Raw genomic sequence first — 115,343 nt, forward strand, 5'->3', positions numbered from 1 at the left:
GGCGTCGACGATATCGATCATGACGTGTTCGACCGGTACAAGCAGGCCATCGGCGCGACGGATATCCCCGACGAGCGGGTGCTGCGCAGTCGCGGGTTTCTCGCGGACGGGCATCTGACGAACGCCGGCGTGCTCCTGTTCTCGCAGTATCCGGCCGCGTTCCTGCCGTCGGCGCGCGTGCGCGTCGTCAAGGTCGACGGGACCGAACTGCATACCGGCCGCAGTCTGAACATCGTCAAGGACGTGGAGTTCGACGGTCCGCTGCCCGAGGTCGTGGAGCGGGCCAGCCAGCTGGTCGGCTCGTTGCTGCGCGAGTTCCAGGTGCTCGGCGATGACGGCCGGTTCCGCACGGTGCCGGAGTATCCGCGGTTCGCGTGGTTCGAGGGTTTGGTGAACGCGGTCGCGCACCGTGACTATTCGATCCGCGGCGAGCATACGCGCGTCATGATCTATGACGACCGTCTGGAGATCACCAGTCCGGGAGCGTTGCCGAACCGGGTGACGGTGGAGAACATGCGCACCACCCGGTACGCGCGCAACCCGAAGATCTGCCATGTGCTCACCGCGTTCGAACTGGTGCGCGAGCTCAACGAGGGCGTGCACCGCATGTACGAGGAAATGGCCGAGCTCGGCCTGCCTGACCCCGAGTACAGCGAACCCAACAACTTCATGGTCAAACTCGTCCTGCGCAACAACATCCGGCAACGCGTGCCCTACCTCAACGAACAAAACGACACGGCCCCGTCCATCGTCAACCAGACCGAAGTGCCCGCCACCGGACTGACCGACATCGAACGCGAAGCCTTGGCCATCGTCGCGGTCGAGGGGAAAGTGACCACCAAACGCTTGGCCGAAAAGATCGGTGTAAATCCGCGTACGGCGGCAAGGACATTGAAACAGCTCGCCCAGCAGGGATTGTTGCACTGGCACGGGTCCGGGCTACGTGATCCCAAACAGTACTACAGTCGAGACTGACATACTCCGACATACTCCGACATACTCCGACATACTCCGACATGTATATGTCGGAGTATGTCGGAGTACATGTCAGAGTACTGCGGAGTAAATTCGGAGTCTGCATAGATAGCAGTACTCGTACGCCGATTTCAATTCGAGAGGCAACCGCTGGATAAAAGAGCGAGCCGTCGGCATATCGGGGATATGCCGACGGTCTGATGGATTAACTTGCGTTGGCGCGGGGTCGGGGACGACCGCTTGCGTTGGAGCGGAACGTGACGGTTGGTGCCGGGTCGGGACGCGGGGTTGCGTTCGCGCTTGCATATGATCCCGTGCCTGCCGTCAGAGGCTGCCGTCCCGGTTGGGTAGGCGATCTGTTTGCTGGCCGGGAACGTTCCACGAGGGCGCCGGCTGCGGCGTGGGAGGCTGATACTGCGGCTGCTGTGACTGCGTCGGTGCCGTCGCCTGTTGCTGCGTGGACTGCTGTTGTGCGGACTGCCGTTCGCGTTCCTCTTGCTCGCGTTGTTCCCGCTGCCGTTCCTCTTCCGCAGCTTTCGTCTGCTGCACGTCGACCGTCGCGGCGAGGTCGGCGATCTGGCGTGCGGCTGCGATGGCATCGGCCAGGTTTTCCTCGGTGATGGTCTTGTCGCGCCATGTGTCGGCAAGCCGGTCGAGTCGTGCATGTTCGTCGGATTCCGGTGCTGCGCGCAGCTTGTCGGCTCGGCCGATCGCTTCGCCGAGGGTCTTGGACGTCTGACTGGTCGTGTCGTCTAGCGCTGTAGCGTATGAGGTTTCCAGTTGTTTGGTGAATGCTTCCATGCGTTCGATGTCCTGATCGTCCATAGCCTGTTCGAGCTGGCTGGGGTTGATCTGATCGGCGATGGGACTGCGCTTGACGCGTTCGAGCAGCGCCTTCGCGATCGTCATTGCATCCTGCAGGCGTTCCGCTTGTTTGCGATCCTCTTCCGCCTGCACTGGCTGTTGAATGGTCGGCTCGGCATGATTCGTCGCGGTGATGACGCGAACGCCCGCGATTACGCCGCCGACCAGTAGCAGGACGGCCAATCCTGCTACCGCCGGTTTGACGGCGTTTTCCGGGAATCGTGACATGAATCGACCGCCGTCGGCATCGGCATGACCGTCATCGTCTTCGTCATTGTTGCGGTCGTTGCGTTCGGTCGGTCCGAGGTTCAGAGGCATGGCATCGTCTGCATTATGGGTGATGTTGGCCGTGGAGCCTTCGCATCGTCGCGGCGGAGCATCCATGCCGAGGATTTGGGTCTCGCCCGGCTCGTCGTCGGCGATGGCGGGGAGGCTGGACGGGCCGAGGTTGAACGGTTCACCGGTCATGATCTTGTTCCTTTCCGTGACGCGTGGCCGGTTACAGGGCGTCGGTGCCGGGAACGTAGGCGCGTTCCCTGTCGTGGCTGATGATCTTGCTGACCTTGTAGCCGTCGCGGTCGAAGTCCGCGTAGTAGACCTCCCAGATCACGCCGGACTCGGTCTCAACCACGCATGCGGCCGCGTCGTCGTTGATGGCGACCTTCACGTAGCCGTTGCCAAGCGAGCCGGCGTCATCGTGGCGTATGCGTTCGACCGGTATCTGCAGGCCTTCCGCATCCTCGGTGAATAGGTTGCTCAGGTTCCGGTCGCGGTCGTCCCGGTCGGAAACGTACGCCTGTACGGCGAGCGGCGCCATCAGCACGCACGCTTCGTCCGTACGATAGACGTCGATCCTCCGCCCGTTGACCGTCGTATCCGATTTCGGTTCGACCGTCCGGTTTTGATCGTTGCGCACGACGATCGGGACGCCCGTATGCCGTACGGGCATGAACGTGCGCAGGCATGCCGCGCCGAGCAGGATAATGGGAATGAGCGCGACCGTGACAATGATGATCAGATTGCGTTTGGGGTCTCGATTGTTCATGGATGCTCCTTTGCGTGATGTGGTTCGGTCAGTGGATGAAGTCGATGTTCGCCCGGTTGTCCGCAAGCTGCTGCGCGGTGAGCGTGCGCAGGGTGACGCGGGCTGCTGCGGCGCCGCTTTCGGAGATGATGATGTCGCCGTCTTCGTTGACTTCCTCGACGATGGCGACGTGCCCGTAGTAATCGTCCGCGCCGAGTGTGTCAGCTTGGAAGACCATGACGTCTCCGGGGCGGGGAGCCTTGTCGATCGGATAGCCGAATCGTTCGGCACTGGCGCGCCACATGCGCCCGTCGCCCATCCACGGGTCGACGGGCGTGCCGATCTGCTCGCGTCGGGACGCGGCCCACCATGTGCACTGCCAGCGCTCGTACGAGGTGATTTCGGGCAGGTCCATCGCGTCCACGTTCACGACCGTATCGTTGCCGTTCATGACCAATGGCGGTTCCAGCGAGCCGATCACGCTGCCGGTGACGAAACAGTCGCCGCCGGTGCAGCCCTGTTGCGTGGCGTTGAAGCCGGGCAGCCATGACAGGAGCGCCATGAGCGTCGCGAGCACCATGATCGCGGCCGTCGCCAATAGGAACACCGGCATGCCGACTGTGCCCGTCACGGCTGAAACGACGGATGCCATGATTCTGCGCGAGCCTTCGACGGCCGCCCGCATGAGGTTGGACAAGCCGTCCGCCGCCTTCGCCACCCCCTTGGCGGTATTTCTGGTGCCACGCGTCGCGGAGCCCGTGGAGCCGGGCGTGAATCTGGACAATGGCGACGCGAAACGTATGCCTCCGGCCGTTCCGTTCGCCGTGTTCCCTGCACGGCGTATCCCGCCTGTTCCGGATTGCGCGAGCCGGCGTGCGACGCCGCGGGTGCTGCCGTCCGACTTGCTCAACGTGGCAACGGGATTCGGAGCCGTGCCGGATGACGACGTGACGGGCGTATGACGAGCTGGACCGTTCACGGTCTGTCCGCCGTTTGCCGGTTCCGCGAAGACGTCCACGGTCGGCTTGGCATCGGCGATATCGTCCAATGGTTCCTCCACGGTCATCGGCCGCCGGTTGCGTCGCCCGCCGCGCCTGCCGGTGTTTGGCACCAGTTGGCCGGCGGAACGCAGCCCTTGCCCGACGTCAAGGATCGCGTCAGCCGGGTCGATACCGTTTTCCTCATGTTCGTCCGTTGTCCCCGTCGCGGTTTGCATGGTGCTGCGGCCGAGCGCGGCGGCGTCGCCGGCGAACCTGACCGTGGTCGAGCGCAGTCGGCCCGTCAGTCCTTCGCCTTCGCGGATACGGCCGGTGTATGAGGTGAGCTTGTCGGCGGTGCCGGTCCGCCGTGGATCCATGAGCTCGACCATCAGGTCTCCCCGAATTTCGTGGTGAATAGCCGGTAGAGCGTGGAATCGGTCGGGATGCGCCCGTCGAACGGGATGAACGCCTCGCCGGCCTTGAGCAGGCCCTCGCCGGGACGCGCACCGCCCAACCGTTCCTTCAGTTCGGGAGACAAGTGCCACATGTCGGCCAGTCGCGCCGCGTCGGTGGGCGTCTGGTTCATGAGCAGCAGGAACGCGGAGTTGGCAAGCATGAACCGCGCCTCCTTGCTGGCGAGCAGTTCCTCGATGTTCTGCGTGATGCCGGTCATGCCGAGCCCCCATTTGCGGGCGCGTTTGAACATGTCCAGGAACTGTTCGGACGCGTACCTGTTGGAGAACATGCGGTGAAACTCGTCCACGTAGATCCAGGTGCGCCGGTTCGTCTTCCGGTTGCGGGCGACCCGGTTCCACAGATGGTCGAGCACGACCATCATCCCGAACGTCTTCAATTCGCCCTCCAGCGCGGCCACGTCGAACACGGTGAACCGGTTGGACATGTCCACGGTGGTCTGCCCGGCGAAACCCGACAGACTGCCGAGCGTATACGATTCGAGGCTCAACGCCAGCCCCCGCGCCTCCGGCTCGTTGCTGGCGGCGAGCCGGGCGTGCAGATCGGCCAGCGTGGGCTGCGGCAGGGCGGGATTGTTGCGGTATTCGCGGTACAGTCCCAGCGTGCACCGGTCCACGATGGAGCGTTCCGCGGCGTCCAAGCCGTCGGAGCCGCCGATGAGCGCGCCGATCATGGAGATGACCGCGTTCGCCTTCGTGCGGATCGGGTCACCGTCCAGCGTGGCGTCGAGCGTGATGTCCATCGGGTTGATGCGATCGGCTGAACCGGCGCTGACGATCACCCTCGCGCCGTGCAGCGCGTCGCACAGGGGCGCGTATTCGTGTTCGGGGTCGACGATAATCAGATCGTCGTCGGGGCAGGATAGGAACAAGGCGGTCATTTCGGCCTTCGCGGCCTGCGATTTGCCGCTTCCGGTGGTGCCGAGCATGAACCCATTCGCGTTGATCGTGGTGCGGGTGCGGTCGACCATGAGCGCATTGCCGCTGCGCGCGTTGACCCCGTAGAACACGCCGTGCTCGTCCATGATCTCCTGATTCGTGAACGGCATCATGATCGCGGCGCCGCTCGTGGTCAGCGTGCGTCGCATCGGCAGCGGGTTCACGCCCAACGGCAGGCTTGCGTTCAACCCGTCGAGCTGCATGCAGGCGAGGGTTTCGGCCGTGCAGGAGAGCTTGCGGCAGGCGGCGAGCACGTCCTTGACCTGCTGGTCGAGCAGCGGGCGTGTGGGGGCCGTGACCGTGACCGTCGCCAGCGCCTCCACGAGCCGTTCGTTCGACCGGCGCATCTCGTCGCGAAGATTATGCGCCTCCTCCAATGAGTCGCGCAGGTCGGCGGGCAGTTCGTCGGCGGGAATGTGCCGGCGCATGTTCCTGCGACGCTCCTCCAGGCGTTGCATGTCCATTTCGGCGATCTTGCGGTCCACCAGTTCCGCGCCGACGCTGCGATCGTACGGCGCAAGATGAATCGACACCGTGCCCTCGGTCTTCAAACCGGTCAATTCGGCGATCAGCCGGTCGGACATGATCGGCGGAAAGTCGCGTATCCACAACGTCGAACGCAGCGTATCGCCCGCGGCGTTCGACAGTCGCAATACGCGCGCGTCCGTCGCGTCCACGCACCACGGTGCGACGAAGTCCTTCGACGTGGCGCGGCCGGATTCGACCAGCTTGTCGTCGTAGCGGAACGGTTCGCCCGGACGCAGCAGCAGGGCCAGCAGGCGCAGTCGTTCGCCTCGGTTGAGCGGCGTGATCTTGCAGCCGTCCAACGTGGAAAGCTGGCTTTCGGACGTTTTGACAAGCCGGTTCAGCGTGGCCTGCGCGCGTTCCGGGTCCTCTTCCGTGATCGTGATCGTCAGGTATTTGTCGGTGACCGCGTTGCGGGAGCGTTCGCCGAGCTTGGCGAGCATGATCCGGTTCGATTCCGCGCGCAGCGCATCGAACTGGCCACCGTCCAACCGCATGCCGACCATCGACATCACGTCATGGGCGTCGAGCGTGCGCGTCACGCAGGTGACCTGCAGCCGGGTGGAGCCGTCGAACGTGTTCAGGAACTCCGCCCACGCGTTGATGAGCTGCGCCTGCCGTTCGCGCGTGGCCGTCTCATAGTTGATGTCGGACATGCGCACGGTCACGCTCCACCGGTTGTCGCCCAGATACGCGATCCCGTTGGAGAGCATCGCCTCGTAGCCGATCAGCTCCTTCGCCGTGCGATACCCTCGCTCCCGCCGCCGGCGCATCCTGCGCCCTTGCCTGCCTGCCGGTTTGCGTCGTGCCATGATCATCCGTCCTTCCGTTCGCTGATGGCCTTCCTGCCCCGTTTCCGTTCTCGTCGACGAGACCGGGCGGGCCCGTCGATGAAATACCGTTGCTGCCCGAACCGGCATGCGATCACGTATCCGAACCAGACCTCCGGTTTCAGCCCCTTCGGCCGCAGCCAGCCCCATGCGGCCAACGGCAGGTTCACGAGGAACACCACGTACTGGCCGACGTCGGGGAGCCCGAACAGGCGCCAGAACACGAGCCACACGACCGCCGACAGGCAGCCCATCATCGCGGCCGCGGCGAGCTGCCGCCAGCTCATGCCCCACATGACCCGCGCCTCGGTGGCCGTGATCTCCTTGTAGATCCTGATCTCCAACGCCATCGCCGCCGCCTTCCCTGATCTCGCGTCTATTCGCCGAACACGGCCTTGGCGGTGGCCGAGGACACCATGACCAGACAGCCGAGCATGATCGCCCCCAACAGCAGCGTGCCGAAGTTCGCGATGATGTACTGCCACAGGTCGCCGCCGTCCACATACCCGTCGAGCCGCAGCGCCTCGCCGACGAACGTGCGGTACAGGATCACGCCGACCGTCAGGGTGATCGCCTGGAACGAGACCTGTCCGTAGCGTTTCAGATAGCCGACGCCCATCATGCGCGTATGCTCCGAGGCCATGAACACGATCGGCAGCGACGCGAAACAGGTCAGCATGTAGATCTGCATGAACCGCATGTACACGACCGCCAGCAGCACCACGCCGGCGATCTGCGAGACGATGAACGGGATCAATACCAACACCATGAGCCCGCTCTGACCGATCAGACCCGCATCCTCGATCGCGGATCGCATCTGATCGCCCAACAGTTGCGTCTCGCTGCCCGGCGCGGCCGCGAGCACGCCCGACGCGGCGGACACGATCTGCGAGACGACCGCGTCGATGCCCTGCAGGATCAGCGCCGCATTGGACGCAAACAGGAGCACGAGCGCGCATTTGAGCAGCACGCCGCCGATGATCTTCACGCCCAGTTCGCGGTCGCCGTCCGCGCGGGTCGACGCGCGGGCCAGTTCCAGCGTGAACACGATGCTGGCGATGGTGGCGGACACCGGTTTGACCGCGCTCGTATGCACCGATCCCGCCATGTTGTACAGGCCCGCGTTGAACTCGGCCGGCCCCAATGCGAGCCGGTCGAGTATGCTGCCGTCGATGCCGCCGCCGATCGCGTTGAGCATGTTCACGCACGGTTCCACCAAGTCCGCCATGACCGGTTCACCTTCTTCGTTTGACTGTCCGATACGAATCGAACGCCCGCTTGCCGACGGGCGTTCAGAAGCTGAGGTTGGCGAACAGTGCGGCTGCGGCGATGATGACCGCGCCTCCGACCAGCTGCCATATGCCGGATTGGGTTTGCGGGCCGGAATGGTCCTTCAACCCTCCGGCCAGGGTGATCGCACCCCATACGCTCCAGATGCCGCCGCCCAGCAGCGCGGCCTTCTGCAGCAGTTCGAGAATCGTGGTGATCGTGTCCATGACGGCTCCTTTGCGGTGATGGGACTCAACGGTGAGTGGACGGCCGCCCGGTGTTGTCGAAAGCCGGACGGCCTTGGCGATGGGATGCCGCCGGTCTGACGGTCGGCGGCATCCCCGTAGGAACCGTTGCGGCCATGCGAATAATGCGCGGCCGCAACGGAAGTCAGAAGTCGGAAACCGGGTTCCGGCGATGCGAGTGGGCGATGCGGAGCATGGCGAAACCGGTCAGCAGGACGAGCATGCCGATCGCGATGATGCCGGTCAGATCGACGCCGGTGTGTGGCAGCATGCGTTTCATGTAGGCGCTCCAGTCATCCGGTTCGCTCGTGATCGGCGTGTCCGTGCACACCGTGCCGGGTTCGACCGGCTGCGCGGGCTTGTCGTCGAACGGGTCGTCGTCCTTCGGCACGCATTCGATGACCGGCGCGGCCTGTACGGTCGCGCGATCGGTGTGCAGGTCGGTGACGCCGGTCAACGTGCCGGTCACGTCCACGGATTCGCCCGGCTGCAATACGAGCGCCGCCCAACCATCCGGGTATCTCAGATCGGTGACCGTGCCGTCGCCGGCGATCGTTTCGTCGGACAGTTCAAGACCGGTCAGGGGCACGTCGCCGGTGTTCGTGATGCGGAACACGATCGTCGTGCCGTCTCCCGTGATCTCCAACGCGTCCTTCGTGTCGTCGCGGTCGCCCTCCTCCAATCCGGATGCCTCGTCGAACTTCTCCACGCCCACGGACGGGGAGCGTTCGGGCGTGCGCGTGGTCACCGTGTTCGACGGGCGTTCCACGCCGTTCAGCGTCTCCGTGAACGTGTTGGAGAACTCACCGGCCTTCACCCGCCGGAACTGCACGTACGCGCGCCATGCCTGCGCATGCGCGCCGTCGGCCGACACCAAGTCGAGATAGCGCTGCGTGGCCGCGACCGTGAACGTGCCGTCGCGCATGTCCAACGAGAACAGGTCGCCGCCGAATCGCGCGGAGTCGAAGCCGCTGCCCGCGATGCGCGAGCCCTTCGCCGCGATCACACTGCCGGCCGCGTCATGCAGGTCCTCGGCCGCGTACACAGCCCACTGGCCGGCGTATTCGTCGCCCGACTCGTCGTAATCGTCGTCGATGTGCCACTGCGTCACCTGCGGGTAGGCGCGGTTCGCGGGCAGCAGGGAGGAGTCCAACCGGTAGAGGAACAGCTGGTCCTTGTAGATGCTCATGCCGTCCGCGCTGTCCGCGCCGACGTCGACCGTCACGTCCTTGAACGGGTCGAGCCGAGCGAGCACGTTCGTGACCGTGTTCGACACCGCGCGGCGCTTGTTCGTGACCTGCACGGCCGTGTTCTCGACCGAACCGCCGTCCGCCGCCGCGATGACCGTCATCGGCAGCACCAGCTGGTACGTCTTGCCGAGCAGCGACTGGTCGATGCCCGCGTCACGTTCCGCGGACAGTTCACGCCGCGCGTATTCCGTCAGATCGGCGGGCTGCGGGTCGCCCGGCAGCACCGTCCCGTCGGCAAGCGTGGTGTCCACGGTCTTGAAGAACGCGTAGACGACGCCATCGGCGACCTGCACGTTCACCCGGTCGGTCACGTCCGCGCCCTGCTCGTCAAGCACGTGGATGCCGGCCTCGTCCACGTCCAGCACGGTTTCGTCGTAGTCGTCGATCACGCCCAGCCGGCGCACCGGATACGCCGGGTCGGCCAAACCTGCCGCGTCGATCGTGATCCGGTAGTACAGGCGGTCGCCGACCAGTACGGTCTTGCCGTCGATGTCCACCGACGCGTCCGCCTGCGTGTCCTGCTTGACCGGCTGCGGGTCGACCGGCCGGTTCGTAACCTCGTTCGACTCCAATCCGGAATTGTTCAACGTGATCCAGCCGCGGTTCGCGATCACCGTGTCCGTGGCCGCATCCTCGGACACGGTCGCGTCGAACTCCAGCCGATACCAGTGGGCCCTGTACGGTTCCCAATGCTCGTCCAGCCAGTCGCGCCGGAACGAGACCGACAGTTTGTGCCCGGCGTCGTCCCACTCCACGTCGTACGCTTCGGCCGGCACCGTCACACCATCACGCGCATCGATGACCGTCAGACTCTCCTTGACCGGCGTCGTGCGCACGTCGTACTCGTCCACGAACTCCAGCGTGTGCAACGTGTAGTCGGATGCGGCCCCCACCTGCAATTCCAGCTCATAGGTGACCGTCTGGCCGGGCAGTACGCTGCGGCCGTCGATGCTCGACCCGTCGCCGCCTTCCGTTTCGCTCGCGGTCACGTCCTTGTCGAACTCCGGGCGCACGATGCACAGGCGAGGCTCGTTCGTCTCCCAATACTCGTGATCGGCCCAGAACACGCCGCCGCGGTTGACCAGCTCGTGTTTGCCGTCGCTGCACGTATTGTCGAGCGACCCGCTGCGCGTGCGCATCGCATCGATGTCCCGCTGCAGATCCTCGCGCACGTCGAACCTCACGTCGAACGGCACCAGCATCGAGAACTGCAACGACTTGCGACGTTCCCTCAGGTCCAGCGACGCCAGATACTCGGCCGTCGCCTTCGCCGTGACCGTCATGCCTTCCGAGACGATGTCGAAACGGTCGGTCACGTCCTCGCCGGTCACGTTGATGCCGTCCAGCGAGGGAGCGTCGTATTCGTCCATTTCGGCCACGTACACGCGCACCTCGGACACGTCCCGCACGTCGAGATACCGGTCCACCAGCGTCCAATCGTCCACCAGCTCCAACCGGGTGGGCTCATCCCACCACGGCACCGTGAAATTCACCGCCGCCGCGACCACGTCGCCGTCAAGGAACGACATGCCGTCCGCGCCGACGTGATTATCCCTCTCGGGATCGGAAACCATCCGCCAGACGCCGTCGTCGTCCATGCGCACCCACGCCTTGTTCGGCAGATACCAGCCCAGCGACGCCGTATCCGCCGTATTGCCACGCCCGCCGACTACGCCGCCGCTCCCGGTGCCGGCTGCGCCGTCCGGCGACCCCAACGCCAGCATCGGCGACACCAGCAGGCACACCGCCGCGGCGATGGCCGCCGCGATACTGCATTTCCTTCCCAACACGCCCATAACGAAACACTCCCTTTCACGAGGAGCCAGACCCCGGCCGACGGCCGCCGCCGCGAGGAAAAGGGAGAGAGAAACCCGCGACGGCGAACGACGAACCGCAAAGCCCGTGCGGATCATTTGACCGGAGCCCACCATTGGCGCCCCACCGCACGCCAGACAGTATCCGTTCCCATGCTCGCCGCCCGTGGTCCCGAACGGATATTGGAGTGCCGTATGCCTTGAGAAAAACACGAAAGCCCCCGTCGCACGATTCCGTGGGGTTGCGCAACGGGGGCGGACGTAGAGCGTTTATTTGAGCAGGCGTCCCTTGCGATGAGTCATGATGGCGATGATCGCGCCGCCGGCGGCGAGCAGGCCGCCGATGACGAGGAACAGGACGATGCCGCCGCTGCCGGTCAGTGGCAGGTTCGTGATCGTGGTGACGTTGCGCACGAACAGCAGGCCGTTCTTCTCGATCTGCACGAGCGAATCGGCCAGTGAGGGCACGCGCTCGAACACGACCAGCGCCGTTTTGCCGGGATCTGCGGTGATCGTGACCTTGAACCGCACGTCGAGGTCACGGTAGCCGTCCGGCACTCCGGTTTCGCGCACCCAGTACGTGCCGGCGGCCAGACCGTCGAACCTCACGAGGCCGTTGCGGTCGGACGTGGCGGTCACGTCCTCGTCGGGACGGTCGGCGCGACGGTATTTGGCGTCGTCCGCGAACGTGTCCGCCGTATAGAGCGTGAACGTCGCGCCGGCAAGCGGCGTCTTGCCATCCTCGCCGATCTTGCCGAACTGGAAGCCGTGCGTGTACACGGTGGTGTCCGGAGGCGTGAGCTCGCCGGTCTGATTGGTTTTCGGATCGTTCGAGTACGTGAGCGCGACCGTGTTCGTGTTGCCGTCGCCGTCGATCGTCGCATGCTCGGTGAGCGTGGCCGAATAGTCGACGCGCAGCAAACCGCCCGCCATGCCGTCACGGCCATTCGCGTAAACCCATGCACTCAGATCGAGATCGATCGTGGTTGCCGTGCCGCCGTCGGACTCACTTGCCTGCAACGTGTAATCGTCACCGTCGAGTGGACGCCATGCCTGTCCGTCCTCGCTGGCCGTGACGGACAGATCATCGTTGAACCGCTGGCCTTTCGACAGGACGTCCGCCAGGCGGAACACGTACGGGTTGGCCGCATCATTCGCGTATTTCGCGGTATCGGGGATGAGGGTTTCAATACGATAGTCCACGATGTCGCCCACATTGCGGTCGTCCGTCAGCGTCGCATCATCGCCGTCGATGATGCTCTTGCCGATCGTGACGCGCTGGTTCTTGATCTCGGCCGTGCCGTCGGCGTTGCCGATCGGTGGTTTCGCGGCGGTGATCGCCGTACCGACCAGTATCGGCGCCGAACGCGTGGTACCGGTCAACGCCGTGTTCGTATCCTCCAATAGGTACAGGCCGGGCTGCAATCCGGCGAACACGACCGAGGAAATCGTGCCGTCGTCGGCCGGCGTCGTCGTGCCGGACATGACCGGCGCATCCGTGACGGAAACGGTGGCCGCCATGCGATCGGCGAACAGCCGCCAAACCGGGGAATCCTTCACATCGCCCTGCCGTGCCAGCCACACGATCGGATCCTCGCCACCGGAACCCGTGTCCGCCGCCCCGTCGTCGCCCCGTGTAGTCTCGCCAACCGTTCCGCCGTCGACAGCGCCCGCATCGGCCGGGTACTCGCTGTCGCCGACCTTCGGCAGCGAGGCGATCACATCGCCGCGCACCGCGTCCTCGGTGCGCACGGTCACCGCGGAACCCTGGACCGTGAACCCGGCGAGCTTGACCACCTTGAAGTCCGCGCCATTCAACGACGAACCCGGACCGGCATTCAGCGTGATCGAATCACCCAATACGGGCGTCGTCTCACCGGCCTCATCGGCATGAGCGATGCCGCCGGCCGACACTGTGGCCAGCAACAGCACGGCCGTCATCGTCGCGCGCAGCAGCCGGCCGATCCTGTGGAAAGAGAACATGATCGAAGTCCTTCACTATCCGCATCCCCTGAACCAAGGCACGAACCGCGCCGACGGGGAAGAGAAAGGAAGAGAACCCGACGGCGCGGCCATACCATGAGAGGGAAGGTGCGGAACGTTTACCCGAACCACCCTTGGCCCGACCGCACGCCCCTCATCCTGCCGCCGCCCGCCACGGCATCGTGGTCCCACGCTGATAATCGTCACCGTCCGACGCCGTCTATCGGCCGGTAGTTTCGTAGCATTTCTTTATGTTTGTATTTCTTTGTTTATAGTTGCATCGCTCCCATGTTGAAATCCACTCAGTCGGATATGATGAGATTTACCAATACCCACCCGAGGCTGCGGATCGCCGCTCTGACATGTGGTGGGTCTTTTTGTCTGCGGTATCGGAAGGGAGTGTGGCGATGGCGTCTATTACCGTGCATCCGGCCACGCTCCGGTGGGCCGTTAGGCAGAGTGGTGCTGATCCCGCGGCTGTGGCGCATAAGGATGGTCTGGCTGAGTTTCCGCAGTGGTTGAACGAGACGGGTCCGTTGAGCCTGTCTTTTACCAAGTTGTCCGCGATCGGTTCCGCGTTGCAGGTGCCGTTCGGCGCGCTGGTACGTTCCGTGGTTCCCGAGTCCCATGAGGATGAGTTGATCCGGTATCGCACGATCGACAATCGCGGGGTCGAAGCGAGCCGGAATCTTCAGGATACGATCGCGGTCATGCGCAACCGTCAGGATTGGGCGCGTGATGAGATGATCGCGCAGGGTTTCGGGGAGAATCTGCTGGTCGGCAGTGTGCCGTCCCATGTGACCGCGGGTGAACTTGCCGCGCATATTCGCGAGGGATTGTCCTTGGACGTTGGCTGGTGCCGGCATAAGAGCAGTGCCGATCGGTTCCGTTTCCTGCGTGGCAAGGCTTCCGACGCGGGTCTGATGGTGATGGTCGACTCCCGGGTGGGAACGTCCAGTGCGCGCCGTTTGAATGTGCGCGAGTTTCGTGCGTTCGTGCTGTTGGATGACGTGGCGCCTCTGATTTTCGTCAATCGCAATGATTCCTATGCGGCGATGCTGTTCTCTCTCCTGCATGAGATCGGTCACGTGCTGCTCGGTTCCAATGAGGTGTACAACGACTCCTCCGTGGATGGCGGCAATGGTGTCGAACGCAAGATCAACCAGGCCGTCGTTCTGACGGTCGTGGATGACGAGCAGGAATTCCGCGCGTATTGGAAGAAGATGGTTGCGGATTGTGCTCGTGTGCAGGACATTGCGGATGGTTGCGCGAAAAGGTATGGTCTGAGCGCTTTGGCATTGACGATTCATGCCCATAAGCTTGGCTTGGCCAGTGACGAGGACGTGCGTCTGGTCCGCGCCCTGAGCGAACGGCGTGTGACGGATACGGAGGCCGCCGGTTCCGGAGGCAATCAGAACCTGACGAACGCTTCCCATCTGGACACGAGGTTCGTGCGCATGATCCGGGACGGTGTCGACCGGGGAAGCCTGCCCTATTCCGATGGCCTGTCCCTGCTGGGCGTCAGGTCCATGCACGCCTATGATGGCCTGCTCAAGGCGAAAGGCTTGGATCAGTGAGCGATCTGTTTTTGCTGGACTCGAACATTTTCATCGAGTCCTACCGTACCCATCACCCGTTCGCTTACAAGGAGTTTCATCCATTCTGGCGGTGGCTGGAACGTATGGCGCACAACGGCAAGATACAGCTGCTTGACACCGTGTTCAAGGAGATCACCCAGAAGGACAGCGACGGCAACCGTGACGAGCTGGCCGAATGGGCGTTCAACCTGTTCTCAGACAAACAGCTTTCGCATAAGACCGATGAAATCGGTGTGGCCTATGCGCAGGTTCAGGATTACCTGGCCACCTGCGGACTCTACCGGCCAGCCTCGTACCGTCAATGGGAGCCGGAAACCAAAGCCGACCCGTGGCTGATCGCCGCTGCAATGGTCGAGGACGCGATCGTCGTCACCAACGAGCAGGCCGTGCATCCCATGCCCAGCAGCCCGTTGAGAAAAGAACCCAAGATTCCCGACGTGGCCGACGCGATGGGCGTGCGCACCATGAACCTACACGAGTTCTACGACGCCAGCGGAGAACTCGTTTCATCGCCATACCCCATCCAGCCAACACTCTGATCCTGCATCGGCCATGAAGACATCGCGATGCAGTGCGGTGCCGGATACCTTCCGTCGTGTGATTGCGCATCCGGCACCTTAGATCACTCGTGCCGGTCGAGGTATTCGGCGAGGGCTTGGGCGACGAGGTCCTGCATGCGGATGCCCTTGATGCCGGCGGCCGCTTTGATGCGGTTGCGCAGCGAGGTGCGGATCTTGATGCTGGTGACCATGTAGGGGTCGTTGGCCGGTTCCTCGCGGTAGATATCGTCGACCGACGTGATCTCGCGTTCGGCGGGCAGATAGCTCAGGTTCCCTTTCATCGTCCGACCGCCCGTCTCAGCTCGTGCAGGACGAGACCGTATTCCCAGAGTTTGGCTGGGCGGTGGCCGAAGCTGGTCTTGATCTCCTGCCGTTTGGGCACGATCGTGTCGAATCGTGGCGTGTCCTGTGTTTCGAGCGCGTGCATGGCCTGCCGGAACGCGACCGTATTCGTTTCGACCCTGTTGAGCAGTACGGCGGCGGGCGTGCGTCCGGCCGCGTTGACGGTCGCCCATGCCTGCTGCAGGTCGACGGGCGATTCGGTGGTGGGCACGATCACGAAGTCGGCCATGTCGAGCGCGGTTTTGAGGCCCGCGTGCGTGGGCGGCGCGTCGATGACGAGCCATTCCCCCGGCGTGGCGCGGATTGCGGCGAGTTCGTCAACGGAAGCGGCCCGCACGTTGAACGGCAGCGTTTCGTTGCTGAGGTTGGCGATTCTGTCCCACAGGGTCGCGGAGTACTGCGGGTCGGCGTCCAAGAGCGTGACATGCTGCCCGTCGCGGACGAGCGCGTGGCATAGGTATTGCGCGATGGTGGTCTTGCCGACCCCGCCTTTGGCGTTGGCGATGGCGATTCTCATGGTGGTCTCCCTTTGTGTATGTTTTTGTGTTTTTCTTTGTTTCTTTATTTCTTTGCGGATGTGTCCGATAGTGCATGATCGTCGGGCGTATCCGGGGGATCGCGTTCGCCGGGTTCGAGCCGGGTGAGCCTGCGTGGTCGGCCGAGTGGTTCGCCGTTGCCGGTTTTGCGGGCGCGCTCGTTGCGTCGCCGGTTGCGGACGATGCTGTGGATTTCGGGGTGGGCGTCGAGCCAGTCGAGTAGCAGCCGGTACGGTTTGGCGATGTCCGTGGCCTTGCGTTCGGGTAGAACGTCGTGGACGATGACGACGCGCATCGCGTACTGTCGTTCCTTGTAGGTCATGCCGCCGAGGATGCCGTGCGTGACCGGGCGCAGCAGGCTGCGGGCCAGGCACGGCATGAGCATCGGGCATTGCGCGCACAGGCGTTTGGCTGCGCCGCGCAGCATCTGGTCGGGGCGCGAGTCGCCGGCGGCGTCGAGTTCCATCCAGATCATGTCGTACAAGTCGAGCTGCGCCTGTGCGCACAGGCCGCCGGGCGGCAGCATCGACGTGTGTATCCACTCGTCGCCGCCCGGATCGCGTGCCGGTCTGCCGTCCGGCTTGCCAGTGGGACGGAACCCATCCATCATGCACTCCGTTCCATGCTTGGCATCCTGTCGAACGAGGCCGGCTGCTCTTCCTTCCGCCGCAGGTGTTCCTTCCAGCGTTTCGTCTGCTCGTTGGCTTCGATTCGCGCCCGCTTGACGGCTTCCGTGGTGCGCGCGTTGCCGTGCAGCGCCAGGTTGCGTTCGTCGTACGCGCATACCGGGCATTTGTCCCGGCGGATGGAGCCGTTGAGGTGGTTCTGCGCGAATGCGATGCGGCTGTTCGATCTGCCGTGCTGGAACGACGAGTAGCCGAACACCGGGCACTGTGTGACGGTTTCGCATGAGACCAGCACCGCCGCATGCGGGTCTTTCTCTTCCTCGTCTTTCGCGGACATGATCCCTGATTTGACGTGTTTGGCTCTGAGTCGTCGCTGCTCGATCTCGCCGCGCCGTTCCTGCCATAGGCGTTCCCAGCGTCGGGCGAACTCGGACATGCTCAGCATTTTCGGACGCCAGAACGGATTCTTGGCGGCCCACAGCACCAGCTCCAGAATCTCCATCTGGCTGTGTTCCGCGAGCAGTCCCGCTGCGGCGCGCTGGTCGCGCGCCCGTGGCGGTTTGGCCGTCACCTGTTCGCCGGCAAGCAGTTCGGCGAATCGTTTCAGCAGCGCGTCGCAATCGGACGCGGAGACGTTGTCCCCGACGACTGCGTCGTCCGACCGACGGTTTTCGCCGGTAAAGCCGAAACCTTGGTTCGGTTCGACGTCGAGGTCCGGCGCGTTGGACGATTGGCTGATGGTGGGCGGGTTGTTCTCGGCTGAGTCTCCCCGTGGGGAGATGTCCCCTTTAGGGGACAGAGGGGTAATAGGTTCATGGGATGGTTTGGGTGACTGCACGGTCACCGGGCTGGTGACTCGTAGTGCGTCGGGCGTCCTGCTGCCGTCCGGTGCTTTTCCTGCACCCGGTGACTGTGATGCACCGGGTGTCTCGCATGCGCCGGCGTCGGTATCCTGTGTGGTGTCGTCCGTTTCCTCCGCTTGGTTCTCGTCCTTGCGTGGCGTGCGCGGCTTGCGGTCCGTCGGCGCGGGCAGCGTCTCGTCGCGGTCCATGCAGATCTCCCATACGGTCGGTCGCTTGTACTCGGGCAGGTACTGGATCACTTCAGTGGCTTCCGACTTGCGGATGAAGCCGTTCTCCTCCAGCCAGCGCAGCTTGCGCTGCACCGACCGTTCGCACATGCACGAGTTCCTGGCCATCTTCTTGATGCCGGGGAAGGAGTTGCGCCCGTGCTCGTCGGCGTTGTCGGCAAGGTTGATGAGCACGAGCTGGGCGTACGGGTCCTCGATCAGCCGCTTGAGCGTGAACACGCGGCTCAATGCCTGGATGCTCATCGGCGTCCACCTCCCGCCGGATGCGCGGCCACGGCACGCCGCAACCGGTCAGCGTGGCTGACCGATTCGTCGAGATACGGTGAAACCGTGATATAAGGCTTTCTCTCAAAACCTTGGTTTTCCGGGCTTCCGCACACGATGACGGTCACACGTGCGGGTATACAATCCTGCTTGTAAGACATAAGAATCCAATCTCTGTCTGCACCGCGAAAGCCGAACCTTTCTCTTACAAATGCTGGCTTTCGCGATTCTTGTGATTGGAATCCGGGAAACGGTTTTGACCGGCCGCCTCCACGGATCCCGAACGGACCTGGCCCTCTCCCGCAAGGAGAGGGCTTCTTCTATGTGAAGGCGACCACCTCCTTCGCCATCGAAGGAACAGGATCGTCGGACAGGCCGAGCAGCCAGTCGCTGGAAACGCGGAAATGCGACGCGATGCGCCGAATGTCGGGCAACGTCCAGTTGATGTCGCCGTTGAGCTTGCCCGTCACCGACGACTTCGACAGCCGCATGATACGAGCCAGCGCCGCGTAGCTCACATAATTCGGCTCGCCCATCAGCATGCGCACGCGGCGCGTGGTCACGCCGTCACGACGCAACTCGCGTTCGCTCGCCGCACCCTGCCCGTCCGGTACGCTTATGCCACGGTTCGAGGCGGGAACCAGCAGAAAACGGGTATCATGGGATTGAGGAACGACACCACGCCCGAACAGGACGCGCGAGGCATCGGCGAGGCCGTCAACGGCAAACACCGGCGGCAACGCGCACGCGGCGGAGGCACTGGTCCGAGACATGGAAACACGCTTTCCATGACCGGGAGCCGTTCAAATTTAATCCGTGAAGCGGGTCGGGGCAGTACGTTTAATCCCCGAAAAACCCACGACTTAAAAGGACGCTGCTCTAACCGTTGAGCTAGAGGGGCAACTCATCCAAAATACACACTTTTTGGTCAGAATGCCAAATCGAACGGCAGAAAAAATGCAACATTCGGTAACAAATAGGAGAAATGTGCTTCATATCGCATATTGCTTTTAGCGATAAATGCCCAAAAGGGACTAGGCTTATGACCCATGAGTGAACTAAACAACTGGAGCAATCCACTGCGCGATTCGCGCGATTTGCGATTGCCTCGCATCGCCGGCCCCTGCAGCCTGGTGATCTTCGGCGTCACCGGCGATTTGGCGCAGAAAAAGCTGCTGCCAGCCGTCTATGATCTCGCCAACCGCGGTTTGCTGCCGCCAAGCTTCGGTCTGACCGGCTTCGCCCGCCGCGATTGGACGCAGGAGCACTTCATTGAATTCGTGAAAACCGCTGTTCAGGCCCGCTGCCGTACGCCGTTCAAGGAATCGACATGGAAGAACCTGGCCGCCGGCATCCGCTTCGTACGTGGCACGTTCGACGACCCGGAAGCGTTCGAGCGCCTGAGCGCCACCGTGCAGGAACTGGACCGCGACCGCGGCACGCGCGGCAATCACGCGTTCTACATGTCCGTGCCGCCGCGTGCGTTCCCGATCGTGGCCAAGCAACTGGCCGCATCCGGCCTGTCCCGTTCGAGCGAAGGCGCATGGCGTCGCGTGATCATCGAGAAGCCGTTCGGCCACGATTTGGCCAGCGCCAAGGAGCTCGACCGCGTGGTGTCCGAAGTGTTCGACCCGAGCTCGGTGTTCCGCATCGACCATTACCTCGGTAAGGAAACCGTGCAGAACATCATGGCTCTGCGCTTCGCCAACGCCATGTATGAGCCCATCTGGAACGCCAACTATGTGGACCACGTGCAGATCACGATGGCCGAAGATATCGGCATCGGCGGCCGCGCCGGCTACTACGACGGCATCGGCGCCGCACGCGATGTGATCCAGAACCACCTGCTGCAGCTCATGGCCCTGACCGCCATGGAGGAGCCGGTGAGCTTCACCGCCAAAGATCTGACCGCGGAGAAAACCAAGGTGCTTTCCGCCGTGCGTCTGCCGAAGGATCTGGGATTGCACACCGCTCGCGGCCAGTATGCCAAGGGTTGGCAAGGTTCACATGAAGTGGTCGGCTACTTGGAGGAGAAGGGCATCGACCCGACTTCCACCACCGAAACCTACGCCGCAATCGAACTTGATATCGATACCCGCCGTTGGGCCGGCGTGCCGTTCTATCTGCGCACCGGCAAGCGTTTGGGCAAGCGCGTGACCGAGATTGCCGTGGTGTTCAAGCGTGCGCCGCACCTGCCGTTCGAGCAGACCGCCGTACGCGAGCTTGGCAAGAACGCCATCGTGATTCGCGTGCAACCGGACGAGGGCGTGACCATGCGCTTCGGCGCCAAGGTGCCAGGCGGCACCACGATGGAGGTCCGCGACGTGAACATGGACTTCAGCTATGGCCGCTCCTTCACCGAGAATTCGCCGGAAGCCTACGAACGTCTGATTCTGGACGTGCTGCTGGGCGACCCGCCGCTGTTCCCGACCACCGAAGAGGTGAACCTCAGCTGGGAAATCCTCGATCCGATTGAAGAATTCTGGTCCACGCTCGGCCAGCCGCAGCCTTACCGTGCGGGTACGTGGGGTCCGGCCGAAGCCGATGAGATGTTGGCGCGCGAAGGCCGCCACTGGAGGATGCCATGATCATCGATCTGCCGAATACGCGTACGCGCGAAATCGCCCATAAAATCGAGCAGCTGCACGAGGAGCGTGGCGAATCCGCTACCGGCCGCGTGCTGACCTTGCTGATTTCCGCGGATGACAGCGAACTTGAGCATGCACTGGAAGTCGCCAATGCAGCCAGCCGTGAGCATCCGTGCCGCGTGATCGCCATCGTACCGGACACGCATTATGAAGCCGATGCTGCCGATACTGCTGACGCTGGCGCGAAGGCCATGGAAAAGACCGACAATCCCGCCATTGATCTGACCGACGGTCCTGCCGAATCCAACCTCAATGCTCAGGTTCGTTTCGGCGCCGATGCCGGCGCTGGCGAAATCATCATTCTGCGTCCACGCGGCGGTCTGATCAACCACCCGGATACCTTGGTGATTCCGCTGCTGGTGCCGGACGTGCCGGTGGTGGCATGGTGGCCGACGAACCCACCGTCGAATCCTTCCAAGGATCTGATGGGCGCAATGGCCCGCAGCCGCATCACCGATGCATTGCGCTCCAACAATCCTGAAGCCACAATCGAACGACTGCGCCGCAACTGGACGCCGGAAGACATCGACCTGTCATGGACTCGCCTGACCGTATGGCGCGCCATGCTGGCCTCCATGCTTGACCAGCCGCCGCATCTGCCCATCACCGCAGTGAAAGTGACCGGCCCGCAGGAGTTCCTGCCAATGGACCTGCTGTGCGCATGGCTGCGCCTGAAGCTTGGCGTGAATGTGGACGTGGAGTATGTAAACGATGCCGAGGCCGTGACCGGCGTGTACCTGACGCGCGCAGATGGCGTGGTGTCGTTGGAGCGCCCGCATGAGGATCAGGCGCTGATTTCCATGCCTGGCCAGACTCCGCAGGCCATTTCCGTGCCGGTGCGCACCATCGAGGACTGCCTGACCGAAGAGTTGCGCCGCATCGACCCGGATGAGGTGTACGCCGAAGTCATCAACCAAGGCTGGGACCTGATCCGTCACTGAGACGCATTCGATGTGCCGCACTATTGGTCAATTTCCTTTTTTATGACGAGTAGTGCGGCACATTGCAATCCACAACCACAACGCCATAGATCAAGAATGGCTTGTTTTCAACGATTTGCTAGATATAGCAGGCCGCACAACAGCGCAAAATCGGCATTATCAGCGATTTATGTAAACACATCTTCGCCAATAATGGATTCTGTTACCGTTGTGCGCAGAACTCCCTCGCTGGCATCAGCAATCATATGAAATCAGCACAACAGAACAGGATATTGTTATGGCAAACCGCACACTGATTGTGTATCCCAATAAAAACCTGATGCTTGAGGCAGGCGCGCAGCGACTGGTGCTGGCATTATCGGATGCGCTGAGCGAACGCCTGCCCGATGGCAGCCGCCGCTCGCGCGTGGATGTGGCACTGTCCGGCGGCTCGGCAGCACAGCCACTGGGTCTCGTGCTATCCAATCCGCTGGCTGATTCCATCGATTGGGCTCGCGTGCACTTCTGGTTCAGCGATGAGCGATTCGTGCCGGCGTACGATACCGATCGCAACGCACTGGAAGCTCGTCGACTGCTGCTAGACCAGCTTGTTGCCGAAGGCAAACTGCCGGAAACAAACATTCATGAGATGCCTGCGGATGAACGCTCTGCAGACGAGATTGCCACTGTTATGGCCAATGCGGATAGCAGCGATGCCGACGTTCGCGAAGCGGCAAACACCGATAATGCGACGCTGCTGGATGCCGCCGCGCGTACCTATGCGGATGAGTTGGTGGAACAGATGGGACCCGATCCGGTGTTTGACCTGATGATTCTGGGCATGGGTCCGGATGGCCATTACGCGTCACTGTTCCCCGCCTCTTCCGGTCACCATGAGGTGAATGTCACCGACCGGCTGACCGTGGGCGTAAGCCACTCCCCCAAGATGCCGCCGCTGCGCATTTCGTTGACCGCACCGCTCATCGCCCGTTCGCGCCGCACCTGGTTCTTCGCGGCCGGTGCCGGCAAGGCCGACTCGCTGGCGCACGTGTTCGCAGCACACGCCGATGGCACTGGATTGACCGGCGACCCGGAATACCCGTCCTCTTACGCCGGCGGCACCGAGGAATTCACCTGGTTCACCACCGAGGAGACCGTAGTCAAGCTGTAACGGCTCACAGCGAGTACTGGGATAGATAGATCCTTCATCTGTTTCGGCTTGCGTATCAATCGATCGATACGCAAGCCGAGACGATACGCGCCCCACAAGCTGAGGCTCAGCCGCAGCTACTGCTTACTGCGCCTCAGTTTGTGGAGGTTCTGACTTGGCATGAACGATATTGTCACGCAGCTGTTTGGCTTCTTGCCCAACATGCTGAGCACCTGAAGTGATTGCTTTGCCAGCCTTACTGCCCAAATCGACCGCATTAGCACCAATGCGTTTCGCGTTCATCGACACAGTGCCGGCACCATCAGCAATAAACTTGCCTGCGGCCTCACGCCAGCGTGGGGCCATCTCAATGCTCACCTGGTCCGCCTCAATACCAATGGCCAGAGCAAATTACGCTAATTGAGCGTTCACGGCATCGAGATGATTCAACGAACTATCCACGGCAAATGGATGCAACAGCTTTTGCTTGCGCATGCGTTCCGCTGATTCGGCAATGCTGCTGTTGAGTTGAATCAGTTTGCTTTCGATATCATGTAATCGGCGCCGGCGAGCCACCTGCAATCCTTGCCGATGTTGTTCCACCGTGTCCGGCTGCTCCATCAGCACACGATCCAGTTCCAGCACCGATACCTGTGAAGCCATACTGCTTGACCAACTTGGCGGTTTCCTCGGTCATCTTGACCCATCGGCATCGTTCGCCATTGCTTCGCCAAGGGACTGTACGTAGTGCCCGCAATTCGTCCGTATGTACGCGCAAAGAACCACCCCTGCGCGTACAGACGATCGTTTTGGGCACAAAAAACGTCCGTATGTACGCGCAGGCATGTGCAACTGCGCGTACATACGGACGATTCGGGGCTATCGCCAAGCCCGAGCCGGTGGAACAGTCCAGTGGACTGTTCCATAGCCTGAAAATCAGCTCTGCTGCTCTTCAGGCTGACCCGGCTCGCCTTCGGCCCCTACAATTACGGACTCGCTCTACGAGCGAGACTCAGCATTGGCTCGGCGGCATAGCCGCCTCGCTCCGAAGAAGGCCGGAGAGCCCACCGGGCTCTCCTAAGCCTGAGATTGAGGAGCTTTACTCCTCAATCTCAGGCTTGCCTTCTTCGGCCCACAACGTGTGGAACACACCCGGCTTGTCTACGCGGCCGTAGGTGTGAGCACCGAAGAGGTCGCGCTGGGACTGGGTCAGGGCGGTGGGCAGGCGCTTGGAGCGCAGGCCGTCGTAGTAGGCCAGAGAGCTGGAGAACACCGGAGTCGGGATGCCCGCCTCAACAGCGCGAACGATCACGCGACGCCATGCATCCTGGGATTCGCCGATGATCTTCTCGAAGTATGGGTCGAACAGCAGGGATGCCGGCGGGTTGTCGCCCTTGAAGGCCTCGGTGATGCGATCAAGCAGGAACTGGGCGCGAATAATGCAGCCACCGCGCCAAATACGGGCCACCTCGGACAGGTTGATGTCCCAGCCGTATTCCTTGGCACCATCCTGAATCTCGTTCAGGCCCTGAGCGTAAGCCACCACCTTGGAGGCGAACAGCGCCTTGCGCACATCCTCAACGAATGCCGCACGATCCTCACCAGCCAGGTCGATGGTCTTGTTCGGGCCAGCCAGGCCTTCCTGCTGAGCGGCCTCACGCAGCTCACCGTGGGAAGACAGAGCACGAGCGAACACAGCTTCACCGATAGAGGCCACCGGGGAGCCGAACTCCAGACCGGTCTGCACGGTCCACGTACCAGTGCCCTTCATGCCAGCGTGATCAACCACCACGTCCACGAACGGCTTGCCGGTCTCGGCATCCTTGTGATGCAGAATCTCGGCGGTGATCTCAATCAGGTAGGAGTCAAGGTCGCCCTTGTTCCACTCCTCGAACACGTCACCGATCTCCTCGGCATCCATGCCCAGACCGCGGCGCAGAATGTCGTAGGCCTCGCCAATCACCTGCATATCGGCGTACTCGATGCCATTGTGCACCATCTTGACGAAGTGGCCGGCACCATCGGTACCGATGTGGGTCACGCACGGCTCACCGTTCACCTTGGCGGCGATGGATTCCAGAATCGGGCCAAGCGTCTTCCAGGATTCCGCAGTGCCACCAGGCATCAGAGACGGGCCATTCAGCGCGCCTTCCTCGCCACCGGACACGCCGCAACCCACGAAGTGGAAGCCCTTGGCGCGCACTTCCTTCTCACGCTTGATGGTGTCCTTGAAGAAGGAGTTGCCGCCGTCCACGATGATGTCGCCCGGCTCGAACACCTCTTCAAGCTGCTCAATCACGGCGTCGGTCGGAGCACCGGCCTTCACCATGATGATGGCGGTGCGCGGACGCTTCAGGGAAGCCGCGAACTCTTCCAACGTCTTGGCCGGCACGAAGTTGCCTTCGGTACCATGCTCGTTCATCAGCTTTTCGGTACGGGAGTAGTGACGGTTGAACAGTGCCACCGTGTTGCCATGGTGCGCCAGATTGCGCGCCAGATTGGAACCCATTGCGGCCAGTCCAATAACACCGATATTTGCTGTAGCTTCGGCCATCTGCCTTGCCTTTCCTTGCAATATTCAGGAACGATTCTTCCGGAATCCAAGTCTATCCTTGATACCGCCAAGCACGCACGGCTCGTCTTACGCTCATCGCGTATCAGCCTACATACGGCCGGCTTTGGTGGGATCAATGCTCATGGTCTGGAAACGCGCGGCCATGTAGTCATTGCCATAGTGCTCACCGAACCAAAGCGCAGCAGGTGAGGTCTGCGGCTGACCAGCGAGCCTGCCATACCAGCAATCCAGCGCCATCAACGTGAACACAATGTCAATCACCATCAGCACAGCGCATACTGCGGTGAGCGAATACCGCACTTTCCAAGGAATACGATTGATCAGCGCCAGCATGCGCGGCAACAGCCAGCGCATCCAAACCAAACCAATCAGACCCCAGAAGAACATGTACTTGCCAGAGGTGCGGCCATCGATGGAGAGCCACTGACCGGTGTAATCCCAAGCGGTGATGCCGAACGCCACCTCCATGAACCAGCTGGTCACGTATTCGAACGTGCCGCCGATCACCGCCGAAGCGCAGAAAATCAGCCCCGCGTTCGCCTTCCATAGGCGATTCAGGAACACGGTGACCAGTACGGCACCGCAACCATAGATTGGCGAGAACGGTCCCCAGAGCAGTCCCGCACGATCCTGCAACTCGCCATGGTACAGCGCAAGATGGTAGATGGTTTCGACGATGAGGCCGCCGATGGAGGCGATGGTGAACAGCCAGAAAATATTGAAGAAGTCCAGTGCGATGTAGCCTTTGCCGCTTTGATCGCGGCCCAGCATGCCGGCAGCCACCGCAGCATCGTATTCATCGCGGTCATCCATACGCTTCAGCGCGCGCTGCAGTCGACGTTCTTCTCGCAGAGACGGGTCGGCGGTCACCGAAATCACCACGAGGATGATCATCTGTATGGCCGGCAGCATCAGATTCCAACCCAAGCCCTGCAAAGCCAGCGAAAGCATGCCTTCCGCCAAGGTGAGCGGCATCAGTACGTATGCCCAGCGCGCTGCATAGCGGCGACGATTGCGCAGCAGCAAGATACCAAAAACAATCAGGCATGCTGCATTGACGATTAGCACCACCGCATGCAATGCCGAAAGAATGAACGTGAGGCTCATGGCATCCACGTGCACGTGGCCCGTCAGGATTTCGCGCACGCTGTAGATGGTGGCGAACACCGTAAACGGCAGCGCGGCAAGTCCGTCGAGCAGAATGAGCACGCCGTAGACTCGGGCCAGGATTGGTAGCCGTTTGGCATCAAGACCCATGCCGGCACCGTCCAGTTCGGTAGCGACCAAGTTCGCTTCGATGGCGGACTCCTCAGCCGCAGTGTCGGATTCCTTCAGTGATTCTTGTGCATGCGCCATACAGCCACGCTATCAGCAACCTTGCGACACGCCGTGTGACTGTGCACGTTTCCAGTTATTGCAACAGGTGGCACATACTGCAATGCCAAAGAACTTGCAAAACTCACCAGCAGGCGTATATTTACTGACTGGAAACGTGCACAGTGCTGTTTCAGGTTTGGTCAGCGCAAGACAATGCCGACCAAGAAGTCGCAAACCTGCAACGCCACCACGCACACCGACACAACGATGTTCACTGTTCAACATCAACGAGGAGACACCATGGCATTACTGCCGAATCCGATTGTGCTGCAGCGCGCCGATCCATACGTGCTACGCACCGACGATGGTTACCTGTTCACCGGTTCCTACCCGGTGTACGACCGCATCACCCTGCGTCGCTCCAAGACCCTCTCCGGCTTGCAGCAGGCCGAGGAGCACACCATCTGGCACAAGCATGAAAGCGGCACTGGCGAGATGAGCGAGCTCATCTGGGCCCCGGAAATCCACCGTGTGAACGGCCAGTGGGTCATCTACTTCGCCGCCGCGCACACCACCGCAATCGACCCGGCGGCCGACACCTTCCAGCACCGCGTATTCTGCCTGACCTGCGACGACGCCGATCCAATCACCGGCGAATGGGTCGAGCGCGGCCAGGTCGACACCGGCATGGACACCTTCGCGCTGGACGCCACCAGCTTCATGCACACCGACGGCCACCAGTACCTAATCTGGGCGCAGCAGGACCTCAACATCGAGGGCCACTCCAACCTGTACATCGCCTGCATGGAAAACCCGTGGACGCTCGCCACCAAGCCGGTGATGCTCAGCAAGCCGGAACTCGACTGGGAGAAGATTCGCTTCATTGTCGAAGAAGGCCCGGCAGTGCTGAAACACGGCGACAAGATCTTCGTGACCTTCTCCGCCTCCGGCACCGGCCCCGAATACGCGATGGGCATGCTCACCGCCAATGCCGACGCCGACCTGCTCGATCCGGCCAACTGGACCAAGTCCAGCGAACCGGTGTTCACCTCCGACGAGACCGTGCGTCAGTTCGGCCCCGGCCACAACTCCTTCACCACCACCGAAGACGGCCAGGATGTACTCATCTACCACTGCCGCAATTACGTGGAAATCCTGGGCGACCCGCTGTTCGACCCGAACCGCCATGCTCGCATGGGCCTGATCACCTGGAGAGAAGACGGTACTCCGGACTTCGGCACCCCGCAGATGGACACCCGCTGGACTCCGGCAACCACCGATGTGCTGCCGGCAGACGGCCACCTCGACGTTGACGAAACGCTGTAACCAGCTGTAACCAATCACCAACCACCACAATCGTAATTACCCAAGCAATCCAAGAAACGGACCAATCATCATGGCACAGGAACAATCAACCTCCCTGCTGAGCTCACTGAAGCGCGGCATTTTCTGGAACTTCGGCGGACTGTACTTCTTCTACTTCGCCGTCTGGCAGCTCATCTTCACCTTCCTGCCGTACTGGCTCAAGGGTGACGCCGGCATGGACACCACCGCCTCCGGCCTGGTGTTCTCCATCATGTCGTTCGGTGCACTGATTCTGCAGCCGATCTTCGGACCGATCCAGGATCGCCTCGGCCTGAAGAAGGGCCTGTTCATCTTCGTGGTCTGCTGCATCCTCTTCCTCGGCCCGCTGTTCCAGTGGGTGTTCTTGCCGATCATCGGCGCCAACCAGATTGTGGGCGCCATCGTGATGGGCGCTTACCTGAGCCTGTGCCTGAACGGCGGCGTGGGCGTGATCGAGGCCTACAACGAGCGTTCCTCTCGCGCCTACCACTTCGAGTACGGCCATGCACGTCTGTTCGGCTCCCTGGCCGGCGCCACCGCTTCCTTCGTGGGCGGCATCATGTGGGCCAAGAACACCGGCTCCATCTTCTGGGCCATGACCTTCTGCGCAGCCGTGCTGCTCGTGCTGATCTCCATCGTCAAGCTGCCTGAGGATCACATGGCCGGCGCCGTCAAGGCCGAAGAGGGCGAAGAGGCAGACAACGAGCCGATCTCCCGCGAAGAGTGGATCTCCATCTTCAAGAACCGTAGCTTCTGGGGCTTCTGCCTGCTGATCATCGGCTCCGCCACCATGTACGACGTGTTCGATCAGCAGTTCCCGAACTACTTCGCCTCCTTCTTCTCCGATGCCACCGCCGGCGCCACCTTCTTCAGCCGCGTGGTCTCCGTCCAGATCTTGCTTGAGGCCATCTGCATGCTGTTCATGCCGGCTCTGATCAACAAGATCGGCGCCAAGACCGGCCTGCTGATCTACGGCGGCATCCTGTTCGTGCGCGTGCTCGGCTGCGCCTTCATCAACACCATTCCGATGCTGGTGTTCTGGCGTCTGCTCGCCGCTCTGGAAATGCCGTTCATGCTGGTCTCCGTGATGAAGTACATCACCCGCGTGTTCGATAAGCGCCTGTCCGCCACGGTTTACATGTACGGCTTCGGCACCGCCAAGCAGATCGGTCTGACCATCTTCTCGCTGGTGATGGGCAACATGTACACCCAGCTCGGCTTCCACCACGCCTACCTGCTGCTCGCAGTGCTCATCGCCGTGTTCGTAATCGGCGGCTCGCTGCTCATGCGCAACGACAGCAAGCAGGTCGAGGCCTGATAATCCAGACCAGCACTATCATGCTGTGACTATAGACTCGTACTATCAGTAGTCACAGCACATGTAACGGCCGCATTGCCCTACGTGGGCGTGCGGCCGTTTGCATATGAAAGGTTTCGAGTGAACCAGCACAAAGCGACTATCCATGATGTTGCACGCATTGCCGGCGTTTCCCGCGCCACCGTGTCCCGCTATCTCAACGGTCGCAAATGGGTGAGCCAGGAAGCTGCGGCCAACATCAAAACCGCCATCGAGCAAACCGGCTATGTGGCCAACAGCCATGCGCGCGCATTGGTCACCGGCCGCGCCGGATCCGTGGCGTTTCTGCTGGGAGAACCGCAAAAGCTCCTATTCGAGGATCCGAACTTCGCCGCACTCTTGAGAGCCGTTGCCGACGAACTCGGCAAAAAAGGCGTCTCATTCATTCTGATGACTACTGATAATCAGGATGAAGCCCGGCGCAATCTCGCCTACCTGCAGGCCGGCCACGTCGATGGAGTCATCCAAGTGGCCTGGCACAAGGATTCCAGCGAAATGCTGAACGGCTTGGTTGAGGCCGGCATTCCCACCGTCATCGCCGAGCAGCCATCCGATGAAACCTTGCCTGTGGGCTATGTGCACGTTGAGGATTATGGCGGCGCGCGCAAAGCCTGCGAATATCTGCACGAACGCGGCGCCAAGCATATCGCGATGATCGCCGGCCCTGCAGGCCCGAGCGGCACCCGCGATCGTGTGCACGGCTTCCTTGATACCATCGCCACGTTCACCGATGACTCCGGCAACGCGGATGCCCGCATTGTGCACGGCGACTACTCGGTCGACAGCGGCGAAACCGCTATGAATCAGCTGCTTGACTCCGATCCTGCCATCGATGGCGTGTTCGTTTCCTCCGATGCCATGGCCGTTGGCGCCATCAAAGCATTGCGCGCACGCGGGCTCACAGTACCTGATGATGTGCAGATCATCGGTTTCGATGATTCCTCGGCGGCCACGCTCGCCGACCCCGCGCTGACCACCATTCGCCAGCCGTTCGCCGCCATCGGCAAGCATCTGGTCGATCTGCTGATGCGTCTAATCAACGGCGAGCAGCCGGTCGGCGTCACGCTGCCGACCGAACTGGTGGTGCGCAACAGCACGCACTGAACACTCCCCACCGCTTTCAGGAAACATCCAAAAACCTTCCAGAAACTATTGCCGGAACTAGCGGATTCCCTTACCGGTCACCTAAGCCAGCCTTAGGCCTTTCGCTGTGTACTTGAATCATCACAGACAAACAACGTTCGGCTCGCACCCCACCGCAAGCGCGGGGTCCAGCCGAACGGTCTCGCGAAAGGAACCATAATGACCAGCACATCTTCGTTCGGCAAGCGGCGGACGACCACCACGGACGGCAGCACCAAGGCGCGACACTTCGCCCATATGCCGTTCGGCAAGGCAGCCGCCACCGCAGCAGCCATCTCCCTGGTCACCGGATTCGGGTACGGCATGGCAGGCGCGGCCATCGCCGGCAATCTCGGCTGGGGCAACAACGCAAGTTCCAGCAGCGCCACACTGCAAGGCCAGCCCGGCGCCGGCGCGAACACCATGAGCTATGACTACACCGGCACATATTCCGGCGCGCTCACCGCGGACGGCAAAACAGTCAACTCCGATGGCGAAACCACCGAAGCCACCAATTCCGATCAGAATGCCGCATTGGCGCAAAACGGCGGCACGCTGACGCTCACCAACGCCACGTTGAACAAGTCCGGCGACTCGGACAACGCCGATAACAACAACTTCTACGGCACCAACTCCGTGTCGCTGACCGTGGGCGAAGATTCGAAGACCATCATCTCCAACTCCTCGATCAACGCCTCCAGCTCCGGCTCGAACGGCATTTTCGCCACCGACTCCGGTACCGTGCTGGCCAACGACGTGACCATCAACACCACATCCGATAACTCCCGCGGACTTGATGCCACGTACAGCGGCACGATTCTGGCGAGCGCCATCACCGCCACCACCAAGGGCGACCACAGCGCCACCATTGCCACCGATCGCGGCGGCGGCTCGATTTCCGCCACCGATTCCAAACTCAGCACGGCCGGCTCCGGCTCACCGCTGCTGTACTCCACTGGCAATGTGCAGGTGTCGGGCGTGACCGGCACATCCACCGGCTCGCAAATCGCCGGCATGGAAGGCCTGAACACGATTCTTATCAAGGATTCCACGCTGACCAGTACGGCGACCGGCAAAACCGCAAGTGACCCTGTGGCTAACGGCGTGATTATCTATCAGTCCACTTCGGGCGACGCCGAATCCACCACTGGCGAGCATGCCACCTTCCAGGCCGCGGATTCCACGTTGAAGTCGTCCATCGAATCCGGTTCGATGTTCTACTTCACCAACACCACGGCGGATGTGGTGCTCTCCAACACCACGCTGGATTTCGATTCCTCCAAGGCGGCGCTCATCACCGCAGCCGGCAACGACTCCAATAATTGGGGCTCGGCAGGCTCGAATGGCGCAACCGTGGTGTTCACCGGACGCAACCAAACCTTGAACGGCACGGTTGCCGCCGACACCATCTCCTCGGTGACGTTGAATCTGCTGGACGGTTCAACATGGACCGGCAAGGCAAACATCACCAAGAATGCGAGCGCCACCGACAGCACCACCACCGACGCGCCGATTACGGTGAACGTAGACGGCACGTCAACCTGGGTGGTGACCGATGACACCACGGTGTCCGCGCTCAACGTTGCCAGCGGCGGATCGGTGGTTGATTCGGACGGCAATACGGTGACCATTGTGGCCGGTGGCAACACCGTGGTGAAGGGCACCGGCTCGGTGACCGTAACCGTTACCGGCGACTACAGCACTTCCTTGCCGGACTCCGCCACCAGCGATGACACGAAACTCAGCACCGATCTGATCGACCGGTCCGATTTCGACAGCGAATTCGGCACCTCCACCAGTTGGAGCATGTAATCGCGCTGCTTCATCTGCCCCACTCTCTCTAATCCCTGATATCTGAACTTTTTTCGCGGCACCAGCAGCCGCACATACTTGGAAAGGATCCATCATGACCAGCACCAATAACACTCCGAGCACCCCGTTCACCCCAACCGCCACCAACACTCAGCCGACGCAGCCCATTGCGGCCGAAAAGCCTGCCGCCACTGAGCCGATGGCAAACACCACCGCATACACCAATGCCACAGACGTCAATGTCACAGACGCGCAGCGCACCACGGTCTTCCAGCAGACGCCTCAGCAAACGCCGCAGATTCCGCAGCAGCCCCGAATGAGCGCCCCGCAGCAGAATCGTTTCGCTGCCGCCGCAGCAGTCAATCACGATTCTCCAGTCAAAGCCATCACCGGCAAGGCTGTGGCGATCATCGTTGGCATCAGCTTGGGCTGCGGCATCCTCGGCGGCCTCGGCGGCGGATTGGCCTACGGCGCGATTTCCCACAGTGGCTCCAGGACCGTCTCCAGCCAGCAGATGCAGATGCCAGGCGGCGGTTCCAGCTCCCAGCAGGGCGGTCAGTCGCAGGGACAGGGCGGTATGCCGGGAGGCATGCCCGGCCAGTCCAATGGCGAGTCGGGCTCCAGTGACGGCCAGTCGCAAGGCGGCACCAGCGATGGCAGCAGCTCCGGCTCCGATTCGTCCAGCTCCTCCGGCTCCACCGGCTCATCCTCCAGCCAGCAAAGCGGCAACAGCACCGATTCCAGCACTGGCACCATCGAAAGCTGACACATTCACCACCCCACCAAGTATTTAGACACAATGCCCAGCGGCGCACGGTTAACCCGCGCGATTTCGCTGGGCATTGCCGTATTTTCAGCAACATCTGGCCACTCTGTACAAGACCCGACTGCACCTCGCCTAAAATCTCCCGGCACAGTATTACGCTACACAATGCGTAGCGCTACGCATAACGTATCGCTACGGAACACGTAGCGCATGCATAAGCCCGGTCAAACACCGAGCATCACGCACCGCACAGTACTCAACAACAGCTCCGGGGGTAGTCAGTGGGCAACATTCTCAAGGTTCTCAAGCGCGACTTCATGCGCCTGTTCCGAGTGCCAGCCGCATGGGTCATCCTGTTCGGCATGGTATTCATCCCGCCGCTGTACTCCTGGTACAACATCATCGGCTTCTGGAACCCGTACGGCAACACCAAAGGCATCACCGTGGCTGTGGCCAACAACGATGCCGGCACCGACAATGCCCTGATCGGCAAGCAGAACCTCGGCGGCCAGATCGTGGACCAGATGAAGAACAACGACCAGCTCGGTTGGACGTTCGTCTCCGAAGCCGAGGCCATGGATATGGTGCAGTCCGGCAAAGCCTATGCCGCCATCGTGATCCCGAAGGACTTCTCCGACTCGTTGGCCGGCGTGGTGACCGGCGGCGAATCCAAGCCCACGTTGGAGTATTACGTCAACGAGAAGGCCAGCGCCATCGCCCCCAAGGTCACCGATGTGGGCGCTTCCACGGTGGATCGCACGGTGAACTCCACGTTCGTCTCGACCGTATCCAAAGTGCTGACCGAAACCATCAACAAAGTCGGCGACAAAGCCCTCGCCACCGGCGACAAAACCAAAACCCAAACCGTCAAGTCGTTGAACGAGGCCTCCAGCGACGTGCAGCGCACTCGCAACACCATCGCCAAACTGCAATCCAAGCTGGACGACGCGCCCAACAAAACGCGCACCGCACGGCAGGCGCTGGAGGATGCGCGCAAGCTCGGCATCGATGCCGCCGAAGGACTGGCCGGCACCTCGAAGCTCATCGGCACCACGCAGACCAGCGTGAACAGCTTCGTCACTTCCACATCCGGCGCACTCGACCAGGGTTCCAGCCTCCTGAGCCAAGCCGTTTCGCAAGCCAACCAGAACGTCGGCACCGTAACCGGCGCCATCAATTCCGCAAACCAGCAGGTGGGCGGCATGCTCAACACCGCCGAAGACATCAATCAGGCGAACGCGGATATTCTGGCCACGCTTAAAGCACTGCCGGGCGCCAATCTGGAACCGTTGAAGTCGGCCATCAATCAGCTGGAAAGCCGCAACAACCAGCTGAGCAATACGCTCGGCAACCTCACCGACCTCAATACCACGATTGGCAACGCATCCAAAGATACGGCCGGACTGGCGAATAATCTCAACACCGCCACGCAAACCACGCTGCAAGCCACCAACGACGCTCGCAGCACACTGGTATCCGGTTCGCTGCCGCAGCTCAACAATGGCCTCAACACCATCAGCACCACGACCACAACGCTGTCCAGCGACATCACCTCACAGGATTCGCTGATCAGCCAGTCCAAGGATGCACTCGACCAGTTGGACAAGGCCGCGGCCTCCACGAAAACCGCGCTCACCGACACGGATAAGGCGCTGGCCACCGTGCAAGACAAGCTCAGCACGCTTGCCACCGACATCAAAGCGATGAGCATCTCCACCTCGCTTGGCTCGCTCATCGACAGCGATGGCTCACTCGACGCCAGCAAAATCGCCGACTTCATGATGTCCCCCACCGTGATCAGCGAGAACACCATCTACCCGGTGTCGTCCTATGGTTCCGGCATGGCGCCGCTGTTCACTACATTGGCGCTGTGGGTGGGTGCGTTTGTGCTCGTGGTGATTCCGAAGCTGGAAACCGACAATGAAGGCATTGAGGATCTCACCCCCACGCAAGGCTATCTGGGCCGGTTCCTCCTGCTCGCCACGCTGGCTTCTGCGCAAGGTCTGGTGACGGGCATCGGCGATCTGGTGCTCGGCATGCAATGCGCCAGCATTCCTGTGTTCCTGCTCACCTGCTGGATCACCTCGCTGGTGTACATGTCGTTCATCTTCGCGCTATCCACCACGTTCATGCATGTGGGCAAGGGCGTGTGCGTGGCCTTGGTGATTCTGCAGGTGCCGGGTGCGTCCGGCCTCTACCCGATTGAGATGATGCCGAAGTTCTTCCGCGTTATCTATCCGATGCTGCCGTTCACCTACTCGATTGATGCGATGCGCGAAACCATCGGCGGCTTCTACGATGGCCACTGGTTCGGCTACATCGGCAAGCTGCTGATCTTCGCGGTACTCGCGTTCCTGCTTGGTCTGGTGGCCCGCCCGAAGCTCGCCAATCTGAACCGTTTGTTCGCCCGCGAAATCGAGGAGAGCGATATGATCCTCGGCGAGCCGGTGCATATCGAAGCCAGCGAATACAAGGTCACGCAGGCGATTGCCGCGCTGGCCAACCGCAGTGAATACAAGCATGCGATCGAACGCCGCGCCGCCAAGTTCACCCAGCAGTATCCCAAGCTGCTGTTCGGCGCATTGATCGCCGGATTCGTGGTGCCGGCCATCCTCATCATCGTGTTCTCTCTGACCACCAGCGAGAAGATTGTAGTGATGGCCACCTGGCTGGCTTGGGTGCTGATCATCATCGGCTTCCTGATGGTGGTGGAATACATGCGCGATTCCATTCGCCGCCAAACCGAGCTCGGCAATCTCTCCGACGAATCAATTCGTTCGATGCTCTACGGCCGTCATGCCGAATCCTCCACCGGCAGTAACGACGCTCCCACTACCCGGCTGCCCGCCCTGGCAAGCATGAGTGCCGGTAAGGGCCTGGCAAGTAAAAGCCTGGCCGACCTAGCCCATATCGCGAACCTCAACGGCCAGAACAAGGAAGGCAAGCACGCACGATGAGCAAGATCTGGAACCTGTTTATTGGCGACATCAAGCGCCTGACCAGCAATGTGGTCTCCATCATTATCGTGATTGGCTTGGTGATGATTCCCGGCCTATTCACTTGGTTCAACGTGGCCGCCTGCTGGGATCCGTTCTCGAATATGTCGAACCTGAAGTTCGCCGTGGCGAATGTGGACGAAGGCTACCGCTCCGATCTGATTCCGGTCAAAGTGACCGTGGGCGATCAGGTGGTGAACGCTTTGCGCGCCAACAGCCAGCTCGACTGGACGATCACCTCCAAGGATGATGCCATCGATGGCGCGAAATCCGGCAAATACTATGCGGCCATTGTGATTCCGAAGTCCTTCAGCAAAGACATGATGACCTTCTTCTCCGACGATGTGCAGCATGCCAAGCTGACCTACTACCGCAATGAGAAGAAGAACGCGCTGGCACCGAACCTGCTCAACGAGGGCACCGATGAGGTGGCCGCGGAGATCAACACCACGTTCGCCAAAACAATCACATCCGCAGGCTTGGAAATCGCCTCCTCGCTGTCCGATCAGCTGTCCAAGCCGGAAGCCAAGCAGCAACTGACCGCGTTCAATGCGAACGTGGCTGATTTCGCCACACAGCTCAACAGCACCGCGGATATGCTCGGCACCTACAGTGCGCTCACCGATTCGGCGCAAACCCTGTTGGACACCTCGAATGGTCTGATCAAGCAGGCTTCCGGTTCCGCGGCGACCGCCAGCAAGAACCTCAAAACCGCCAAGAAAGGTGTAACCGAGGTTGCCGGTGCGCTGAACACCACCACCGATGCGATGAGCAAGGCGCTGGATGCGAGCGCCACGAGTTTCGGTGCGGTGTCCGACTCCATCGACAGCCTCTATAAGGACGCCGACAGCGGTGCGAGCACGGTGGCCAAGGAGCTGGACGCTCAGGCTTCCGCAGTCGCCGATCAGATTACCCAGTACACGTCGATTCGCAATACGCTGGCTGGCATTCTGGGCAATAATGCGTCTGTGGTCAAGGCTTTGGATCGTTCAATCGCTCGCCAAACCAAGCTGAAGGATGCGTTGAACGCTGCTGCTGCAGACGTGCGCAAGAACAACACGGATGTGCAGAATAATCATCAGCAGGTCAAGGATCTGGCCAATCAGGCGAAGAGCAGCATCGCCGGAATCAAATCGGACTTTGCCACGAATGTGAAACCGCAGATTGCAGCGCTGGCTTCCTCGGCTTCCGACGCATCCAGCATTCTTGAGTCCGGCGCCGCACAGTTGAAGACCACGCTGGGCGATGTCAAGGACACCTCCGGCGACGCCAAGGAGATGCTCGCCGACGCGCGTGGCACTTTGGATAAGGTTGCTTCCAAGCTCCGTAAGGCCGGCAAGGAGCTCAGTTCGTTCAATGGCAAGCTGGCCGACGCGTTGAACAGTGGCGATATGAGCATGGTCAAGGAAGTGTTGGGCAACGATCCCGAAGCGTTGGCCAGCACGTTGGCCGCGCCGGTTCAGCTCAAGCGCAAGGCCGTGTTCCCGGTGGAGAACTTTGGCTCATCGATGGCCCCGTTCTATACGCTGATTCCGTTGTGGGTGGGCGCACTGCTCATGGTGGTCACGTTGAAGACCACGGTGTCGCGCAAGATTCGGCGCGAACTTGGCGATCCGCGCCCGCATCAACTGTTCATTGGCCATTACGGCGTCTTCGCACTGATTGCCCTGATGCAGTCCACGGTGTCGCTGGCTGGCGACCTGCTGTTCCTGCATGTGCAGGCCGTGCACCCGCTGTTGTTCATGCTGTCCGGCTGGCTGGGTTCGCTGGTGTTCTCGTTCTTCACCTACACGATGGTGGTGAGCTTCGGCAATGTGGGTAAGGCCATTGGCGTGCTCATGCTGATTGTGCAGATCTCCGGCGCAAACGCCGCCTACCCGGTGCAGATCCTGCCGGACTTCATCTCCAAGGTGAGCCCGTTCCTGCCACTCACCCATGTGGTTACGATGATGCGCGCCGCCATCGCCGGCATCTACGACTTGGACTACTGGAAGTCCGCGGGATTACTGCTCTTGTTCGTGCCGCCGCTGCTGCTGCTCGGTTTGCTGCTGCGCAAGCCTCTGGTTCGTTTCAACCAGTGGTATGTGGCCAAGGTGGAAAGCACCAAGGTATTGAGCTGATGTCTGTCTTAGGGAAAGAAGCAATCATGGAAAGCGTTTCCGGCACCGCCACGTTGGCTCAGCCGGCAGCCGCACCCGCCGCACCGGTTACACAGGTGACGCTGCCCCGAGCTGAGCGCCGACGCGAGGCCACCGACCGCAAGCTCATGCATGCCACATTGCAAATCGCGGTGGAGCGCGGTATCAGCGGCGTGACCATTGAAGAAGTGGCGCGACGTTCCGGCGTCGCCAAAACCACCATTTACCGCCGCTACCATAACTCCAATGAACTGTTGCGAGGCATCAGCGCCATGTATTTGGTCAACGCGGACGATGAGCTTTCGCCGACGTTGAGCCCAACGCGCGAGCATTTCGCTCTTATGCTGGGCAAGCTGGTGGATTGGGTGCGCGCGAATAATATCGACGTACGCAGCGTGGGCATTGTGCTGTCCAGCGAAGCTGAATTCTTCCACCATATCGTCGATCAGGTGGTAACTCCGTGGCTCGGCAAGCTCAGAAACTTCTTGAATTTAGGGGCGGCGCAGGGAGTGTTCCGCACCGGACTCGATGAGCGGTTGTTGCTTTCCACGATTATCGGTTCGCTGGTGGCCTATGAAGCCATCGACCAGCGTCCTGCCGACAGCGATATCGCCGCATGGCCGCAGCGCATGACCGATCTGCTCTGGCCTGCGCTGCTGGCTTAGACCGGTCAGCGGGACAATCAATCAGCTTTATCGAGGTTATGCCTCGCTGAGAGCTCCGTAATGCGGTGTTTTTATGGTTGCCTCGAGGCTTTACCCCACTCAGACGAGTCAGTGAGGCAAATCTGCGAGTCAGCCAAGGTTCTATCTCACTGAGAGCCACTCAGTGAGGCGAAACCGCATATCAACCGAGGGAACGCCCCGCTGGGAGCCAATCAGTGGAGCATTATTATGGGTTATTCGACGATTCGCCCCGCTACTCCTGGATGGAGGCTTCCTGACGGGCGATGTCCAACGCCTTGTTGAACGCGTCCGAAGTCCAGCTGGCGCCGGCCACCTTGTCGACCTTCAGCCCCTTCAGCGGCTTGCCGTCTACAACGCCATTGATGGCTTTGGCGAAAGCATCCTGATGGTTCTTGGAGATGGTGGTGAACGGGTGGCCTACGATCTCCACGTTTTCGACGTTGCCATCCTTGATGGTCAGATGTACGTCGATGGAATCCTCGCCCACCGGGCCGTATTGGCCGTTGATGGAGTAGTCGCCATCCTTGTAGTTGCCCGTATCCTTCTTATCGGATGTGGTGCTGGAGGACTTATCCTGCGAGGAATCCGACGAGCTGGAATCGGAGGAATCGGAGCCGTTTGACTGCGACTGCTCCTCCTGGGACTTTTCGGTCTCACCTGAATTGCCGGCATAGGAATCATCCATAGGCGTGGCCTTGGATTCGCCACAGCCAGCCAGCAAGGCACCGGCCACGATCAGGCCGGCGGCCGCCAATGTGGCGGACTTCTTCAACGTGTTAGTCATTGCCATCTCCATCGTGATGCATCAGCGTGCTGCGCTCTTTCTTCTAGTGTGGTTTCCTGAATTTCTCTCACTGACCTCCGGTCAGTGAGAGAAATTCAGGAAACCACACGACGCGCTATTCCTCTCCACCTGTTTTGGCGGCCTTGGTGGGGTCGGCGAAGCCGATGGCGGTCTCGCCGGTCTGGGCGCCCTCCACCTTAGCGCCAGTGGAGGCCGGTTTGCCACCGGCGGCTTCATAGGCTTCGCGGGCCTTCTCGTCATTCCACTTCTCACCAACAAGCACACCGTGGTTGAGCATGATCTCACGTTCGGCGCAGCTGGCCACCAGCGCATCATGGGTGACCACAATAATCGTGGTGCCCTGCTCGTGCAGCTGGCGGAACAGGTCGAGCACGATCTTCTCGTTCTTCTCGTCGAGGTTACCGGTGGGCTCATCGGCCAGAATCAGCTTCGGCTCGTTGATCAACGCGCGAGCCACGCACACGCGCTGCTGTTCGCCGCCGGAAAGCTGGCCGGGCAGGTGGTGGGCGCGGTCCTTCAGGCCCACCTTTTCCAAGGCTTCCAATGCCTGCTTCTCATCGACCACCGAATGGTAGTACTGTGCCACCATCACGTTTTCCACAGCGGTCAGGTGCGGCACCAGATAGAACTTCTGGAACACCAGGCCGATGAGGTTCTTGCGCACATCCGCCAGCTGGCCGGCGTTCAGATCTTCCAGCTTGCGGCCTTCGAGCTTCACCGAGCCTTTGGATGGCGTATCCATGCAGCCGATCATGTTCATCAGCGTGGTTTTGCCGGAACCGGACGAGCCCACGATGGCCAGCCATTCGCCTTGCGGCACGGTGAGGCTCAAGTCATCCACGGCATGCAGGTCGCCGTAGATCTTCGAGATATGGTCGAGTTCAAGCAGCATATCCATGATGTTTCTCCTGTGATCCAAAGACGATGATTATTCTTCGCGCAGCACGACGGCCGGGTCGATGCGGGTGGCGCGATGGACGGGTGGAATGGAGGCGATGACGGCAACCAGTGCGGCGAGAATCACTGAGCCGGCAGCCAACCACCAGTTGAAGCTGATGGAGCGGCTGAACACGGCCACGCACAGCCATTGCGCAAGGCCATAGCCGATCGCCGTACCCAAGAGACCACCGATGAAGCCATACATGGCCGATTCCACATAGAATTCGATGCCGATGGCCGCGGAGCTTGCACCCAATGCCTTGCGCAGGCCGATTTCGTTGCGACGCTGGGACACGATCGAGCTGATCGTCGTGCCCACGCCCACGAGGGTGAGCACCAGCACCACGAGCGAGACAATCCAGAACAGGGTTTGCAGCATCGTGATGATGCGCGTATCGGATGAGGTGATCTTAGTGACCGGCTGTGCCTTGACATGCATCGAAGTCATGCTGTTGATGCTTTTGACCAAGGCGTTCAGGTCTTCGGTGCCGGCCGAGTATTCGATAACGTCCACGCCGCGCGTGGTGCCGGTGAGCTTGGCGACATCATCATTGGCGGCGTAGATGATGGAGTCTTCGCTGCCGCCGGTATCGACGATGCCGGAGACGCGGAATTCGGTGCCGGAGGTGTCCATGATGTCGCTGGAGACGCGGCCATCTTGGGTTTGCTGGCCGGAGGTTTCTCCAGTGGTGGAGGAGTTCGCAGATTGCTGCGAACCGGTGTTGTTGGCGTCCGTGTTCGCAGAGGGAGCCGAGGTGGATGTGTTGTCGGAAGCTCGGTAGCCGATGGTGATGCGGCCGCCGACTTCGAGACCCATCGCATCGGCCACATCGCGTCCGATCATCACTTTGCCGGCGGACGGCCACTTGCCATCCACTACCCAGTGATGATTGAGATTCCTAACTTCCGCAGTGTCGATGCCGGCCATTACATATGGCGCCGCGTTCACGCGCACGTTCTCATATCGATACGTGGCGTGCTTTTCGGAACCTTTGGCAGCCACCATTTCCGTGGTGTGCTGAACCATCGCTGAATCGATGCCAACTTTGCCGTCCGCACCGGATTCGGTAGGCGTCACGATGAGATTCGCGCCATACGCGCGCATTTCCTCGTTCATCTGCTGCGGCACGGCAATGCAGATCATAGCAAGGCAGAACAGCGTGGCGGCACCCACCAAAGAGGCAACTACAGCCATTACCGCACGCGAACGACGGCGGAACACCGCGCTGAACAACATTCTGAAGAACATACCGGTATTCGTCATCGGCACTCTCCTTTTTGTAGTTCTTTTCTCCCCCAGTCAGCTTCGCTGACAGCCCCCTCGTCAGAGGGGGACAAGATACGAACATCAGCGGCCATGGAGCACCTCCGCAGGCTTCAGGCTCAAAATCGAGCGAATCGACGAAGCGGAAGCCAGCAGCACGGTCACTGCAAGCAGCACGAATACGAGCACGAACACCATTGGTCGCATCGTGATGCCCGAGCCGAACACCACATGGCCTATCAGCTGTGCCACACCCGAGCCAAGTCCGGCACCGACTACAGCGCCCAGCAGCGAAATCGCCGCAGTCTCAGCCATCATCAGACGCGATACCGCGCCATCCGTGGCACCAATAGCCTTGAGCAACGCCAGTTCAGCGGATCGTTCGCCGATTGATGCGACCATCAGATTGGCCACAGCCACGGCCGCTGCAATCAGACTCAGCACAGTCATCAGAATCATCACTGCCTGCGTCTTTTGCAGCACATTGCCTTGCAGAGCCGCCACCTGACGCACCTGCTTAGCCACAGCGCCCGGAATCACCTCTTCAATCTGGTAGGCAATCGAGCTGGGATAGGCGGTGCAGTACCAGGTTTCCCATTCGTCCTGGCTCAGCGCGGCCGGATTCTTGGCGGCCTTGCGAGCCAGGTCGTTTTCCGGGGTAGTGAGCGCCTTGACTTCGATTTTGTTCACCGAATCGGGCAGATTCACGAGCGACTGCAGCTGATCTGAGGAGACATACATCGTACTGTTATCGTCATCGCCGGAATCGTAGACGCCGACGATCTTGAAGTCGATGGACTTATCCCCGCGCATCAGCGACACCGTACCACCGACCTGCACGGCGGCCTCATCTTCGTGGGTTTTGCCGGCATCCACACCGAGCGACTTGGCGAGGTCCTTGCCGATTACGGCTTCTTTGGTGCCGTCTTTCGGCCAGCGGCCTTGTAGCGACCACCATGAGCGCATGCCTTCCACGCCCACCACGGTGGTCTCGCCGGAAGGCAGCTTCAGCTTCTTGTTGAACCATGTGCCCACCACCGGAACGTTCTTCTGCGTGGGATAGTCAGCGAGGCTGACCGACCAACCGTTGCCTTCGGTCACCGGCTTGGTGTTGATGGCGGTGACGTGCTGGTTCAACTCAGGCGCGAAGTTCGTGATGTTGAACGCCCAGAAAATCGTCTTGATTTTGGCGGCGTCCGATTCCTTCAAGAAGGAGGTCGGGTCGCTGGCCGAGGCGGAACCGCCGGAAGTGCCAGCATCGCCGCCTTCGGTGTTGTACAGGTCGGACACCACGGCATCGGATTTCGGCTGCACGGTGATATTCGAACCGTAGGTGGACAGTTCGGCGTTGAGCTTATCGCCCACGTCGAATACGACGCCCAGCATCGAGACACTGACCGTGGCGGACAGGCACACGGTGAGTGCAATCAGCAGACGCCTACGCAGCTGGCGTGTGAACGACCGCGCGATCATTCGCAGAAAGAACATGATTCTTGCCTCCTGCCTTGATCACTGGAAGTGGACGCTCAGGGCATCCAGATCCGTGGTTTGGATAGTGATTTTGCCGTTGCCGGTCTTGTATGGGAATGGAATCGGGTTGCATCCGCCCTTGAAGCCGATGGTCGCCAGGTTGATGGCCACCTCGCACTTCTTGCAGATGATCTTGCCGTTCTTCTCGTAGTAGCCGGCGTCACCGCAGTTCTCGCAGGCGTCAAGGCCAATGCCGTATGCGCCGCCGTTTTTGCGGATGATGATGAAGCGCATCACAGTGCCGTCTTTGGCCTTATATTCGAAGCGATGCAGGTGGCCGTCCTCCACTTGGGTGAACGGGATTGTGGCCACGCCGTCCTTCAGCGAGTAAGGCTCCGGCGGCGAGAGCGTAATGGTCTGGTGAGTGGCGGCCACGCCCACAGTCAGCGTTGCGGTAACGCCGATGGCGGCGATGAGACTCCAGACAGCGGCTGCGATGGCGTGGCGGCGGAATGCCTTGTGACGACGCAATGTGGCCTCGTTCGCACCGGGCACATCGTGGGTCTTCATACGCAAGCCTGCCACCACGGAAGCCACGGCGGGAATCAGGAACACCAGTGCCTGAGCCATGATCATTGAAGAATTCTGATTGATGGACCAGGCGAGCGCCACGAACATCGTATGGTTCATCGGGAAGCCGCGCGCCTGCAAGATCTGCGCGAGGCCGGTGAAGTGTTGAATCAGCAGAATGGCCATCATGGCTACGACGGCCACCGTGAAGGATGCGCGTACCGCACTGTTGCGCATCGTGCGGAAGATTGCGGCCACGATAATCGACATGGCCACGCCGAGCAGGAAGCCGAGCGCACGCAGCAGCATGGCCGACGTGAACGCGGTCTCACCGGGCTCGACCCAGATGGTGAGCTGCAGAATCACGTCCGGCAGCGCATAAAACACCGTGAGCGCAATCTGCACGGCGGCCACAGCGTTGGCGATATGCATCCAGAGCTGATGCTTGGCCCAATTATGGGTGATGAGATGCGCGCACAGTACTACGGCAAGAGCGAGCACGTCGACGATAACGGCAACGATCAGCACTGGATAGTTGATGAAGGTGCGCTGGTTGATGACTGCGGTGGCTCTGAGGGCTGCGAATACGATAGCGGCGACGATGCCGATGCCAAGTCCCCACAGTCGCCAATAGGCGCTCAGCGGCTTATCACGGCCTTCACCCACCGTAAGCATTACGCTCAGGCACATGACCAGCAACGCTGGGGCCAGCGTCCCCGGCATTACCGCAACGAATTGTTCCAGCATTCGCGCCCTTTCTTAGAACATGGCTTTATCGACCGAGAGCCCCTCGTGAGGAGCTATTCATTATGCCTTTTATCCGCCAAAAGCCCCCTCTGATGAGGGGGCCTCGTAGCGTATGCAAAATCTCCAGCAATTAAGGACGGCCTCCGGCCGGCTCAATGCTGCTCACGGCGCTGTCGCACCGTGAGTGAACGCTACAAACAGTCCACTGGACTGTTTGCTTAACGCGTTCACCATTGACGCGGGGTGTAATCCCAGTTGTCGAAGGTGACTTCGATCGGCTCGGTCCAGAAGTGGCCCTTCACACCGGTCTCAGGATCGACGTGGAGCATCCAGCCCTTGGCGGCCGGGGACTCGATGGAGAGCTTGAGCTGGTAGGTGCCAGCCTTGTCGAGCTTCACGTTAGCGCCGTAGTGCGGGCCATCGGAAGCGTTCATCTGCATGAACGTACCGGAGGTGGCGGTGCCGCCCTCGACTTCCTTACCGGTGGACTTGTCGATGATGGTGTAGTTCACGGTGAGGTCCGGGATGAAATCGCCCTTGCCGTAGCCGAGCTCGGTGCCCTTCTGGTTGGCGTGAATGTCAGCCTCGAGGTGGAAGGAAGCGTCAGCAGCCTTCAGACCCATGGAAGCCGGCTCCATATCGATCGGCTGGAAGTAGACGGCACCCACGGTCAGCGGACCAGCATCCTGATCCTGCTCTTCAGCAGTGCCGGACGGGCCAACCGGAACCTCTTCGAAGCCGGCGCCGGAATCAGAGGAGGAGTCCGACTTGGAGGAGTCAGCGGACTGGGAGGAGGAGTCGGACTTGGTGTCAGACGCGGAGTTGGTGGAACCGCAGGCGGCCATAGACACAGTCATCGTGCCGGCGAGCAGCAGGCCGAGCAGAGCGGCCAGTTTCTTGTTCTTCATCATTTCTCTATTCCTTTTCTCTGGTGAATGGTGATTCACGTGTGATTATTGAGTTATTGATTTGCGCGGTTCGGATTGGAATCAGATCCAAGGCCGTGCCGCAAGTCTGTTTGGTTATTGGCGACTGTCGCTTACGCTTACTTCGCAGCCGAGGCTTTGAGCTTGCGCTGTTTGATGAAGCCGACCACGAACAGTGCAATCACTGCGATGGCGGCAATCACCTGAGCCACAATGCATTCGACGTACGGGTAGAAGCCGAGCCAATCATTGGTGGGCACGCCCTGCAGATAGTTGGCAGGCAGCGCGTCGCCTTCGATCAGTGCGTGCACACCGCCGCCGGCGAAGACAACCACAAGCACCGACATCAGAATCGACGTGACCAGGAAGAACGGGCCAATTGGGATCTTGACAGATGTGAAGCGGATGATCAGGAAGATGATCACCAGCACCACGGCCGCGGCAATACCACCAATCCACATACCCTGGGAATCCTGGCTCATCGAGTAGATGGACTGGTAGAAGATCACGGTTTCAGCACCCTCACGGAACACGGCAAGGAAGCTCAGCATGGCAAGCGACACAATCGTGCCGAACGCCACCTTCTCACCGGCTTCGACCTGCGAGGAGACGGACTTGACGGCCGCCTCGGTCTTGTTCTTGATGTAGCGGTTCCATGCTTCCACTGAAGACTTGTTGAGCATCCAGTTGCTGGTCCACAGCAGCATGCCCATGGCGATGAGCGCGCAGATACCTTCCATGATTTCCTGCTGCGGGCCGGAGCCGCCAAACAGCAAGGTGAAGATCACGGCGATGATGCCCGAACCGGCGAGACCGGCGAGCACGCCCACGTAAATCCACTTGGTGAAGCGCTTGTTGCCGGACTTGACGAGGTAGGCCACCACAGCAGCCACCACGAGCAGGGCTTCGAGGCCTTCACGAATCAGGATCAGGAATGCCTGACCGACCGCGCTGGTGATGAATTTGGTGAAGCCGCCTTCCTTATCGGCCGCGCCACCGTCGAGGATGCCGGCATCCTCGACCAGCATGGCCTTCAGGTCGTCGATCAGCTTCTTCGTGTCTTTCAGCGATGCGCCGGTGTTCATGGCCTTGCGGCACATCTTGAACTGGTATTCCACCTGCGAGACGCGGTCGCCGCTGATGGCGTTCATCACGTTCTTCTCGAAGCCGAGCTTCTCGTAGTACTGGTAGTAAGCGTTGTTGACCAGTGTGGCACCCTTGGCGCCATCACCAGCCGCATAAGCCTTGTAGGCGTTGTCGAGAATCGGGGTCATCTCGTTGGCCACGTCGGTCCAAGAACGGTTGCCCTTGCCCGGGTTCTTCTTCTTTTTGGCGTCAAGCTCCTTGCGCTCCTTGGCCAGTTGCTTCTGCAGGGCTTCGGCGTAGGCCTTCGGCTTGGCGAGTGACGTGTTGGCGTCGAGCTGCTGGGCCGTGGCGTCAAGGTCAGCGGTCAGCGCGTCGATCTGCTGGGAGAGCTGATCATCATTGCCGGCCGTGTACGAAAGATTCTGGATGCTCTGGAACGCCTGCTGCTGGGCGAGCTGCTTATCCGCGCCGATGGTGTCGTGCACCACGGCGGTGAAGTTCGAAGCCACGTAAATCTGGTTGTAGGCAGACATGAACGCGGATGTGGAACCGGCGGTGTTGCCGTCCTTATAGGTTTTCTGGCCTTCTTTGAGCTGCTTGTCCATCGCCTTGGACACATCAGCCCAAGTGGCGTAATCCACGCTGCTGGATGAGCTGGAGGAGATGCTGCTGTCGGCGAATGCCTGCGGTACAGCGACCGCGGCAGGCGCCACGGTGGCAATCACCAAGGCGAACAGGAAAGCGAGTGCAGCCAGAACGCGCAGCTCAATCACACTGTGATGTTCAGTGGATTGCGCAGCAGATTGCATGCGGGCGCGACGAACCATGCCAAATTCCTCTCTCCGAGCACGGTTTAAGAACCAAAACCAGCTTCACAAAATACAGAAAAAAATTCTTGAATAACAGTCTTGATTTTTTTGAGCGAGCGAGGTATTGGGGGCCGTTTTAGGCGCAATAATTGACGCCAATTGTCTCACCATGTGGTCTTTGAGCGCTCAGCGCTACTCTGCTTCCCGCATTGCGGACATTACCGTCGTGCAATGCTGCAGAACGGAAGTGCCGCAAACAACGGCAGCGTGAAGTACACCGGAATCGGATACCAGAACAGCGCTTCGGGCGAAGCATAGAGCGACAGTACCGTGAACGCCAACAGACCATAGACGGCGAGCGCCTGCGTCGGCGTGAATCCGGCGGTCAGCCGCCCAGCGCTACTGTACCGCCCGCCATCATGACTGTCTCCGACTACGTCTGCTGGCAACGCATCACCCTTATCCGCGCCTCGCGCACGTTGCTTCCGCCGAATAGCCTGCATCATCAGTACGATACCCAGCGCAAGCGGAATCCACGTCACGTACAAGGCCATTGCCGTCAGCGGATTGTTGGCGCGCACCCATCGGCGGATGGATTGCAGCGCATCATGCTGCCACTGCGGCTTGTGCGATGTTCCCATCAGCGCAGCCAAGTCATGTTTGATTGCGCGCAGTCGTTGTGCGGCACTCGCATCCGGCGGCAAATACGATGCCCACTGTTGCAGATATCCGGGCGTGAACAGATAGTCGGAATCAGTTGGGTAAGCAAAGTTCCTGAGCGGATCCCACCAGCCGCGCATCACACCGACATATGCCGTTACATATTCGCCCGGATTGGCGGCACCGAGCTGCACCCACACAGTCAGCGCCGCGATTTTTTGGGAGCTAGTCGGCGCTGGATGACCCGGCTCCGGCTTGGTATACAGCGTTTGGAATGTTTCGTTCGTGCGGTTGGGGTTGATGTTGGCCGCCGCCTTGTCCAAATCCATGATTGCGTTCAGCTGGTTGCGCTGAGCTGAACTGATGGCCGATGGATTATCGTGCGCGACTTGAGCAACTGGCTGAGTAATCAGTCCCCAAACTTCGCGCCCCGGCGAAGGGTTGGCATGCGTTGCCGCGGCTGCGATGGGCGACCAGGCACCCTGGGCGAGCAGCAGGGCGGCGGCAAGGCATGCGAGCGCACGGAATCGATGGGTCGAATACCATGCGGCACTCCCCTGATTACCCTGCGTGTTCCGTTTGCGCCCAGTGCACACGGCAATCATGCCGACGCCAGCGCACAGCACAATCAGCAAGGCGGTTCGTTTGGATGCGATGGAGGCGAACATCAGCGCGGTAACGATGACGGCGACCGGCAGCCTGCGCAGTACTGCGCCTTTTGTTCGGCAGATTTCCGCGAATATCACGGCAAACGGCAGGAAGAACACGGTGTGCAGCGAATCCTTCCCCATGGTGGCGATGGAACCGACTACCACGTAGCTGGTTGCAAGGTAAAGGAGGCTAAGCATGAGCAACCATCGAGGAGCGCCCACTTTGCGGATGTAACACAGCATGAATGCGCTGCCGGCGGCGAGCGCGGCGACTTGAGCTGCCGTGTACATGGATTGACCGGCGAGTGGAGTACCGAACAGTGTGCGGCCGGCGTCCCAGAAGAGTTTGAACATCAGCGTATCGAAGAGCGGATGCTGCGTGTAGTAGTGATGCAGGCCCGAGGCTTGGAGGTATTGCGCGAGCGTATCGTCGCGCATGGCCCCCGGCCACGTGAGAATCAGCCATGGCAGCCAGGCGAGCGCAATCAGAATGAAGTACGGCGCGAATCGAGCATGAAGCGCGGTTGTGAGACAGGAAGGGGTACGGGCGGTCAACCACTGGCGCAGCCTCACGAGTTCGAATCTCGTATCCTCCGCCAGCAATGTCATGCCCCGACCGTGAACATACGCATCACTTTGCATGTCTCCTAACATGATTGTCTAGCCTAGGTTGACCGCACACGAATACAGTGTTACTTATCAAGAATTCATACGTCGGTCTGAATTTGTTTACAGACGCGACACGCCGAATATGCATTTTCTCACAAGCTATGGTAGGTTATTCGAGTTGCCTACGGAGCTTGCTTCTAGCAAACATCGCAGTGCATGGAGGATTCGCCTAGTGGTCTATGGCGCACGCTTGGAAAGCGTGTTGGTGTAACAGCCTCACGAGTTCGAATCTCGTATCCTCCGCCAGAAGGTCCCGAAAACCGTTACGAGAGAACGGTTTTCGGGCTTTTTCGTTTTGTCGGCAAAATGCCGACAAAACCGCCGACGGAATCGCGCGGCATCATCTCCGGATAATCCCAAAAACCCGTTCGCAGGAACGAACGAATCGGCCCTACCTTGAAACCAATGGGAACGACGACAGGACGTCGCTTCCGCAGACAATCGTTTCAGGGGAATGGGCATGGGATACCAAGAGGACTACGAGATGGCCATCAAGACCATGATGAGCGAGGACCCCGCCATCGTGCTCGGCTCGCCGCACGGCGAGGTGCATGTACAGCAGCTGCGCGGCAAAGACGTGTACGTGTGCAACTGGAAACAAGTGAGCGGTGGGAAGATGCGCAGGTGCCGCGTCTACGCGCACACCAAGCGCGACGCGCTGCGCCGCAAGGTGGAACGCATACGGGAAATCGCCATCGAAGAGCACAACCCGGAACCGCAGCCGCAGACCGAGAAAACACGGACGCGAGGCACGAAGGGAACGCGCAGCAACCCGACCGTGTCGATGTTTCTGGAGACATGGCTCAAGGGCGACAAGAACGCCGGCGGCGACTCGAAGCGCAAGTACCGCAACAACATCGAGGCGCACGTGCTCCCGATAATCGGAAACCGCTTCGTCAAGCGACTCACATCGGGCGACATCGACAGCATGAAGAAGCGCTGGGACAAGGACGGCTTGGGGCACTCGGCCCAGTGGCATACGTGGACGACGCTGAACACGATGCTGAACTACGCCGTGCGCAAGAACATCATCGTGCGCAACCCGATGCTCGGCTGCGACGAGAAACCCAGGAAGGCCAATCCGACGGCGGCGCGCGACAATCTCTCCATCGACAAGCGCACCGACATCATGTGGGGTGTGCTGTCGTGGCTCGCGAACCCTGATTGCCCGATGCACCGGCATTGGCCGTTGATACAGCTGATGCTGCTTGGTCTGCGTCGCTCCGAACTGCTGGGGCTGCCGTGTGATGTCATCGACGGGAAGAACGGCGTCCCCCAGTTCGTCATCCGCCAGCAGCTCAAGCAGAGGGAAGGCGGCGGCTGGTACGTCTGCAATCATCTGAAGTCGCACCACGAGGAACGCCGCTTCCAGATGCACTACCCGTACGACGCCGCCGTGCAGGAGGCCATACGGCAGCGCAACGAAATCACGGAACGACTGCGCGAACAGGGCAGGGATGACGTCTACATCGACATCATGGACGAGAACAGCAAGGAGACCATCGGCCAGTGCCGCCTGCTGTTCGTCCGCGAGGACGGCACCAACTACACCTACAACAACTATTACCAGATTTGGCACGACGTGCTGCTGGCGTTCTACCGGCGCGGCGGCGGTCATCCGTCCGACAAGCTGACCCGGGATGAATACTGGCGGCCGCATGCGAACCGGCACATCACGGCGTCGCTGCTGCTGCGGCTGGGCGTTCCCATCGAGGTGACGCAGACCATCATCGGGCACATGAGCCCGGAAATGACCGCGCACTACCAGCACGTGTACGCGGCCAGCAAGGAGAACGCCACGAGCGGTCTTGGTGATTTCGTGTACGAGCAGATGAAGGCGCACACTCTGCGCAAGGACCTCGTCGTCCCCGGAAGGTCGCGTCAACGTTCCGCAACGCAGTCACGTCCTGCTTCCGCGAACGCGCCGACCGCTCCGACGGGTCTCAGCGCCGTGTCTTCCTCAGTGGATGCGGTTTCGTAAGGTCGATGCCGGCCGATGCGTAGACGGAGATGATTTGCGCTTCGTTGAGCTCGCTCATACGGTGATGCACCAGTATGCACCGGCTGGGATTGACGCAGAACTCGGCCTCTTCGGGTCCGAGGATGTGGATTATCGCGGGGTCTTTGGCGCTTGACATGACCGCTCCTTTTTTCGGGATGATGTTGTCAGGGACATATCGTCGAAAAAAAGAAAAAGCCGCTCGCGCTTTTGCCTCGCCGCCGCGCTTCATTACTGCCGCATCGCCTGCCGGCATTTCGGCGGGGTCGTTCTCCCGTTCCAGCGGCTCTAAGCGCATGCGGCGACCAAGAGCTGGCCCCTTATATCTCAGACCACGCAGGCTCTCCAATGGAATGGCCATGCCCCGACGCCGGATGTGCGAACCGCATTCTTGCCGTCTTTGTTGTCTTTCCGATGACGGTATGCGTGATTTGCTCACCGATACCGTCATGGCGAAAATCCCGTTCCACCGACGTTATCGGCGTCAGACGTTTCCCGACATCATCCGGCACGGCATCTGATACGCATCCTGCGATATTGACTGGCAAGCCGTCATACATCGCGTCTGACGGCCTCGTACCACTCTCTGTACCAATGGGAAGGACATCAAAATGACCAGCACTTTGCGAGCGACCAAGGGCGACCGAAGGGTACTGGAAGCGTTGCTAAGGTTCCGTTGCCTCAGCATTCTGAGCGCCGTACGGTTCTCCGGACTGGCATTGTCCAGCCGCTACCGAGTCAGCCGCCGTCTTCACTCCTATGCGGAACGCGGTTATGTGCGCGTCGTCACCGGCCCAAGCGCCCATGTGGTATTCACGCCGACGCCCAAACTTATTCCGTTGCTGGAATTGGAAACACCGCCGCTGAGAGCCGCAGACGTTTCGGCACACACACTGGCCGTATCGAGCATTGCATCGCAGCTGGCGCACGGCGACAACGTGCTGCACTTGCCAAGCAATGAATGGGAGAACATTCGCGTACAGCTGGAGGATTATGAAGCGGGTCTGGTTTGCGAAGCAGACCTTCGCATGGCCGAAAGCCGACTACGACAGTCCGGCAAACGCGACCATGCCGTGGCACAGATGATGCACCTCGTGGACACGCAACGCGATGATGTTGCGTACCGCGCTTGGGCCGGGGGAAATCCCTACCAACTATGGCCGTGGATTGTCATGGCACACGGCGAAGCATGGAACACGCGCGAGCAACGCATCGTCAGTGACATATACGCCGAATCGGATAGTACCGTCATTGCGCTGACCGACCACAGACCCGACTTGGTTCTCGCCAGACCGTTTCACCAATCCATAGCCATTGAAGTTGAGCTGACACGTAAGCCAGCGCGCGATTACATTGCCACGATGGCCGGATACACCACTCGTCAAAGCCGCGACGCCTACTCACAAGTCGTCTGGATTGCGACCAGCGAAACGACCGCGCATGCGATTCGTCGCGGCATCGCGGCGACTGGCACCGAACAACTTGCGCGCGTCGTGATGGCTGATTCCAACGGTGGTCCTCTATGGGGCGGCGTCGATTTGACGACCAGAGCATGACGAATGCGCAAGCACGTGCCAATGGATAGATAGCATCTCCCATCACTTCGCACATGCCGTAATGACAGCCACCAGACTAAGCGGCTCTCTATATTCCCTTAAAACCAGACGCCGGCCGTCACCATGACAGTGACCGCCGGCGCAAGAGCAACTACACGGGCTTCCCCTCCCGTGGGACGTACGAAACATGGAGGTGTTTCATGTCCGCAACAGCAATATCTACTACGCAACAGTTGACGCTCATCAAGAACGAGCGTCAGCTCGAACGCGCACATCGTAATAGTGTTCTGCAAAAGCGAATCCATGATGGTGAGCTGGAGCTGTCCCGCTGGCAGCTGCTGGCGGCGAGGAACACTGACCATCGACTGCGCATCGTCGCGTCGGCCGGAGCAGGTAAGACAAGGACGCTCGCCAACGCAATCGCGGCCGCTGCCACACTTCACGACGCGAAACATATCGCCGTTATCACGTTTACTCGCAAGGCGACGCGCGTCATCGATGGCGCGCTCACACGCAATGGCGTGTACGGCACCAGCGTGAGCACACTCGATTCACTGGCCCTGCAAATACTGGAGGCGGCCGGCATACATGTCACCGCCATCACCGACGATGCTAAGAAAAAGATGCTCGCCGACATCCGAAAAACCTGTATGAAAAAGCAGCCGCATGAACGCATCACGCTGAAACGGCTGATGCATGACACGACGTATTACGCCATGCATCCGGACGAACAGCCTGAATCCGAATGCCTCAAAGCCATCCTGGAGGAATACGCTGAGCGATGCAAGAACAACTACAGTGTCGAATGGCCGACCATCGAGCAACTTGCCGCGCAACACTACCCGCAGTCGGGTTTTCGGTTTGAAATCCTTGGCGTGGATGAGGCACAGGACCTTAATCCCGCGCAAATAAAGTTGGTGGAGAGCATCACCGCCACGACGATGCAGACCATCGTCGCCGGCGATTGGCGGCAGGGCATCATGTCTTTCCAAGGCGCGGCACCTGACTGGTTCCGAGATGGTACCCATTTCGACCAGACATTGGAGCTTCCTATAAATCATCGATGCGCACCGGAAATAGTCAATGCAGCGAACCACATATTTGGAGACAGCATCAAAGCTTCCGAAAATGCCACGACGGGCATGGTACCGCAGTTGATACGAGCCAACAATGAGCAGGATGAAGCCGAAAAAATCGCAGAGCTCGTTGAAGATGTGCTGTCCGATGGCCACACTGCGGCAAGTAACATTCGTTTCTTGGCGTGGCGTCGCAGTCAGTTCCGCGAACTAAAACGAACGCTTGCAGAACGCAACATGCCAATCAACGAAGATGCCTTCCGCACTATCCATTCATACAAGGGCGACGAAGCGAACATCATCATATTGGTGGGTGTGAGCCGTGCTGTCTGGGGCGACCGCAACGACGAATCAGACATGCTGCTGTACGTAGGAATGACGAGGGCGAGACTGGGGCTCATCATCTCCTACCCTGACCAGACACATCTTCCCGGAAACCGCACTTCCGCCGTATGCGGGCCATATCCCACACTGGAAGAATGCGGTTTACAGGACTCCCCTGATTCGCAGACGATTCTCGACAAGCTCCACCGCGACATCAGCAGCCGTCACTTACTGGAAGATGTCATCGAGGACAACAGAACCGCGCAAAACATCACCATCCAGAAAAAACAACAGAGCCGCGTCGTCGCAAGCTACCAACGACTGGGAAACGCAAAGGCGGCGGCGAAACTAACCGACTGCGCAGAAAAGTTGACATTCGAGAGCATGACCGACGGCAATGTTCGACGCAGCCTGCTGGCGCACGCATGGTTCTGCAACCAAAAGACATGCAACATCTGCATGGGGCGCAGGGCTGTCCGCAATCAGCTGCACGTTGGGGCGGCACTCGATTGTCTTTTTAACCCCAAATGCTACCGGGATTTACTGCCCGATGAACTGTATGAACAGATTACAGCGATGCGGTTTGCGACTCCTGCATTCTTCACAGGAACCATGCCAAACTTTGATGACCTCGCGCTTGGCATCCGTGTACTCAATTTCGCCGTTCGTAACCTCACTCACACAGACATCAATCACAGCATGAGCGAACGCGAGAGAGTATTCACCCAAGGCATCGTCGGCACCACGCGCAGCGACGAAGCCACCAATCGGTACATCAACGCAGGACTGCACGAACTGGAACACCAACTACAACAGCACGAACCCCTGCACGACTTGGCCAACATGCAACTGAGTGAACTTCGTCAGAAGATAAACAAGATTCGGACGGACGGTGAATGGCATGTACACGCTCATATGATTTTCGCAACATTGGAAGCCTATTACCATGACCAACTCCGTAAGGACGACATCAAGAATGGACACGACTACAAAGGTGACATCGTAGAGGCCAATCACTTATACAAAGACCACCTGTGGTGGAAGTTGGAATGGACCAACGCCGTCCAGAAAGCCGTAAACTCCATCATCAGGCAGGATGGGGCAAAAGGGATAACACACGATGATTTTCAGACAGCCCGATGGCAACAGTTTATGAGCATGAGCCGCACTGACGTGGAACAAGTTATCGAGCAAGCTCAAGCTCAAGTCAAACAATGCGAGTCTGGTACTGTCGCCTACGATAAGGCGTTGCAAAACGAAAAGAAAGCATGGTCCAACGGCGCAGTAATCGACATCGAATCCATCAGTGTCAAAGGACACGCCATGACGTCAAAACAAAAAGCACAGCTCACAAAAAAACCTGCACTGTTGAAATCCGCCATCCAAGAAACATGCAAATATGCTTTCAAGCCCGACGAACTTTTTGCGAAGACCAGCAAAGAAGAACTCGACCAAATCATCCCGCAGATAGACGCCACGTCAGGCGCACGTCTCATCTCCCGCACCGGCATCATCGCTCAAGTGCTTCAAGATACTAATGAGCAGCAGCTCTGCGACCGTTACCTGCAACGCACAAGAACCGGCAACGCAAACTGGACATTGGAGCAATCCATCACATTCAACTGGATAACGGATTTGCGCCAATATGTCCAATACGAAGCTGTTGATGCGGATGACGACGAAGCTGATTTTCTGTCATAGTCTCAACTGGCGCGTAGTGGCGGGGCCGACGAACTAATTGTTCGTCGGCCCCGCCACTACGCGCCAGTTGTTTCTATATAACAATCAATACAGTTGTTGCCAGCTGTTTGGCTTGTATGAACGAGAAGAAGCATCAGGGCGCTATCCGCATCAGCGGACCTTACGCTCTCTGCTCGCTCTCGTTCTATTCCTCCTCGAAGCCGGAGTTGTCGAGTTTAAGGTTTTTGGCGTTGCCGTCGATGATGCGAATGACGTTCTCATCGAAGCCGTTGGCGTCATCGGCATGAATCTCCAAACTGATGGAGATGTTCGCACCGGCAAACCTGAGCTGGTCAAGAATGCCCTCGTTGATACGCGCAAGGTCACGGTTAAGCGAATCCGGGTCGAGCTTGGCGGTGCCGTAGTAACGCTTCTTGGGTACCGCAACTTGTTCCGGTTCGCGAACCGGTACGCTCTCACCGCTCGGAGCCGATGTCACGTTTGGCGGTGCGGCATGCTTTGGCCTGTGCACATCCGGCTGTTGCGCATGGGCGATGTTCTGCGCCACGAACTCGCCGGTATGCGCTTCAAGCTGCGACTGTTTACTAGCCGCATCCTCAGCACGGCATGCTTCAAGGTCGGCCATTGCCGTATCCCAGTCCACGATGAGTGTCGAGTCGGTGACCTGCACCACGGTTTGCGCAGTATCGGTGACGCCGGGGATGATGAGGTTCTGGAAGTGCCCGGACTCGTATTGCCCAGATGCGACAGCGAACCGGTCATCGGCCGTCAACACGGCACCGGCGGCCCCTGTAATGGCATTGTCGAACACTTCACGGTCGGCGAGACGCGGCATGTACGGAAACCGTGTGATGCACTCCCACACGGTCTTTGCCGGCAGCACACCATCCACGAACGCAGACTGAAGATACTGGTGGACGTCGTAGCCGAGCGAACCGGGAGCGTACTGGTCGCTGAGCGCATCCTCGCTTTGCAGACGACTTCCCGTGCGCTCGGCCATGGAATCGCCACCGCTGTCAGAGATGCGCATATCGGCCAATCGGTATGCGCTCTTGGGGTCAAGCTGTTCGGGGTACACGCACCAGCAGTACGCGCTGCGGATGCGTTCCTCCACCGTCTTGTTGAAACCGGCCATGGCGTTCTTGGCCTGTTCGACCTGCTGCCGGGTGAGGTTGAGCTGCACTTCGTTGTCGGCGACGCGCTTCCAGCCGAGGTAGGAGCGGGCCGCGTCCTCAGCGAAGCCGAGCAGGTTGCGGTCAGCAGCGAGGAAGACGAGCATGTTGCGGTTGGCGCGCTGAGCTGAGCCGCGATGTTCTATCGCGCCGCGAATCCACTGCTTGGCTTCGGATGATTCGCTTTCCCCCTTGGCTACGGTCCAGCGCGGGTGCATGATGACGAGCGTGACCTGGTCACTGTCGGGGATGCCATCGGTGCCGTCAGGAGCGACGCATACGCGCCGGAACTTGCCACGCTTGCCTGCCGAGCCTTCCGGTTGGAGCCGTGCCGTGATTTCGTTGTACACACTTTCCGGGTCCTCGCGCAGGCGGTCGGCGTAGTCGCGAGCGGTCTTGGTGATGGACGGCTGGAGGCTGTACCGGTATGTGGAGCCTTCGGCGAAGAAGTACGTGGAGTGCTGTTCCAACTGGCTGGCTGCCGTGCCGAAGTTGCCGGACACGTCGCCGGGCATGGCGGTGCCCAACCAGACGCTTTGCACGCCTATACCTCGGTTGGGCAGGCCGGCGCGCGGTGCGGAACCCATGAACACGGCTCTGGCGATGCGCTGGGTCAACACGCGCTGGCCGAGCGCCGGACGGTCATTGTCGATTTGCGCGGCAGTGGACTGCGGTCCTGACACATCGGTGTCGATGATGGCCTTCCACGAGTCGGGCAGGTATTGGGCGAGATTCGAGTAGACGGTCTCGGAATCCAGCGGCACGTTACCGGGCAGAATCAGCGGGTTCGTGTCATTTCCCGCCCAAAGTTCGTGGATGATAGACGACACCAAGGTCAGCACGCCGCGCGTACGCTGGAAGTTCTCCAGACTCGACCAGTCCTCGTAGAGCCGGTCCAGCAGTTCGGGATGCAGGGGGTACGACGCGCGGATACGCTTGTCGTAGTCAGTACTGGTCACTTCGGTCGGATACGACTTCGCATCGGCCCGGTACATGTCCACGAACCGTTTGGCCGTAAGCGCGATTTGGGCCTGCGCTTCCGCGTCAGGTTCCTCGAACAGACGCTTGCGCACGATTTCGAACGACTCGTCACGAGTGGACGGACGCCATTGGTCGGCTTGGCGGCGCACCACCATTTGCAGGCGGCGCAATGCCGCCTGACCGTTTTCACCGCCGACTTCCAAGTTGCTGGCCTTGCCGCCATCCTCGGATGCGGGGATGGAGACCACGAGCATGCAGTGCGGCACCGCCGACGCCGTTTCGGTCAGTGTCTGGGCGAACGTGAACTGGTCCTCGAACGTGCCAGCCGGTAGGTCGTCGCGGCCGACGAGCTGACGCGCGTATGCTACCCACTCGTCGATGAGGATGAGGCACGGGCTGTACCGGCGCAACAACTGGTCAAGGGAATCCGCCGGCGGTTTGCCGGCCCGGTCGTTCTCGGCGACCATGGCGTATCCTTCGGCACCGCCAAGTTGCCATGCGAGCTCTCCCCAGATGGTATGCACCTGCGTACCGTCCGGTTTGACGCTCGGTTTGGCGACGTTGAGCTGGTTGCCCACGATGGCCGCGCGATGTACCAGACCGGGAGCCCATGCAGGGACGCCGAGTCCCGCCACGAGGTTCTGCACGTCCGAGGACAGTTCGACCACCGATTTCTCACCGAAAAGATGGTACAAAGCGAGCAACGAGTGGGTCTTGCCGCCGCCGAAATTGGTTTGCAGGTTCACCACGGGCGAGCCGCTGTTATCCCCCACCAGCCTGCGGATGGCGCGCGTGAGCAGGTCACGCAAGCCTTCGGTCAAGTAGGTGCGGTTGTAGAACTCGACCGGGTCGCCATACGCATTACCTGGCACGCACGCGCTCTTGGAGACCGCCACATCGTAGAGATTCGCGGCGAACTCCGATGCCGTGAACCTGCCGCTGGCCACGTCCTCATGTGGTTTGATGACCTCACGCCACGGCTTCATGCCCTGCGTGGCGTCCACGGAGAGAATCTTGCGCTGGCTGGCCTTGCGCGTGTGGTCCTCGTACACGGTGCGCTGCAACGTGTCGCGCAGCTTGCGCACGTCGGCGGCGGAATCCGGCGCGTTGACCGCATTGAGCAGCAGCTCGATGGTGCTCAGGGCACGAATGGTCTCATCGGACGTGAACGGCTGGCTGTGCGCCCACTGATTGCGTGTCTCGCGCAGCTCGGACGCATACGACTGCTGGGCTCGCGACAGGATGCTGTTGAACTCGCGCCCGTATTCGGTGATGGCGCGCAGCTGCACCTGTACGTCGTTCTTATTCAGCGTGCGCAGCGGCGTGCCGTATTTCTGCTGGTCAGCACGCGCCCACGCATCGGTCCAATCCGGCGTGTGGAACACACCGTCCATCACTTCATCGACCGGGTCCACCAGTCCTTCGGAAAGGAAGTCGAACGCCTTGCCCACGCGGTCCCTGTTATTCATCGCCATGATGGAACTCCTTTATCCCGAATCCGACTACTCCACATCCAGTTCGCCTTGTACGGCGGGCCGGACGACGTTCTCCGTCGATGCCTTGACCGATAGGTCGTCCCACATGGACACGAGGTTGTTAAAACGAATGGCTCCCTCGGTGTCCTTGCGTTTCTCCGCCTCGTGGTACATGCGGAAGCCCAATGCACGAATGTCATCCAACGGCAATAGTTCGCCAGCCTCGGCCATGACCGGGGCGACCTTGTCCACGCCCTTGGCGTCGAGGATGCCGGCCATGCGAATGCATGCCTCCCACAGGCTCACATGGTCGTCTTGCAACGGGCGCCAGTGCTCGTCTGCCATTTCGGCGGGAGTCAACAGTCTCGATTTACCGCCAGCAGCCTCGAACATGCCACCGCGTACCAACGCGTCAGGGGACGTACCGCAGGAACGGGCCAACTGGTCCGCCATGCCTGTATTCTCCTGCGCCCAGCCATAGGACTGGTACCATTTCACGGCGAAACGGGTATCGGGGTCGTAATCGGAATCAGCGTCGCCCATCACCTCATCGACTGTGCGATTGATGATTTCCAACGCCTTCTGCACCGGCATGTCGGAACCATCAGCCTCACGAATGCGGGAGTACCGCGAATACACGCTGATACCCGGGCCAATGGCCGCCTGGCTCAAATCCACCGGGTCGATGCCCGAAGCCATCAGCGTGCGCAGCTCTTCGGTCAGCTCCGAACGCAGCACACTGTTGAAGATGCGCATCGTCACCGATGGCGCATCCACCGGACGCGGACGACAAGCAAGGACGATTGAGGAGGCGAGGGCATTAGAACCATTCTGCCTCGTGCGTCCCGGCCGCTCGCTCCTCACAGGCCATGTTGCGGTGATTTCCCAGCCCGCCTTGATGAGGCCATCGAGCAGCGCATACCAGCCGGTCGAAGTGCCGTTCTTCTCATTCTGTTGTTTGTAAGCGTAGTATACAGTCATCGGCACATCGGTATTCGCAGTCTCTCGGATGTGTGCGAACACGTGGTTGAAACCGTTCACGAAGAACTCGGCCGCACCCTCCTTGCCGCCGTGGCGATATGGATTGGCGACTAATTCCTGCACCTTCGGAGTCAACAGGGTGCGCACCGTGGACGGCAGTATGCCTTTAAGCATACGGCGTAGCCACACGTAGAAGTAGTCAGACAAATCCGAGTAGCCGATATTGTCATAGTATGGCGGGTCAGTAGATACCACAACATTCGTGTAATCACGTGTGGCCGCATCCGCTTGATGTGCCTCACTTTGCGGCTTAGCTGGAACATTCTGAATAGCCTCGGCTACCCAGTTCACCTGGCTGAGATAATTACCAGTTGATGACGAAAAAGGATTAGCCTCGGCAAAATCCCATGACATGCCAAGAACTTGAAGAGAAAAAACGTTTCGTAATCCCTCTCGATTGATGTTCCATCCGCAAAGCGACGAACTGTAATCAGTTAAACGGCTAACAGAAAGCGCTAAATAAACGCTAATAGATTCAGCGTATGCCAGTGCCCCACAGCCTCCTAAATCTAGCGGCTTCCCCTGCGGCAAACCACTAGCTAATGCATCACGAAAAACTTGATTGGAAACATCAGTTATAGTGTTCGCCAATGCCAACAGAGCTGTTAGTTGACGATTCGTAAATAGTTCATCCCACTCATCAACGCCATATGCTTGCACTCGTAAGTTCATAGCATTTTCAGCAAGATGTACGTATATGCCGTCATCAGGCTTATTAACATTTGCTATGCTTTCCTGTTTCCGGTCAGCAGATAAATATAAACGTCCTTTAGCGCTTTCTGCTATGACAGCAATAAGCGATTCTTTTAGTCGCCCGCAACGACTTTCTTTTCGAATATATTCTAAATCAATAGGTGTGCCATCAATAATGGAAATGGCGCCTTTGCGACTATAGGTGCCTTCCTCGTCGCCTTTGGGCCCGTCGGCGTTATGCTGGACCTCATACCGAATCGCACCATCTTCGACGATGGGCTTTATCCATGCTTCGTGGCCCTTTTTCTTGCTGAGCCACCATGAGCGCACAAGCGGTACCTGCACCGGGTTGGCCGGGTTCGGGTTCGTAACGGTCCGTGCCCATATCCATGCGATGACAGTGTGCTCATCCCCATGTTCGTCCTTGACTTTGGGGTAGAGATGGCCGACTTTCGCGAATGCCTTGTCTCGCAGCATCTGCCCGTAGTAGCGGATGTCGTCGGCCATACCTTCGGCGCGGTTTACCGAGGAAATCTTGCTGTCTGGGTTGACGGACGGCTGCCCGCAGAACCGTGCTGGGAAATCGATGAGCGCCTTGTTGAGGATTACCGGCAGGGGGTTAAGGTCGGACGCATGTGATTCCACGCCCAGACGTTGCGCTTCGAGCGGTATCGAGCCGCCGCCCGCGAACGGGTCCAAAATCGCAAGCCCCCCCCGCAAGATTCCGTGATGAGACGATTAGCCTCACGGTAGAGGTCAGCATCGCCGATGTTCTCCCACCGGGCAAGGCGTTCCATCAGACGGTGAAGACGGCCACGTTCCGTATCTTGCGCTTCCCGAGTGGGGAACTTGTCGGGATGGGCGGAGGGGTCGTCCACCAGCTGGGCGAACAGTATCGAACGAGTCGTGGCCAATGGGCGACGAGCCCAGTACAGGTGGAGCGTGGACGGGAGGCCATGACGGAGGGACTTCTCTCGGGCGGATTCCTCGTTGATTTTCTTCAGCGGGATGCCGGTCTCGATGAGTTTCTTCTTGCGGGGTGCGTCCGTCATGGCTGTTGGTGTCCTTTGTGCGTTTACCTATTGTCTACGATTATCCACCAACAGAGGCACTTCGCCTAAAAACGACTCACGTATGGCGCATAGCCTCGCCTCCAGTAGTCGTCCAGTTTCTCGTTGAACGAGCGCGTGGAATCGGCGAGGCTGATGTGGTCGAAGGCGTGCGCGACGTACCTGATAGCGTCATGCTCCGGGCCGGTCGGACTAACGCGAACGAGCGCGAGCCTGTGACGGTCTCCCTGAGATTGGGCGAAGGCGACCTCGTTCGCCGTGACGGTGAACGTGTCCGCTTCCGGCAAGTCGATGCGTCCCTTAACTTCGATGAAGTGCGCGTAGCCTTGGGCATCAGCGGATTTGATGTCGTAGCCCTTGTTGTTGTGCGGCATCTCCGTAGGAGTATGGCCGAGCTGACGTTCCATGCGCATGGTCAAGGCGACTGCCCGACGGTCCACTTCCTCGGTGCTCTTGGCGAACGGTTTGGACTCCATCTCGCTGACTGCCGAACCAGTGGCGATAAGCCGTTCCGGCACGACAAGCGCCATGCCACGGATGACAGCAGGCTTGGCACGTAGCCGCACTTCTTCCGTAAGTTCCCGTTCACGCTGGACAAGTCGGTCTTCCATCTCCTTGGCGCGTTTCCGGGCCAAACCAGTTGTCATGCGCTTGCTGTGTTTGCCGTGCCGCTCGTCTTCAGAGAGTTTGTTGTATTCGCCGTACCAATATTCGATTTCCGCGTTCAGACGGCTCCTGACCTGGGCGAGCACGTGCTCGTTCTCTGCCGTCTTACGCGCTTGCAGCTCGGCGAGACGAGGCTTGGTGCCTTGCTCGTAGACGAAGCGGCGCATCTCATCCGCATGGTCGCCACGCAACCATGCCGCGTCAAGCAGTTCCATCACAGCCTTCTGTTCGCTGTCGTTGGGACTCTCGTAGTCCAAATACGGTGGAGCCGGCGAGAATACAGGCTGGTCGTGCTCACCGAGTTGAAGGTAGTCGAAGTGCCGGGAAACTGGCTCGCCCTTCGCGTCGGTGATGGTCTGTTCGGCGGCCACCATCAAGGTTGGTTCGTCCGGCTGAGTGTCGGTGCGGTCCACGAATACCGTGCCGTGGTCAAGTGCCTCGCCGTACCGGTCGATGATGAGCTCGGTGACTGCGTCCAGCAATGGAGTACCTGGAGCAATGAGCAACGCATCGGGCGTGCCGTTGCCGATATGCGTGCGGCTGGGCTCGAACGTGATGCGTTCATAGGCATCGGACACCGTGCGATGCCGGTCGCGTCGTTCGGCGCACTTGCGTATGGCGGCCGGCACGTGGGTCAGTTCCCACCGACTCGCCTCGCGCTGCCGTGCGGTGCCACCGAGCCGTTGGAAGGCCGGCAGGAAGAATGCGGAGATGTAACCCGGCTGGAGTTTGCGCTCACGGGTCTGCTCCATAAGTTTGCGGACTTCCTGTACGTCGAGGCTCGGGTACATCTCCGGGTGCGCGGACCGTTCGCTGATGAGCTCATCCAAACCCTGTTGCACGCTGCTGTCGATGACCTGGTCGAGCTTGGCCTGCACCGCGGGGTCGTCGCCGTACCGGATGGCCCGAATCATCAGCTCTTTCAGTGGTTCGCCGTCGAACGCCTTGCCGTCGCCCAGCACGTTGAACAAGCGGCCACTGTAGGCTTTGCCCATCGTCTCGATTTTGCCCAGCAGCTTGCCGTACACCTCGCCCTCGCGAGTGTTCTTCGCCACAAGGTTCCACAGGAAGCAGGTGCGCTTCTGGCCGATGCGATGGATACGCCCGAAGCGTTGTTCGATGCGGTTTGGATTCCATGGCAGGTCATAGTTGACCATCAAATCGGCACGCTGGAGGTTCAGGCCTTCACCGGCGGCGTCGGTGGCCACGAGGATGCGTACATCGGGGTTGTTGATGAAACGTTCCTGCACGGCTTTGCGTTCGTCGCGGTTCATGCCGCCGTGAATCACCGTCACGGATTCCGGCTTCCCAAGCAGTGTGGCGATGCGGCGTTCCAGATAGGTCAACGTGTCACGATGCTCGGTGAACACAATCATCTTGTGAGGCAGTTCGGCAGTGCCCACGTCCAGCACGTGCTGTTGGAGGATGTCGCTCAGCTGCGACCATTTCGCATCCACGCCGGATGCGCGCACCGTCTTCGCTTTGTTCACGAGCCCATCGAGCACGCTGATTTCGGCGGCGAGCTCTTCCTTGGTACGGGCGGCGGTCGCGGAATCGACTACCTGGTCCAGCTCCAGTTCAAGCTGCTGCTGACCGGCTTCGTCCGCTTCATCCCACATGTCGTCATAAACGTCCATGTCGGTCGGCTCATTTGACGCCGGTTCAAACATGTCTGCAATGGATTCCGGATTTTCCTCGATGCGGCGCAACAGCTCCGAAAGCCGGTCGCGACGGCGCATCAGCGACTGAAGAATCGCCTCCGGGCTGGACGCCAGACGACGCTGCAAAATGGTCAGAGCGAAGCCGATGCTGTTGGCACGCCTGCCATCCGCTTGCAATAACTTGGCCGCGGCATTCATCCCGGAACGTACGTAGTTCGTCACGCCCCGGTATAGGCCCGCTTCGCCCTCCGACATCTCATAGGCTACCGTTTCCGCATGCCGTTCGGGGAACAACGGCTTGCCATCAAACGTCAAAAGGTCTTCCTTGACCATGCGTCGCATAAGTCCCTTGGTATCGGTCTTGCGATGCTTGGCCGGTTTGTAGCGGCCGGCGAACCGGTCGCGGTCCAGCAAGGACATGAACAACTGGAAATCTTGCTCTTTGCCGGAATGCGGCGTCGCCGTCATCAACAGCAAGTTCTCGGCCGTCTCGGCCAGCGTCTCGCCCAGCCGGAAGCGGCTGGTGCGGTCCACTTCACCGAACTGATTCTTGAAATGCGCGCTCATGCGATGCGCCTCATCCACGATGGCAACGTCCCAACGCACCTCGCCAATCATGGCGGTCAGCTCGTCGTTGCGGGCCACTTGGTCCATGCGAATGATGAGCCTGTCATGGTCGCGGAACGGATTGCCTGATGGCGACGCGAACCGCATACCCGGCTCGAATACCTCGAAGTCGAGCGAGAACTTCTGCCCGAGCTCGTCACGCCACTGTTCGGCCAAGCCTCCCGGACAGACGATGGCCACGCGTTCAGCCGCCGAACGCAGCAACATCTCCTTTATATACAGGCCGGCCATGATGGTCTTGCCGGCACCTGGGTCGTCCGCGAGCAGGAAGCGCAACGGCACCTTCGGCAGCATGTCTTCGTAGACCGCGCGAATCTGGTGCGGCAACGGGTCAATGTCCGACGAGTACACCGCCGCCATCGGGTCGTACAACGCCGCGTATTTGATGCGTAGCGCTTCCGCCGCCAGACGGAACTCGTCCGGGTCGGCATCGAACTTGGGGCCACCGCTCTCCGGGCGGACGATGCGCAGCCGGCCGACGGCATCCGCATCGATGATTTCACGGCCGGTGCCGCCATCGGCCGTCGTATAGAACAGGTCGATGGCGGCGCCCATCGGCATGGCCGCGACCACCGTCACCGATTGTCCCGGAATGACGCCGGCGATGGCAATGCCGGGCTTGATGTCCTCAAGCGTCAACGTCGCGCCCATGCTTCCGCTCCCTTCGCCGTTCTGCCGGATACCTTAACGGTACCCGGCAGGACGGATGGGATTGGAAAGTTCCATGAGCGCTACGCCGCTTTGCGCCATGCGCTCGGCAGCTGATAGCCTGCTTCAGTGCGGGAGTCCAGCAACGTTCCGAGCAGCGCGGCTTCCTGCGCCGTGAACTTTTGCTTCGTCTTTGGATTGCGGCACTGCTCCAGCGTGTACTCCGTTCCTCGGTATGCCAGATAGCGCACGTTGCCCGGGTTGTAGTACACGTTGGTGAGATACCTGCGGAGCAGGGACGGGGACCGTCCTTTCAGGTATCGCGTGTCGACGATTCGAGCGTCCTCGAAGTAGCAGTAATCAATCGCGCTGAAGCCGAACAGCCAGTAATGCTCACGCCCCTTTCCGTCGGGCAGGTACTCGGTGGTTTCCTCTGGAGTGAAGCCGAGCTTGAGACGGCCTTCCACATACCAGCGAAGCCGGTCGTGCCATTGGTCTATCTCGCAATCCATGAGGAGCCTGAAGCGGCTCCTCAGTTGCAGGTGCAGCTTGCTGTCGGTGATGAGGTACCTGGCCGACCTCCTCGAAGCGGTCGTGTTCAGCCGGCCCAGAGCGCATGCGGCCATCCGGATTCCATCCACATCCACCGTACCGGCGGCGAACTCCTCCATCACCTTATCGAAGCTGGCGTCATCCGCATGCGCCAGTTCCGGAGCGACGAGCGAAAGAATCTGGAGGACCGCCTCCTCTTGGTCGGACTGGTCCTTCATGCCCCGGTTCTGGAAGAAGTCCTTGAGCTCTTCCACGAGCATTTCGAATGGCAGGCCGGAGCAGCCCATCGTCTTGGAGACCGTTGCGATGCGCTGGCTGCGCACATGCCTGACCAGCCATTCGCAGTCGTTCACGTTCCTCATCAGGTAGTCCGGCTTCCTGAACTCGGCTGCTGCGTATGCGTCGAACAAGGTATCGACGGACACCCTCGGTTCGTCGAGCAGAACGTTGCATCCCTGCGGTACCTCCGCAACATGGCGCAGCTCAGGTCCCTGCGCGATTCGCAGCAGGGCCTTGCGTCCCTTCTCGGTCTGCGGCTGGATGCGTCCGCCGACGAGCTTCCATCCGCGCGAATCCGCGAGCATGTTGAACGCGAGCAGCGTGGCCAAGCTTGTGAACGTCACGTGCGAGTACCTGCACTTCGGGTCGCTGCACGGCATGTACAGATTTCGGTCGGTTTGGGAGATGTGCGCCTTGACTGTCTTCTTTGCGGTCATGGATTTTTTCTTTCGTTGTCATCTGGTTTTTACGTTGAGCAGCGGCACATTCGTTGTGCACCAACTGCTCGATGACTTCGAGAATAAGGCATAGAAAAACCTGCGTCAAATCCATTACGCCTTAAGTTCAGAATACAACACTTTAACAAGTTGGTCAAGTTATGGCGTGTCGCAATGTTTGGCACGATACCTGACTACATCATCTCTTTCAAAAATGCTCACTGCAAGCATCGCACCAAACATCCGCCTTGCTTTTCAATCTTCAAAATCAGAGTCCAACACTCCCTCCGACATCCCGAGATGCCCTATACTGGATGCAAAGCCGAGGCGGAACGTGCCGACATGTGTGCCGACACGAGATTCGAGAGAAAGGAACGCTGGAATTTCAACGGTTTTCGGGGTTTTGAATCAATCTCGTATCCTCCGCCATCGCCGGAACCCTTGATTCCCAACGGATTCCGGCTTTTTTCATAGCCTTTTCACAGGTGCCGGTGTCGTCATAGGGTGCTCGTTCTGGGAGCGCCGTAGTCCGTCACCATGTCATACTCCCTCTGCACGGCTCACTCACCAAGCCGGTCATCCCCTTGCTGGGTTATTCCGCAGGGGCACCGCAGCGCCCCAAGACCCTCAACCGCAAACGACAATCAAACCGGGCGCATCTCCCGAAGAACCTACGGAGCAATCACAAATAGCCTCACCGCAGGAAACCACTCTGAATTGTCGATTTTTGGTGAATTGTCCACAGCCTGAACGCCTCGGGACAGCCATAACGGCACAGTTATCCACAGGAATGCGACACATCGTCGCATTCGATTGACGGAAAAGCGGTTTCCCGTAGCCGATTACCTCCCTGCCAAGCAGGGCCCCTCTACATCCGTACATCCATCCGTGACAGGCTGGAGTCCGCAGGCCAATGCTCAACCCCAACGCCGACGACCACATTCAACCACTTGCAACCGGCGTCCAGCAGTTGCTCGCCGTCAACCGGAATACATCGAGCCCCACCTCTCGCACGACCTTGGGATTTTATGATTATGTGCGATTCTTTACTGTTCTCTGACTCCCTTCCAGAGTAATGCAGAGGGTGCCTCGGCATGAACCGAAGCACCCTTGAATACCAGGAGCCTTCCCCGATAGCGCGAGTCCACTCCCCTCGGCACAATGCCGCGCCGCACCATCCGAACAGCCTATCGATTGCGCACCATCGCGCGCTGCCGCACAGTGCCGTTTCCTGACACGTCACTTCATAGCAGCGGCGAAACAACGCCGGACGGCTCCCTCACCACATCGGCAAGCCCCACGGTGTGGGCATCCTCACAAATCAGCGCATCGGCCGAGGCGATCGCCCGGATGATGTCGCGGCATTTGCATTCGCCGTCCGCGTCCAGATGGCGAGCCAGGCAACCGGCACCGGCCACCGGCAATTCGAGCACGCACGAGGCCTCACGAATCAAACGGGAAACCACCGCGCCGGTGGATCGCTCGTCATAGATGCCATCCGCCTCGCCCATGCCGTAGAGGCACAGCCGGTCGTCGTCAAAGAAGCGCTCCTCGAATTCGTCAAGACCCACGGCATTGGCGATGGGACCCACGAACATCGACTCGCCCCACTCATTGATGCGGAAGGAATCGGCCAGGTACTGCGCGATCGGCGCCGCTTCAAGACCCACCGGCAACGAGACCAGGAATACGCCCGCCCGCCCGCACAGCGACTCCAGCACTCGCTCGAGATCATGCTTGACGGTGCAGCTCAGGCAACACTCCTCAAGCCCGAATGAGTCGGACTCGCCGAACGCCACCCCGCTCGCCTGCGGACGCACGATGTTGCGGATGATGTCGAGCCCCGACTCCACGGCACCATTCGGACGCACGTCATAGGAAATCGAACACACAGACGGGCATGAGTCGACAAGCGTGAACGCCACCGAGTCGATGCTGAGCCGATCGGCGCCAGTAAGCAGCACCACGGGAGTGCTCCCCTCCGCGTTTCCCTGTGATTGCAATGCCGGATGAATCATGACAGCCTTTCTAATTTGATAATGATTATCATTATGATATAGTCGCAGGCATGTCCAAAACATGTCAAATTCTGGGAACGCGCGCCGGGGTCGGCAACAGCGTCTCCCACTCGCACAGGAAAACACGCCGAATGTTCGCCCCGAACCTGCAATCCAAGCGGTATTGGGTGCCGTCCCTGCAGCGCCACGCCACCCTTACCGTGAGCGCCCGGGGCATAAAGACCATCGACCGCATCGGCATCGAGGCGGCCCTCGCGCGCATTCAGCGCAATCAGGAACTCAACTGACGCGCGCAAGACGCAATCCGCAATCCATACCCTGACACCCGATAGAAAGCACCAATCATGGCAAGCAAATCCGCCGCAGTACGTCCGGTCATCACTTTGCGATCCGCCGCAGGCACCGGCTTCACCTACACCACCACCAAGAATCGTCGCAACACACCGGATCGCCTCGAACTCATCAAGTTCGACCCGGTGGTCCGCAAACGGGTGCCGTTCCGGGAAACCCGCTGAGAAGGAGCCAGACATGGCCAAAACCAGTAAGATCAACCGGCAATTGCAGCGCGAACGCATGGTCGCCAAATACGCTGAACGCCGCGCCGAGTACAAGCGCGACAGCGTCAACCCGCATCTGAGTGCCGAAGAACGCGCCGAGGCGATGCGCAAACTGCAGGCACTCCCCCGCGACGCCAGTCCCACCCGCCTGCGCAACCGCGATTCCATCGGCGGCCGCCCGCGTGCCTACAACCGCAAGTTTGGACTCTCGCGCATCAACCTGCGCGAGAAGGCGCACAAGGGCGAGCTGCCCGGCGTGGTGAAGTCCAGCTGGTGATTTCACCGGCGCGGCCGCAATCCAATAACCATCAATCACAACCAAAGGTCCATAACCATGCAAGAAGGCATCCACCCCGAATACGGCCCCGTGGTCTTCTATGACCGCTCCGCCGACAAGTACTTCCTGACCAAATCCACACTGGTTTTCAAGGCCAACAATCTGCCGACCATCGACTGGGAGGACGGCAACATCTACCCGCTCGTCAACGTGGAGGTGTCCAGTTACAGCCACCCGTTCTATACCGGCAAGAACGTGGTGCTCGACACCGCCGGCCAGGTGCAGAAGTTCAACGCCCGATACGGCAGGAAGTAGTCCGAACCCACCCCATCCGCAACAAGAAAGGAACGGACATGAAAGTCAAAGCATCAGTCCGCTCACTGGCTCGCAAAGACGGTTCCTATGTTGTCCGTCGGCGCGGCCACCTGTACGTGATCAACAAGAAGAATCCCCACTGGAAGGCAAGGCAAGGCTGATGGCACTGCCCAAATACAAGACGTCCCGAGCCAACACGCATTCTCGCCGAGCCAATTGGAAGGCCAAAGTACCCCAGTTGGCCACGGTCAGAACACCCGAAGGCGAAGCGGTTCAGGTTCCGCAGAATCTGGCCGCCGCCGTACGAAAGGGGTATATGAAACCATAACCACCATCGATGGATTCCACATCCACCAAGTCTCGCAACAACATGACAGCGGCGGTTCCGCCCCGAATAGTCACGGCACGTGTTCTTCTCCTATTTCCTCCACATGCCGCCGTTCACGGGCGCGAACCGCCGCTACCATATCGACCGACCATCCGCATATATCCACACGTATTTTCGAGAGAAAAACATTAGGTAGAAAGTCAGAGCATGACTGATCCAAATACCAGCCAGCCCTCAACCAATCGCTCCAAGAACCATCAGACCGACAGCCCGATTGGCGGCAGTGCATCCGATAGCACCGCGCGCAGCAGCAATGCATCCGCTGTCGCAACCACCGTCTCCAAACGCAACACCATCATCGGCATTGTCGTCGCTTTCGTTATCGGCGCCGTACTAGGCGTCTTGATTCTCGGCGCATTCACCTTCCTCAAGCCAAACGGCTCGACTTCATCAACCGTAGGCAACACCGCGAGCCCAGCCGCAGACGCCACCAATGACTCCTGCGACACCACCTTCACCGTGGTCGCCTCAGTCAACCAATGGGGATCCTTGGCCCAACAGCTCGGCGGCTCCTGCGCCACAGTGACTTCGCTCATCAACTCGACCTCCGCCGACCCACACGATTACGAGGCCACCGCATCCGACCTAGCCAAACTCGCCAAGGCGGACATCGTGGTGCTCAACGGCGCAGGCTATGACGGCTGGGCTGAGAAAGCACAGCTTGATACCAAGCGTCAAGCCGTTGTGAACGTAGGCGATCTCATGGGCATCACCGCCACCGAGGAGCACGAGCATGACCACGACCACGCCGACGGCGAGGAAGGACATCATCATCACCACGGTTCCACGAACCCGCACCTGTGGTTCAGCCCCGAAGCCGTGCTGAAAACCGCCGAGGCCATCAACGCCGCCTATACGGACAAAGCCGGCGCGAGTTCCGCCACCGCCGCCACCGCTCAGCGTCACTTCAACGAGTGGAATGGCGAGTACGCCGACTTCGTGACCCTAGTGAACAAGGCCCGCTCCACCGACGTGCAGCGCCGCTATGTGGCCACCGAATCCATCATCAGCTATCTGCTGGAATACATCGGTGCAATCGACAAGACTCCCGCAACTTACACGAACGCGATGAACAGCGAAGCCGAGCCCTCCGCGGCGGACCTCAAGAACGCCCTGAACATCGTCTCCGGCAATGACGTGGACCTGCTCGTCGTCAATCCGCAGGAAATGAACGGCTTCGCCAAGAAACTCAACGAGGCCGCGCAATCCAGCAACAAGACGATCATCTCCGTAACCGAACAGCTGCCGGAGAACCAGAAGACGCTGCTTGGCTGGCTCACGCTGATCGCCAACCAGGCTCTGGCCACCGACACCACCAACGGTTACTTCCTGACCCAGGACGTCAAGGACCGCAGCCTGTCCGACTACGAGGGCGAGTGGCAATCCGTCTACCCGCTGCTCCAGGACGGCACACTCGACAAGGCGATGGAAGCCAAGGCCAAGAAGGGCGACATGACCGCAGCCGAATACACGAAGTACTACGACGTCGGCTATAAGACCGATGTGGAGAGGATCGCCATCAAGGGCGATCAGATGAGCTTCACCCGAGGCGGCAAGACGGCCACCGCCACCTATGAGTACAGCGGCCTCAAAATCCTCGACTACGCCAAGGGCAATCGCGGCGTGCGCTATCTGTTCACCGCCACCGGCGACGCGCCCGAAGGTGCACCGAAGATCGTGCAGTTCTCGGATCACGGCATCGCGCCAACCAAGGCCGCGCACTTCCACATCTTCATGGGCAATGATTCCCAAGAAGAGACCTTGAAGGAAATGGACAACTGGCCCACGTATTACCCGGCGTCCATGAGCAAGGAGGAAGTAGCCACCGAGATGCTGGCTCACTGATTCCTTCCCTGACCCGCGATGCCGCCTTCTGCCCCGGCAGATACCGGTATCGCACCATGCAATACGGGGATACTTGCGTATGCGCAGATATCCCCGTTGCCATATTCATCCCGCCTCCAGCATTTGACCCTCAAAGTACATGCTCGCACGAAGTACCAGATTGGATTGGCTACAAGGTATTGGACGGTTTTGTGAGGGACCAGGCAACGAAGGAGTTGATGGTCATGGCTGATCCGAGGCATCCGCGCAGGTTCACGGAGGAGTTCAAGAGACAGATAGTGCAGTTGTGCGAGAACGGCAAACCTCCTGTGAAGATCGAGCGCGAGTACGACATCTACCATTCCACCCTGCACCGGTGGGTGCAGGGCATCCGCAACAGCGGCTCCACGAAAGCCGCCGACAACCGGACCCCGGAGCAGAACGAGCCGGTCGAATTGCGCAAACGCAACCGGCAGCTGGAGATGGAGGCGGATGTTTCAGAACAAGAGGCGAGACGTACGGGGCCAGGAAGATCAGGGCCTCGCTGCGCCGCGAGGGCATCGTCATGTCGCGCCGCCGCATCAACCGGTACGTGTGGTGGTACAACCACCAACGGCTCCACTCGACCTTCGATTACATGAGTCCCGTGGAGTTCATACAACAAGGAAACACCCTCTAGAAACAGTCCAACACACTGTCGCCAATCCAACCGACGTGATCGTGCGCCGCGAGAACCTGGACCGCTACGATGACCGACTCATCGTGGCCACGAACCTAATCGAGGCACAGTCGCAAATCTCCAAGTTCGCGAAACGATATCTGCCCGACCGGTTCATGCTGGAAGGCGACCAGACCGTCAGCCCACGTGACATCATCATCCGCGAACTGGTCTCGAACCTGATGATCCACCGCGAGTTCGTCGGCCCTTACCCGGCCAAGTTCCTCATCCTGAACGACGGCATCCATACGGAGAACGCGTCCAAGGCCATCTTCCAAGGGCAGCTCGCCATCACGAGCTTCAAACCGGTATCCAAGAATCCGTTCATCGCGAAGTTCTTCCGCAACATCGGCCTTGCCGACGAGCTCGGCAGCGGCATGCGTAACCTGTACAAGTACTCGAAGCCCTACTCCGGCAAGGACCCTGTGCTCGACGACGGAGACGTGTTCGAGGCATTCGTCCCCGTACGCTGGGTGGAAGGCACCACCGCCGAAGACGGTTTACCTGCTCACGATGAAGCCGAATATGGCCCGGCTGGGACTGTACATGACCCCCATGAGCAGGAAAAGATCCAAATGAAACTGTAAATGAAACTGTAACCAGAGAGCAACGTCTTCTGGAGCTACTGCGCAACAATCCATCGACCACATATCGACAGGCGGCTAACGCACTAAGCGTGTCGTACACCACCGTGTGGAGGACTCTCCGCGCAATGCAAGAGGCCGGTTTCATCGAACGCACTGGTTCGGACAGACGCGGCACATGGCGCATTCTCACTCCACATCAGACATCCCACGAATGACGTGAAACCGCGTGCATATACACAACGGCCCAAATATGTACACGATCGTGCACATTCACTGTTTTTGCAGTGGCGTGGCATGACACATATTTCGAAATGACCGAATTCCCACGATTTTCGTGCCACGCGAATGTATGAAGTCCGAAAATGCGTTGGCGTGGCACAATTGAATACCACGCCAGTGCGAATCAGACAATTTTGCGTTCGTGTGCACACATACAACACATCGATCGCAGATCAGTTCAGGGCAATGCGTCGATATGACCCTGCAGGTGCTCGATGAACCGTATGGCCGCCAGTGGGAGCCTGTCGCGATCGGCGTATGCGATCGCGATGGTGCGTTCCACGGGCGGGTCAGTGGGACGTAAGGCGAGCTTGTAGTTGGTGCTGGTACGGTGGAGGATGAGTTCGGCGAGGATGCTGAAACCCAATCCAGCCTCGACCATGGTCATAATCGAATAGTCGTCGTGGATGCGCAACCGCACGTTCGGTTTAAGCCCAATCGACGTGAATGCTTCCAACGGCTCGGAGTAGTGGCCTTCCTCCAGCAAGATCATGGGTTCCTTGGCGAGCGCAGCCAATGGCACCCGATCGAGTGCGGCGAGTGGGTGGTCTTGTGGCAGGACGGCAAGCATGGCACCCCGTTTGATAGTGATGGTCTGTACGTCGCGCGCGGCGGCGGGGTTGATGAATCCGAAGTCGATGGTGCCGTTGTGGATCCATTCCTGGATGGTGGTGTAGTCACCTTGATGCAGGACGAACCGCACGTTCGGGTGGCGTTGCTGGAATCCACTGATGAGTCCGGGCAGCCAGTGGGCGGAGATGCTGGCGATAGTACCCATGCGTATCACGCCGGTATCGAGACCGAGGATCTCGTCGGTCCGTTCGCGGATACGCAGACCGTCCTCCACATAGCGCTCGATGAGTGGATAGAGCTGTCGTCCCTCCTCGGTGAGCGTGCATCCGCCTCGCTGCCGGTTGAGCAGAGTGATGTCGAGTTCCTTCTCCAGCGAGGCGATCATCTGGCTGACGGCCGACTGGCTGCATCGCAGTTCGTCGGCGGCCGCGGAGAAGCTGCCGTATTCTACGATGTGCCGCAGGGCGAGATACCGGTTGTCCATGATTGCCCATCATAGACAATGCATAAGCATTGCTTATGCATTCATTAGCGGATTTGATTGTACTTATCGTATGCGCCCGTCATACGATGGCCGCCATCGGCCGCGCAATCACGCGAACCGAATCGATTCCACGGAAGGGGAATGAATCATGACTATGCGGCAGTATGTGGTGGACGCGTTCACGGACAAGGTATTCAAGGGCAATCCGGCGGCGGTGTGTCTGCCGGAATCGTGGCCTTCGGACGAGCTGATGGCGGACATCGCGATGGAGAACCGGTTCTCCGAGACCGCGTTCGTCGTGCGTGAGCCAGCGGGATGGCATCTGAGATGGTTCACGCCGGGCGGCGAAATCGACCTGTGCGGGCACGCGACGCTCGCCTCCGCGTATGTGGTGCTGCGGTTTGTGGAGCCGAATGCCGATGTGGTGTGGTTCCGTACGATGAGTGGCATACTGACCGTGACCCGCGAGCGCGGCGGAAGCAGCACCGATTGCGGCGCCGACGTGTTCACAATGGACTTCCCGGCCTTTGATCTGAAGTCCACACCGGTTACCGATGCGATGGAACAGGCCCTGGGCGCGCGTCCCATCGAGGCGTGGCTCGGCCGCGACCTACTGTGCGTGATGCCCGACGAGCGCGCAGTGCGCGGGCTCAATCCCAATCAGGAACTGGTCAAGAACCTGCCCGGCCTGCTCACCAACGTCACAGCGGCAGGAGACGCAGGCTCGAGCTTCGACTGCGTATCCCGCTCGTTCGCGCCGAAGCTCAACGTCCCCGAGGACCCGGTCTGCGGCTCCGGCCACTGCCATATCCTGCCGTACTGGAGCAGGCACCTCGGTAAAGACGCGCTCATCGCATATCAGGCCTCGGCGCGCGGCGGCATCATCCATGCCAAGGTCAAGGACGGTCGCGTCAGTCTCGGAGGCAGCGCAGCGCTGTTCTCCATCGGCACCATCCTGCCCGATTGATGGCGGCAACAGCTCAAAAGCCGTATTCGCATGACGCTCGCAACCAATTTCATCAACGCGCGAAGCTCCAAAGAGCCCAAAAGCTCCGGCCTCAAGCGGCAACACAAGAGTGATTTGCGTAATACGCGATTGCGTGTATTGTTGTGCAAGTTGCCCGACGAACTGTAAGTCGCCAGCGCATCACCGCCCCGATAGCTCAGTGGTAGAGCACTTCCTTGGTAAGGAAGAGGTCGTGAGTCCAATTCTCACTCGGGGCTCTCTCTATTCTTTCACTTCATACCGCGCCTGCCAACAGCCTTAACCGCAGTAATACTGGCCAGCGCCACCACAAACAGCACCGTCAACACCGGAATCAGCGCCGCATATCGATGCGCTTGATCGGGCGCATGCGTCACCACGAACGACGCCAGCTGATTGCCGGACAATCCCGCAAACGCCCATGCGCTCAGCGTCAAACCATGCGTAGTGGACACGGTTTTGGTACCGAAATGCTGGTCCAACAGCACCGGCAGCGTAGAGAAGCCACCACCATAGCCGGCATTAACCAGGAACAGCATGGCGAGCACAGCCCACAACAGCGCGTTATCGATGCTGCCCGTCACCATCTGCAGCGCACATACTGCAATCGACATCACAAAGATCACCTGATACACGCTTTCACGGCGTTTCAAGTGGTCAGACAATGCGGAGAATCCCACACGACCGGCCGTATTGAACACGGAATCCACCGCAAGCACCAAACCGATGATGCCAGCAATTGCAGCAGCAAAATCGGAAGCATCCAAAGCAGCATACCGCGGCAAAGCCTGCAGCACATCGTGAAGAATGTCCTTCTCCTGACTGATCAATGCCAAACCGCAGGTGATATTGATATAGAACGCCATCCAAATACCCCAGAACACCGGCTTCTTCAGAATCGACAAACGGCTGACATGCGAAGCAACCGGATCGTAGGACCAACCAGCCGGGCGCTGAATCAGCAGAAATCCGATGACCATCATCACCGCATACACCGCGGCGAGCACATAAAACATGCCGACGAGCCCCACGACACCAATCAGCCATTCCATCGCCGGGCTCGCCAGCGCCTTGGACAAGCCGAATCCAGCGACGGCAACGCCTGTGGCCAGTCCTTTATTATCCGTGAACCAGAGCATCAGATTCTTGACCGGCGTCAGATACCCCACGCCAAGGCCCACACCCATAATCGCGCCATAGCAGATGAACACACCCGGCAGGAATCCCAAGGCAATGCTCACACCAGTGCCCGCAAAACCGACCACGAAGCAGATCATCGAGACCAACGCGGATTTCTTAATATCCTTCTCCACCATCGGTCCGGCGAACGCCGCGGACATGCCCAGGAAGAAAATCGCAAGCGAGAAACCCCATTCCACCGAGGAAGCGCTGACGTGCAGCTGATCGGCGATGAGCTGCTTGAACACACTCCAGCAGTAGACGGTGCCAATCGGGATATGTATCAACAGTGCGGGAATGATTGCGCTGGTCCAGCGGTTTCCGGAAGACTGCTTGACGGTGGCCATGCAGGTGAATCCTTTCGACTCTCGTACGTTTCTCATCAGTCGTACGGAATCAGCGACCCCTGCAACACAAACACCACATAATGAATGTGCGTTTCTCCGGCGTCGTTGATTCCGTCGACGCCGACAAACAGCACTGTACCACCACTTCACCGGCAGCACGCACACGTCACTAAAGAACACGGCATGATATTGTTCACATTCGGATGCCGAGAAGATCGCTGACACAGAAAGAAAGCCCCGAATATCATGACCTCACACCTTGCCGAAGCAGGACGCACGCTGGTTCCTCGCAAAGATGATCGCTATGGCCTGCTTTCCCCCGCACTGGTCATTCTCACGTTCGTCGCTGGGCTGGTGGATGCTTTAAGCTACTTGGCGCTCGGCCATGTGTTTGTGGCCAATGTGACCGGCAACATCGTCTTTCTGGGTTTTGCGTTCGCCCATGCGCAGGGCTTCGTCTGGTGGACTTCGGCGCTTACGCTGGCCACGTTCATGATCGGAGCGTTCATCGGCGGGCGCATTATTCATTACTGCGGCGCTAATCGCGCGCGCCATCTGCTGGTGTCCACGTCAATTCAGCTGGCTTTTGTGGCGGCTGCGCTCATCGGCATCTACCTGCTCAATCAGTTCGCGCCTGAGCCCTCGATGGGTGGCACTGATGCTTCAGCCATCGCCCGCGCCGCGCAGCCTAGTCTGAACTTCCCCACTGCCCGGCATATTGATCTGCATATTATTCTGCTGATTGTGCTGCTCGCCCCAGCTATGGGTATCCAGAATTCCACTGCGCGCAAGCTTTCGGTGCCGGATCTGCCCACGACTGTGCTCACGATGACGCTGACTGGGATTATCGCTGACACTTCGGCGCATGGTCATGAGCAGTCAAAACTTGGTCGGCGAGCCATTGTGATGTTGGCGTTGGCCCTCGGCGCCTTGACTGGAGCGACGTTGCAGACGCGCGGGCATGAGGATGTGATTCTGATGGTGATGATTGCTTGCCTCGTCGCCGTCATCGCCATGATGCTGCCCTATATCCATTCCGATGCCCGCTGGATCACGGACAGCAAATAATTACCGCATAACCCTCACCAAACGTACGCCGAGTACCCTTTTGGCGTACGTGCACTGCGGGTTTTTAGCACTCAATGCCGTATTCGGCGTACATGTAGGCGTCGTACTGGCGCTCGCCGCCATAGTAGGCGTCGTCATGATGCGATTCCTGATGGTTGTTGCTCGACTGCATAATCATTCCTTTTCCTAACTTCATCGGTATTACGATCAGATATAGCGGAGGCGCGTTACCGAACTATGCGCGTCCAGCAAATCGCAGGTGAACTCATGGAGAATTTCGCAATCTTCCATCCAGCACCGGTTCCGAAGCGAAGGAGACCAGTCATGCGTATTATCGAGCAGTTCTGTCAAGGTAAACGGCTTGATCAGTCGCTCAACGAGGATGGTCTCATTGTTACGGACGGATTCGCTGCGGTAGTGGATGGTGTGACCAGCAAAAGCATTCGGCACCTCTGGCACCCCAGTAGCGGAGTGGCTGCCAAGAATCATGTCCTCGAGACCATCGCCGGATTGTCCGTAACCTCCACGATGCGCGAAGTGCAGCAGGCAATCGACGCACAGTTTCAACAGGCCTATCGCGAGTGCGGCTCTTACGACATCCTTGTTCACGAACCCATCGAACGACTGCAAGCCAATGCCGTGATCTATAGTGTGCATCGGCGCGAGATATGGTTATTCGGCGACTGCCAAGTCATGGTCAATGGTCAACAGACCCCTACAGTCAAGCGAGTAGACGAACTCTTGGGAGAACTGCGCGCATTCACTACGCTTGCTTTACGTAGGCAGCAATCCTCTGCCAACTCCACTGAGTCCAGCTCCGCAACGGACAGCACCGACCCTGCCCGCGACATGATTCTGCCATTTCTGCGCCTGCAATCCCAGTTCGCCAACGCGCGCGGCCCTTATGGATACTTCGTATTCGATGGGTTCACGGACCTGACATATCCGATTCGCACAGTGACTGTGAGCTCTGGCGATGAAGTGGTGCTCGCCTCGGATGGCTACCCGGTGCTGCAGCCTACGCTTACTGCGAGTGGACGCGAATTACAGCGGCTCAAGCGCGAGGATCCGGAACTCATCAGCGAGTATCGGTCCACAAAGGGTTTTGTTGAAGGTTACGATTCGTTCGACGACCGTACCTATGTGCGATTCATCGCCTAAGTTCGCTCACCTCAAGAATTTGGACACTCATACAAAAACTCGCGTCAAATGTACACTGAGGATGGCTCAGTGTACGTTTGACGCGAGTTTTTCATTCCCCATCTCACTAAACGTACGCTGAGTGATGCTCAGCGTACGTTTAGTGAGATGGGTTGGATTGAGATGGATTGCGAATCAGCTCAGAGAAGCGACTACATCTCCTCGCGATTGCGACGGTAGGCGATGGCTGCACCGGCACCCGCTAGGAGCAAGCCAGCCAGAGCGACCGCGGCGACGGCGGAGCCTGTGCTGGAGATCACTCCACCCTGTGCCGTGGAACCACGCTTGACCAGTCCGGCGATGGCCTTCTCCAAAGCCTCGCGGGCTTCGTCAACCTGAGCCTGCGTGGCCTTGCTGTTGTCGGAAACCTCGCGGGCCTTCTTCAACGCAGCACGCAACGCGTTGGCGGAATCATCGGTGTAGACAGCCAGATCGATGGCGAGCGCCTTGTTGATAACCGCATTCAGCGCGGACTTATCGACCACGCCCGGCTTCGGATCCGGAGTGGATGCGGGCTTCAGACCGGTGATGGCTTCCTGCAGTGCAGTCAGCGCGTTGTTCACTTCCGTCTGCGTGGCCTTGTCATTGTCGAGCACCTGCTTGGCAGTCTTCAGTGCGTCGGCGAAGACATCCCACGAGTCAGCCGTGTAATCAGCCTTCTCAAGCTTGTCTGCCTTGCTTACTGCGGACTGCAGGTCGGTCCTGTCTACCACGACCGGGCCAGGGCCAGGATTGTTGCCGTTCTGCTGAAGACCGGCGATGGCGGATTCGAGGTTCGTCAGCGCCAGAGCCACGTCGTAAGCGGTAGCCTTATCGTTATCCGCCACAGTCTGCGCAGCCTTGCGAGCCTTGACCAGCGCCTCCCAGCTTTCAGCCGTGTAGTCGGCCTCCTTGAGACCGTTGGCCTTGGCAATGGCGTCGTTGAGGTCGGTCTTGTCGGGAGCGACGGCCTCTTCCTCGACTTCACGGTCCGTGGTGAGACGAAGCTCGGAAGCGGATGCGTACTTGTTGGTCTCTCCCGCAGAAGATCCGGTGGAAGTGAGCGCAGTCAGACGTACGCTAACCACGTTATCGACAGCATCGAAGCTGGCCTTCTGCCAAGTGGTATCGGTGGAGAATGTGCCCTCGTGAACGATCTCGTTAGCGGCGGAGTCGTCCAGCGCGAGCGTTTGGGTGGCACCATCGGCAGTGGTCAGCGTGATCTTGTAATCCTTGATCTTGCCGTTGACGCTGGCACCGCCCGGTCGAGGCAGGTATCGCAGACCGTTGATGGTAGTTGGCTGGGCAAGGTTGAACTGGTACCAAGCCGTGCCGTCGGCAATGGCATTGGCGCTCCAGCTGGTATGCCAGTAGGTACTGTCCGAACCATCCTGGGCGAAGTCCTTTGGACCTTCGTAGTTGCCGTAGTTGGACTGTTCGCTACCAGCCCTCACGGTGTAGCCACCCAGCTCGTCGGAGCCGTCAGCTGCCACATCGTACTTGTCGCTGCTCTCGTTGCCGGGAGCGGTCTTCATATACTCGTCGAGAGCCTCGAGAATGTCGTATGCCTTGGTGTAATCCTCAGCAGTTGCGCCATTCTTGTCGATGAGCACTTGGACCTTGACCAAGGTGTCCTGATAGGTCTGCCATGCGGCATCAGAGAGTTCGGCATGCTTGGAATCGTACTTGCCGCTGATTTCCTTGAGCTTATCCTGCGCCTCGGCCTTGGTGCGAGCCTCAGAGTCGACGCGCTCGATCTTCAGGTTGTCGAGCACGAAGTCCTTGTATCCGCCGAAGTCCTGTGCGTTGCCGGTGGAACCCTGCAGATCAGGTGCGGTTGCGGTCGAGTAGATACCGAACCAGGAATCGCCGTTGACGCCACCGGTCAGCTCGAACTCGGCCTTGCCGGTCTTGCCCAGAGCCTTCTTCAGGTTGGTCAGCTTCACGCTGCCGGCAGAGTACTCACCCTGGCCCACAGCGATGGCGTAGATGTCGTCGGAGCCGGATTGATAATCGAAGCTCACCTTGTACTTGGCGCCCGCCTCGAACTTCACGTTCTGCGGGATCGTCTGGTAGACCAGCGTGCCCTTCTGGGTCAGGCCGTTGACCTTCACCGACCAAGTGCCATCGAGCACATCGTCCATCTTCTTGACATCCCACCCGGCCTGCGTGAATGGAGCATGCAGCTCGGAGAGGTGGATGCGGTTGTCCTCAACGCCTTCGGAGCCGGAGACCACGAACGGCCAGATGCCCTGGGCGTTGTTTTCGAATCCGTTGGTGAGCTGCTTGAGTTCGCCGTTCTCATCGAGGGTGATGCCGGAGTACTGGTTCTCCACGATGCGCACATCGTCGAAGTAGGTGTGTGCTCCGTCAGTGCTCTTGTGAGACAGGGTTACCGTGGCATCGCCGTTCTCGGGCGCGGTGAAGAACACGTACATGTTCTGGAAGTAGCTGGAGCCATTTTCCGTATTGCTGTTCGTGTTGTGACCGTATGCCTTGATGTAGTTCTTGGCGATGGACTTGCCGGTGGAGTTGGTGGCCAGCACCTTGCCGCCGCTGGTCACGGTGACGGATGCGTCACCGGTACTGCGGTTGTCAACGCCGACGTACAGTGCGTACTTCTGGCCGGCCTTGAGGTCGGTCAGGCGCTGGGAGACGTCAACCTTGCCGGTGAGGCGCAGCATGGCGTTGTTCTCGCCTTCGACTTCAGCCTTGCCGGAGCCGCTGACAGTCCAGTTGTCGGTGAGGGTGTTGGAGCCGCCGTTGAAGCCAGCATCCACAACGTGCATGCCTTCGCTCCAGTTGACCTGAATCTGCTTGGCCTCGCCCTTGTACACCACGTACGGGGTTTCGGCGTCGGCAGTGAGCGTCACCTTACCGCCGGAGACGGCCACGGTCTGCTCGTTGGTCTTGCCCTGATCGGTGAGCTGGTACACCTTTACGCTGGAGAGGTTCTTCCAGCTATCCGGCAAAGTCCAAGTGGTGGTGCCACCCTTGGTGTTCCAGTGGTAGAGCTTTTGCTCGGAATCCTTGACCAGCTTGCCGGTGGAGGAATCCCACATCCACGGCAGCAGGTAGGACTCGTCGCCGGTGGAAGTGCCGTCACCTGCGGAGACAGCGCCGGAAGCAACCGTCACGCCGTTGAAGGTGATGGTGCGCTGGCGGTAGGCTGCGCTGGAGGTGTCGTTGGAGCCACGGGAGATCACTACAACGTTGCCGTTGGAATCCTTCAGGGTGATCTGCTCGTTGCCGTTGTTCGTGTTCGGATCAACCACAGCGTTGTCGTTGCCATTGTCGGCGGTCAGCAGCGGGTTGTTGACCCAGCGGGCCACCTTGAAGTGCTGGATGAACTTGGTGGACACATCATGGGTGTACAGGTTCTTGATGTAGGCGGCATAGTCGTTTCGGCCCTGCCAGCCTTCGAAGTCCTTCATGTTGTAGCCGCCGAGCAGCGGGGCGTTGGCAGCGCCGCCGTAGGACGGGTAGTCGCCAACCCAGCTGTCCTTCTGATGGTTGCGCAGGAAGCGCATCACTGCGGAGTTCTCGCCCTTGGAGGCATAGCCGCCGTAGGTCAGATCAGCCGCCCAGTGCTGGAAGGTGGAGTCGTACTCGTTGCCGGATCCCCATTCGGTGGTCATGCGCCAACCGTTGTCGTTGATCATCTTGCTCATCTTGCGGGTTTCCCAGGAATCTTCCGAGCTGGAAGAAGTCAGATTGCCCCACACGTCGAGGTAGATGAAGTCCATGTTGTCGCCGACTTCCTTGCTGAGGTCAGCGAAACGGCTTACGCGGGAACCGGATGCCAGATCGTAGATGCCGTCGATGCCGACACCCTGATCGAGCCAGTTCCAGCCGTAGCTCAAATCACCCGTAGGGTTGTCTTTGCTGATGTTCGTGCGGCGAACCATGTCCTCACTGAAGGCCTTGGCTTCCGGATACATTTCGGAGGCGTTGACGTGCACACCGAAGCGGGCACCGTACTCGGCACCTTCTTCCATCAGGGTGTTCATGTCATCGGCACCGCCGAGGCGCTGGCCGATGTCGCCGTAATCCGGATGGCCGGAGTCGTGGCCTTCGTTGCCGTAGCCCTTGAGCAGCACGGACTGGCCAAGGCCGTCGGTGTTCAAGGCCACCTTCTTGACGTTGTCAAGCGTGGTGAGGAACGGGTTCTGTGCCTGAGAACCGAAGTTCATGGCGATACGCCATGCCACCAGTTCGGGCACTTCCTCGGACTTGTACGGATTGTTCATGATGTCGCGGTAGGCAATCGCGCCATCCTGCCAGTTGACGGCACCGTCTTCGTTCTCGTCGCCGGCGATGGCCACGGCCATCTGCGGCAATGCGGTTTCGGCCACGGTGTACTTGTTGCCCTTGGAATCGGTGACCGTACGGTGGTAGTACCACGGCGCGCTGGCCAAGCCAAGGGAAGTGGCATCGCCAGTCTGCTGGGTGGTGGCGTAGACGCGTGTATTCTGGCTGCCGCCGCGCACCGGAGCTGCCACATAGGTGCCGTCATGCTCGGAGTTGCTCCACAGGCCAGCGCTCAGGCCAGCTCCGGAGATGAAGCCATACGTGTAGTCGCTATCGGTGACGTTAGTATCTTCGGTTACTGCGAAGTTGGTATCACCGGGCTTCTGCGTGTTGGACGACATACGTGCACCAGTGAACTGGGCACCTTCCTGGCTAGAGCGCACGGAAACGAGGCTCTGGTTCGGGAAGGACAGCGTCTGGATGGCGTTCTTCTCCACACCGTTGCCCTCAGGAATGCCGTCGGACAGGTTGTTCTTGATCTTGGTGACGTTGAGGTGCAGCTGGTTAGCCTTGACCGTGATCTGGACGGTAATTACCGCGTCGATCTTCTTGGCCTCGTCCTTGACCTTCAGCGTGTAGGTGGCTTCAGTGTCGGAGACCTTCTTGAAGGTCACGTCATCGTCGGTCAGTTCGATGTTGGTGCCGTTGATTTCAACAGTGCGCACATCCTTGGTCTGGCCATACATCACCTTGCCGTTGGTCAGCGTGTACTGAAGCACGGAGGGGAAGCTCTTCTTGATCTGCACTTCCATCTTCTTGGTCTTCAGCGTTTCGGAGGCGACTGGAACGGTCTTGTTAAGGGTGATCGGATCAATGGCGAGGTCGGCATCGTCCACGGTCACCTGCTGGGAGACGTCCTCATAGCCGTCCTTGGCAATCGACAACGTGTATTCGCCGGCTTCGATATCGGCGAAGGAGAAGGTGCCGTCGGCGGCCGTCTTGGCCTTGGCCTTGCCCAGACGAACGGCAGCGCCTTCGATGGCGGCGCCTTCAGCATCGACGACCTTGCCGGAAACCGCGTGCTTGGCGACTTCGGTAACCTCGGGGAAGTCCTTGATGTAGACGTCGGTGACCTGGCTCAACGACTTCCAGGAGCCGGCCTTGATGGCGAGCTTGTTGGAGAGGTTCGTCATGGCGGAGTAGTCGACGTCGAATGCCTTCTGGCCGTCCACGGTCAGTGTGGCGACCTTGGCGTCGGTCCAGGAGACTTGAATATCGTGCTCGTCGTTGGCGCTCGGAGCAGCAATGCGAGAACCGTCGAACCAACCGCCGTTGCCGCCGCCGGTGTAGGTCTGCCAGAACCAGCCTTGCGCATCGTAGCCGATGAACAGGCCGCTGCCCGGGTCGTTGTAGCCCAGGTAGAAGCCGAAGCGGTTGGCGGAGCCCTCCTGCGGAGACTTGATGGTGGCATGGAAGGAGCCGGCCTTGGAGAAGTCGTAATCCGTGCCCCATACGGCTACTGCCGGCCAGTCATTGCTGGAGCTGGGGTCAGCAGCCGCATTGCCGTGAGCGGCGGTGGACTTGAAGTGCAGCCAACCGTCTGCCATCTCCAGGATCTCGCCACCCTTGGCGATGTTGGAATCAATGGTCCAGCCTTCCACCGCATCGGCTTGCGCGGAAGGGGCCTCAGTTGCAGCTGCATCATCGGATGTGTCGTTGATCTGCTGAATCTGACTTGCCAGTGTCTGCAAGTCGGATTCGGTAAGGGGATACGCGAACGCAGTTCCCCCTCCGCCTCCCATGCAGGTAAGCGCCAGCGCCGTTGCCAGCGCAGCAGAGAGCGTCTTCTTCTTATTCATTAACTATATTTTCATTAATCTCTTCATTGAGTTGAAACAAATGCTGTCTTCCTTGAAATATCAGCATTTGTAATTATGTAAAGAGACATTACAAGAAGCTCTTCTTATGCGCAATCTCAGGCAATGCCAAGAATCGCCGTGCATTTGACATCGAATTACACTGTGAACGAAATCACAATACCGAACGAATACCTACGTTGTTAGCCTTCACATTGACGACGGCATCATCCGCGACACGCGCATCACAAATAACTACGTAGAAAAAATGAGAGCGGCTGCGGCGCCCCTCCTCAAGCATCTTCCGCAAGCCTCCTCCGCAAGCAATAGAAAAGCCGCCTTGCGAGAATGCGCAAGGCGGCTTAATCGTCAGCTGCAAGAAGCAGCCGGCCCCTACTTCTTGGAAGCGTTCACAGCATCCACGGCCTTCTGCAAGGATGCGGTGTGGGCCTTGTACCAGTCGGCCTGCTCGTTGAGCTTGCTGGTGGCGGACTTGAAGCCGTCGGTGTCATCGGCCACGCAGCCTTCGTACACCGGCAGTTCCACGCTCAGTTCCTTGTTCAGCGCGTCCAGCGTGGAGGCGTCCTTGACATCCTTCTTGGTGAGGGCTGCAGCTTCGGAGGCATCGCCGTTGACCAGGTTGTTGTAGTCGTTGGTGGCGTTGCGCACGTCTTCGGAAGCGGCTGCGCACGCGGCGACCGCGTTGTTGTACTGGGCATCGGAGTAGGCACGGAAGCCAAACACGCCAGCAACAACGATAATGGCCACGACCACCACGGCGATGATGGCGACGGCCACCTTGGACATGTGCTTCTTCTGAGCACCATCATTGGTGGTGTTGGTGGTGTTTGCTGGTGCAGTCTGCTGCTCAGCGGACATACTTCGATCTCCTTTGTTCTCAGATCTTTTCCGGATGTTCATCCGGATCTCTCCGTTCGAGGAACGTACTGCGGGGTTCCCCGGAAAACAAAAAACCCTCGCATTCCGCGAGGGTCATTGGCTGGGATGCCTGGACTCGAACCAAGAATGGCTGAACCAGAATCAGCTGTGTTGCCAATTACACCACATCCCAATTTGGCTTGGCGTAACAACTCCGAAGAGTTGTTCGTCGTACCCCCAACCGGATTTGAACCGGTGTTGGCGCCGTGAGAGGGCGTAGTCCTAGACCGCTAGACGATGGGGGCATATTCAGTTTTTCAACCGGCTGCGAGGCGAACCGCGCAACGAGTGATAAATATACGCAACTATTCACCCTTACGCAACTTACGGCGTGTCGCCCGTAATTTCAACGTTTTACTCACTACACAATCGCATTGCGCACATCCACCACCGAGCCGACCGAACCGAATCGTCAACCAACGAATCCGGACTCCGTAAGGTAAGCCCCGGAGCAAGAGCCATAAGGGTCACTGCTCGGCAACAGCACTGCGGCAAAACCCTTTGATTTCAAAGGCTCATCTACTCTACTGATGAATTATCATAAATCCTACTGATGAATTTGCATACACTCTACTGATGAATTATCATAAATCCTACTGATGAATTTGCATACACTCTACTGATGAATCATCCGATACCGTATTGATGAGAGCGCAAAAGAGGCAACATGATTCCAAGAACTATTGCACAAGAGCTTGCTCCTATGCTGTCATGGTTCCCAGTTGTTTCCGTGACAGGTCCGCGACAAAGCGGCAAGTCCACGCTTATCAAAAATGCGCTTCCGGATTACGAATATGTCAATCTTGAAGATGAGACCACACGACTTAGCGCCATCGACGACCCGGTAGGATTCATCCATTCACATGGCAACAAGCTCATCATCGATGAGGCGCAATACGCCCCTAGCCTGTTCTCGCAAATACAAGTTGTGGCTGATGAGCGTAAATCTATGGGCCAATATGTGTTGTCCGGTTCGCAGAACTTTCTGATGGAGAAGCGAATTGGTCAATCATTAGCGGGCCGAGTCGGCATGCTCCAACTGCTGCCTCTCTCTTATGAGGAAGCACTGGAATCAGAACATAATCTGACCGTGGACGAGTTCATGTTCCGCGGCGGATACCCGCACCTGTACGACGTGCCAACACCAACAGATGTCTACTTCCGGAGCTATACGGCCACTTATATAAGCCGTGACGTGGCGGAATACCTCGATGTCCGCAATCTCACCGACTTCAATACCTTCCTGCGGCTCTGCGCGGAGAACGCCGGCAGCTTGCTCAACCTCACCGCTTTGGCAAAAGACGCGAACATATCCTTCAACACCGCCAAGGAATGGCTGTCAATTCTGGAGGCGAGTTTCATCGTATTCAGACTGGCCCCCTACTCCACAAACACCCGCAAACGACTCATCAAGACACCCAAGCTCTATTTCTACGACAACGGTTTGCTCAACTATCTTTTGGGTATCCATTCGCCGCAGGAGCTTGCTGATGACCCCAAACGTGGTGACGTGTTCGAGAATCTCATTATTTCGGAAACGGTGAAACGCTACCGCAATCGCAATAAAGACTGCGAACTCTGCTTCTATCGCGATTCGAACCAGCGAGAAATCGACTTGGTGGACGCTACGCAGCGCCGCAATCCCACTCTGTTGGAAATCAAATCGGGTATGACAGCACGACCTGACTTTTTCAAGCGTCTCGCCACAGTCGGGGAAGATCTCGGAGTGCCCGTTGATCGCAGAGCGGTTATCTATCGAGGCACCGAGAGCTTCACCAGCAAGAATGGCAGATTCATTACCGCCAACGATTATCTTTGCACTGCTCAAGCATGAACAATCAGGCTGGCTCCGAGCGAAAAGCCACCCGCCGTGATGACGTCCCTAATTTTGCAGAACAGCCTCACTGCACGATGGCATTGCGCACATCTACCACCGAGCCGACTGAGCCGAAACGCTGGCCGGATTTATCCGTCCACTGCGGCACTTCGCCGGTTACCGTAACGGTCACCATGTAGTCGCCTTCCGGTAGCTCGGGAGAGACGTATCGATAGCTTTCGTCGGGAGACTTGGCGTAGAAGCTGACGAAAATATCCTCTACCGCAGTAGACCCATCAGCCCGCCGAATACCAATGCGCGCATAGGAGCCCCATGGGTCAGCCCGGCCAATCAACGCCACTCGAGAACCATAGAACGGAATCTTCACTGACTCTCCAGCGACGTAAGAATGGAAGCCAACATCAATCGAGCGCCCGCGCAATGGCTCAGCTTCTCCTGTGCCCGGATTCCATGACGGCACATACCGATCCAGCCGCAGCCTGCCATCGCGCACAATAAGCTGCTGCCATACATATGTCGCCGCCGAAGCCTGATGCGGGAACGACCAACGGTCCCCCATAAACATCGAGACCATGCCGTGCTCGGTCGTGACGGGCAGCGCATACAACGTCTGGGAATTGCAGGTTTGCGTGCCTTCCGGCGCGAAAAGACCCTGATACGTCCAGGGACCACTCATCGAGGGAGCGGACAGACAATAGTTCTCATTGCAGTCCCACGATGTCTTGCCGGAGAACAGCAGCCAATAACGCCCGTCTAGCTTGGCCACTGCAGGCGCCTCACCGCCGAGCGCGATCCCCTCGCCCACACGTTGCTCCGCAGAGCAGTAATCATTGGCGAGTCGATAGATATCACCCTCATGCACGAGCAGATAACCAGTGCCATCGTCATCCTGAAATACTCCCAAATCCCAGCGGCGAATCGGCTCACCGTCAAACAGCAACGGGCCTTGGAACTGGTATTCGCCATCAATGGCATCGCACACCGCATAGCAGATGTGCGGATCGTAGTATCCCAAATCATCGGAATGCATATACATTACGTACTGCCCAGTAGCAGGGCAACGCATCACCTTGACACGCTCCCCGATGCGCCCCGGCCCCATCAAGCCATCAGACTGCTGCGGCAGCACAATACGGCGGAATTGCCAATGCACCAAGTCCAGCGACGCATAACAGGAGAATCCCGCGAACTTGTTCTCCTCATCGGTTTTGTATTCGCCGAACAGGTAATACCAGTCACCTTCCTGCACAATGCATCCGCCATGCGCATTCACCGTGCGGCCGCGGTCGTCAAACCACGGCACTCCGCTGATAATAAGGGATTGACGCTCTACCATACTGTTTCCTCAGTCCGATTGAGCAGCGTCCATATTCTCCCCCGATATCACAAGAAACGAATATGACGAGGATTGCTCAATGGCAATACTGCTCAATGGCAATACACAGTAGAGCGGAGGAGACGCCGTAGCATCCCTCCGCCCATATTTGCCAAAATCAGCCCTTGACCGAGCCGGCCACCAGACCGGAGACGATCCATCGCTGGCAGAAGATGAAGAAGATCACCACTGGCACCAGGGCGATCACCGTGATGGTCATGAACGCCGGCCAATCGGTGGTGAACTGGCCCATGGCGTTGTATACCTGCAGAATCACGGTGCGCAGGTCGGTGGAGGTCAGGAAGATGTTCGGCAGCATGAAGTCATTCCAGGTAGACAGCGTTTGGAAGACCACCACTGTTGCCAGAATCGGCGTAATCATCGGCAGCACAATCACCCGGAAGATGCGGAACGGGCCGGCGCCGTCAATACGCGCGGCTTCCAGAATCTCCATCGGCAGCTTGCGCATATATCCGATGGTGAGCATGTAGCAGAAAATGGAATTGGCGAGGTACAGGATGATCAAGCCCAGCAAGGAATCGACCAGACCGACCTTTGCCTCCATTTTGTACAGTGGAATCAGCGTGGCCTGCACCGGTATGCAGAACGCGATCATCAGCACCGCGCCAACGCCGGCAGTGAACTTGCTGTTCTTGAGAATCATGCCGTAGGCGGCGAGCGCGCCAATCATCACTTCGAAGAACACGGCGAACACGGTAACGATGATGGAATTGATGAAGCTTTGCACAATAGGCAGGGTGCCGAACACATCCGCGTAGTGTTGCAACGTCCAATGCTCAGGCAGGCCGAATGGCGACTGGGCCATGTCAAGTGTGGTTTTGAACGTGTTGATGACGATGTAGTAGAGCGGGATGGCCATGATGATGGCCAAACCATTGATGAGTATGGTGCGGACGATTTTACCGACCTGCGCACGCTGTGACGGTGTCATGCGAACCTCCTAGTGATAATGCCGGTAATGGCCTGCTGGCCAAGGACGACGATCATGCAGGCGACGGTGAACAGCACTGCGAGGGCCGAGCCCAGGCCATATTGGGATTGCGAAATACCTTGAACGATGATGGATTGGGTGATGGTGTTGGTTGCGTAGCCCGGGCCGCCCTTGGTCATGCCGAACGGGAGATCATAGACCTTCAAACCATTGGTGATGAGCAGGAATGTGGAGACCACGATGCCGGGCACCAGCTGTGGCAAGGTGATGTGGATGAACTGCTGGAAAGCATTGGCACCATCAACGGCAGCCTGCTCGTAGAGATCTTTTGGCACCGCCTGCAAATAAGCCAAATACAGGGTGGCATGCCAGCCGACGGCGGCCCAGATGGCCACGAAGATTACCGCTATGCGCGCGAGGTTGCTATCGGCCAGCCACGGTACCGATTTGAGTCCCATGGAAATCAGCACCGAGTTGAGTGCGCCGGTCTTCAACGGGGAAAGAATGTATTGCCAGACCAGGCCAAGCACGATAAGCGAAGGAACGCCGAGGAAGAAGAACAGCGAGCGAGCGAAGGATCGACCGTAGAACTTTGAGTTCAGCGCCACGGCCAGCGGAATCGCCAAAGCGGTGGTAATCAGTGTGGTAGTCACGGCAAATAGCACGGTGAATCCGAGACCTACGAGCAGGGAAGGATCCGTGAATACTTTCTGATAATTGGCGAATCCCACGAAGTTAGGATGCTGCTGGAATCCGTTGAAGTCGGTGAATGAATAATAGATGGTTTGCACCAAAGGGACCGCGGTAAGCACCAGGAACACCACGATGATAGGAAACAGGAAGCCTGTGGAGGCTGCTGTTTCAGCGAATTTGCCGGTTTTGTACCAGGGGGTTTTGGCATTGACGGCACCAGCCGATGGTGCACCGGCAGGCACTTCCTGCGACTGGTCATGACGAGACATGTCAGCGTTGCCTTTCTATATGCCTATATGCATTGGAGAAGGATTCGCTCGGACGGGCGGAACCGCCCGAGCGAATCAGTTGAAGGAGGAGATAGGAGTATGGAGATTGATGTTGTTTGACTAGCGGGCGATCACTTCGATTCAGCCCACTTGGCATCCAGGGCCTTGGTGACATCGGCCACCGAGGCCTGGCCCTGCACCAAGAGCTGGAACTGAGAAGCCATTTCCTGGCCCATCACATTGCCGTCACGAGTCCAGTTGGTCCAGTAGAAGTCGCCGTTGGTGATGTACTTCTCGTAGAGGTCCTTGAGCTGAGGAGCCACGTTGGCCTTGTAGGCCGGGGAGACGGAAATCTGGTTGATCTGCTTCTCTTCCAGCTTGAGGCCTTCCTCGCTGTTCATGAAAGCGAGGAACTTCTTAGCGGCTTCCAGCTTGGCACCATCGACCTTAGAGCTGATGACGAACGGGGAGTCCGGGCCACCACCGACGTACGGCTTGCCACCGTCAACAGCCGGGAATGGCGCCACACCATAGTCAACGCCCGAGGAGTCAAGATCGGCGAAGTCCCATGGGCCGGAACGGAACATGGCCAGCTGGCCGGTCATGAAGTTCTGCTTGATCTGGTCGGCACTGACACCGACTGTTTCCTTGGGTAGGGTGCCGGAATCAACGAGCTTCAGCCACTGCTTCAGCACCGGAGTCCACTGCTCGGAAAATGTACCGCCCTGGTCTTGTTCAGGCCACTTGGAGGCATCGATGCCCTGCTTGGAGTAATAGCCGCCAAGCATCGGCTGGAAGGAGCCGGAGACCACGCTCATGTCTTCCATGTACGGCGTGATGTTCTGCGCCTGGAGCTTCTTGCCAAGCTCGATGAATTCATCCAAGGTCTCGGGCACGCTGTCGTAACCCACCTGTTTCAGCAGATCCTTGTTATAGACGATGCCACCCACCCAGGCAGTCGGCGACATGCCATACACCTTGCCATCACGGGTGTAGAGGTCGGTCTGGGACTTCGGAAGATTCTTGACGAAGTCCTCATTGGTGATGTCGCGGGCAAGGCCGGCATCAAGCACTTCGTTGCGGGTTTCGATGGACATGTGGAATACGTCCGGAACCTGACCGCCGGCGACGCGCGTGGTCAGGGTTTGCGCATAGTCCGTGGCCTGGCCTTGGGCCGTGCTCATCTCGACCTTGATATCGGGGTTGGCTTCCTCGAATGCCTTGACAATCGGACTCATCATCTTCTCGTTGTTCCACGAGAAGTAGGTGATGGTGGTTTTGTCTGATCCAGCAGTGCTACTGCCGCATGCGGCAAGCGGCACCAACATTGCAGCAGCCGCCACTGCTGCAATCATCGTTTTGGAGAACTTCATTGTCAATCTTTCCTTCCTGTAGCGGCGTCAGCACCGGCACCGCTGAAATCCAGAACTCAATATCGAAAACCTGAAAGCTGCGGTGCCTTCTCATTTCGATATCGACTGTATTGTTTTAATACGTATTATTGAGTACGTGGCTTCAGTATGCCACCGTGATACAGCAGGTGCAATAGCGGCGTGTCGCACTAATAGAAATTGCCAAATACTTTATATTTCAATGGTTTACAGCATACAGGATAGAAACCTCGAACTATCCGTCAACTAGGCATACACTCGCGGCACACCGATATTTTGCACCATCAATATCCTGAGTAATAATACGTATTAGTTCCGATGCGCCGAAGCATCGAAAGTCAGTCTTCAACCAATAGGAACACCAATGACAACCAACACCACACACACCGTAATCAACCAGCTTCCAGACGAACACTGGTGGGGAGGCAGAGTCGCCGACGGACGATTCATGCCGTACGGAACAAGCGAGTTCCACTGCAATCTCGCAACATGGCAACATCAGCCCGGACAGCTGCCGGAAGCGTCCAATCAAAGCGCACCCCTGCTCGTCTCCACAAAGGGACGATACGTCTGGGATGAGCACCCATTCGAATTCAGCTTCGACGACAACACCCTCGTCATCCAAGCCGACCACGCCATTGACGTGCATCAAAGTGCAGGAAGTACTTTACGAGATGCCTATCTCGAGGCTTGCCAGGAGCATTTCCCTCCGTCCGGCGATACTCCAGCGCTCGAAATGTTCTCCAAGCCCCAATACAACACATGGATAGAAATGCCATATCATCCCACGCAGCAGGGCGTATTGGCGTACGCCGATTCCATGATTGAAGCCGGCATGCCTGCCGGCGTGCTGATGATCGACGACAAATGGAGCCCGGATTACGGCAACTGGACGTTTGACCCAGCGGCATTCCCGGACCCCAAGGCGATGCTCGACCAGCTGCACGCCCAAGGATTCAATATCATCGTCTGGCTGGTGCCATTCGTCAGCCCCGATTCCGCTGTGTTCAGAGAGCTCGAAGCGAACGGACTCATGCTTCAGGACAAACACGGCCGAACCGCAATCCGCCGTTGGTGGAACGGGCTCAGCGCCGTACTGGATCTGAGCAATCCTGCTGCCTGCGCCTGGATTCGCACCAAACTCGATGCGCTGCGAGCGCTGGGAGTGGACGGCTTTAAATTCGACGGCGGTGATCTGTACGATTTTCACCTCGACGACCGCCCATACCGACCGATGACATCCAATGACATGTGCGAGCAATGGGCCAAAATCGGCACCGGCTACCCATTCAACGAATTCCGAGCCTGTTGGAAGATGGGTGGGCAGCCGCTTGCGCAACGTCTGCAAGATAAGCCCGCCGCGTGGGATGAGACCGGCATTCAATCCCTGATTCCCGAAATGCTGGCGCAAGGCATGATCGGGCATGCGTTCGTCTGCCCCGATATGATCGGCGGCGGCGAAGTGAACAGCACCAAGCATTCCGGAGTGGATCAGGAGTTCTTTGTCCGTTACGCGCAAATCGCAGCCCTCGCACCAATGATGCAATTCTCCGTGGCACCCTCGCGAGTTTTGAATGACGAACATCTCAAGGCCGTCCGCCAAGCGCTGGATATTCGCGAACAATATCTGCCGACGATTCTCCAGCTGGCCAACCATGCAGCACAAACCGGAGAACCCATCATTCGGCCAATGGCCTATCACTTCCCCGGTATGGATGAGGTCACCGACCAGTTCATGCTCGGCAGCGATACCATCGTGGCACCATGCCTTGAGCGCGGCGCACAAGCCCGAGACGTGGCCATCCCCGCCGGGCGCTGGCATTCCGATGCCGGGCAAATCATCGAGGGGCCGACAGTGATTCATACAGCATGCCCAATCGACAGGCTGCCGCGTTTCACACGCGAAGCATAGTATTGGAATACTGACATCACGCTCACGACTACAGCAAGAGGAACCATGACCGGCAAACATACAGGAACCCGACCACCAACCAGCAAAGACGTGGCGGCATTGGCTGGAGTCTCCCAGAGCACGGTCTCATTCGTCATCAATGGCAAAAGCGTCGTTTCCGAGGCAACGAGGAAACGCGTCGAAGAGGCCATGCGCAAGCTGAATTACCAGCCCAACGCCGGTGCACGCACGCTGAAAACCAATAAGACCAACATCATCGCGCTGTTCGTGGAGATGAATGAAACATTCGATGCCAATGAGACCACGCCGTACATTGACGCAGTCGTGAAACTGGCCAGAAAACATGACTACGACGTCATCATCAACACCACGCACGAGGGATCGATGGCATTGCGACGCCTTGCCGGTAAGTCAATCTGCGATGCCTTCATCCTCATGGACATCCAGCGCAACGATGAACGTATCCCCACCGCCGCAGAGCTCAATACGCCGGTGGTACTGGTCGGCCGCCCTGACAACGCTTTAGGGCTCGACGTAGTTGACTTTGACGCCCGGGAGGCCGCCTATCTTGCCGTTGACGAACTCGCCGACACCGGGCATCGCCATATCGCCATGGTTGGCAACACCTTGGGTTCGAACGGCGATGAATTCCGGTTCTCGAATGAATTCTTCTCCGGAGCTCATGAACGTGCCGACCAGCGCGGCTTGGATTTCATCATTGTTCCCCGCCTTGTTGAAGGTTGGGAAGGTATTCGGCGCAGCACCGATCAGCTGTTGCAACACGTCGACGATCGACTGGGAATCATCGTGCGTCAGCCCCAACCAACCGAATGGCTGCTGCGAGCCTTAAGCGAACGCGGACTTGTACCGGGACGAGACCTATCTGTGGTCTCCCACTGCTCAGATCTGTCTGCCACCTCATTCCAATGGCCTGTAACCAATGTGTCGACTCGCCCTGAAGAGGTTTCCAATCAGGCCATGACGGTCCTCTTCGACCGTCTTCACGGCTCGACCGCCGCACCGCACTGCGATCTGATCGAGCCCACCGGTATCACGCGCCGAGCCACCACCATCGATTGGAATACCAGATAATACGGAAGTCAGTGCGCTGCAATGGTTCGTGCAGCGCACTGACGAATGTACAAGAACGGGCATCTCCCCACATTGGGAAGATGCCCGTTCTTCTTTCACTCCGTCACATGCCGGATATCACAGGTGCTCGCGCAGACCCTTCAGTCGAGCGATGGAAACCGGCTTGCCGACGATTTCCATGGACTCGAACAGCGGCGGGGAAACGCGGCGGCCGGACATGGCCACGCGTACCGGACCGAACGCCAGACGCGGCTTGTAGCCACCGTCTTCCACCAGAGCCTTGTTCAGAGTCTCGTGCAGGTTGTCGGTCTTCCAGTCAGCCTCATCCACACCTTCCAGAGCGGCGATGGCGGCGTCGAGCACTTCGCCGGCGGAATCCTTGAGCTGCTTGCGAGCGTCGGCGGCCGGCTCCAGGTACTCCTCGGTGGAGAGCAGGGAGCCCACCATGCCGGCGACCTCGCCGAGCAGACGCACGCGCGGCTGGACCAGCGGGGCGGCAGCGGTCAGGATTTCCTGCTCACGAGCGGTCAGCGCATCCCAATTGTCTGCGGAGACCACGCCGTCACGCTTGAGGTACGGCACGGAGCGGCGCAGGAAGTCAGCCGGGTCGAGCATGCGGATGTGCTCAGCGTTGATGGAGATGGCCTTGTCCAGGTCGAAGCGGGCCGGGTTGGCCTTCACATCGCGCACGTCGAACTTGGCGATCATCTCGTCCATGGAGAACACGTCGCGGTCGGGGGCGATGGACCAGCCGAGCAGCGCCAGGTAGTTGAGCAGGCCTTCACGAATGAAGCCGGCGTCGCGGTGGTTGAACAGGTTGGATTCCGGATCGCGCTTGGAGAGCTTCTTGTTGCCCTGACCCATCACGTACGGCATGTGGCCGAACAGCGGGGTGGTCTTGGCGACGCCCAGCTCTTCGAGGTAGCGGTAGAGCACGATCTGGCGCGGGGTGGAGCTCAGCAGATCCTCGCCGCGCAGCACCACGTTGATGTCCATCATGGCGTCGTCCACCGGGTTGGTGAGCGTGTACAGCGGGTCGCCGTTCGGGCGCACGATCACGTAGTCCGGTACGGAACCGGCCTTGAATTCGATGGTGCCGCGAATCAGATCGTCGAAGGCGATGTCTTCATCAGGCATGCGGATACGCAGGGCAGGCTTGCGGCCCTCGGCACGGAAAGCGGCCTTCTGCTCTTCGGTGAGGTTGCGGTCGTAGCCGTCGTAGCCGAACTCGGCCGGACGGCCGGCGGCCAGGTTGCGCTCCTTGATTTCCTCAGGAGTGGAGAAGGATTCGTAAGCGTAGCCGGCTTCGAGCAGCTTGGCGGCGACATCCTTGTAGATGTCGGTACGCTCGGACTGGCGGTACGGGCCGTGGGGGCCACCCACGTCGATGCCCTCGTCCCAGTCGATGCCCAGCCAGCGCAGGGCCTCAAGAATCTGGTTGTAGCTTTCCTCGGAGTCGCGAGCGGCGTCGGTGTCTTCGATGCGGAAGATCAGCTTGCCGCCGGTGGCGCGGGCCTCAGCCCAGTTGAACAGGGCGGTGCGCACCATGCCGACGTGCGGGGTGCCGGTCGGAGACGGGCAGAAGCGAACACGAACGTTCGCGGGGAGTTCAGGTTTGGTGTTTTCAGCATCAGTCATAATCCCCTATTGTGCCGCGCGCGCCGGACGCGTGGCCCCGATCACAGCACTCCCACCCCGGCGTACTTTTCGCGCGAAAAGTACGAGAAGCCGGCCTTACAAGCCCAATTTGCGCACTATTCGCGCGAAAAGTACGTTTGAGGGCTCAATAGCGGGTAGTTTGCGTACTTTTCGCGCGAAAAGTACATGAAAGTACATTGGGAGGGGGCGAGCAGGCTAGCAGGCAAGACCGCTGAACAGGTCTGCCCAATCCTGCGAATCATCCTCGCGAATCTCATGAAAATCCGCAGTTGTGTTGGTCATGGCCACGTTCAGGTAATCGTTGTTCATCGTTATTCCCCTTATTTCATGCACCGGAAGCTTCCATTGCTTCCCAGCTTCGCCACCGAAGCTGTGCGCAAACTTAAGTTAACGATAACAAAGCCTCAAATGTCCGCGCAGCTTCATTTGATATCGGTTTCATAACAATCCGTACACGACGCAATCCCCGGAATCCGGCACATCCACCCACCCCTCACGACGCAATCCCCGGAAAGAAGCGCAAAACCAACGTTTCACGCCATGTTTCACGACGCAATCCCCGGAATCCGGCACTTCTACCAGCCTTTTGCGACGCATTCCCCGGAAAGTAGCGCAAAACCCACGTTTCACGCCATGTTTCACGACGCAATCCCCGGAATCTGGCATGAAAGTGGCCGCTGAGCGACGGATTCCCCGGAATCCGGCAAAGACGCCCGCAAAGACGCCCGCAAAGAATCCAGCAAAGAATCTGGCAAACGCAGCGTTTGCAGTACACACGACCCCGCACGACCCTGCGCGCCCCCACGCGCCCCTACGCGACCCCCCACACTCAAAATTCAGACAATATTCGCCCAATCTACTTGGTTTTTCATAAAACAATGGAAAAATGGACAAGGACATACTGTCCTTGATGAAAGGGGAATCAATGACCGATCCCAACAATGCGCCGCTGCCTCAGGTACCTACGCCTGGCAATACCAACGGCTCAATCCCTCAGCCGCAACAGAATCCATACGGTGCCAGCGCTCCCACGCCGCAGCCTCAGTACGGACAGCCTTCCTATGGCCAGCCTTCCTATGGCCAGCCCTCCTATGAGCAGCCGCAGTACGAACAGTACGGTAATCCCGCCAGCCAGCAAGCCCCGGCATATGGTCAGCCAGCTCAGCCTTCATATGAGCAGCCGCAATACGGTCAGCCGAATGCATCGGCACCCTATGGTGGCGACCAGTACGGCGCCCCATACGCAACGCCGCAGTCCGCTCCGGTTTACTCCACGTCCACGCCGGCACCTGGTGTGACCGCAGAGGTTCCGCTGGACCAGCCGTATTACGGCTGCCCATTCCCGCAGGCGTTCCTGCGCTTCTGGAAGAAGTACGTGGTGTTCTCCGGACGCGCCTCCCGCAGCGAATATTGGTGGTGGATTTTGGCACAGTTGGGCATCACGTTCGTGCTGGATCTCCTTGCCAATATCACCGATGACAAATTGGCGTTCCTTGGCGCTATTTGGAGCCTTGCCATTTTCATCCCCGGCCTCGCACTCGCTGCCCGCCGTCTGCACGACATTAACAAGCCCGCTTGGTGGCTGGGCGTCTACTATGGCGCATTCGTCGTTGGCATTATCCTCATCGTCGCCGGCGGCGCAGGCGCTATCTTCGGCGGCATCGGCAGCCTGGCTTACGGTGACTCGTCCAGCCGTGGCTTCGGCGCAATGACTGGCGGCAGCATCGGCCTGCTGATCATTGGCTTCCTGCTGATCCTTGCCGCTGCGATTACCTTCATTGTGTTCATGGCCATGCCAAGCAAGCCCGAAGGCGCACGCTTCGATAAGAATGCCATTGCCGGCGGCTATACACCAGCTCCGGGCGATCCAGCTGCCGCAGCACCGTACGGCAACCCGTACGATCAGCAGTACGCCGCGCCCGCCGCGCCGGCTGCTCCCAGTGTTCCGGTTCCACCGGCCCCCGGCTTCAATGGCACTGTGCCGACTCCGGATTACGGCGCTCCCGCTCCGCAGCCGCAGGCACCGCAGCCGCAGACCCCGTCGTACGGTCAGGCTCCGGCTCCGGCAATCCCCGAGCCCACGAATCCTACGTATGGTTCCAACAGCTACGGCTCCAGCGATGGGCAAAAGCCCTGGCAAGGCCAGTGAGATAGCTGATTAAAGGCCGATAAAGAAATCCCGCTCGATTTGCTCGGGCGGGATTTCTTATTGCTTATGCACTTTGCCGATGACTCTGCTTATGCACTGGAGGGCAACCATCATGAGGTACTCGGCGAATGCCATGCTGCAATCCACCGGTGACCACAACGATCAGGCTCGGTAATGTAGTCACCGCTAGAGCACGGCTATGCTCTGGCTCAGCGCGTGCGATTCGCCGGGAGCCAACGTGACCGCATACTCACGGCAGTTGGCAGCCTCGGCGCATACGAACTCCCGCCATTCGCCAGCTACCTTATCGTTGACCAAAGTACCGTACGGCTTACCGGGGTTCCACACCACGGTCTGCGCCGAGCCTGACTTGGCAATACGCACTGTGCGATTGAGTCCAGCGTCGTGCAGCTCAAGCACACCATCGGATTCATAGACACGATCCACGGGACCGGTGAAGGACACCTCTGGGTCGGACTGCACGCACGGCTTGAATCCATCAGTGGCATCGGCATAGTGGGCGCCGCCCAATCCAGCAAGACGCACCTGCGCAACATCGCTCACGTGGAAGTAAGTGTGCAGCGCAGCCTCGTACGAGAACGCGGTCGCGCCCGTGTTGGCCACGGTCAGCGTCACGGTCAACGTATCGGTGGCACGCACCTCATAATCGGCATGGAACTGCGGGGTCGGCGCATCCGCACCTTCCTCGGCCGATTCGAGCCATGGCACATCGCCGGGCTCAAGATCGGCGGAATCCAACGTGTAATGCGCATAATCATGGCTGAACGATTCAGCATCCAGCTGCCATGTGCGAATACGACCAAACCCATGATTCGGCTTCTTACCCAGTCCATGACCATTGGCAAAACCGGGGCCGAACCATGGGAACACAATCGGCACACCGCCCACGATCGCCTTGTTGCTGGCCAGAATCACCGAAGACGGGCTCCACACCACATCTTCAGCTTCACCAGCCGGACGCCAACGCAGTACATGTGCGCCATAATCGCTCACGGCAGCGCTGCCGAGGCGATTGTTCAGGTTACGAAGAGCGAAACCATTGCTCATATTGCCTCCTATACAACCATCTCAATAGGCAAGTCTCAATATCATAAGCCCGGCTCCCCCGAGGAAGGAAACAGGGAGCCGGGCTTATGGAGTTCTGGTTCAGGCTTCGCTAAAGCCGAGATCGGCGAGGAACACGCGCGTTTGTTCCTTGGTCTTGAACACGGCGGTATTGCCAAGGATTCGCTCGCATACGCTGCCAAGCTCGTCCTGTACGGCGGCATGAATCACCTCGCGATCACGGTTGCCGTTCAGCGCCGCGGTCAGTTCATCCCATTCCAGCGAGAATTCGCTCACTGATTCCGGGAGCGGCTCGCCGGCTGCGAGCGCGTCTTCAATCTGACCAAGCTGATCGACCAAGCGACCCGGCAGAATGAACAGTCCCTGTGCCTCAATCAGACCGACCGGCTCCTGCTTAATCGGCCAGAATTCGGGGTGCGCATGGAAGATGCCTTCCGGATACTCCTCACTGACCGCATTGTTGCGGAAGATAAGGCTCATCTCATAGCCACGCTTGGTGATGATGGCGCTTGGGGAGACTGCGGATTGACGGTTACCGTCGGCGTCATGGCTGGCGATGTTCGCGGCGGGATCATCGTACTGCTGCCAAGCCAAGCGAATCTTGTCGCTGACTTCGATGATCGAATCGCGCCTCTTGGAGACCACGCGCACTGCGGTGCCGGGCCAGTCCAAGATTTCCACCGTGGTATCCGGGTAGCCGGGTACTGCGAATGTGGCCCAAGTTGCCGCCTTGTGCATCGGCAGCAGTTCGCCACCGCCCTGGTAGTGGTCGTGGGCGAGCACCGAGCCGCCGATGCGCGGCAGTGCGGCGTTGCAGCCGAGGAAGTAGCCGGGGAAGCGGTCCACGAAGTCAAGCAGATGACCGAACGTGTCACGGTCGACGTGCATCGGCGTGTGCTCCATGTTCACGCAGATGCCGTGCTGATGGAAGTAACCGTATGGGGAGAACTGCCAGAACCACGGCTCGCCACCGAGCGTGACCGGAATCGTACGCAGCGTGCGCTTGTTGCGCCCGGCGAAGCCTTCGTTTTCATGGCAGATCGTGCACTTCGGGTAGCCGCCTGCCACGGCATTGCCGGCTGCGGCTTTCTTCATGTTCTTGAATTCCGGCTTGGCAAGGTTGATGGTGACTACCAGACCATGCGAGTCGAAGCGCGGGTTCTTGTCGAGCACGGCTTTCTTCACGTAATTGTTGGCCACGCAGTAACGGTAGAACCAGTGCATGGCTTCCATGCCGCCGTCTGTTTCTTCCTCTTCCTCGAAGCTGTCTTCGATGGAGGAAGGCGTGCCGGAGAGCAGGCCCATGATGATGTCCGCGTAGACCGGACCTTCGTCCAGCGCAAACAGACCTGCTGCGGTGGCAGCGGCGCGGAAGTCGGCAATCAGGGCATCTGGGTAGGCGAAGGTGGAGTCAGCTCCAGAGGCTTCGTCAACATCACTGTCTCTCCCCCAGTCAGCTTCGCTGCCAGCCCCTTCGTCAGAGGGGGCCGAACTGTAGGAGTCAAGGCCGAACAGGGCGAAGATGTTGTTGCGAGTCCAGTCGGCGTCGCGCTCATCCAAGCCGAGGTTGCGCTCGGCAAATGCCACCAGTGCGTCGATGGAAGCGTAGACCTTGTCCAGCGGCGTGGTCACAGCCGCGGAGTCGGCGGCAGTAGTAACGGCAGTCATCAGCGAGCCTCGCCTTCCAGCACATCGGCCACGATGGCCTTGATTTCCCCGGCCTTGGCTTCCATCTCCTCAACCAGCTTGATCTGTGTACGAGCGCGGACCAGATTGTGTTCCGGATACTTGGTGGCGAAGTAGGTGTCGCCGGCCAGGTAATCAGCGAGGAAGCGCATGCCGCATTCCATGGTGAGCAGGTTGCCGGCGAATGCGAACAGCTCGCCTTCGCGCGGGGTGACGCTTTCGCGCACGGCACCTACGAAACCTTCCGTGTAAGCGCGGAAGTACTCGGTGCTGAAGTGCACCTTGCTGAGGTCTTGTTCATCTTCAAGCGCGGTGGATGCGCCGAAGCGGATCGAGTCACCGAAATCGAAGAGCATGGAACCCGGCATGATGGTGTCGAGGTCGATGATGGCACGGGCCTTGCCGGTTTCCGCATCCATCAGAATGTTGTTGAGCTTGGTGTCGTTGTGGGTCACGCGCAGCGGAATGGAACCGTCGGCGAGACCATCCATGACCACCGAGTACTGGTTTTCATGCTTGAGGAAGAAGTCGATTTCACGCTGGCAGGTGGCAGCGCGGCCGAGCTTATCCTCGGCGAGCGCGGCCTTGAAGTCGGCAAAGCGATGCGGGGTGTCGTGGAAGTGGGCGATCGGCTCGGTGAGCTGGGAGGCATCGAATTCGGCGAGCGTCTGCTGGAATTCGCCGAAGGCGCGGCCGGACTCGCGGAACACGTCCGCATTCGGCACGAGGCTGTAGGACTTGGTGTTCTCGATGAAGGCGTATACCCTCCACGCACCGGACTCGCGGACTACGTAGGATTTGCCATCGCCGGTCGGAATGATGTCGAGTGTTTCCTGGCCGCGATCCTTCAGGAACTTGGTGACCAGTTCGATGTTGCGCATCAGACCAGCGGTGTCCGGGAAGACGCTGGTGTTCATCTTCTGCAGAATGTAACGGCGTTCGCTGGTGATGATGAGATAGGTGACGTTGATGTGGCCATCGCCGTACGGTTCGATGCTGCGCACATCGCCTTCCAGCTGGAACAGATCAGCCACTGCCTTCAGCTCGGTATCCTCAACTGCCATCATGGTTTCCCTTCGTACTGGTTGTTGTGCTGTCGACTTCTTCGCCGGCAAACAATCTACAGATATCACGTGCTTCTATTGAAACATAGTTAACAATTGCGATATTATGCATCGCACATGCAGAAAATACTGCAATATCAAGGTTTTCTTATCATGCGATGCGAGTTGTAGAAGATTACAGCAGTACAATTTTCATGAGTACCAGAACAATTTTTTGATATGCGCCGGCAGCCACCTCAGTTGACTTCGCCGGCAGCCACCTCCTCATGAGGGGGAGCCGGAAGCCGGAAGAAAGGACTCGCATGACCCCGGTTGAGCATCATGTGGATACGGCGGTTTCGCATTATTTCGTCTACGTGCCCAGCCGCAATGCCCTGCGCATGTTCCTTTATCCCACGCGCATCGGCCTATACCGCTATCTCAAGGGCTACTGGCTCAATCGCAGTTCCTTCGACAGTTTCATTCTGATGGCGGTCTACAGCGGCACGTTCACCTTCACGGTGAACGGCAAGCGTTCGGTGGCTCGAACCGGCGATCTGGTGCTGCTCGACTGCCATGCTCCGAACGTCTACCAAGCACAGGCCGAAACGGACTGCACATTGCTGTGGATGCATTTCGACGGCCGCTTGGCGCGCGAGTATTTCGCAGCCATTCATGCCGAACTTGGTAACGTCATCACCTTGAAGCGCGCCACCTATGCCATCAGCCGTTTCCGCATGATCTACGACACGTTCGCCGAAGAGCGCAAGATGAGCGAGGCGCGGTTGAACCTGGCCATCACGGAAATCCTCACCGAGTGTTTGACCGCCAGCGAGGATGCGGAGAGAGCCGGCACCCCATACAATCAGCATGCCATCGAGGAGACGCTCTCCTACATTTCCACGCATTTGAGCGAGCCATTGCCGTTACGCCAGCTCGCGGATATGGCATTGATGAGCGAATACTACTACATCCGCGTTTTCAAACAGGTCACTGGCTATACGCCACACACCTATATCATCAATGCGCGTATGCATGCGGCGCAATACCTGCTCGCAACCGGCGAGGCCACACTCAAAGAAATCTGCGCCGAATGCGGATTCGCCTCCACCAGCGCCTTCTGCGCCGCCTTCAAAAAACGCTTCGGCGTAACCCCTCTGGAGTTCCGCGCCGCCTCCCGCACGTGATTGTTTTTCAAACTGGCAAGGTTACTTTACCAATTTTCCCCTAACTGGCAAAGTAAAGTTACCAGTTCGGCGAATACAGCGGCAGCAGAAACCACATAACAAGGCCGCATCAGCTTGACTGAGGTCTCCCCCAGGCAACGGCACGTTACAGTTCCACGGTTTCCTTGTTGTCGTTCTTCACGTGCGCGAACTTGGCGGCAAGGGCTTCCTTGTTACGCTTTTCGTCCTCTTCCTTGGCCTTCTTCTTGGCCTCGGCGGGATCCCACAGCACGTCTTCGTGATGCTTGTTCCACTCGGCTTCGGCCAGCGGAGCAATCAACTTTGCTGTTACCTCCAGCGTGCCGCCGGCACCAGCAGCAGCCTCAGCGCGAGCCTTGACCAGCGCGATAATCTTGTCATCGGTCAGGCAGATGCGCGGAATCGAGCACTGCTCGCGCAGCTCATTGACATACAGCAGAATCGGCAGCGACTGTGCGGCGATGCTGCGCGCGGCAGCATCATCCAAGTCGCCAGCACCGGCCTGCCCGGCACCAGCCACGATGCTCAGCAACGCATCGCATACGATCAGCGCAGCAGCAAAACGTTTCGCCACAGCGCCGGCATCCGCGGTACCTTCCAAGCGAAGTTCGCTTTCTCCCTCAGCTGCGGCATCAGCTTGCAGATGCGATTCCGCAGTGGTGATAGCCGCGCGAATCTGCGCACGCGTCTGCTCGGACCAATCGATGCCCAATGCCTCGGCAGCAGTGAACACCAATGCCGCGTTGCCGGTCTCGGAATAGTCGAGCATCGTATCGTACGCATCATTGGCGGCGAGCAACGTATCGACGATGTACTGAGGGCGGCCGGGGATCGCATCGGCACCCTCGTAGACAAACTCGGCATCCGGCACCGTCACATCCTCACCGGTCAGAATGCGAGCGAACGCGCGGGTGATACGCACCTGCAGATTCTCCGCATACTTGGCATCATTATCCATGTGCATGGCTTGGGTGAGCGGCCACAGAGCAATCAGCGATGCCCCGGCTTCGGCAGCCTTGGCGACTTCCGGCAATGCAGCCACGCGCGCGATGGTTTCTCGATTCAAATCAACAGTCATTGCTAATGCTCCTTTGCTTGGCAATACTCGCCCATCAGCGGGCCGGTCATGTTCTGTGATTGATTGTAGTGCGCAGCTACTTCACATTTGCGGCTGGATCCACGTACGTGATGGACATCACACGACCGGTTTCGTTGTCGTAGGTCACCGAGGTCACGGAAGCGAGCGCGGTTTTGCGCAGGAACATCCAGTGCTCAGGGTGCCCGGTCTCCAAATAGTGGCGGTACGACCAAATCGGCGACTCATGACTGACCACTACGATCTGCTGCCCGGGATGCTGTGCCACTTTCTCGCGCGCGAAAGCATCCATGCGAGCGGCGATGTGCTGGTAGGATTCACCCCAGCTGGGCTTGTACAGGTTCAATACCAGCTTCCAATTGCCGTTCTTCCACAGCGCACCTTCGCCATGGCCGATGCGCTTGCCGCGGAATTCATTGCCGGCTTCAATCACCCGATCGTCGGTGGTGAGCTCCAGCGGTGATTCACCGCGCTCAGCGCGCACGGTGTTCAGCGCCTCGAGAATCGCGCCGGCGGTCTCGCGCGTGCGGTCGAGCGGTGAGGAATACACGGCGGCGATGGTATTGGTCTGCGGATTGCTGGCCAAATACTGTGCCGTGGCCTGAGCCATGCGGCGGCCCACATCGGACAAGTGGAAGTCAGGCAGACGCTCGTAAAGCAGATGATCGGGATTGTAGACCTTGCCGTGGCGGACGAAGTGGATGGTGGTGGCGGTCATCAGACTCTCCTTTGCGAACAAAACAGCTACGGTTACTATACGCGGCCACATAGGCGAAAAACCTGCCGGTGAATGCCGAACTTCAGGAAACTGCCCCTCAGTCGGCTTCGTCGCCAGCCCCCCCTGACACGGGAGCCAAAAAGCAAGACGAACATGCGAACCGAGCAAACAACAATCGGTAATTACCGCGTGTCAATCGAGCCCACCGCATAGAGTAGCCGTGACGCAAATATGCGGGCTGGGGTTCGGTCCACGAACGACGCGGCATAAGGCCGCAGCCGTATCGTGCAAGCCAAGTTCAATCCACGCAAACTTTGCGCGACCATGGACAAACACATCATTCGATGAGGGCTTCGCCATCCAACGCCACGGACAGCGAGGGACATCCAATCGGGAGCGGAAAGGAGCGTAGTGCTGTTATGTCCAATACGAACACCGTTACGGCCGCCATCAAGGAAGTAACCCATAAGGTTTTTGGCGGATATGCCGAACTGCTGCGCATTCCGCATACCGCACGCTATTCGATCGGCGGCGTGATCGCCTGCATGCCGTTCCCGATGGTGGGCATGACCATCACCATTTCCGTACAGCATTACTACGGCAATTATTCACTGGCCGGCATGCTCACCGCCATTCAGGCGATTGCCCTAGCCGTGGCCACGCCGCTGCTCGGCAAGCTGACCGATAAGTTCGGCCAGCGTCAGGTGTCGATTCCTACCATCATCGTGTGGATCGTCTCCGCGATTGCGCTGACCACATCCATTACCAATCGCGCACCGGAATGGGTGTTGTATTGCTTGACACCATTCCTGGCCGCCATTCCGCCGTGGGGCGCAATGAGCCGTGCGCGTTGGACCAAGATTTTGAAAGGCGACCACGAACGCACGAATCGTGCGCTCTCCCTGTGCGGTGTGCTCGATGAATGCATGTGGGTGGTCGGCAACCCGTTAGCCTCCACACTGGCCGTGATTTCCGGCTTGCTGGCGTTCTCGTTCACCGGCGTATGCGTGGTGGTCGGCGCACTGATGTTCCTGACCGAGCTCACCACCGAACCGCCGTCACAGTCTGCGCTGGCTCGCGCCGAGGGCATCACCCGCAAGGAATACCGCGAGCGCGAGGCCGCCCGAGCCGAAGCACTGAAGGCGGAAACCGCAGCCGAGGAGACCCGCCGCCGTCTGAAAAGCGAAGGCGTTACCGACGAGGCTCAGATCAACGCTGCAATCGATGCGGCCGTGGCCGAGGCTCGCAGCGGCAAGAAGGCTTCCATTTGGGGGCCGGGTTTGATCGCCGTGTGCGTGACTTGGTTCGGCTTGGGCGCGTTCCAGTCGGCCGCTGGCATTTCCATCATCGCGTTCGCCACGGAATCGAATATGAAGCAATACACGGGCTTTGTGTTCGCATGCTTCTCCATCAGCTCGCTGATGGGCGCGCTGGTCTATGGCGCCAAGAACTGGGCAATTCCGCTGTGGAAGCGCTTCTACTTCTGCTTGGCCGTGGTGAACCTCGGTATCGGCACCTTCATGTTCGCCAAGCATCTGTGGGTGATTATGATCATCTACCTACTGATCGGCGTGTGCCAGGCTCCCACGTGGATCAACGGCAACCAGCTGATGCTGCACTTGGTGCCGCCATCGCGCTTGACTGAGGGCATGGCGTGGATGGGTGCGATGAATTCCATCGGATCCTCCGCCGGTTCAGCCATCGCCGGCCAGTTCATCGACCGTATGGGCTCGCACGGCGGCTTTATGGTGGTCACCACCTTGGCCATCGCCTCGCTGGTGATTGCGCTGATCGGCTTCAAGCAGATCAAGAGCTCCACCGAGCAGCCCACGCTCACCGAAGTCACCGTGTGACGACAAACGATAATCGGATTATCCACAGGATGATGCAGCCATACGGCATGCATAAAGAAACCCCGTCATCGCGACGGGGTTTCTTTATATCAGAAGGACCAAGGATTACAGCTCCTCAGTCAGCTCCATAACCAGCCAGTCACTCACTGGCGCTCACTGGCCACACAGCGCGCCGACTACCATCTTGGCGTAGGCCTCGTCTCCCAGACCGGCACCGTTGGTCAAGTGCGTGCCGTCATCGTAGAAGTACTCGCTGTGGCCCTCGCTTACACCATGCCAATCAATCACACCAACATTGGAGTGGTTGGCGGCAACCGAGCGCAGGTTCTGGTTCACCCAATCCTGTGCGATCACCGGATCGCGAACCGTAATGAAATACATTGGCTTACCGTTGACGGCGGCCACCGCAGCCTCAAACGCCTCCGGGCGACTGGTGCTGGCGACGTTCGCGCCCAAGGCCACAATCACAACGCTCCGGTCATCACCGGCAGCGAGATGCTGCTGGTACAACGACGGGAAATCGGTGATTGGGCGGCCAACCTTATTGTCTTGAATGGCATTCGGCAACGTGGTGGCCAGTACACCGCGAGCACCCATCGCCACCGAATCGGTGATGATTAGTGGATCGGCACTGCATACGCCGGTAGAGGCATCGTACGTCCAACCAGACGTATCGAGATTATCCGGCACCTTCTCCGCCACCGGCTTGAGCTTGCCGTCATCCTTCTGCTGATCCTGCTGATCAGCGGCATCAGCATCAGATGAATCCGACTTCGACTGGTCGCTGGTATCGGCCTTCTTATCGGTCTTGGTCTGCTGCTTGGCCGTGCTGGTCTGCGCCACCACCGGGCGCAGCTGAGCGGAGCGTGCCTGCGCAATACCATTCCAGTCAAGCGGCAGTATGCACAGCAACACAGTCGCCACAGCGCACACGGCAACAATCACGCGACGGCACACCACACGCACACGCTCGAGGGCGGCGCGCGGACCTGATGCAGCCTTGGCCTGACGACGGCTTTGCGCACGAGTCATAGCCACCGGCTGCGCAGCCTCGGCAAGCGCGCGCGGCGCATGCTCGACCAGCTGGTAGAACGCTTCCGTGGCGAACCACAGCACGAGCGCCTGCACAATCCATTCCCACCAAGCCAGATCAGTGGTCCTGGTAGCCGGATTCATCATTTCCAGCAACGGATAGTGCACCAAGTACAGCGAGAACGAACGCGAGCCCAGGTAGCGCAGCGGACGAATCGCCAGCACACGACCCACCATGCTTGCGGGGTTCATTGCCACGGCAAGCAGCGCAACAATCAGCAGCGCGGCAATCAGGTAGCCGCCACGGTAGAGAATCGTCATGTCCGAGCGGATGGCGACGAATCCTACAATCAGCAGCACAAGAATCACCCAGCCGAATACCTCGGCGCGAGGCGAGCGCTTCGGCTTGCGCGCCGATTCATCCCCATCACTGCCGCTCGGCAGCAGCACAGCCAGTAGAGCGCCAGCCAACAGTTCCGCAGCTCGCGTATCCAAGCCATAATAGGCGCGGCTTCCGGTGGCGTTCGGGTCGAACAGTACCGCCATCAGCAGAGAAGAAACCACCATGAGCACGCCGATGACCACCGCGCGAACCTTGCGCGACGTGCAGCGGCGGCACACTACGAACAGCACAATCGGCCACAGTATGTAGAACTGCATAAGCAGGCCGAGGAACCACAGATGAGTCAGCGGCGACGGCAAGCCGGCTGCAGCAAAATAGGAAACGTGGCGGAAAATGTACACCCAATTGCTCACGAAGAACAGCGACGGCAGCGCATCGGACTGTGCCTTAGGCAGCAGACTCGGCGACACCAGATAGCTGCCCAGTGCGGCAAGCGCGATAATCGCCACCACCGGCGGCACCAGTCGGCTAACACGTTTGCGCAGGTAAGTGCCGTAGGAAATGGTGCCAGTGCGGCTGACTTCCGCGGTAACACTGCGCGTAATCAGGAAACCGCTGATGACGAAGAAGATGGTGACGCCCAGGAATCCGCCCTGCAACAGTGAAGGGCGAGTGTGGTAGGCGACGACGCCGAGGATGGCGAGTGCGCGAAGGCCGTCGATGGCTCCTATATGTCGACGGCCTTTCGTGTGCTTGGGGGTATTGGATGCCGGATTGTAGCGCTCACTGAGCTTGCTGCTCTCGCTGTCGCGATGTTCGCGGGAGGAAGCCACACGGCCGGCATGTTGTTCACTGCTAGGAAATGCCATGATTGGTATGGTATCCTGCAGCGCTAACAAACTGTTTACTTAGGTTACTTCGGCCAGCCCTTCGGCGTGTGCTCCAAGGACCAGACGCCCAGCTTGTGGGAGAAGCTGCTCTGCCACTTGGCTTCCAGCTCTTCGGCGGTGAGGCGATTCTCCTTGGACTTCAGGCGGTTCATGGCGTTGGTGTGCGTATCGTCCAACAGCCACTTACGGATGAGGAAGTTCCAGACCATCACCACTGCGGTGGCCACCAGCTTGCCGATGTTGGTGCGCAGCAGGTATTCGGCGTGCTGGGTGATGAATGCGTCACGGTTCATGCCGTAGGTCGCCAGCCAGATGATGGCGTCGTTCATGAACAGGCCGATGATGGCACCCACCACGAAAATGACGATTTCCATCCAACGGGCCATATCGTCGCGATGCTTGAATACGAACTTCATGCTCGCCAGATAGTTGAAGATAAGCGAGATGATGAAGGAGATGGTGGCGGCGATCACATTGTGCATGTGGAATACGCCGACCAGAAGATTCAGGATACCCCAGTCGATGATGAAGGCGATCACGCCCACAATGCCGAACTTCATAAGCTGTGCAATCAGTTTTCTCACAAGTGGTCATTCAACACTATCGGGCTGACCGTTTGGCGGTTTTCCCACTGTTCCAGCCAATAATCTTCGCATTTACCGGTTGCGAGATGTATTGATGCTTGTGGAATGGCGAGCACGGCAAGATATAGCGGACTAGACTGAAAGCGAACCGATCCGGATTGAATCGAGGAGGGATTATGCCCGTTATTCACACTCATGTGTCCGTCTCCACCACTCCTGAGCAGCGCGAGGCATTGAAGGCCGCTTATGGCAAGGCCATCACCGCCGTGCCCGGCAAGTCCGAGGGTTGGCTGATGTGCCCGTTTGAAGACAATATGCCGATTTACTTCGGCGGTTCCGACGACAAGCCGGCCGCCTACGTTGAGGTTAATGTGTTCGGTCGTTCCGTGCCGAGCTCCTCGTGGGAGAAGCTGACCGAATCGATTATGGCCGCGCTGAACTCCACGCTGGGCATTCCGGAGGACCGTACATACATCCGATACACCGCCACCACCGACTGGGGCTGGAATGGCGGCAATTTCTAATTGCCACCATTCCCCTCGCAGCACAGCTGCTCGCATCGCCTACGGAAAGCCCACTGGGCTTTCCGTTTAACGGCTCAGGGCGGCAATTTCTAGCCTATGTTCTGCTCCCCTTGTTAGGGGAGTTGTCAGCCTGTATGGCCGACTGAGGGGTAGTCCTCATCTCAATATGAGAAAGTCCGTCAACAATAGCAATGCTGACGGGCTTTCTGCTTTACGAGGGGTACATTTCGCATCTGCGGAACATCTATCTGCTTTATAAGGGGTACCAAATACGAGAAACCCGGAGTACAACCGTTGAAATTGCAATGGTTGTACTCCGGGTTTCCTCATTGAGATACCCCTCGTAAGTGAGATAGACATTCCAGAATGCCGAAATGTACCCCTCGTAACCGAGTTATCTCAGAGTTATCTCACTGCTTCAGCACAATCACACGATCTTCGGCATCGGGGTGGTCAGGCTCGTGGTCAGGTTGACGTGAACCAGACCAGCGCCGGCGTGCACTTCGACCTTCTTCAGGGTCACGGTGCGCTCGTCTTCCGGAGCACGGTCGTTGTCGGTCATCGTAGCCGGGGACTTCACGGCCACGAAGGCGAGATCGTCGAGCGAGATGCTGGCGGACTGGCACAGCGTATTGGCCTCAGCCAGGGAATCCAGGAAGCCGTCCTTGAGCAGCACGCGCTCAGCCGGCACACCGTAAGCGTGCTCGGCAACCCACTTGGCGTTGTCGATAATCGGCATGCCCTTGTGGCTGTGCTGTGCCGGCGGCATGGAACCGTTGGTCAGCACGTCCACGAACGCGTCGATCTGGTCGGCAAGACCGTCGCCGCCATCGCGGTACAGGTTGCCGATAATCGGGTCGCGGAACTCCAGCTTGGCAGCGGTTTCGCGCAGTTCAGGAATCTGATCGTCCTCGCCTTCCCACAGGTTGATGAGCGGGAATGCCGGAATGTCGAGCTTCTCGAGACGATCAACGTGGAACGGGTAGCGCCATGCGAGTTCTGCGTCGTCGCGCCAAGTGGAGGCACGGGTCACCACGATGGCGGCGGACGGCCACTGAGCGCCGTATTCACGGCAGGCGATGTCCAGCCACTTCTGAGCACCGGCGTCGGTACCGTAACCGGCCTCGACGATCACCACATCATGCAGGGCGCACGCCATCTCCACGGCGATCAGGGTCGGGATGCCAATGGACACGTTGGCGAACGGGCCACCGTGCACGTACACCGGGGAGCCGTTCACGGTTTCGGTCAGTGCAGGCTTGACGGCGTCGGCCAGAATGCCGGTGATGCGCCACAGGTCCACGAATTCGCCGAAGGTCACGGCCTTGCCGTCCTTGGTGCCGGCGATCATCTTGGACACGCGGTCAGCGATCTCGTCCATGGAGCGGGAGAGCACCACGATCTGCATGAGCTCGCAGGTCGGGGTGAGCACCATCTTCTCCTTGACATTGCCCTTGCCGTAGTCCACGGCGATGGAGCGCAGGGAGCGGCTCGGCACTTCGGAGACGCGCGGCACGAGGATCTCGTCCAGCTTGCCTTCGTCCACGGCCTTTTCGGCGAAGGAGACGAGCAGGTTCTGGGCAGCCTCAATAGCGCCCATCTCGCCGCACAGACCCCAGTCGATGAGCTCCGGATGGGTCAGGGATGCCTTGCCGCCACCGGAGGCACCGCCCTTGGAACCGGCCGCGGTGATGCCCATGCTCGGCTGGCGCAGCACTGCGGTGGCGTCGATGCCGCGCTTGTTCAGGGCGTCGATCAGCGCGATGGTGGTAGTGGTCTTGCCTTCGCCACGAGATGCCTTGAGCGGCGTATCGGCGGTAACGAGCACCACCTTGCCGTGCTTGCGCGGAGCATCCGGGTTCTCGGCCAAGTACTTCATGTAGCCGAAGGCGTCAATCTTCTTGACCAAGCCGTACTGGCTGGTGAAGTCTTCAATAGTGGTCATTGCAGGCCTTTCTATTTATTACTTAAAAATCGGACATGTGGAAGCCGTTCTTCATCTCCATGCTACGGATGTACAGCACGGAGTCGAGCAGCTTCTCGGTTTCTTCCTTAAGCTGGTCAGCCATGGTCTGGTTGGCGGCGGCAAGAATGCCGCGCACCTCGGCGTTGCGTGTGGCTTCGATGATCTCATCCGGAGTCATCGGCTGCACGTCGCCGTCCACGTTATCGGCTTCGAACTCCTCTTCGGCGGCCGACTGTGCGGCTTCCTCAGCGGCGGTGAGGCTCAGACGAGCCACCTGCTCATCGGTGGCGGCCACCAGACGGTGACCCATCGCACCGGTCTTCTCCTGGTAACGCTCGACCGCGTTGGCGGTGGAGCGGAAGGCACCGTCGCACAGGGCGGCGATGATGCGGTTGGCCCAGTAGAAGTTCTCGGAAGTCACGCGGGTGGTGGTGTCTTCGAGGTAGGCGGGCGTGGTGTCCACGTTCGGGAAGAAGGGTACCAGCGTGTTGAACGGGTTGGAACCGTATGCCATCCACTGCACAGCGCGAGAGGCCTGTGGGCGGTACGGACGAATCTGCATCACGGCAAGCTGGCTCTGGCGGTTGATGCCG

Annotated in this window: 86 protein-coding genes, 4 tRNA genes and 3 pseudogenes (2 of these 93 running past the window's edge); 40 read left to right on the forward strand and 53 right to left on the reverse strand. The window is 59.3% G+C overall.

The window, feature by feature from the left end; all coding sequences use genetic code 11:
- Window positions 1-975, forward strand: the 3' portion of a protein-coding gene (locus tag JS530_RS01040) for an ATP-binding protein (RefSeq protein WP_240541025.1). The gene continues 477 nt to the left of window position 1, outside the view; only the last 975 of its 1,452 coding nucleotides appear in the window; the start codon falls outside the window, past its left edge; the stop codon is at window positions 973-975.
- A gap of 324 nt (window positions 976-1,299) precedes the next feature.
- Here the strand turns inward: JS530_RS01040 and JS530_RS01045 are convergent, their stop codons facing one another.
- The 9 genes from JS530_RS01045 to JS530_RS01085 form a co-directional block, all read right to left on the reverse strand.
- Window positions 1,300-2,307 (reverse strand): hypothetical protein, encoded by a 1,008-nt coding sequence (locus JS530_RS01045; RefSeq protein WP_214358551.1) that lies wholly within the window; start codon window positions 2,305-2,307, stop codon window positions 1,300-1,302.
- A gap of 31 nt (window positions 2,308-2,338) precedes the next feature.
- A complete protein-coding gene (locus tag JS530_RS01050; protein ID WP_150379087.1) occupies window positions 2,339-2,884 on the reverse strand; it encodes a hypothetical protein in 546 nt (181 codons plus the stop codon).
- 28 nt (window positions 2,885-2,912) lie between these two features.
- The gene (locus tag JS530_RS01055) at window positions 2,913-4,232 is read right to left on the reverse strand and encodes a CHAP domain-containing protein (protein ID WP_150379088.1); all 1,320 of its coding nucleotides are present in this window, start codon (window positions 4,230-4,232) and stop codon (window positions 2,913-2,915) included.
- Window positions 4,232-6,592, reverse strand: a complete 2,361-nt coding sequence (locus JS530_RS01060) for a VirB4-like conjugal transfer ATPase, CD1110 family (protein WP_214358550.1) — start codon at window positions 6,590-6,592, stop codon at window positions 4,232-4,234. The genes JS530_RS01055 and JS530_RS01060 overlap by 1 nt, the downstream gene beginning before the upstream one ends.
- A 2-nt stretch (window positions 6,593-6,594) precedes the next feature.
- A complete protein-coding gene (locus tag JS530_RS01065; RefSeq protein WP_140463215.1) occupies window positions 6,595-6,960 on the reverse strand; it encodes a PrgI family protein in 366 nt (121 codons plus the stop codon).
- 26 nt (window positions 6,961-6,986) lie between these two features.
- Window positions 6,987-7,838: a VirB6/TrbL-like conjugal transfer protein, CD1112 family gene (locus JS530_RS01070; protein WP_190972449.1), complete on the reverse strand. Its 852-nt coding sequence runs from the start codon at window positions 7,836-7,838 to the stop codon at window positions 6,987-6,989.
- Between the two features lie 64 nt (window positions 7,839-7,902).
- Window positions 7,903-8,106 carry a hypothetical protein gene (locus JS530_RS01075; protein WP_033494380.1) on the reverse strand — a complete coding sequence of 68 codons (204 nt, stop codon included), beginning with the start codon at window positions 8,104-8,106 and terminating at the stop codon, window positions 7,903-7,905.
- 163 nt (window positions 8,107-8,269) lie between these two features.
- Window positions 8,270-11,305 (reverse strand): LPXTG cell wall anchor domain-containing protein, encoded by a 3,036-nt coding sequence (locus tag JS530_RS01080; RefSeq protein ID WP_150379090.1) that lies wholly within the window; start codon window positions 11,303-11,305, stop codon window positions 8,270-8,272.
- Between the two features lie 153 nt (window positions 11,306-11,458).
- Entirely contained in the window at window positions 11,459-13,171 is a 1,713-nt protein-coding gene (locus JS530_RS01085; RefSeq protein WP_214358549.1) for a SpaH/EbpB family LPXTG-anchored major pilin, read from the reverse strand.
- 407 nt (window positions 13,172-13,578) lie between these two features.
- Here JS530_RS01085 and JS530_RS01090 point away from each other — a divergent pair, with 407 nt between their 5' ends.
- Window positions 13,579-14,748 carry an ImmA/IrrE family metallo-endopeptidase gene (locus tag JS530_RS01090; RefSeq protein WP_190972451.1) on the forward strand — a complete coding sequence of 390 codons (1,170 nt, stop codon included), beginning with the start codon at window positions 13,579-13,581 and terminating at the stop codon, window positions 14,746-14,748.
- Complete coding sequence (locus tag JS530_RS01095) at window positions 14,745-15,308, forward strand: DUF4411 family protein (RefSeq protein WP_214358548.1); 564 nt, start codon at window positions 14,745-14,747, stop codon at window positions 15,306-15,308. The genes JS530_RS01090 and JS530_RS01095 overlap by 4 nt, the downstream gene beginning before the upstream one ends.
- A gap of 83 nt (window positions 15,309-15,391) precedes the next feature.
- On the opposite strand, the gene JS530_RS01100 is transcribed toward JS530_RS01095, so the two are convergent.
- The 5 genes from JS530_RS01100 to JS530_RS01120 form a co-directional block, all read right to left on the reverse strand.
- On the reverse strand, window positions 15,392-15,610 hold the full coding sequence (locus JS530_RS01100) for a hypothetical protein (RefSeq protein WP_033494383.1): 219 nt from the start codon (window positions 15,608-15,610) through the stop codon (window positions 15,392-15,394).
- Window positions 15,607-16,188: a ParA family protein gene (locus JS530_RS01105; RefSeq protein WP_140463231.1), complete on the reverse strand. Its 582-nt coding sequence runs from the start codon at window positions 16,186-16,188 to the stop codon at window positions 15,607-15,609. Before JS530_RS01105 ends, JS530_RS01100 begins: the two co-directional genes overlap by 4 nt.
- 44 nt (window positions 16,189-16,232) lie before the next feature.
- The gene (locus JS530_RS01110; RefSeq protein WP_190972452.1) at window positions 16,233-16,817 is read right to left on the reverse strand and encodes a WhiB family transcriptional regulator; all 585 of its coding nucleotides are present in this window, start codon (window positions 16,815-16,817) and stop codon (window positions 16,233-16,235) included.
- A complete protein-coding gene (locus JS530_RS01115; protein ID WP_190972453.1) occupies window positions 16,814-18,166 on the reverse strand; it encodes a helix-turn-helix domain-containing protein in 1,353 nt (450 codons plus the stop codon). Before JS530_RS01115 ends, JS530_RS01110 begins: the two co-directional genes overlap by 4 nt.
- 341 nt (window positions 18,167-18,507) lie before the next feature.
- A complete protein-coding gene (locus tag JS530_RS01120) occupies window positions 18,508-18,960 on the reverse strand; it encodes a helix-turn-helix domain-containing protein (RefSeq protein ID WP_140463235.1) in 453 nt (150 codons plus the stop codon).
- 276 nt (window positions 18,961-19,236) lie between these two features.
- On the opposite strand from JS530_RS01120, the gene zwf reads away from it, so the two are divergent.
- From zwf to pgl, 3 genes are all read left to right on the forward strand, one after another.
- Window positions 19,237-20,775 carry a glucose-6-phosphate dehydrogenase gene (zwf, locus tag JS530_RS01125; RefSeq protein WP_214375397.1) on the forward strand — a complete coding sequence of 513 codons (1,539 nt, stop codon included), beginning with the start codon at window positions 19,237-19,239 and terminating at the stop codon, window positions 20,773-20,775.
- Window positions 20,772-21,776, forward strand: a complete 1,005-nt coding sequence (locus JS530_RS01130; RefSeq protein WP_214375398.1) for a glucose-6-phosphate dehydrogenase assembly protein OpcA — start codon at window positions 20,772-20,774, stop codon at window positions 21,774-21,776. The genes zwf and JS530_RS01130 overlap by 4 nt, the downstream gene beginning before the upstream one ends.
- Before the next feature lie 277 nt (window positions 21,777-22,053).
- Window positions 22,054-22,926: a 6-phosphogluconolactonase gene (gene pgl, locus JS530_RS01135; protein ID WP_214375399.1), complete on the forward strand. Its 873-nt coding sequence runs from the start codon at window positions 22,054-22,056 to the stop codon at window positions 22,924-22,926.
- Window positions 22,927-23,049: 123 nt separating this feature from the next.
- Here pgl and JS530_RS01140 read toward each other — a convergent pair whose 3' ends face one another.
- The 4 genes from JS530_RS01140 to JS530_RS01155 form a co-directional block, all read right to left on the reverse strand.
- Complete coding sequence (locus JS530_RS01140) at window positions 23,050-23,283, reverse strand: hypothetical protein (RefSeq protein WP_214375400.1); 234 nt, start codon at window positions 23,281-23,283, stop codon at window positions 23,050-23,052.
- Window positions 23,284-23,316: 33 nt separating this feature from the next.
- On the reverse strand, window positions 23,317-23,568 hold the full coding sequence (locus tag JS530_RS01145) for a hypothetical protein (RefSeq protein ID WP_214375401.1): 252 nt from the start codon (window positions 23,566-23,568) through the stop codon (window positions 23,317-23,319).
- Window positions 23,569-24,004: 436 nt separating this feature from the next.
- The gene (gene gndA / locus JS530_RS01150) at window positions 24,005-25,459 is read right to left on the reverse strand and encodes an NADP-dependent phosphogluconate dehydrogenase (RefSeq protein WP_214375402.1); all 1,455 of its coding nucleotides are present in this window, start codon (window positions 25,457-25,459) and stop codon (window positions 24,005-24,007) included.
- A gap of 108 nt (window positions 25,460-25,567) precedes the next feature.
- On the reverse strand, window positions 25,568-26,836 hold the full coding sequence (locus JS530_RS01155) for a putative ABC transporter permease (protein WP_214375403.1): 1,269 nt from the start codon (window positions 26,834-26,836) through the stop codon (window positions 25,568-25,570).
- 261 nt (window positions 26,837-27,097) lie between these two features.
- On the opposite strand from JS530_RS01155, the gene JS530_RS01160 reads away from it, so the two are divergent.
- The 8 genes from JS530_RS01160 (at window position 27,098) to JS530_RS01195 (ending at window position 38,997) form a co-directional block, all read left to right on the forward strand.
- Entirely contained in the window at window positions 27,098-28,123 is a 1,026-nt protein-coding gene (locus tag JS530_RS01160) for a glycoside hydrolase family 43 protein (protein WP_214375404.1), read from the forward strand.
- A gap of 70 nt (window positions 28,124-28,193) precedes the next feature.
- Window positions 28,194-29,459 (forward strand): oligosaccharide MFS transporter, encoded by a 1,266-nt coding sequence (locus JS530_RS01165; protein ID WP_214375405.1) that lies wholly within the window; start codon window positions 28,194-28,196, stop codon window positions 29,457-29,459.
- A 120-nt stretch (window positions 29,460-29,579) separates the two neighbouring features.
- On the forward strand, window positions 29,580-30,602 hold the full coding sequence (locus JS530_RS01170; RefSeq protein WP_214375406.1) for a LacI family DNA-binding transcriptional regulator: 1,023 nt from the start codon (window positions 29,580-29,582) through the stop codon (window positions 30,600-30,602).
- 198 nt (window positions 30,603-30,800) lie between these two features.
- The gene (locus JS530_RS01175; RefSeq protein WP_240541027.1) at window positions 30,801-32,432 is read left to right on the forward strand and encodes a beta strand repeat-containing protein; all 1,632 of its coding nucleotides are present in this window, start codon (window positions 30,801-30,803) and stop codon (window positions 32,430-32,432) included.
- A gap of 94 nt (window positions 32,433-32,526) precedes the next feature.
- Window positions 32,527-33,198 (forward strand): hypothetical protein, encoded by a 672-nt coding sequence (locus JS530_RS01180; RefSeq protein ID WP_214375407.1) that lies wholly within the window; start codon window positions 32,527-32,529, stop codon window positions 33,196-33,198.
- 281 nt (window positions 33,199-33,479) lie between these two features.
- On the forward strand, window positions 33,480-36,155 hold the full coding sequence (locus JS530_RS01185; RefSeq protein WP_214375408.1) for a YhgE/Pip family protein: 2,676 nt from the start codon (window positions 33,480-33,482) through the stop codon (window positions 36,153-36,155).
- Window positions 36,152-38,314, forward strand: coding sequence for a YhgE/Pip domain-containing protein (locus tag JS530_RS01190; protein WP_214375409.1), 2,163 nt, complete (start codon window positions 36,152-36,154; stop codon window positions 38,312-38,314). The genes JS530_RS01185 and JS530_RS01190 overlap by 4 nt, the downstream gene beginning before the upstream one ends.
- Before the next feature lie 146 nt (window positions 38,315-38,460).
- Entirely contained in the window at window positions 38,461-38,997 is a 537-nt protein-coding gene (locus JS530_RS01195) for a TetR/AcrR family transcriptional regulator (protein WP_214375615.1), read from the forward strand.
- 253 nt (window positions 38,998-39,250) lie between these two features.
- Here JS530_RS01195 and JS530_RS01200 read toward each other — a convergent pair whose 3' ends face one another.
- The 8 genes from JS530_RS01200 to JS530_RS01235 all read right to left on the reverse strand — a co-directional run bounded on the left by JS530_RS01200 (window position 39,251) and on the right by JS530_RS01235 (window position 49,553).
- The gene (locus JS530_RS01200) at window positions 39,251-39,808 is read right to left on the reverse strand and encodes an FMN-binding protein (protein WP_214375410.1); all 558 of its coding nucleotides are present in this window, start codon (window positions 39,806-39,808) and stop codon (window positions 39,251-39,253) included.
- A 109-nt stretch (window positions 39,809-39,917) separates the two neighbouring features.
- Window positions 39,918-40,715 (reverse strand): ABC transporter ATP-binding protein, encoded by a 798-nt coding sequence (locus tag JS530_RS01205; protein ID WP_101625977.1) that lies wholly within the window; start codon window positions 40,713-40,715, stop codon window positions 39,918-39,920.
- 36 nt (window positions 40,716-40,751) lie between these two features.
- Window positions 40,752-42,026 carry an ABC transporter permease gene (locus tag JS530_RS01210; protein WP_214375411.1) on the reverse strand — a complete coding sequence of 425 codons (1,275 nt, stop codon included), beginning with the start codon at window positions 42,024-42,026 and terminating at the stop codon, window positions 40,752-40,754.
- A gap of 84 nt (window positions 42,027-42,110) precedes the next feature.
- Window positions 42,111-43,514: an ABC transporter permease gene (locus tag JS530_RS01215; RefSeq protein WP_214375412.1), complete on the reverse strand. Its 1,404-nt coding sequence runs from the start codon at window positions 43,512-43,514 to the stop codon at window positions 42,111-42,113.
- A gap of 21 nt (window positions 43,515-43,535) precedes the next feature.
- Window positions 43,536-44,813 (reverse strand): DUF2318 domain-containing protein, encoded by a 1,278-nt coding sequence (locus tag JS530_RS01220; RefSeq protein WP_214375413.1) that lies wholly within the window; start codon window positions 44,811-44,813, stop codon window positions 43,536-43,538.
- A 227-nt stretch (window positions 44,814-45,040) separates the two neighbouring features.
- Complete coding sequence (locus tag JS530_RS01225) at window positions 45,041-45,724, reverse strand: iron transporter (RefSeq protein ID WP_214375414.1); 684 nt, start codon at window positions 45,722-45,724, stop codon at window positions 45,041-45,043.
- A 134-nt stretch (window positions 45,725-45,858) separates the two neighbouring features.
- The gene (locus JS530_RS01230) at window positions 45,859-47,652 is read right to left on the reverse strand and encodes an FTR1 family iron permease (RefSeq protein WP_214375415.1); all 1,794 of its coding nucleotides are present in this window, start codon (window positions 47,650-47,652) and stop codon (window positions 45,859-45,861) included.
- A 200-nt stretch (window positions 47,653-47,852) separates the two neighbouring features.
- Window positions 47,853-49,553 (reverse strand): DUF6020 family protein, encoded by a 1,701-nt coding sequence (locus JS530_RS01235; RefSeq protein ID WP_214375416.1) that lies wholly within the window; start codon window positions 49,551-49,553, stop codon window positions 47,853-47,855.
- A gap of 218 nt (window positions 49,554-49,771) precedes the next feature.
- On the opposite strand from JS530_RS01235, the gene JS530_RS01240 reads away from it, so the two are divergent.
- A tRNA-Ser gene (locus tag JS530_RS01240) sits at window positions 49,772-49,859 on the forward strand.
- Window positions 49,860-50,073: 214 nt separating this feature from the next.
- Window positions 50,074-51,594: a tyrosine-type recombinase/integrase gene (locus JS530_RS01245; RefSeq protein WP_214375417.1), complete on the forward strand. Its 1,521-nt coding sequence runs from the start codon at window positions 50,074-50,076 to the stop codon at window positions 51,592-51,594.
- Here the strand turns inward: JS530_RS01245 and JS530_RS01250 are convergent.
- Window positions 51,557-51,973 carry a hypothetical protein gene (locus tag JS530_RS01250; RefSeq protein ID WP_214375418.1) on the reverse strand — a complete coding sequence of 139 codons (417 nt, stop codon included), beginning with the start codon at window positions 51,971-51,973 and terminating at the stop codon, window positions 51,557-51,559. The two genes, JS530_RS01245 and JS530_RS01250, sit on opposite strands and share 38 nt — an antisense overlap.
- Window positions 51,974-52,223: 250 nt before the next feature.
- Between JS530_RS01250 and JS530_RS01255 the strand changes: the two genes are divergently transcribed.
- Both JS530_RS01255 and JS530_RS11015 read left to right on the forward strand, forming a co-directional pair.
- The gene (locus JS530_RS01255) at window positions 52,224-53,168 is read left to right on the forward strand and encodes a hypothetical protein (RefSeq protein ID WP_214375419.1); all 945 of its coding nucleotides are present in this window, start codon (window positions 52,224-52,226) and stop codon (window positions 53,166-53,168) included.
- Window positions 53,169-53,368: 200 nt separating this feature from the next.
- Window positions 53,369-54,637: pseudogene (locus JS530_RS11015) on the forward strand (UvrD-helicase domain-containing protein); the annotation flags it as partial.
- A gap of 1,816 nt (window positions 54,638-56,453) precedes the next feature.
- Here JS530_RS11015 and JS530_RS01265 read toward each other — a convergent pair.
- The 6 genes from JS530_RS01265 to JS530_RS01285 form a co-directional block, all read right to left on the reverse strand.
- Window positions 56,454-59,897: a Swt1 family HEPN domain-containing protein gene (locus JS530_RS01265; protein WP_214375421.1), complete on the reverse strand. Its 3,444-nt coding sequence runs from the start codon at window positions 59,895-59,897 to the stop codon at window positions 56,454-56,456.
- 27 nt (window positions 59,898-59,924) lie between these two features.
- On the reverse strand, window positions 59,925-62,276 hold the full coding sequence (locus JS530_RS01270) for a DUF1156 domain-containing protein (RefSeq protein WP_240541029.1): 2,352 nt from the start codon (window positions 62,274-62,276) through the stop codon (window positions 59,925-59,927).
- Window positions 62,237-62,683, reverse strand: coding sequence for a DUF1156 domain-containing protein (locus JS530_RS10740; protein WP_240541030.1), 447 nt, complete (start codon window positions 62,681-62,683; stop codon window positions 62,237-62,239). Before JS530_RS10740 ends, JS530_RS01270 begins: the two co-directional genes overlap by 40 nt.
- Before the next feature lie 65 nt (window positions 62,684-62,748).
- The gene (locus tag JS530_RS01275) at window positions 62,749-66,306 is read right to left on the reverse strand and encodes a helicase-related protein (protein ID WP_214375422.1); all 3,558 of its coding nucleotides are present in this window, start codon (window positions 66,304-66,306) and stop codon (window positions 62,749-62,751) included.
- Window positions 66,307-66,386: 80 nt separating this feature from the next.
- Window positions 66,387-67,571, reverse strand: coding sequence for a hypothetical protein (locus tag JS530_RS01280; protein WP_214375423.1), 1,185 nt, complete (start codon window positions 67,569-67,571; stop codon window positions 66,387-66,389).
- A 1,244-nt stretch (window positions 67,572-68,815) separates the two neighbouring features.
- Window positions 68,816-69,589: a hypothetical protein gene (locus tag JS530_RS01285; RefSeq protein WP_214375424.1), complete on the reverse strand. Its 774-nt coding sequence runs from the start codon at window positions 69,587-69,589 to the stop codon at window positions 68,816-68,818.
- A 50-nt stretch (window positions 69,590-69,639) separates the two neighbouring features.
- Here JS530_RS01285 and rpmB point away from each other — a divergent pair, with 50 nt between their 5' ends.
- From rpmB to JS530_RS11025, 11 genes and pseudogenes are all read left to right on the forward strand, one after another.
- The gene (rpmB, locus tag JS530_RS01290; RefSeq protein WP_214375425.1) at window positions 69,640-69,876 is read left to right on the forward strand and encodes a 50S ribosomal protein L28; all 237 of its coding nucleotides are present in this window, start codon (window positions 69,640-69,642) and stop codon (window positions 69,874-69,876) included.
- Window positions 69,877-69,933: 57 nt separating this feature from the next.
- Window positions 69,934-70,104 carry a 50S ribosomal protein L33 gene (gene rpmG, locus JS530_RS01295; RefSeq protein WP_214375426.1) on the forward strand — a complete coding sequence of 57 codons (171 nt, stop codon included), beginning with the start codon at window positions 69,934-69,936 and terminating at the stop codon, window positions 70,102-70,104.
- 13 nt (window positions 70,105-70,117) lie between these two features.
- Window positions 70,118-70,423: a 30S ribosomal protein S14 gene (gene rpsN / locus JS530_RS01300; protein WP_214375427.1), complete on the forward strand. Its 306-nt coding sequence runs from the start codon at window positions 70,118-70,120 to the stop codon at window positions 70,421-70,423.
- A 57-nt stretch (window positions 70,424-70,480) separates the two neighbouring features.
- Entirely contained in the window at window positions 70,481-70,738 is a 258-nt protein-coding gene (locus JS530_RS01305; protein ID WP_214375428.1) for a type B 50S ribosomal protein L31, read from the forward strand.
- Window positions 70,739-70,776: 38 nt separating this feature from the next.
- The gene (rpmJ, locus tag JS530_RS01310) at window positions 70,777-70,899 is read left to right on the forward strand and encodes a 50S ribosomal protein L36 (RefSeq protein WP_012578244.1); all 123 of its coding nucleotides are present in this window, start codon (window positions 70,777-70,779) and stop codon (window positions 70,897-70,899) included.
- Window positions 70,899-71,066 (forward strand): 50S ribosomal protein L32, encoded by a 168-nt coding sequence (rpmF, locus tag JS530_RS01315; RefSeq protein ID WP_214375429.1) that lies wholly within the window; start codon window positions 70,899-70,901, stop codon window positions 71,064-71,066. Before rpmJ ends, rpmF begins: the two co-directional genes overlap by 1 nt.
- 207 nt (window positions 71,067-71,273) lie before the next feature.
- Window positions 71,274-72,971: a metal ABC transporter substrate-binding protein gene (locus JS530_RS01320; RefSeq protein ID WP_214375430.1), complete on the forward strand. Its 1,698-nt coding sequence runs from the start codon at window positions 71,274-71,276 to the stop codon at window positions 72,969-72,971.
- A 224-nt stretch (window positions 72,972-73,195) separates the two neighbouring features.
- A pseudogene (locus tag JS530_RS01325) lies at window positions 73,196-73,462 on the forward strand (transposase); the annotation flags it as partial.
- A 53-nt stretch (window positions 73,463-73,515) separates the two neighbouring features.
- Window positions 73,516-73,629, forward strand: coding sequence for an IS3 family transposase (locus JS530_RS11020; RefSeq protein WP_214375431.1), 114 nt, complete (start codon window positions 73,516-73,518; stop codon window positions 73,627-73,629).
- Window positions 73,630-73,670: 41 nt separating this feature from the next.
- Window positions 73,671-74,255: a putative DNA binding domain-containing protein gene (locus JS530_RS01335; protein WP_214375432.1), complete on the forward strand. Its 585-nt coding sequence runs from the start codon at window positions 73,671-73,673 to the stop codon at window positions 74,253-74,255.
- A 26-nt stretch (window positions 74,256-74,281) separates the two neighbouring features.
- Window positions 74,282-74,470 (forward strand): annotated as a pseudogene (locus tag JS530_RS11025) (winged helix-turn-helix transcriptional regulator); the annotation flags it as partial.
- A 242-nt stretch (window positions 74,471-74,712) separates the two neighbouring features.
- On the opposite strand, the gene JS530_RS01345 reads toward JS530_RS11025, so the two are convergent.
- Window positions 74,713-75,591, reverse strand: a complete 879-nt coding sequence (locus JS530_RS01345; protein ID WP_214375433.1) for a LysR family transcriptional regulator — start codon at window positions 75,589-75,591, stop codon at window positions 74,713-74,715.
- A 148-nt stretch (window positions 75,592-75,739) separates the two neighbouring features.
- Between JS530_RS01345 and JS530_RS01350 the strand changes: the two genes are divergently transcribed.
- Window positions 75,740-76,558, forward strand: a complete 819-nt coding sequence (locus tag JS530_RS01350; protein WP_214375434.1) for a PhzF family phenazine biosynthesis protein — start codon at window positions 75,740-75,742, stop codon at window positions 76,556-76,558.
- Window positions 76,559-76,743: 185 nt separating this feature from the next.
- A tRNA-Thr gene (locus JS530_RS01355) sits at window positions 76,744-76,815 on the forward strand.
- Window positions 76,816-76,827: 12 nt separating this feature from the next.
- Here the strand turns inward: JS530_RS01355 and JS530_RS01360 are convergent.
- Window positions 76,828-78,102 (reverse strand): OFA family MFS transporter, encoded by a 1,275-nt coding sequence (locus tag JS530_RS01360; protein ID WP_214375435.1) that lies wholly within the window; start codon window positions 78,100-78,102, stop codon window positions 76,828-76,830.
- A gap of 246 nt (window positions 78,103-78,348) precedes the next feature.
- Here JS530_RS01360 and JS530_RS01365 point away from each other — a divergent pair, with 246 nt between their 5' ends.
- Window positions 78,349-79,170 (forward strand): YoaK family protein, encoded by an 822-nt coding sequence (locus JS530_RS01365; protein ID WP_214375436.1) that lies wholly within the window; start codon window positions 78,349-78,351, stop codon window positions 79,168-79,170.
- A gap of 324 nt (window positions 79,171-79,494) precedes the next feature.
- A complete protein-coding gene (locus JS530_RS01370; RefSeq protein WP_214375649.1) occupies window positions 79,495-80,331 on the forward strand; it encodes a hypothetical protein in 837 nt (278 codons plus the stop codon).
- A 191-nt stretch (window positions 80,332-80,522) separates the two neighbouring features.
- Here the strand turns inward: JS530_RS01370 and JS530_RS01375 are convergent, their stop codons facing one another.
- The 4 genes from JS530_RS01375 to JS530_RS01390 form a co-directional block, all read right to left on the reverse strand.
- A complete protein-coding gene (locus tag JS530_RS01375; RefSeq protein WP_214375437.1) occupies window positions 80,523-86,459 on the reverse strand; it encodes an endo-alpha-N-acetylgalactosaminidase family protein in 5,937 nt (1,978 codons plus the stop codon).
- 390 nt (window positions 86,460-86,849) lie between these two features.
- Window positions 86,850-87,335, reverse strand: a complete 486-nt coding sequence (locus tag JS530_RS01380) for a hypothetical protein (RefSeq protein WP_214375438.1) — start codon at window positions 87,333-87,335, stop codon at window positions 86,850-86,852.
- A gap of 118 nt (window positions 87,336-87,453) precedes the next feature.
- Window positions 87,454-87,528: transfer RNA gene (locus tag JS530_RS01385), tRNA-Gln, on the reverse strand.
- A 39-nt stretch (window positions 87,529-87,567) separates the two neighbouring features.
- Window positions 87,568-87,640 (reverse strand) — tRNA-Glu (locus JS530_RS01390).
- A 422-nt stretch (window positions 87,641-88,062) separates the two neighbouring features.
- On the opposite strand from JS530_RS01390, the gene JS530_RS01395 reads away from it, so the two are divergent.
- Entirely contained in the window at window positions 88,063-89,229 is a 1,167-nt protein-coding gene (locus JS530_RS01395; RefSeq protein ID WP_214375439.1) for an ATP-binding protein, read from the forward strand.
- Window positions 89,230-89,296: 67 nt separating this feature from the next.
- On the opposite strand, the gene JS530_RS01400 is transcribed toward JS530_RS01395, so the two are convergent.
- From JS530_RS01400 to JS530_RS01415, 4 genes are all read right to left on the reverse strand, one after another.
- On the reverse strand, window positions 89,297-90,568 hold the full coding sequence (locus JS530_RS01400) for a glycoside hydrolase family protein (protein WP_214375440.1): 1,272 nt from the start codon (window positions 90,566-90,568) through the stop codon (window positions 89,297-89,299).
- Between the two features lie 157 nt (window positions 90,569-90,725).
- Window positions 90,726-91,559: a carbohydrate ABC transporter permease gene (locus JS530_RS01405; protein ID WP_214375441.1), complete on the reverse strand. Its 834-nt coding sequence runs from the start codon at window positions 91,557-91,559 to the stop codon at window positions 90,726-90,728.
- Window positions 91,556-92,521 (reverse strand): carbohydrate ABC transporter permease, encoded by a 966-nt coding sequence (locus JS530_RS01410; protein WP_214375442.1) that lies wholly within the window; start codon window positions 92,519-92,521, stop codon window positions 91,556-91,558. The genes JS530_RS01405 and JS530_RS01410 overlap by 4 nt, the downstream gene beginning before the upstream one ends.
- 131 nt (window positions 92,522-92,652) lie before the next feature.
- Window positions 92,653-93,894 carry an ABC transporter substrate-binding protein gene (locus JS530_RS01415; protein WP_214375443.1) on the reverse strand — a complete coding sequence of 414 codons (1,242 nt, stop codon included), beginning with the start codon at window positions 93,892-93,894 and terminating at the stop codon, window positions 92,653-92,655.
- A gap of 382 nt (window positions 93,895-94,276) precedes the next feature.
- Here JS530_RS01415 and JS530_RS01420 point away from each other — a divergent pair, with 382 nt between their 5' ends.
- On the forward strand, window positions 94,277-95,824 hold the full coding sequence (locus tag JS530_RS01420) for a glycoside hydrolase family 31 protein (protein WP_214375444.1): 1,548 nt from the start codon (window positions 94,277-94,279) through the stop codon (window positions 95,822-95,824).
- Window positions 95,825-95,869: 45 nt separating this feature from the next.
- Window positions 95,870-96,916 carry a LacI family DNA-binding transcriptional regulator gene (locus tag JS530_RS01425; RefSeq protein WP_214375445.1) on the forward strand — a complete coding sequence of 349 codons (1,047 nt, stop codon included), beginning with the start codon at window positions 95,870-95,872 and terminating at the stop codon, window positions 96,914-96,916.
- Window positions 96,917-97,033: 117 nt separating this feature from the next.
- Here the strand turns inward: JS530_RS01425 and gltX are convergent, their stop codons facing one another.
- Window positions 97,034-98,554 (reverse strand): glutamate--tRNA ligase, encoded by a 1,521-nt coding sequence (gene gltX / locus JS530_RS01430; RefSeq protein WP_214375446.1) that lies wholly within the window; start codon window positions 98,552-98,554, stop codon window positions 97,034-97,036.
- Window positions 98,555-99,500: 946 nt separating this feature from the next.
- Here gltX and JS530_RS01435 point away from each other — a divergent pair.
- The gene (locus JS530_RS01435; protein WP_214375447.1) at window positions 99,501-100,724 is read left to right on the forward strand and encodes a DUF805 domain-containing protein; all 1,224 of its coding nucleotides are present in this window, start codon (window positions 99,501-99,503) and stop codon (window positions 100,722-100,724) included.
- Window positions 100,725-100,910: 186 nt separating this feature from the next.
- Here JS530_RS01435 and JS530_RS01440 read toward each other — a convergent pair whose 3' ends face one another.
- The 3 genes from JS530_RS01440 to JS530_RS01450 all read right to left on the reverse strand — a co-directional run bounded on the left by JS530_RS01440 (window position 100,911) and on the right by JS530_RS01450 (window position 104,560).
- Complete coding sequence (locus JS530_RS01440; RefSeq protein WP_214375448.1) at window positions 100,911-101,792, reverse strand: D-hexose-6-phosphate mutarotase; 882 nt, start codon at window positions 101,790-101,792, stop codon at window positions 100,911-100,913.
- A gap of 99 nt (window positions 101,793-101,891) precedes the next feature.
- Window positions 101,892-103,478 carry a UDP-glucose--hexose-1-phosphate uridylyltransferase gene (locus JS530_RS01445; protein ID WP_217625410.1) on the reverse strand — a complete coding sequence of 529 codons (1,587 nt, stop codon included), beginning with the start codon at window positions 103,476-103,478 and terminating at the stop codon, window positions 101,892-101,894.
- Window positions 103,478-104,560 (reverse strand): phosphotransferase enzyme family protein, encoded by a 1,083-nt coding sequence (locus JS530_RS01450; RefSeq protein WP_214375618.1) that lies wholly within the window; start codon window positions 104,558-104,560, stop codon window positions 103,478-103,480. The genes JS530_RS01445 and JS530_RS01450 overlap by 1 nt, the downstream gene beginning before the upstream one ends.
- Before the next feature lie 302 nt (window positions 104,561-104,862).
- Here JS530_RS01450 and JS530_RS01455 point away from each other — a divergent pair, with 302 nt between their 5' ends.
- On the forward strand, window positions 104,863-105,726 hold the full coding sequence (locus tag JS530_RS01455; RefSeq protein WP_214375449.1) for an AraC family transcriptional regulator: 864 nt from the start codon (window positions 104,863-104,865) through the stop codon (window positions 105,724-105,726).
- Between the two features lie 145 nt (window positions 105,727-105,871).
- Here JS530_RS01455 and JS530_RS01460 read toward each other — a convergent pair whose 3' ends face one another.
- Window positions 105,872-106,822: a hypothetical protein gene (locus JS530_RS01460; protein WP_214375450.1), complete on the reverse strand. Its 951-nt coding sequence runs from the start codon at window positions 106,820-106,822 to the stop codon at window positions 105,872-105,874.
- A gap of 76 nt (window positions 106,823-106,898) precedes the next feature.
- Window positions 106,899-107,558 carry a histidine phosphatase family protein gene (locus JS530_RS01465; protein ID WP_214375451.1) on the reverse strand — a complete coding sequence of 220 codons (660 nt, stop codon included), beginning with the start codon at window positions 107,556-107,558 and terminating at the stop codon, window positions 106,899-106,901.
- 419 nt (window positions 107,559-107,977) lie between these two features.
- On the opposite strand from JS530_RS01465, the gene JS530_RS01470 reads away from it, so the two are divergent.
- Entirely contained in the window at window positions 107,978-109,411 is a 1,434-nt protein-coding gene (locus tag JS530_RS01470) for an MFS transporter (protein ID WP_214375452.1), read from the forward strand.
- Between the two features lie 153 nt (window positions 109,412-109,564).
- On the opposite strand, the gene JS530_RS01475 is transcribed toward JS530_RS01470, so the two are convergent.
- Together JS530_RS01475 and JS530_RS01480 are read right to left on the reverse strand one after the other, a co-directional pair.
- On the reverse strand, window positions 109,565-111,655 hold the full coding sequence (locus tag JS530_RS01475) for an acyltransferase family protein (protein ID WP_214375453.1): 2,091 nt from the start codon (window positions 111,653-111,655) through the stop codon (window positions 109,565-109,567).
- A 44-nt stretch (window positions 111,656-111,699) separates the two neighbouring features.
- A complete protein-coding gene (locus tag JS530_RS01480; protein WP_214375619.1) occupies window positions 111,700-112,236 on the reverse strand; it encodes a GtrA family protein in 537 nt (178 codons plus the stop codon).
- A gap of 200 nt (window positions 112,237-112,436) precedes the next feature.
- Here JS530_RS01480 and JS530_RS01485 point away from each other — a divergent pair, with 200 nt between their 5' ends.
- Entirely contained in the window at window positions 112,437-112,784 is a 348-nt protein-coding gene (locus JS530_RS01485) for a phenylpyruvate tautomerase MIF-related protein (protein ID WP_100493292.1), read from the forward strand.
- 427 nt (window positions 112,785-113,211) lie between these two features.
- On the opposite strand, the gene JS530_RS01490 is transcribed toward JS530_RS01485, so the two are convergent.
- Both JS530_RS01490 and JS530_RS01495 read right to left on the reverse strand, forming a co-directional pair.
- Window positions 113,212-114,729, reverse strand: a complete 1,518-nt coding sequence (locus JS530_RS01490; RefSeq protein ID WP_214375454.1) for a formate--tetrahydrofolate ligase — start codon at window positions 114,727-114,729, stop codon at window positions 113,212-113,214.
- 22 nt (window positions 114,730-114,751) lie between these two features.
- On the reverse strand, window positions 114,752-115,343 hold the final stretch of the coding sequence (locus JS530_RS01495; RefSeq protein ID WP_214375455.1) for a C69 family dipeptidase. Its footprint extends 1,010 nt past the window's final position; only the last 592 of its 1,602 coding nucleotides appear in the window; its start codon lies off the right edge, out of view; it ends in the stop codon at window positions 114,752-114,754.

Origin of the sequence: Bifidobacterium colobi (genome assembly GCF_018555455.1) — a bacterium.
GTDB classification, from domain to species: Bacteria; Actinomycetota; Actinomycetes; order Actinomycetales; family Bifidobacteriaceae; genus Bifidobacterium; species Bifidobacterium colobi.

What these genes read in the sequence shown, in the direction of transcription:
- JS530_RS01045 (WP_214358551.1), bottom strand. Translation starts at nt 2,307, where the DNA reads ATGACCGGTGAACCGTTCAACCTCGGCCCGTCCAGCCTCCCCGCCATC.
- JS530_RS01050 (WP_150379087.1), bottom strand. Translation starts at nt 2,884, where the DNA reads ATGAACAATCGAGACCCCAAACGCAATCTGATCATCATTGTCACGGTC.
- JS530_RS01055 (WP_150379088.1), bottom strand. Translation starts at nt 4,232, where the DNA reads ATGGTCGAGCTCATGGATCCACGGCGGACCGGCACCGCCGACAAGCTC.
- JS530_RS01060 (WP_214358550.1), bottom strand. Translation starts at nt 6,592, where the DNA reads ATGGCACGACGCAAACCGGCAGGCAGGCAAGGGCGCAGGATGCGCCGG.
- JS530_RS01065 (WP_140463215.1), bottom strand. Translation starts at nt 6,960, where the DNA reads ATGGCGTTGGAGATCAGGATCTACAAGGAGATCACGGCCACCGAGGCG.
- JS530_RS01070 (WP_190972449.1), bottom strand. Translation starts at nt 7,838, where the DNA reads ATGGCGGACTTGGTGGAACCGTGCGTGAACATGCTCAACGCGATCGGC.
- JS530_RS01075 (WP_033494380.1), bottom strand. Translation starts at nt 8,106, where the DNA reads ATGGACACGATCACCACGATTCTCGAACTGCTGCAGAAGGCCGCGCTG.
- JS530_RS01080 (WP_150379090.1), bottom strand. Translation starts at nt 11,305, where the DNA reads ATGGTGGGCTCCGGTCAAATGATCCGCACGGGCTTTGCGGTTCGTCGT.
- JS530_RS01085 (WP_214358549.1), bottom strand. Translation starts at nt 13,171, where the DNA reads ATGTTCTCTTTCCACAGGATCGGCCGGCTGCTGCGCGCGACGATGACG.
- JS530_RS01090 (WP_190972451.1), top strand. Translation starts at nt 13,579, where the DNA reads ATGGCGTCTATTACCGTGCATCCGGCCACGCTCCGGTGGGCCGTTAGG.
- JS530_RS01100 (WP_033494383.1), bottom strand. Translation starts at nt 15,610, where the DNA reads ATGAAAGGGAACCTGAGCTATCTGCCCGCCGAACGCGAGATCACGTCG.
- JS530_RS01105 (WP_140463231.1), bottom strand. Translation starts at nt 16,188, where the DNA reads ATGAGAATCGCCATCGCCAACGCCAAAGGCGGGGTCGGCAAGACCACC.
- JS530_RS01110 (WP_190972452.1), bottom strand. Translation starts at nt 16,817, where the DNA reads ATGATGGATGGGTTCCGTCCCACTGGCAAGCCGGACGGCAGACCGGCA.
- JS530_RS01115 (WP_190972453.1), bottom strand. Translation starts at nt 18,166, where the DNA reads ATGAGCATCCAGGCATTGAGCCGCGTGTTCACGCTCAAGCGGCTGATC.
- JS530_RS01120 (WP_140463235.1), bottom strand. Translation starts at nt 18,960, where the DNA reads ATGTCTCGGACCAGTGCCTCCGCCGCGTGCGCGTTGCCGCCGGTGTTT.
- zwf (WP_214375397.1), top strand. Translation starts at nt 19,237, where the DNA reads ATGAGTGAACTAAACAACTGGAGCAATCCACTGCGCGATTCGCGCGAT.
- JS530_RS01130 (WP_214375398.1), top strand. Translation starts at nt 20,772, where the DNA reads ATGATCATCGATCTGCCGAATACGCGTACGCGCGAAATCGCCCATAAA.
- pgl (WP_214375399.1), top strand. Translation starts at nt 22,054, where the DNA reads ATGGCAAACCGCACACTGATTGTGTATCCCAATAAAAACCTGATGCTT.
- JS530_RS01145 (WP_214375401.1), bottom strand. Translation starts at nt 23,568, where the DNA reads ATGGCTTCACAGGTATCGGTGCTGGAACTGGATCGTGTGCTGATGGAG.
- gndA (WP_214375402.1), bottom strand. Translation starts at nt 25,459, where the DNA reads ATGGCCGAAGCTACAGCAAATATCGGTGTTATTGGACTGGCCGCAATG.
- JS530_RS01155 (WP_214375403.1), bottom strand. Translation starts at nt 26,836, where the DNA reads ATGGCGCATGCACAAGAATCACTGAAGGAATCCGACACTGCGGCTGAG.
- JS530_RS01160 (WP_214375404.1), top strand. Translation starts at nt 27,098, where the DNA reads ATGGCATTACTGCCGAATCCGATTGTGCTGCAGCGCGCCGATCCATAC.
- JS530_RS01165 (WP_214375405.1), top strand. Translation starts at nt 28,194, where the DNA reads ATGGCACAGGAACAATCAACCTCCCTGCTGAGCTCACTGAAGCGCGGC.
- JS530_RS01175 (WP_240541027.1), top strand. Translation starts at nt 30,801, where the DNA reads ATGACCAGCACATCTTCGTTCGGCAAGCGGCGGACGACCACCACGGAC.
- JS530_RS01180 (WP_214375407.1), top strand. Translation starts at nt 32,527, where the DNA reads ATGACCAGCACCAATAACACTCCGAGCACCCCGTTCACCCCAACCGCC.
- JS530_RS01190 (WP_214375409.1), top strand. Translation starts at nt 36,152, where the DNA reads ATGAGCAAGATCTGGAACCTGTTTATTGGCGACATCAAGCGCCTGACC.
- JS530_RS01195 (WP_214375615.1), top strand. Translation starts at nt 38,461, where the DNA reads ATGCATGCCACATTGCAAATCGCGGTGGAGCGCGGTATCAGCGGCGTG.
- JS530_RS01200 (WP_214375410.1), bottom strand. Translation starts at nt 39,808, where the DNA reads ATGGCAATGACTAACACGTTGAAGAAGTCCGCCACATTGGCGGCCGCC.
- JS530_RS01205 (WP_101625977.1), bottom strand. Translation starts at nt 40,715, where the DNA reads ATGCTGCTTGAACTCGACCATATCTCGAAGATCTACGGCGACCTGCAT.
- JS530_RS01210 (WP_214375411.1), bottom strand. Translation starts at nt 42,026, where the DNA reads ATGACGAATACCGGTATGTTCTTCAGAATGTTGTTCAGCGCGGTGTTC.
- JS530_RS01215 (WP_214375412.1), bottom strand. Translation starts at nt 43,514, where the DNA reads ATGTTCTTTCTGCGAATGATCGCGCGGTCGTTCACACGCCAGCTGCGT.
- JS530_RS01220 (WP_214375413.1), bottom strand. Translation starts at nt 44,813, where the DNA reads ATGCTGGAACAATTCGTTGCGGTAATGCCGGGGACGCTGGCCCCAGCG.
- JS530_RS01225 (WP_214375414.1), bottom strand. Translation starts at nt 45,724, where the DNA reads ATGATGAAGAACAAGAAACTGGCCGCTCTGCTCGGCCTGCTGCTCGCC.
- JS530_RS01230 (WP_214375415.1), bottom strand. Translation starts at nt 47,652, where the DNA reads ATGGTTCGTCGCGCCCGCATGCAATCTGCTGCGCAATCCACTGAACAT.
- JS530_RS01235 (WP_214375416.1), bottom strand. Translation starts at nt 49,553, where the DNA reads ATGACATTGCTGGCGGAGGATACGAGATTCGAACTCGTGAGGCTGCGC.
- JS530_RS01245 (WP_214375417.1), top strand. Translation starts at nt 50,074, where the DNA reads ATGGGATACCAAGAGGACTACGAGATGGCCATCAAGACCATGATGAGC.
- JS530_RS01250 (WP_214375418.1), bottom strand. Translation starts at nt 51,973, where the DNA reads ATGGCCATTCCATTGGAGAGCCTGCGTGGTCTGAGATATAAGGGGCCA.
- JS530_RS01255 (WP_214375419.1), top strand. Translation starts at nt 52,224, where the DNA reads ATGACCAGCACTTTGCGAGCGACCAAGGGCGACCGAAGGGTACTGGAA.
- JS530_RS01265 (WP_214375421.1), bottom strand. Translation starts at nt 59,897, where the DNA reads ATGGCGATGAATAACAGGGACCGCGTGGGCAAGGCGTTCGACTTCCTT.
- JS530_RS10740 (WP_240541030.1), bottom strand. Translation starts at nt 62,683, where the DNA reads ATGACGGACGCACCCCGCAAGAAGAAACTCATCGAGACCGGCATCCCG.
- JS530_RS01275 (WP_214375422.1), bottom strand. Translation starts at nt 66,306, where the DNA reads ATGGGCGCGACGTTGACGCTTGAGGACATCAAGCCCGGCATTGCCATC.
- JS530_RS01280 (WP_214375423.1), bottom strand. Translation starts at nt 67,571, where the DNA reads ATGACCGCAAAGAAGACAGTCAAGGCGCACATCTCCCAAACCGACCGA.
- JS530_RS01285 (WP_214375424.1), bottom strand. Translation starts at nt 69,589, where the DNA reads ATGATTCATCCGGCATTGCAATCACAGGGAAACGCGGAGGGGAGCACT.
- rpmB (WP_214375425.1), top strand. Translation starts at nt 69,640, where the DNA reads ATGTCCAAAACATGTCAAATTCTGGGAACGCGCGCCGGGGTCGGCAAC.
- rpmG (WP_214375426.1), top strand. Translation starts at nt 69,934, where the DNA reads ATGGCAAGCAAATCCGCCGCAGTACGTCCGGTCATCACTTTGCGATCC.
- rpsN (WP_214375427.1), top strand. Translation starts at nt 70,118, where the DNA reads ATGGCCAAAACCAGTAAGATCAACCGGCAATTGCAGCGCGAACGCATG.
- JS530_RS01305 (WP_214375428.1), top strand. Translation starts at nt 70,481, where the DNA reads ATGCAAGAAGGCATCCACCCCGAATACGGCCCCGTGGTCTTCTATGAC.
- rpmJ (WP_012578244.1), top strand. Translation starts at nt 70,777, where the DNA reads ATGAAAGTCAAAGCATCAGTCCGCTCACTGGCTCGCAAAGACGGTTCC.
- rpmF (WP_214375429.1), top strand. Translation starts at nt 70,899, where the DNA reads ATGGCACTGCCCAAATACAAGACGTCCCGAGCCAACACGCATTCTCGC.
- JS530_RS01320 (WP_214375430.1), top strand. Translation starts at nt 71,274, where the DNA reads ATGACTGATCCAAATACCAGCCAGCCCTCAACCAATCGCTCCAAGAAC.
- JS530_RS11020 (WP_214375431.1), top strand. Translation starts at nt 73,516, where the DNA reads ATGTCGCGCCGCCGCATCAACCGGTACGTGTGGTGGTACAACCACCAA.
- JS530_RS01345 (WP_214375433.1), bottom strand. Translation starts at nt 75,591, where the DNA reads ATGGACAACCGGTATCTCGCCCTGCGGCACATCGTAGAATACGGCAGC.
- JS530_RS01350 (WP_214375434.1), top strand. Translation starts at nt 75,740, where the DNA reads ATGACTATGCGGCAGTATGTGGTGGACGCGTTCACGGACAAGGTATTC.
- JS530_RS01360 (WP_214375435.1), bottom strand. Translation starts at nt 78,102, where the DNA reads ATGGCCACCGTCAAGCAGTCTTCCGGAAACCGCTGGACCAGCGCAATC.
- JS530_RS01365 (WP_214375436.1), top strand. Translation starts at nt 78,349, where the DNA reads ATGACCTCACACCTTGCCGAAGCAGGACGCACGCTGGTTCCTCGCAAA.
- JS530_RS01370 (WP_214375649.1), top strand. Translation starts at nt 79,495, where the DNA reads ATGCGTATTATCGAGCAGTTCTGTCAAGGTAAACGGCTTGATCAGTCG.
- JS530_RS01375 (WP_214375437.1), bottom strand. Translation starts at nt 86,459, where the DNA reads ATGAATAAGAAGAAGACGCTCTCTGCTGCGCTGGCAACGGCGCTGGCG.
- JS530_RS01380 (WP_214375438.1), bottom strand. Translation starts at nt 87,335, where the DNA reads ATGTCCGCTGAGCAGCAGACTGCACCAGCAAACACCACCAACACCACC.
- JS530_RS01395 (WP_214375439.1), top strand. Translation starts at nt 88,063, where the DNA reads ATGATTCCAAGAACTATTGCACAAGAGCTTGCTCCTATGCTGTCATGG.
- JS530_RS01400 (WP_214375440.1), bottom strand. Translation starts at nt 90,568, where the DNA reads ATGGTAGAGCGTCAATCCCTTATTATCAGCGGAGTGCCGTGGTTTGAC.
- JS530_RS01405 (WP_214375441.1), bottom strand. Translation starts at nt 91,559, where the DNA reads ATGACACCGTCACAGCGTGCGCAGGTCGGTAAAATCGTCCGCACCATA.
- JS530_RS01410 (WP_214375442.1), bottom strand. Translation starts at nt 92,521, where the DNA reads ATGTCTCGTCATGACCAGTCGCAGGAAGTGCCTGCCGGTGCACCATCG.
- JS530_RS01415 (WP_214375443.1), bottom strand. Translation starts at nt 93,894, where the DNA reads ATGAAGTTCTCCAAAACGATGATTGCAGCAGTGGCGGCTGCTGCAATG.
- JS530_RS01420 (WP_214375444.1), top strand. Translation starts at nt 94,277, where the DNA reads ATGACAACCAACACCACACACACCGTAATCAACCAGCTTCCAGACGAA.
- JS530_RS01425 (WP_214375445.1), top strand. Translation starts at nt 95,870, where the DNA reads ATGACCGGCAAACATACAGGAACCCGACCACCAACCAGCAAAGACGTG.
- gltX (WP_214375446.1), bottom strand. Translation starts at nt 98,554, where the DNA reads ATGACTGATGCTGAAAACACCAAACCTGAACTCCCCGCGAACGTTCGT.
- JS530_RS01435 (WP_214375447.1), top strand. Translation starts at nt 99,501, where the DNA reads ATGACCGATCCCAACAATGCGCCGCTGCCTCAGGTACCTACGCCTGGC.
- JS530_RS01440 (WP_214375448.1), bottom strand. Translation starts at nt 101,792, where the DNA reads ATGAGCAATGGTTTCGCTCTTCGTAACCTGAACAATCGCCTCGGCAGC.
- JS530_RS01445 (WP_217625410.1), bottom strand. Translation starts at nt 103,478, where the DNA reads ATGACTGCCGTTACTACTGCCGCCGACTCCGCGGCTGTGACCACGCCG.
- JS530_RS01450 (WP_214375618.1), bottom strand. Translation starts at nt 104,560, where the DNA reads ATGGCAGTTGAGGATACCGAGCTGAAGGCAGTGGCTGATCTGTTCCAG.
- JS530_RS01455 (WP_214375449.1), top strand. Translation starts at nt 104,863, where the DNA reads ATGACCCCGGTTGAGCATCATGTGGATACGGCGGTTTCGCATTATTTC.
- JS530_RS01460 (WP_214375450.1), bottom strand. Translation starts at nt 106,822, where the DNA reads ATGACTGTTGATTTGAATCGAGAAACCATCGCGCGCGTGGCTGCATTG.
- JS530_RS01465 (WP_214375451.1), bottom strand. Translation starts at nt 107,558, where the DNA reads ATGACCGCCACCACCATCCACTTCGTCCGCCACGGCAAGGTCTACAAT.
- JS530_RS01470 (WP_214375452.1), top strand. Translation starts at nt 107,978, where the DNA reads ATGTCCAATACGAACACCGTTACGGCCGCCATCAAGGAAGTAACCCAT.
- JS530_RS01475 (WP_214375453.1), bottom strand. Translation starts at nt 111,655, where the DNA reads ATGGCATTTCCTAGCAGTGAACAACATGCCGGCCGTGTGGCTTCCTCC.
- JS530_RS01480 (WP_214375619.1), bottom strand. Translation starts at nt 112,236, where the DNA reads ATGAAGTTCGGCATTGTGGGCGTGATCGCCTTCATCATCGACTGGGGT.
- JS530_RS01485 (WP_100493292.1), top strand. Translation starts at nt 112,437, where the DNA reads ATGCCCGTTATTCACACTCATGTGTCCGTCTCCACCACTCCTGAGCAG.
- JS530_RS01490 (WP_214375454.1), bottom strand. Translation starts at nt 114,729, where the DNA reads ATGACCACTATTGAAGACTTCACCAGCCAGTACGGCTTGGTCAAGAAG.